The organism is Gemmobacter denitrificans (genome assembly GCF_036964905.1).
GTDB lineage: Bacteria > Pseudomonadota > Alphaproteobacteria > Rhodobacterales > Rhodobacteraceae > Gemmobacter > Gemmobacter denitrificans.
In genome coordinates this window covers 1-114,952 of sequence record NZ_JBALHR010000002.1, presented here as the reverse complement: position 1 = coordinate 114,952, position 114,952 = coordinate 1, and the positions used below count along the sequence as shown (strand labels likewise).

Here is a 114,952-nt window from a genome sequence, read left to right as displayed (position 1 = left end):
TGCGCGCTATGCGCTGAACGCAGCCAATGCCCGCTGGGGCAGCTTGTATGATGCGCTTTATGGGACGGATGCCTTGGGTCGCAAAGCCGCGCCGGGGGCCTATGATCCCGCGCAGGGTGCCCGTGTCATCGCCTGGGCGCGAGATTTCCTCAACGCCGCTGCGCCACTACAGGGGGCCGAATGGCAAACAGCCAAGGGGTTTGCCGTGCAAGATGGCCAACTGATTGTCGAATGCGATCAGGGCAAGACGCAACTGGCCAATCCTTTGCAATTTGCGGGCTATCAGGGTCCGGCAGATGCGCCCACGGCAATCCTGCTGCGCAACAATGGCTTGCACATCCAGATCATGATCGATGCCAGCAGCCGGATCGGCACATCCGATGCGGCCCATATCGCAGATATCCGGCTGGAAAGCGCGCTGTCGGCCATCATGGATTGTGAAGACAGCATTGCCGCCGTCGATGCCGCCGACAAGGTGGTGGCCTATGGCAATTGGCTGGGGCTGATGAAGGGGGATCTGACCGAACAGGTCGCCAAGGCAGGCGGTTTCTTCACGCGTCGCCTTGCCGATGACCTGGCCTTCAACGCCCCGGCTGGCCGGCCTGCCCGGCTGAAGGGCCGCGCTCTGATGCTGGTGCGCAATGTCGGCCATCTGATGACCACGCCCGCCATTCTGGATGCCGAAGGCCGCGAGGTGGGCGAGGGCCTGCTCGATGCCTTTGTCACCACGCTCTGTGCGACCCATGACCTGAAAAAGACCGAAGGCGCGCGCAATTCGCTGCATGGCTCGGTCTATGTGGTGAAGCCAAAGATGCACGGGCCCGCCGAAGTGGCCTTCGCCTGCACCATCTTTGACCGGGTCGAAGAAACCCTGGGCCTGCCCCGCCATACGGTCAAACTGGGGATCATGGACGAAGAACGCCGCACCAGTGTGAACCTGAAGGAATGTATCCGTGCGGCGAAATCCCGCGTCGCTTTCATCAATACCGGCTTTCTGGATCGCACCGGCGATGAAATCCATACGGCAATGGAGGCAGGCCCGATGATCCGCAAGGGCGAGATGAAATCCGCCGCCTGGATCAAGAGCTATGAGGACCGCAATGTCGATATCGGTCTGGCCTGCGGCCTGCAGGGTCGGGCGCAGATCGGCAAGGGCATGTGGGCAGCGCCCGATCTGATGGGCGCGATGCTGGACCAAAAGATTGCCCATCCGATGGCCGGGGCCAATTGCGCCTGGGTGCCCTCGCCCACAGCCGCCACGCTGCATGCGACGCATTACCACCGGGTCGATGTGCTGGCGCGGCAAACCGCAATCCGGGCCGCTGGCCCGCGGGGCACCCTGCGCGATCTGCTGACCGTACCGTTGGCACAGGGGCAGAGCTGGTCGGATGACGAAATTCGCAACGAGGTGGAGAACAACGCCCAAGGGATACTGGGTTATGTCGTCCGCTGGGTGGACCAGGGGATCGGCTGTTCCAAAGTGCCCGATATTCACGATATCGGCCTGATGGAAGATCGCGCGACCTGCCGCATTTCGGCGCAGGCCCTGGCGAACTGGCTGCATCACGGCGTGATCAGCGAAGATCAGGTCATGGCCGCCCTGCGCAAGATGGCCGTGGTGGTGGACCGTCAGAATGCCGACGCCCCCGCCTATCGCCCGATGGCCCCCGGGTTTGATGGCCCGGCCTTCGCGGCAGCCCGCGATCTGATCCTGCGGGGGCGCGAACAGCCCTCTGGATATACCGAACCGCTGCTGCATCGCTGGCGGATCACGGCCAAGGCAGGGTAAGCGGGCGTTCTGCAAGGATGTGATGGGTTTGCGGGGCTTTTCCCCCTGCAGATCGCTTGCGTGCAAACGCGAAGCCCCTAAACTGCCCGGCAGACACGCTACGGGAGTTTCAGGTGTTTCCGCTCAAGTCATTCTTCATCAGCCTTGCCACTGCGGCGCTGCTGTCCGGCACCGCGCTGGCAGCCCCTTGCAGCAACACGGGCGCCGATTACGAAAACTGGAAACCGGTCATGGCGCAGGAAGCTGCCGCCGCCGGGGTTGGCGAACGGGGTATCGCTGCGCTGATGGGCAGCAGCTATGCCACCAAGACCATCGCCGCCGACCGCAACCAGAAAAGCTTCAAGTACAGTCTTGAGAAATTCCTCAAGGTGCGCGGTGCCGATACGATCGTGGCCCAGGGGCGCAAGCGCAAGGCGGGCAATCCGGGCCTGTATCAGAACCTTGAGGCGCGTTTCGGTGTGCCGGCCGGGGTGATCCTTGCCATTCACGGGATGGAAACCGCCTTTGGCGGCTTCATGGGCGACAGCAATGTCGTCTCGGCCATCGCGACGCTGGCCTATGATTGCCGCCGCAGCGATTTCTTCACCCCCCATCTGATTGCCGCCCTGATGCTGGTGGATCAGGGTGCCATCACGACCAAGACCGTGGGGGCCAAACATGGCGAGTTGGGTCACACCCAGTTCCTGCCCGGCAATGCGCTGCGCTATGGCGTCGATGGCGATGGGGATGGCCGAATTGACCTGACCAAACAGGCCGATGCATTGGCCTCGACTGCGAATTTCCTGGCACAGAAGGGCTGGCGCCCCGGTGCGGGCTATCAGGAAGGCGAGCCGAATTTCGCCGTGATCAAGGAATGGAACGCGGCCACGGTCTACCAGCAGGCCATCGCCATCATGGGCGCGAAAATCGACCGCTGACCCCACATTTTCCGCTTGCAGCAGTCTGGCGGCTGCACTAGACAGCCGCCAGACCGACAGTGGCCCGTTCGTCTATCGGTTAGGACACCAGGTTTTCAACCTGGGAAGAGGGGTTCGACTCCCCTACGGGCTGCCACTTCCTCCGCTAAGATATTGGAATGCATGGGGTTTTTCCTCGTGTTTGCTAACCTCTTAGAGGGGGTTAGCAGGTTTCGGGTTGTTGGCGGTGTCTTGCAGTTTCTCGAAAGCGCTGTGAGCGAGCAGAACTTGGTCGGCTTTCGCCGTGTAGCGGCGCACCTCTGCGTCTGTCTTGTGGCCGGTGATCGCCTTGATTTCGTGATGGGTGCATCCCGCCTCGGCCAAGCGCCGGGCACAAGCCTTGCGCAAACCATGCGATGCGCAGTTGGGCAGCCCCGCCTCGTCGCACCGATCCCGCATCCAGTTTCCGAAGCCAGCCGCTGAGTAAGGGCGACCATACTCCGTCAGCAAGAAGGCAGGTGCGTCCTTGGGCAAGTCGGCCAATGCCGCCTGCAGCGCCGGGAGGATGGGGATCATCAAGGGGGTTCCGGTTTTTTGCTGACGAACCCGGATCATCCCGTTGGCAACATCGCCCCACCCCATCCTGACAGCATCAGACTTGCGCTGCCCGGTGCATAGCATCAGCATCAGGGCCAAATGCGCCTTGGTTCCCAGCGGGTGACGAGCCATGAACTGCGCGATCTCTTCCTCGGTCCAGTCGTGATAGCCCTCACTATCGGACTTGTAGCCCTTCATCCCCGCCATCGGGTTCGAAGGGATCATGCCGATATCCACGGCGAAATTCAGAAGCAGGCGCAGCCGCTTCATCAACGTGTTGGCCGCTTCCGGCGTGTAGCTGAGCTTGGTCAGAATGGCGGAGGCGTGCTGCCGTGAGAACCGAGACACGGGCCAGTCTCCGTATTTTTCGCAGAACTTTTCAAGAATGAGCCGGTAGTTGCGCTTCGAACTTGGGCTGAGCTTCATGTAGAGGGGCGACCCGAGGTAGAGCCGCAGCAAGTCCCGGAACGTATCCTTGACCGTCGGCGCTTTGGCTTTGGCCCGCTCCAGCTTCTTCCCCTCCACGGCCTTTGCATAGGCCAGCAGGAACTCGGGGCTTCCGACCGGCAAAGGCAGAGCAATGCCCTTGCCGCCCTGCGGCTTGTAATAGGCGCGGGTCTTGCCGTGCCGATCATTGTAGACGTGCAAATGCACGAATGAGACTTCACGCTTGCCCATATCAAAGCACCGCGTCCCAAGGGTTTTCGGTGGGCTCAGAAATGGGGCCTGACAGGGGCGCTACTTCAAAGCGAAAACCACCATCGGGGGCCACCTCCAATGCCAGAGGCTTGAGGCCCTTCTCCTCAAGCATCTTGAGAACGCGCTTGCCCTCAATGACAGAGAACTTCTTGGCAGGCATCGCACGGGCCGCCGCCTTCTTGGCCCAGTGGAACCCGCTGGTCTTGCCTTCGGTCAGAGGTGGCAGCTTAGCTTTGCCCATGGTCAACGCCTCCCCGTTCGTCGTTTTCGAGGACGCGCCCGAGCAGATGGACGATCTCACCGTTGATGCTGCGTCGGTTCCGCTTAGCCCTTTCGGTGATCCACTGGCGCATCTTGGGCGGCAGACGAAGACCAAAGGGGTTTGGGGTCTGGTTCATGTGCAGTCTCCATTTTCTTAGTTACATGATGTAACTTAAATGATGTTACTTGCACAAGCCAGAATAATTACATTATGATGCCGCCATGAAAGCATCACCGTCAGACCGCAAGATCGCAAGCATCGCACCCTTCGGGTTGCGGATGCAGCCCGAGTTGAAGCAGCAGATCGAAGAGCAGGCTCTGGCCAGTGGCCGGTCTCTGAACGCAGAAATTGTTTGGCGTCTTGAGCAGTCGCTCAAATCGGATGCCCCCGGCACAGACTGGATCAAGGCTGCAAAGCGAGCGGCGGCGGGTGGATCACCAGACGAACGGCTGTCTGCGCTGGAAGCTGAGGTCCGAGAACTGAGGTTAGGGCTGGTGGAACTGCGACAGGCGCGTCAAGGCGGCCCAGAAACGGCCTGATCGGTATGCGGGGGTGAGGGGATACCGTGAGCGCAGGCCCGCTCTGTGAGCCTCTCTCGACGCTCAGCCTCCCATAGCCTAGGTTCGAACCTGACGCGCCTGCTCGATCTTCTCGGCCAAGACCTCAGCATCTGTGACGCGCAGAAGCAGGGTATTCAGGATCGACCCCGTGCGCACCGTCACGAGACCCGGCGCGACAGTCACTTGGTTGATTTGTTCCAGCGGGATCGCCCGCACCGTCTTGCTCAGCCCGGCAACGAACAGAACGTTGCGCGTCGTCACCACCGCCAGCCGCCCCTGCCATGACAAATGAGCCAAGGTGTAGGTGATCGCGGCCAGCACTCCGAAGACAATCCCGACGCCCAGAACCTCCCCACCTTTTGCGATCAGCAACAGGGATAGCCCAGATAGGGGGAGAGCAAGGAGCAGGACTTGCGCGACCATGCCACCTTTGGACCATGGCGAGACATGGACAACTTCCTCACCCAGGGCGAGGGTCACATGGGCGGGGATGGAAGGTTCTGGGGTCATGGATGCACCGAGTAAGAACATTTCGTTCTGTATCATATGCCCATAACATTCATGGCGGTAACGGTTTTTCCGGAACAGAACGTTCCGGATGGATATTTTTGCAAAACGACTGAAGGAGCGGGCCGCTGACCTCGGCATTTCCAACGCGCAAGCCGCCCGGCTATGCGAGTTGGACGAGCGCCGCTATGCCAACTACGCCAACGATCAGCGTGAGCCGGACCTCATGACGCTGGCCAAGATCGCCCGCGTTCTGAACACCTCCGCCGATCACCTGCTTGGACTGACAGACCCGCCGCCGCAGACCGCACGGGCGCGGCTTCTGGATCGGCTGAACGTCGCCGCTGCCGCGCTGACGGACGAGGAACTGCGAACCATCGTCACCCAGACCGAGGCGCTTGCCATTCCGCGCCCGAAGAAAACCGGCAAGAAAATCCCGCCAATTTCAGGCGTCTAGGCGTTCCGTTCTGAAGGCCAAACCGTCACCGCGCCGAAATTCATGGGTGCCAGCGTTCACCGACAGCAGCTCGCTCATCTTCACGCCGTGCGTCCCACTCATAACTTTCCGCTATGGTGACGAGCATTTCGGCTACTCGCGGGTGTGAGTTCCCATAACGGCCCGCGAGTTCACGGTAGCGTCCTGCCAGTCGCCTTTCCTGCTCCCCACCGTCAAACGGACTGCGGGTGGTGACACCACGAGCATTTCTTACCCCGAGATCGAAACGCTCTCTTAGGCCAGCACATTCAGGACGATCAAGAAAATCGAGGACGCAAGTCGGAAGCCAGTCGTCCCATGCCCTCTTGCGAGCAAAACGCGCCAGCAAGGCCCCAAAGTGGATTTCTGCAACTTCTCTTCTATCGGCAGCATCAGCCATTTGCATAGCTTGCTCGGCCCAAGCGTTAAACTCAAACTGAGAAACAGTGCCGTCCTGGCCTATACCCGGTATGCGGTTCCAGCCTTCAAGAGTGTGATAAGCTAACTCGGCAAGAAACTTCCGGCGTTCGGCTGACAAAGCTTCATGATCAGGGTCAATTGCTCCATCTCGTCGACGATAGTGCCAACTCAGCAATTGAACAAACAATGCTGGATCGCGTGCCATTTCCCGATGAACTGCAAGAGTTCTTTCGTGGTTTCTATGTCCATAGCTGCAAAGTAAGGGGACAAACGGTAGTTCTAAACCCGCAATCTGATGGTCCGCCACTTCAGCTTCGGCATCGAGGAGTTGAAACACTTCATCTAGATGGTGAGAGTTTGGAAAAGGACCATCCGGTTCTTCACCTCTAGAAATCGCCTGAAGAATTTCAACCCAGCGTTCTGCGGAAAGCAAATTTCTGCTCAGAGAAAGCGAAGAAAAAGCTGATCTCGGGCGCTGCTCTTGAAGAAGTCTCGCTACGGCGTAGTCGGCCGCCTCCGGGGTTGTATCATCCCAGATGCGAATTGATGCCGTGCTCCAGAACGCCGACGCAACATCCGGCCCTAACATCTCAGCGACTTCCCAGCCTAAAGAAGTACCTGGCAGATGCTCGGCAAATCGTTGCCGAACGTCTGCCTCAGAAAGCAATCCAACGTCCATCAATCTCCCTACAACAGCTCGAATGTCGTTTTGTGCAGCGCTCCAGAGTAGTTGCCGCAGAAACGAACTGGACTTTTCAGTTATGCCTCCCCGCAATGTGGCTTCAATCCATTGGCAAGTGCTATCAACTGGCGCCCCTTGTGGGACCAATATCTGAGCAACCAACTCTGGGTGCTTAACGCTCAGGGCGAATGGCATTATGGCGTCAAGTCCCATCTGCGCCTCAATCTCGGCTAGTGCAGTACGGCGTCTATCCTCGACCAGCGCATTTCGCTCTTGCCAAGACATCCGCCCTTCACCCTCTTCCTGAACAAGTGCACGCCACTCGACGTAAGGGCTTTCAAATAACCATCGATGCCGCGCAGTTGGTGACTGAGGTTCGAGTGCGACCTCCATTCGGTGGAGCCCAGCCGCGAGTTCCTCGGCCTCTTCACCTTCCTGATAGGCTCTCATCACGTCTCGCCGCCGCAGCTGATGTCGCAACTCAGCCTTGTCTTCATCGCCGGCAGCGAGCGACCATCGCTCAACCTCCAAAATCAACCGAGAAAAATCATCAGGGTGGAGGCGGGTCGACACCTCAAGAAGTCGTTCAAGTTCCCCTTTCGTGAATGGGGACATGTCAAGCATGAGGTGACTTGCTTCGATTGCTGCAAGACGCACGTCGCCGTTGGTTGGCTCCGGCACTTCCGCCGCAAGCTCTCTCCAGTGAGGTCGTGCTGTACGTGTCGCGAAACCAGGGCTACCGCCGGGCAACAAACACATGCAAACGTCTAGAACTGGGTTACGAAAACGCCCTGACATTCGGCGTAAAACTTGCATCCGGTCGCCGACGCTCAGTGCGGTAGCGGGCAACCACGCCAAGAACAAAGAACGTGCTGTAGACTTGGGCGAATTTGACCAGTTGTCAGCGGCTTCTAGACGTCTCAGCTCGAAAACGATTTCCGCCACACGGGAGAAGTGAACGGGGTGCCACGCGAGCAATTCAAGGGCCCAGAGTAAATTTGTGCGCAGGCATTCACCACTCACAAAACCCTCTGTCGTCCCCATTATCGCCCTAATAGGCGGCTCCGGCTTCCGGAGCTCCGCCTCCAAGCAATCAAGAAATACAGACGGGGCCGCTTCGGCTAAGGTTCTAAGGTAGCCACGAATTGATAGCCAGCGGTCTTCGGTCGCATTGAGCATCAGATCACGAACTACTTGGCCCGCACGAAATGCTAAATCAACGCCAAGTCTATTTCCGCAGATTTCTGATCCATGGACGGAGAGTATACACAGAGCGTCCCCCACACCAGAAAGAAGTGCATTCGAAAACTTCCTCCCGTGCCCGAGCACGCCCGCCATGTACCATTGATCTTGCGGCAGGTCTAACGCCGGGTCTCTATCGCCCAGCAACTCGGGAACAAGTGCGAAAAACCGATCAAGATCACCTCTTTCAATATGCGGCCCAACTGCGAAAATGGCATCCAACTGCGAAACGACTACATTGACGTTCCCGTATCTTGCAATCGGAGCATCATCAAGCGCAAGCAAAGCATCTCGAACTTCTACTAGTTCTCCTGCTTCTATCTCCCCAAGAAGCTCAACAATGCTCGCGTCATCCACGTTCTCACGTTCGACCCAAGAACCTGCCAGAGCAAATGGGAGCAACCGCTTAGCCGAGGGGCGATCCCTTGCCCATACCGGTCGACGAACATCTGGGTCACGGGAAAGTTGTCTACGCAGGACTGGAACTGAGTGCCCGACCTTTCGTGCCAAAGTTTCAGCTTCGTCGCGGGGAATTCCCATCTCTTCGAGCTGAGACCGAAAAGTCTCTGAGGGCACATGTGAAAGCAATAAGGGCTCACGGACATCGAGACGCCCTTTGGGATAGGTGCGCACAATGGTCAAATTCCGGCGATCACCAAAATCTAGCTCAACGCCTTCAGCAACATCTGAAATTACTATCAGATGATTTGAACTGGAAGGAATTCGAGCGTCTGCCGATGATGCTACAAGAGTTTTGTCAAGAAGGTCGAGCGCATCTTCTTCGATCAAGGTGGCAACAACAAATGCAACAGCCTCAGCTTTGTCATCAGCCTGAACCGGAACAATTTGCTCTCGGTCCCTCAGTTTCTGCAACAATGTCGCTCGTTCATTGTGCCGCCGTGTAGCGACAAGCTTCTTGGTTATTGGTGGCACCGAAGCAGTTGCCCATGCTTGCCACCATTCCTCTGGTGTCTTTACTCCGCGTTCTGCAACACCGAGCAGTTCACCCAGCCATCGAGAAGTTACGGGTGCCTCTTCCAGCCAAGTCTCAAGATCAATTGCATCGTAGGCATTAACGGAGGCCCATTCACTAGCCTGCCGACGCTCGGTCAGCCATTGATCCTTAGTATTCCACCGGCGTGGCGTAACGAACACAAAATGTGTGTTCAATCGCTGCGCTTCGGGTATTTGATCCGTTCGTTTCTGATAGTCATCCTGGGCTTTGGAACGAGGATCGAGATTACATCCCAGCTCCCAGATACTTGGACCTGCTGGCACCCACCTTGTTGCAACGCTACTTTCTGCTTGTCCGTCAAGGCCCGCCAAGTCCACCGCCTCATTTCCCGGGAAGCGCATTGAGACCAGTGAAGGTACTGTCTCTCGAAGCAATCGGCGAACCAGAATTGGCAGGTTCCTGCGGCATTCGTGCCGCTCGGCCCAAAGGCGTATTGCTGTTTCATCAATCGGCAACTTAGCACCTGCCACTTTCGGACTGGAGGGTCTTCTACAGCGCAGTCGAAACCGCTGTCAGTTCTTCTTTAAGTATAGTGTCGGCGACCCTTCTACAACAGCGCCCCCGCCGCGTTGCCGGTGAACAGTTCGCCCTCGCGGACGTAGCGGGCCAGCATCGCATCGGTGGCGTGGCCGGTCATCGCCCGGATTTTCAGGGTGGAGACCCCCGCCTGTGCCGCTGAGGTGGCAAAGCCCGCCCGCAGGCTGTGGCCTGAGTAGCCTTCGGGGTCGATCCCCGCCGCTGTTAGCCTTTCGCGCAGCAGGACACTCACGGCGTCCCCGGTCAGCGGGTTCGCGGCAACATGGCCGTGCCGGGTGATCGGGCGGAACAGGGGGCCGGTGTCGATGGCAGATGCAGACAACCACGCCTCAACCGCCGCAACAGGGCAATCGCGGGTGCGACCGTGGGGGATGCCGATGCGGCGGCCTGCCGCCTCCTGATCGCTCTTGGATCGGCGGATCGTCACGACCAGACCTTGGCGGACAGTTTCGATGTCGGCCCGTTCCAGCGCCACCAGTTCGGAGCGGCGGAAGCCCCCTGCGAAGCCCAGAAGCAACAGCGCCCGGTCGCGCTGGTCGCGCAGGGTTTCCCCCAGGCTATCCAGAACCAGAAGCAGGTCATCGCGCATCAAGGGCTTGGCCTGTCGCTGGGCGGTGCCGTGCTTGCGGCGCAGGCCGCGCAGCGTGGCGTTCACGATCTCAGCGCGGCAGGGGTTCGGCAGGCCCGCCATTTCGTGCGCTTTGCTGATCGAGGCCACCCGGCGCTGGATGGTCGCCACAGCATGATGCCCCGCATGATCGCCGATATAGGCGCAGACCGTGGCCGGGGTTGCAGGCAGCGACCCGCCCCAATCTTGGAAGTGCGTCAGATCACCTCGTAAGGCCCGTTCGGTGGCCGGGGCGAGGCTGTGCCGCAGAAGGTCGGTTGCCTCATCGGTCAGGGTTTCGCGCCCATCGTGTAGGAACGTATCGGCGTTGCAATTAACTGCAAAACGTTCGTCCATCTGGCCCTCCTGATCGCCCCTGTTGACCCGTGATAATGGTTGAGTATCCGAGGTTAGAACCGCGTCACGCATCCCGAGCCTCCCTCATCACACCCGCCCGAATGCGGTTCAGCAGCGGCAAATCCTGCCGCATCAGGTCGAGGGCCTGCACCGCAGCCTCTGGGTCCACCTTCAGCGTCTCGAACATCAGTTGCGCGTGGAGGCGGTCGGAGAGATCGCCCCCGACGCGGCGGGTCAGCAATCCGCCCTCGACCCGAAAAAGCACCTGACCGAGGAAGCCGACACGCTGGCCGGGGGGCAGCATTGCGCGGGCAAACTCCGCCACGCCTGCTTGCGTCGCTGCCAGCCGGGACAGGGCCAGCTTGCCCTCGCGGGTGAACGTGTCGAGCGCCCAGCCGGGAACCCCGCCGATCATCACCTCGGGCGGCAGGGGGTCATCGGTCGTGCCTGCCCGCAGGCCATTTTCCAATGCCAAAAGGGCCAGCAGGGGCGGCAAAGCCTCAGCCGTCTTGCGATGGCCTTCGCGGCAGATCGCCAGCGTCGTGGGCGCGGTGCCAAGTTCATCCAACAGGTCGAAGGCCAAAGCGACCTCGCCACGCCGAACCGGCAGCTTGCCACCGGGCCGGTCGGTGCCCAAGAGGAACAGGGTGGCAAGGGCGCGGCAGTGCAGGTTCGGGGTGGTCAGCGCGATCAGCCACAGGCGGGGATTGGTCTCGGCGGCAAGGGCGCGGCGCTTGTCGGCAAGTCCGGGCAGCGTTTCCAGGGCCATGAATAGGTCATCGGTCGCCCGGCTTTTCGGGGCCTCAGCCAGAGCTTTGACCACGACCGACGCCACAGCCCAATCGCCCCCGATGGCAGCCCGGAACCGCTTTCCGGTCAGGGCGGCCACGGTCAGGCCCACGGTCGGCAGGCTTCCCAGCCCGATATCCTCGAAGGCGATGCCACCCAGCCTGCGCCAGAGACGGTCGGGGGCATCCCGCAGCAAGGTGGCGGCAGCGTCCAGCGCCAGATCGGCACGGCCCCGGCGAACGGCCTTTTGCAACATGCTCATGGCCAGCCACGGCGAGATCGGTAGGGTCTGTCCCTGTGGGACACGCTCTTGCGCGGCGATCCGCTGGATCAGGTCAGTTCGGAAACGGGAAATCAGGTCGGGGTCAGTCATCCATCGCTCCTTCGATTTTGGAAGGGGGATCAATGACTTGAGACCCTCATTAAGCGTATGAGAATGGCCACCTAAGGAAAGGAAAGAACACCTGAGGCTGCCGATTTCCGCGCCTCAACCGGGTTGGCGGAGGGGGGTTGGCAGCGACACACAGAATGTCGCCGCCGGGAACGTTCCCTTGTCTTTCCACCACACCCGCCGCCGAAACCACGCAGGATCAGCGGGTTACAGCGCGTCTAACAGTTCCGATTTCTGTCCCTGACAGGTCAGGTGGTGGGGTTGGCGGTGGTCTTCTTCTTGGCGATGGCAGCTTCAAACGCCGCGTCATCGTCATCTGACCAGTTGGACCAATCGGCAGCACCTTGTGTCTTTGCCGATCCGGCAAACGATCCAGACTTCTGCGCGTCATAGAAATTCTGGACGTAGGTCCGATACCGCTGGTAGAGCCGCAGCTTGACTTCGAGGGAAAAGCCAAACCACCTTGGGCCGTAAAGATCGGCGGGATACTTGACCTTGGCCTCATGCTTCCCCGTCAGCCTCGGAAACTTGGCCTCAAAGAGCTTTGCCTTCTTCTCCAGCCACTGTGCCTTTTGAAGTTCAAACGCAGCATCTTCATCAAGATCGTCGATATTTGCAGTATTCTTCCCCACATTCAGTTCGTTCACATCGTCCCCGGCCTTCCCCTTTCCCTTAGGGTGCGGATGCACCTTCTTGGTTGAAGTGGTTTTCATGGCTTCCGTGGGAGAGGACGGAAGGGGAGTGTAATCGGTTGGCTCACCGACTGGCACATGAACGGGCGCGTTGACTGGCGCAGCTATCGGCTTGGCTACTGGCGCTTGCATTGGCTCGTCGGTCGGCCCCAACCTCGCACGGTCGGACGCCTTGCCTGCATGTTCCAGCGCGAGCATGGTCGGCTGCAAGTAGGTGCGCACGGTCGAACCCTGAAATCTCCCCCGCACCCGTCGCAGCAGACCGTCCTGTTCCAGCCGATGCAGTTCGCGCTTCACCTGCGGAACCGACATGCCCGCCCACTCTGCCCAGCGCTCGCGGGGATAGACCGACCAAGGCCCCGGATAGCCCCGCTTCTTGATGTTCGACGCCCGCCAGCGGAAGATGATCTCGCGGAGCAGCGCGAAGGCTCTCGGATGGTCCAACGCCCAGGCGCGGAAGTCGGCATTGTCCGTGATCGGATACGGCAGTAGTGTCCCGCTCATCGCCAATCCCCCGATTTCAGGCCCAGAAGGCGGTTAGCAGGGGCGGGCAAATTGACTTTGTTGCCCAAGGGGTGGCTTTCACCAGTTAGCAAGCCTAAGCGATTGAAACGGTGTGGGAAAAAGTGAACCCTACGGGCTGCCATTCACCCCTGTATGACATTGGTCTTGCACGGGATTTCTCCAGTAAAAATATCTGCCAAGACAGCAGCGAGGATGCCCAGAAGCGGCGCGGCGCAGCGATATCAGCAGCGGTTCAGGCGTCACGAAGGGTGCCCATGCAGCAACCCGAAGCATGGGGTGCAGACGGGAAATCGGCATTGCTCCTCGTGCCAGCGAAATGGCCTTTCGTGCCCTTCTGCATCGCTGTCCGGCCGACAGATGCAGGCGTTCGGACAGGGCACTGCCGAGCCCACAAGCGCAGACAGACGCCGACGGTCAGCCGTTCATGTCCTTCAACAGCCGCCCGTGGCGGCGCATTTCGGCCACCACGTCGCCGAAGGTGGCCAGCCCCCTGCCCCGCAACATCGGCATCAGCTTCAGGAACGCCTCTGCCGTGGCGACCGTATCCCCGATGGCGGTATGGCGGGCCTCTTCGGGGATGGTGATGTCCAGCCGGTGGGTCAGCGCGTCAAGGCTGTGCACCTCGTGCTGGCCATAGATCACCGCTGACAACAGCACCGTATCCAGCACCGGATGATCGAAGCGCGCACCGATGGCCTGTTCCTGTCGCCGCAGGAATTCCAGATCGAAGGGCGCGTTATGGGCCACCAGAACCGCACCCTCGGCAAAGCGATGGAAGGCCCGGCCCACCTCGGCAATTCCCGGCGCATCGGCCACCATCGCCTCGGTGATGCCATGCACGGCGGTCGATCCCGGCGGGATGCTCCGGCGGGGGTTCACCAGCGTGTCAAACACCTCGCCCGCCACCCGTTTGCCATTCACGATGCGCACAGCAGCGATCTGCACGATCTGGTCGCCCTGCGCGGGCAGCAGACCCGTGGTTTCGGTGTCAAAGACCACATAGGTCAGGTCTTCCAGCCGGGTATCGGCCACGGCGGCATTGCGCGCCTTGGACAGCAGGTCGAAATCATAGACCACGGCACGCGGGATCGGGGGCGGGCGCGGCCCGACGCGACGCGCAGCCCGCAGCGGAAGGACCAGCGCCGCCCGTCCATCGCGGGTTTCGGGCCAGAGATCAGTGCCATGGCTGGCCAGAACCGCGCGGCCGGTCCGGTCCGGCAGATCGGGATCGGCAGCCGCTTCCAACCAGCGATCCATCTCGGCCAGCGGCACCGGCGCGCCGTGCCAACCCAGACGCAACTGCGCATCAGCCCCGGCCTCGGCGAGATCCAGATGCAGCCCTTCCGCACCATGCCGCGCCAGTTCCGCGCCCAGATGCCCGGCAAGGGCCACGATTTCAAAGCCGTTGCAGCGCAGCAGCAGCGGTGCGACCGTCCCAAGGTCCACGGCAATCCCCCCTGCCGCAAGTCGCGCCACGATCCCGTCGGCCAGATCGCTGGCCCGGATCGGCGCCAAAGGCAGGGCTTCGGTCCCGCCCTCATCATGGCGGCGGGTCAGGTCGGTGACGGCGGCGCCCAATCGCGCCACCTCGTCGCGCAGGGCACGTTCCATCTCGGGCGGCAAGGGTTCGCCCTCGGGCAATACCCCGAACAGCGCCCCCAGATTGGCCGCCGGTCGGCGGACGCGGTCAAACACCTCGGCCAGCAGGGCCCGGTTCTGGGCCCGCGCCGCCAGATCGGCCGTCACATCGCGCAGCGTCAGCACATAGCACCTCGCCTCCAGCAGCCGCATCCGTGCAGCCAGAACCCGTGCGCCGCCCCGCGTGGTGCACAGCACATCGGATGCCGCATCGGCATCTGCCAGACGGATCAGCCGGTCATGCGCCTCGCGCAATGGGCCATCATGCAGATATTCGAACAGCCGCCGATCCAACCCGGGGGCCGCCCCGCCCCCCAGCAACGCCTGTGCCGGGCCGTTGTAAAACACCAGTTGATGATCGGCACTGCACAGCAGCACCCCGACCGGCACATCGGACAGCAGCGCCTCAAGCCGTGCCTTTTCGGCTGCCAGCCGGGTGGTTTCGCGGGCCACGGCCTCGGCCAGCGCATTTCGGGTTTCCGCCAGACTTGCCGCGGCAGCCGTCGCCGCCGGAGCCAGATCGCCCAGATAGCGTGCAATCGCCGTATCCATGTCGCCGGTCACATGGGCATGGGCGCGGGCACGCAGCGCACCTGACAGGATGTCGATGGGTTTCGCGACATTGAGGTCAAACAGATACCAGACCCAGGTCACCAGACCCAGCACCACCATGCCCGCCAGCAACCCGACCTGCACAAAGGCATTCAGCGTTTCCGGCGTGCCAAGGCTGCGATAGCCGAAGACGAGCCCGCCGGTCAGCCCCGCCAGTGCCCCCGCCGCCAGCCCGGCAAAGATCAGGAAGATACGCAGCCGCAGGCTCAGCCGGTGCAGCATGGATTACCCCTCGCCGACCAGCAGGCGCCGCACCTCGGCACGCAGTTCCTTCAACTCGAAAGGCTTGGAGATGAACCCATCCGCCCCGAGCGCCATGCCCTTTTGCCGTTCGATGGTCGATCCGCGTGCTGTCATCATCAGGATCTTCACATCGGCCAGCGACGGATCCAGCCGCACGCCTTGACAGATCTCATAGCCCGAAACCTCGGGCAGCATCACATCCAGCAGCACCAGATCGGGATGGGTGTCGCGGATACGCGGCAGCGCCTCGGCCCCATTGGCGATGCGGTCATGCTGATAGCCTTCGCGCGTCATCAGATAGTTCAGCGCGATGGCGATGTTGTCCTCGTCCTCCACCACAAGGATGCGGTGGGCCTTCCCCCCTTCGGCCATTTCAACCCTCCCGGCAGGCAGCCCCTATCACTGGATCATCGGCCTGCATCGGCAGCCATTCCGCCCCGGTCAGCACGCCTTCCGCGGTGATTTCCACCCCGGCCACAATCGGTACACGCCGCGACCCGGCGCAATCGACCGCCAGAAACCCGTCCTCCACGGGCCGCCAGCGGGCAAAAGTATAGACCGGCGCCAGCTTCAGGTCCGGCTGCGCCGGATGCGGGGCCAGTTTCGTGGTGTCCATCGCCAGAAAACGCGTGGTCAGCGGCGCCACAAAGCTCCAGGGCCGCAGCGATTGCGGCCGGTCATCCGTCCAGACCACTGCAAAGCCCGGAGGCAATTCGCCCGACACCCGGTTGAACCAGTCATATTCCAGCCAGACCGTGGTGCCGATCAGCCCCACTGCCGCACCAAAAGGCATCGACCATGCCGGAAGGCCCGGAACCAGCTTGCGCAGCAGCAGCACAATGCCAGCAGCACCGAATGCGGCAGAGATCGCGGCCAGAAATTCGAAGATCATTCACAGTCCTCAGGTTCTTGCGCCACGGGCCGAACCGATGGCGGATTGCATGGTGCGCACCACGACGAAGGCGTCGCGCAGGTGGCTGCGTTCAAAGTCGGACAGATCGTAAGGGGGCAGGAAATTGTCAGGCTTGCCGCCCGCGCGGATTTGCCGGGCCTGATTTTCCAGCCGGGTCTGGGCGATCAGGTCATAGGCCTCGATCAGGTCGCGCGCACCGGATGAGGAAATGACCCCCGCCGCTTCGGCCGCTTCCAGCCGCGCGCGGGTATTCGCGGCCTCGATCTGCCCGATCAACGCATAGACCCGGCCCAGATCGGTGACCGGCACAACGCCATTGTGCTTCATGTCGATCTGGTTCTTGTGTTCGCCCGACCGGATGGTGGCAAAGCCGCGCAGCAGGCCAAGTGGCGGCGTGTGTTTCAGGCTGTTGGCAATCATATGGGCGACAAAGATCGAATTCTGTGCCGCCATGGCCAGTGTTTCGATCTGCAAATCGCGGAAAAGCGAGGCCTGCCCGCCAATCGGGCGCAGGTCGAACATCACACTGGCCAGCATCTGCGCCATCGGATCGGGCTTGTGCACCCAGGCCTGGAAATAGCCCCGCCAGGTCGATTGCCGGGCGCACCAGCGCGGGTTGGTGGCCATCATGTCGCCCGGACACCAGACATAGCCCACCGCATTCAGCCCGTCACAGACGAACCGGGCGAGACGGGCAAAATAGGCCATGTCATCGTCCGTGGCCGCATCGTCGATGATCAGGCAATTGTCCTGATCCGAAACGCCGGTCTGTTCCTGCCGCCCCTGGCTGCCACAGGCTGCCCAGACGAAGGGCACCGGAGCAGGCCCCAGTACCACCTCGGCCAGCGCAAGCAGGCGGCGCGTCACGGTGTCTGCGATATCGGTGATCAGGCGCGTCACAACCTCATGCGCGCTGTGCCCGCCCACCAGCTGCACCAGCAGCCGCGGGATCCGGGCCGTCACCGCCGCCATTTCGGCCACATTCTGCGCCTGTGCGGCATCGCGCACCAGTTGGGCAGAACTGACGGCCTGAAACCGGGTAATGTCGGTCTGGGTCACCATTCCGACCAGTCGCCCGTCCTCGACCACTGGCAAATGGCCGATGCGCCGTTCCAGCATCACATGCAGGATATCCGACCCCAGATCCTGCGGCGACAGGCTGACCGGATCGCGCGTCATCACCCCCGCAACCGGCTGCGCCGGATCAAGCCCCCCGGCCAAAACCTTGTTCGTCATGTCGCGCGTGGTGACGATGCCCAGAAACCTGTCCCCCTCCACCACGCCCAGCGATGACACATGCGCATCGCGCATCCGCTCGGCGGCGGCGCGGATACTTTCACTGGGGCCAATCACCACCGGCACCCGCGCCATCAGGTCCGACACTTTCTGCAAGGCCAGATCGTTGCGCCGCGCCTCGGCGCTGCCCCGACCCCGGTTGAAGAACCGTTCAAAGGCCGGAAAGCCGGCGATCAGGCGGCGGAATTCCACGGTCGGCAGCAACAGCAGGACAGCATCTTCGGTCACGCGGGCAGTGGTGACGGCCAGCCCGTCACGCATCAACCCGCGTTCGCCAAAACTGTTGCGCGGGCCCAGCAATGACACCATCACGCCCGAGCCATCCAGCACCTCGACCGAACCGCGCTTGACCAGATAGATGCCGCGCAGCGGTTCGCCTGCGTGATAAACTTCTTCCCCGCTGGCATAATCCCTGCGGCTGAAGGAAAGGGCGACGCGCGCCATTTCGTCCCGCGGCAGGCTGTCATAAGGATGGACGGATTCCAGAAAGGCCAGAATGGCAGGATCGGGGGTTTGGCTCATCGCCGTCATCCTTCGGTGGTGGCACGCCCCGCCGGGATGGGGGGCGTGCCGGGGATCATGGGGCAGGTCCGGCATGGCCGGGTCAGGGGGCGCCGTCAATGCGCCAGATCAAACCCGGACGGCCGGCTTCCTGCACAGCCGGGCGGGACATTGGCCCCGCCCGACCGATGCCCTTAGTGGGCCTGAGCGGCACCGGCGCCTTTCGGCACGCGGATCGACTCGATCAGTTCGACGACATGCGCCGGCGGGGCCTTGGTCACACGCGACACCACGAAGGCGGTGGCGAAGTTCAGCACGGCGCCCACGGTGCCGATCGACAGCGGCGAAATCCCGAAATAGTAATTCGCAGCGGTATCGGGCAGCCAGTTGGTGCCGGGGATGAAGAACCAGCCCTTGTAGATGAAGATGTAGACCGAAGTGAAGATCAGACCCACCAGCATACCGGCAATCGCGCCTTCCTTGTTGATGCGCTTGGAGAAGATCCCCATCATCAGCACCGGGAAGATCGTCGCAGCCGCCAGACCGAAGGCCAGAGCCACCACCTGCGCGGCAAAGCCGGGCGGGTTCAGACCCAGATAGGTCGCCACCACGATCGCGCCGCCCATCGAGATACGGGCTGCCAGCAGTTCGCCCTTTTCCGAGATGTTCGGATTGATCGAACCCTTGATCAGGTCGTGGCTGATGGCCGAGGAAATGGCCAGCAGCAGGCCCGCAGCGGTGGACAGAGCAGCAGCCAGAGCACCGGCGGCCACGATGGCGATGACCCAACCCGGCAGAGCCGCGATTTCGGGGTTCGCCAGCACCATGATGTCATTGTCCACCTTGGTGACTTCGTTGCCCTTCAGACCCATTTCTGCAAAGGTCTTGCCCGAGGTGCCAGCCTTGGCTTCGGCCAGCAGGCCTTCGCGGGCAGCAGCCAGTTCGGCGATCTTGGCCTCAATGGCAGGCTTGTCGGCATCGGCAGCCTTGGCCAGTGCAGCAGCGGCTTCGCCCGCAGCCTTGGTGTTGGCAGCCAGATCAGCCGGTTCGTTGATGTACTGGATCAGCCCGTCGCCGTTCAGATCCTTCATGGCCAGAAGACCGGTCTTTTCCCAGGTCCGGATCCAGGAAAGTTCGGGCTTGCTGTCGATATCGGCGCGGCTGACAGCCGGACCGTCAAAGGCATTGCCGGTCACGGCGGCAGGCCACATGGTGGTGGTCAGGTTCAGACGGGCCATCGACCCCACGGCCGGGGCCACGGTGTACAGCAGCGCGATGAACACCAGCGACCAGCCAGCCGACGAACGGGCATCCGCCACTTTCGGCACGGTGAAGAAGCGGATGATGACGTGCGGCAGACCAGCGGTGCCGATCATCAGCGACATGCAGAACAGGAACATGTTGAAGTAGTTGGCGCTGTCGGCGGTATAGGCCTTGAAGCCCAGTTCCGTCACGACGGCATCCAGCTTGGCCAGGAATGCCATATCGCCGCCCGACGGCGCATAAGACCCGATCAGGCCCAGCTGCGGCAAGAAGCTGCCGGTCAGTTGCAGCGAGATGAACAGCGCCGGAATGGTGTAGGCCACGATCAGCACGACATACTGTGCCACCTGGGTATAGGTGATACCCTTCATGCCACCGAACACGGCATAGGCGAACACGATCGCCGCGCCGATATACAGGCCGGTATCGGTGGACACTTCAAGGAAGCGCGAGAAGGTCACGCCCACGCCGCGCATCTGGCCGATCACATAGGTCACCGAGATGACGATGAGGCAGATCACAGCCAGCAGACGCGCACCGCCCGAATAGAAGCGGTCGCCGATGAATTCCGGCACGGTGAACTTGCCGAACTTGCGCAGATAGGGGGCAAGCAGCAGTGCCAGCAGCACATAGCCGCCGGTCCAGCCCATCAGGTAGGCCGAGGTTTCATAGCCGCCAAAGGCGATGATGCCAGCCATCGAAATGAACGAAGCCGCCGACATCCAGTCGGCGCCGGTTGCCATGCCGTTCATGACCGGGGGCACGCCCTGGCCTGCGGCATAGAATTCTGCGGTGGAGCCCGCCCGGGCCCAGACCGCGATCCCGATGTAGAGGGCAAAGGTAAGCCCCACCACGATCAGGTTAAGGGTAAACTGATCCATCTGTCCCCTGCTCCCTTATTCTTCCACGCCGTGTTCTTTGTCGAGCTTGTTCATCTTCGACGCGTAGGCGAAGATCAGCACGAGGAACACGTAGATCGAACCGTTCTGGGCCATCCAGAACCCGAGATCGGCGCCGCCGATCATGATACCCGACAAAGCGGGCCGCAGGATGATGCCCATCCCGAACGAGCAAATGAACCAGATCGTCAACGAGATCAGAATGACCCTGACGTTCGCGGCCCAGTAGGCGTTGGACGAAGACTTGTCCGCCATGAGTGCTACTCCCTGAGTGTTTCCCTTGTTCCCGCCCCCCTTTGGTGGGGATGCGGGCCTCCCCTTCAGGCCGACACGCGGTTTACGATGGCGCCAAGGCCTGTGCGGATCTGGGCGATGGGTCCCATCGCATCGATCCGCTCCAGCACGCCAAGTTTGTCGTAATACGCGATCAGCGGTGCCGTCTGGTCGTGATAGGCCTTCAGCCTTTCGCGCACCGTTTCGGCATTGTCGTCGGCCCGGCGCTTGAACGCCGTCCCGCCGCATTTGTCACAAGTGCCCGCCACGGCGGGTTTCTTGAATTCGTCGTGATAGCCTTCGCCACAGGTGCCGCAGGTGTAGCGGCCCGAAACCCGGCCCACCATCGCCTCGTCATCCACCTCAAGGCTGATGGCGGCGGTCACCCGTTGCCCGGCCTCTGCCAACAGGGCATCCAGTGCGGCGGCCTGCCCCGCCGTGCGGGGAAAGCCGTCCAGGATGATGCCGCGCGCAACATCGGGCTGGGCCATGCGGTCTTTCAGGATCGCCAGCACGATGTCATCCGACACCAGCCCGCCAGCCTCCATCACCGCTTTGGCGCGTTTGCCCGCCTCGGTTCCGGCAGCGACTGCGGCGCGCAGCAGATCGCCGGTGGAAAGTTGCACCAGCCCGAAATCCTCTTCGAGCATGCGGGCCTGCGTGCCCTTGCCGGCCCCCGGGGGGCCCAGCAGGATCAGCACGGCGGCTTTGGTCAGGGTTTCGGCATCAGACATCGGATCAGCCCTTGTTCCCGCGGTTGGCGATCAGTTCATCGACCACGGACGGATCGGCCAGCGTCGAGGTATCGCCCAGCGACCCGAAATCATTCTCGGCGATCTTGCGCAGGATGCGGCGCATGATCTTGCCCGAGCGGGTTTTCGGCAGACCGGGGGCCCATTGGATGATATCGGGCGAGGCGATCGGGCCGATTTCGGTGCGGACCCATTTCACCAGATCCTTGCGCAGGTCTTCCGACGGGGTTTCGCCGTTCATCAGGGTGACATAGGCGTAGATGCCCTGCCCCTTGATGTCATGCGGGTAGCCCACCACGGCGGCCTCGGCCACGGCGGCATGGGCGACCAGTGCGCTTTCAACCTCCGCGGTGCCCATGCGGTGACCGGAGACGTTGATCACGTCATCGACGCGACCGGTGATCCAGAGGTAGCCGTCCCTGTCGCGGCGGCAGCCGTCGCCGGTGAAGTAATAGCCGCGATATTGGGCGAAATAGGCCTCCTGGAAGCGGTCATGATCGCCCCAGAGCGTGCGCATCTGGCCCGGCCAGCTGTCGGAGATGCACAGCACACCCTCGGCCTCGACCTCATCCTGCCGTTTGGCGGTGGCGGCATCCAGCACGACGGGCTTCACGCCAAAGAAGGGCAGCGTGGCCGAGCCGGGCTTGGTGGGGGTGGCATAGGGCAGCGGCGTGATCATGTGGCCGCCGGTTTCGGTCTGCCAGAAGGTATCGACGATGGGGCATTTGCCCTTGCCGACATGTTTGTCATACCAGACCCAGGCCTCGGGGTTGATGGGTTCGCCCACCGAGCCGAGGATGCGCAGCTTCGACAGGTCGTGTTTCTCGACCCATTCCGGCCCCTGCCCCATCAGCGAGCGGATGGCGGTCGGCGCGGTGTAGAACTGGGTGACGCCATGCTTGGCGCAGACCTCCCAGAAGCGGCCGGCATCGGGGAAGGTGGGCACGCCCTCGAACATGATGGTGGTCGCGCCATTGGCCAGCGGGCCGTAGATGATATAGCTGTGGCCGGTGACCCAACCCACATCCGCCGTGCACCAGAACACGTCGCCTTCCTGATAGTCGAAGGTGTATTGATGGGTCATCGAGGCATAGACGAGATAGCCGCCGGTGGTATGCACCACGCCCTTCGGCTTGCCGGTGGAGCCGGAGGTATAGAGGATGAACAGCGGGTCTTCCGCCCCCATCGGGCGCGGCGGGCATTCCGGGCTGACCATATCCATCATCAGCTTCACGTCCACATCGCGGCCCTGAATCCAGGTGGTCTGATCGCCGGTATGCTTGACCACGAGGCAGCGCACCTTGTCGGAGCAATGCAGCAGTGCGGCATCGGTGTTCGATTTCAGCGGCGTGCGCTTGCCGCCGCGCGGGGCGGTGTCGGCGGTGATGACGATCTTGGCGCCGCAATCATTGATGCGGTTGGCCAGCGCATCGGGCGAGAAGCCCGCAAACACGATGGAATGGATGGCGCCGATGCGGGCGCAGGCCAGCATGGCATAGGCCGCCTCAGGGATCATCGGCAGATAGATCACCACGCGGTCGCCGCGCATCACACCCTGCGACAGCAGGACGTTGGCCATGCGGTTCACCTTTTCGGACAGTTCCTTGTAGGTGATGTGCTGGGCCGGGGTGTTTGGATCATCGGGTTCGAAGATGATCGCGGTTTGCAGAGCGCGGTCTTTCAGGTGGCGGTCGATGCAGTTCACCGAGGCATTCAGCACGCCATCCTCGAACCATTTGATCGAGACCTTGCCAAAGGTGAAATCGGTGTTCTTCACGCGGGTATAGGGCTTGATCCAGTCCAGCCGCTGGCCCTCACGCCCCCAGAAGGCATCAGGATCGCTGATCGATTCCGCATACATCGCGCGATACTTCGCGGTATCGGCATGGGCCTTGTCATAGCCTGCGGGCACATCGCGAACTGTCGGTGCGGCTTCGGCGGTCTGCTGGGTCATCGGTTCCCCCCTTTGACATAAACAGGGACAGCCACTGCGCAGGCCCGCCCCTTCCCTGACGGCACTGTAAACTAAATTTACCGTTTTGTGTAACCCCTTTTTTGTATTGGGTTTTTCTGTCAATAAATTGACTGAACGCCGCGTCAGAATGTAAATCCTGCAAATTTTCACGAAAGGTTGAGCGCATTTTCAACAGGCTAGACGCCGCAGCGTCATCTGGCTGCCCCTGCATAGCCCAGCCACACGGAAAAGCTGACTATCCGGGGTATGAAAACGCCCGCGCAGACGCCATGTCAGGCAAGCGAGGGATTCGCGCCGCCCCCAATCCGGCCTGATCCAGCAATCGCGCCATATCGGGTGGCACGGCCACCAGACAAAGGCGGCCCCCGCGACGTTCCAGCTTGCGGGCCAGCACTTCCAGACTATGGGCCCCCGACACGTCGATCATCGGCACGGCTGACAGATCAAGGATCACCAGCCGGGGCTGATCGGCGATCCGGTCCAGAACCGATCCGAGCTGGGCCGCGGCGCCAAAGAAGAACGGCCCCGACAGGCGATAGATTACCCTGTCATCAGATTGCGGCCAGTCATCCGCGCCCGTGTCAGGCTGCACGCCCGCCGCGTCCGACATGCGCTTGACGAAAACAAGACCCGCCAGCGCAAAGCCGACCACAATCCCTTCGGTCAGATCACGGAAGATCACCAGCAGGAAGGTTACCGCCAGAACCAGCGCGTCAATCCGGCTGGCGCGGATCAACCCGGCAATCTCGTGCCGTTCGATCATGTTCCAGGCCACAGTTGCCAGAACCCCGGCCAGCGCGGCCAGAGGGATCCATCCCGCCAGCGGCGCGGCGATCCAAAGGGCAAGGGCGAGGAACACCGCATGCAACATGCCCGAAACCGGACCGCGCGCGCCGGCCCGCACATTGGTTGCGGTGCGCGCGATGGTGCCGGTCACGCAAAAGCCGCCAAACACCCCCGATCCGATGTTCGCAAGGCCCTGCGCCACCAGTTCGGTATTGGACCTGTGCTTGCCGCCGCTCATGCCATCGGCCACCACGGCGGACAGCAACGATTCAATCGCACCCAGCAGGGTGAAGCTGACGGCCCATGGCAGCGCGGCCAGCACGGCAGCCAGATCGGGGGCGGGCAGTGAAGGCGCAGGCAGCAAGCGCGGCAGTTCCCCAAAGCGGCTGGCAATGGTTTCGACCGGAAGGCCAAGGGCCGCAAGCCCGCCCATCAGCGCCACCGCGATCAACATGCCGGGGGCCTTGGGGGCCAGCCTTTTCAGCCCGAAGATCAGGGCGATGGTGCCAAGGCTGACCGCCAGCGCCGCCCCCGAGACGGTTTCCCGCGCAGCCCACAGCGCCTGCAGCTTGTGGATCAGGTCTGCCGGTTCCTCAGCCAGGTGAAGCCCGAACAGGTCCTTGATCTGGCTGGCAAAGATGATGACCGCGATCCCGGCGGTAAAGCCCAGCACCACCGGAAAGGGGATGAAACGGATATAGGTTCCCAGCCGCAGCAGGCCGAGACCCAGAAGCATGACACCCGACAGCATGGTGGCCAGGATCAGCCCCGGCAGGCCGATGGCCGCGACACAGGCCGCGACCAGAACGATGAAGGCCCCAGCCGGTCCTCCGATCTGGTGGCGCGATCCCCCGAAGGCCGAAACCAGAAACCCGCCGACAATCGCAGTATATAGCCCCCGTTCCGGCCCCACCCCGCTTGCGATGGCAATGGCCATGGACAGGGGCAGCGCCACGATGGCCACCGTCAGCCCTGCCAGCGCATCGGCCCGCAGGTCCGCCGCGCCATAGCCTGATGCCAGAACCGTCAGAAGCTTGGGCCGGAACGGATGTGCCGCGTCTTGCCCCGATGCTGCGTTGCCACGGGAAATGCCTGTATCGGCCATGATCTGCCTGCGCTGCTGCCTGGCGCCGAGCAAACGCCCCCGCCCTGCCTGCTGTCAAGCCGGGCGATCGGGTCAGCCGATGCAATCAGCCAATGTCCAGCGCCAGCGCGTGAATCCGCGTCGTCAGATCGCCAAGCGCCCGATGTACTGCCCGGTGCCGCGCGACGCGGGTCATGGCGGCAAGTTCGGGCGCGCGAAGTGTGATGTTGAAATGCGTCTCGCCCCCTTCGCGCCAGCCGCCATGACCGCGATGCTTTTCGCTATCATCCTGAATTTCCAGCACATCCAAAGCGAAAGCCGCCCGGAGCCGTAATTCTATTTCGTCCTTTATCGCCATTTTTTCGCGCCTTCCCCCTTCAATCCGCCGCGTAATCCCCTAAACTCTCGCCTCCGAGTCGGAAAGGCCTGCGCATGGTGAAACCCCCGTTTGAATTCGACATCCGCGTTTCGTCGGACAAGAAGCGCCGCAAGACGGTGCGCCGGGGCATGTCCGGCGCCTTTGAAACCTCGCAGAAGCACTGCGAATATCCGGGTTGTCAGGAGGCCGGGCTGTATCGCGCGCCGAAATCGCCCGATCACCTTGATGAGTTCTTCTGGTTCTGCAAGGACCATGTCCGCGAATACAATTTGAAGTGGAACTTCTTCAACGGAACCTCGGATGAGGAATTCCAGAAGTTTCTCGACAAGGCCCGGCTCTGGGAACGCGAAACCAAACCCTTCAGCAAGAAGGATGATGGCCGGGCCTGGGCGCGGCTGGGGGTGGATGACCCCATGGCGATCCTTGGGGAAAAGGCCACGCAAAATCCCGGCAAGGTGGCCAGCCATGCCACCCGCAAGCTTCCGGCGCAGGAACGCAAGGCGCTGGAGATCCTTGATGCCCGCGACACCTGGACCCGCGCGGAAATCCGCAAGCAATACAAGAGCCTGGTGAAAGATCTTCACCCGGATATGAACGGCGGCAACCGCGATGACGAAAGCCGGTTGCAAGAGGTTGTCTGGGCCTGGGATCAGATCCGCGAAAGCCGCTATTTCCGCGACTGATCTTCGCCGCTCAGCCGGATGAAATCGTATTTCAGCAACCAGATCAGCAGCCGGTCCAGCGTGACCGGTGTTTTCCCGCTGGTGGTCAGAAGGGCGGACCGTGCCGCGCCTTCCGCCCCGGCGGCAAGGATTCGGTCATACAGCGCGGCGAAATCCTCGGCCCGTTCGGTGGACCGGCCGATGCCGCCGTAATTGCGCAAGGCAAGCGTTTCGGTCACGCCGGGGCGGCCCTGCAGCGGCATGGCCACAAACCGTGCCGTGTCAAATCCCGCAGCGCGGGTCGGGTAACTGCCAAACAGCAGGAAGGGCGACGGCCCGATCGGCATCGTGCCACGCGCAACAGGCGGGTGGCGCGCAGGCCCGGCGGCGGCCCGGCGCGTGGCCAGTTCGGCCCAGAGCGCCTGCATCTGCGGGATCACTGCCGCCCAGTCATAGAGCGCCCGCGCCCGCGCCTGCCCTGCTGCACCCAGCCGCGCCCGCAGACCAGCATCCAGCGCCAGCGCCTGCAGGGCGCCTGCCAGGGCAGAGACATCGATGGCGGTCATCTGCGAGGTCAGCGAACAATACTGCCCATAGCTGTCCACCCCGGTGATATGGCGGAAGCCTTCGGCCTCGGCATGGGCGGGCGCAAGGGTGCGGGTCGGCACCCGGATCCCCACATCCGCCGTAATCGTATCACGCATGCCATCCCAATCGGAAACGACAACCGGAAGCCCTGCCGCCATCGCCTCGATCGGGGCCAGACCGAAGGTTTCCTGAATATTGTCGATGGCAAAGACAAAGGCATCGGCGCCCGACAGCACTGCCTTGCGTTCTTCGGCCTTGGCTCCGTCCAGCAGGTGAAAGCCCACATCCGGCATCAGGGCCGGGGCACCGGATTCGAACACCTTGCGGGAATAGTCATCGTTGAAGATGCCGCATAGCGCCAGATGCAGGCGTTTGCCTTTGGGCATGGCTGCCTGCGCCTGTTGCAGCGCAAGGTAGAGCGGATAGGGATCGAACTTTTCAAAGGGCGTCAGCCGGGCGATGGTGGTGAACAGCACATCCTTCGCCCCCAGACCCAGCCGCTTGCGCAGCGCAGCCCCCGCCGCCTTGTCCGGCACAAAGGCCGCCGTATCGATGCCCAGGGGGATCACCGGCAATTGCGGGCGGGCCGGGATGCCGCCGCCAAAGCGGGCGCGCAAATGATCGTCGATCAATTCCAGCTGGGTCAGCACGGCCGATTGCACCGCGCGCGAGGTGCAGATGACCGCATCCCATTCCATCTGCGGTGCCATGCGCAGGTCCAGAAAGCCCTGCATGACCCCTTTGGTGGAAATGGTATGGGTCACGCCGCAGATCGACCAGGCCGCCGCCCCGGCAGCCGCGCGCCGCCAGGCTTCGGCCCCGAAATTCGGGCTGGGGTAATACAGCGTTCCCACCCCTGCCAGTTGCGCGCCTTGCCGCAGTGCCAGATGGCGACGCGGCAGATCGGGGCGCTCTTCCCCTGCCAGCCGGTCGAAATGGGCCGATTCCGAGGCCTTGGGCAGAAAGGATACGAACTCCTGCACATCGGCATGGCGAAAGAAGCCCCGGATGAAGCTTTCACCCGCGACGCGGCGGCCATTTATGCCTTTTGCGGTGGGGTCATAGCCATCGGCGGCAAAATAGATCGCGGCATTGGGCTTGGCATCGCGGGGCATCATGGGCGGGTCATCCACAGCCAGGGGGTGGGAGAGGACCGCCATTCCCATAACAGCAACAGCCGGTCCAGGTCGTTCAGCCCCTCGGCCCAGGGCGGCAAGGCGCTGTCATCCAGCCGCCGGTCGATCCGGGTGATGGTATGGCTGGCGGCGAAACGGCGGGTCAGCAGTTCCAGCGTGCCGGGCCGCATCCCTTCATGCACCTCGACCAGCAGATCGGCCTGCAACAGGCCGGGGGCCAGCGCCGGATCCAGCAGATCGGCCTCGGCCCCTTCGATATCGCAGATGATGACGGTGGGCTGGGCCGCGCAGATCGCAAAATCGCCCTGTGCCATGATCCCGCCGATTTCAACCCTGTCGGCCACGCCATTGGCCGCAGCAAGGTCGGCGCAAAGACGCAGCGCGCGGGCATCGCCATCGCGGGCCATGATCCGCGCCTGCGGCATCCGGCGGGCCAGCCCCACGGCATAATACCCTTCAGCCGCGCCGATATCGATGACCAGCGGATAGGCACGGGCGATGATCTGTTCGATCACAGGGGCAAGGCTGGCCTCATAGCTGCCGAACATCCGTGGCAGCCGGGCCCCTTCTGACGCCCGCACCGGATAGGCCATGCCCTTGAAGGGCCCACCGCCCAGAACTGGCGGGCCATGGCGGGCCGCGTTGCGCTCCAGAACCGCCGCCCGCCATTTGGCCAGCAGCCTCAGGGCCTGAGCCAGGCTTGCCGGGGACGGATCGCCCGCGACAAGCCCGCGCAATTGCTGCGTGACATGCAGGGTCAGATCGTCAGATGTGGAAGGGCGTGACATGCCGGGCCTCGTTACCAGATGGCGGCCTTTTGCCGCTCTTGGCTCCAAGGGTTAAGCGAGGCCCCTGCCCCGGTCCAGCATTTTCGCGGGTCTGGCCCGGACAATGCTCAGGTCGCAACAAAGCGCAGGGCGACACCGTTGATGCAATGGCGCTTGCCAGTCGGGGCGGGGCCATCGTCAAAGACATGGCCCAGATGGCCGCCGCAATTGCTGCAATGTTCCTCGATCCGGGTGGAAAAGAAGCTGTTGTCTTCCCGATTGCCCACCGCACCGGGCAGCGCCTGCCAGAAGGAAGGCCAGCCGGTGCCGCTGTCGAATTTGTGGCGGGCGTCATAAAGCGCCTGATCGCAGCCCGCGCAATGGTAGATGCCCGCCCGCTTTTCATCATTCAGGGGCGAAGTGAAGGCGCGTTCGGTATCCTCTTCGCGCAGCACGGCATAAGCAGCGGGCGACAGTCGCACCCGCCATTCACTGTCGCTCAGTTGAAAGGGAAACTGGGCACTGCCCTTGGCCAGCGCGGGGCGGGCCGCCAGCAGGGCAAGGGCTGATGTCAGCAGGGCACGGCGGTTCATATGGCGTCTCCTTATCCGGGTTTGCCCTGATATACGCAGCCAGACACGCCAGAGTTTCCGCGATCACGCGAACGGGATCGCGGAACGCGCGGGGGTCAGCGCACCTTCAGCGTGGCCAGACCGATCAGCGCAAGGATGAGCGAAATGATCCAGAAGCGGATCACGATCTGCGGCTCGGCCCAGCCTTTCTTTTCGAAATGGTGGTGGATCGGCGCCATCAGGAACACCCGCCGTCCGGTGCGCTTGAAATAAAGCACCTGGATGATCACACTCAGCGCCTCGACCACGAACAGGCCGCCTACGATGGCCAGCACGATTTCATGCTTGGTGCAGACGGCAATCGCCCCAAGAGCCCCACCCAAAGCAAGGCTGCCTGTGTCGCCCATGAACACCGCCGCCGGGGGGGCGTTGTACCACAGAAAGCCCAGGCCCCCGCCGAACAGCGCGGCAGTGAAGATCAACAACTCGCCGGTGCCCGGCACGAAATGCACGCCCAGATATTCGGTAAAGTCTGCCCGCCCCACCGCATAGGCGATCACGCCAAGCGTGCCGCCCGCGATCATCACCGGCATGATCGCCAGCCCGTCCAGCCCATCGGTCAGGTTCACCGCATTGGCCGCCCCAACCACCACGATCATGCCAAAGGGCACGAAGAACCAGCCCAGGTTGACCAGCGCATCCTTGAAGAAGGGCAGCGCCAGCTGGTTGGTCAGCGCCTCGGGGTGGAACCGCGCTGCGGCATAGGAGGCCAGCGCCGCAATCAACAGCCCAAGCGCCATGCGCACCCGTCCTGAAACGCCCTTGGTGTTCTGCTTGGTCACCTTGGCGAAATCATCGGCAAAGCCGATCAGGCCAAAGCCCAGCGTCACCAGCAGCACAATCCAGACATAGGGATTGTCCAGCCGCGCCCACAGCAAGGTGGACACGACAAGAGCAGACAGGATCAGCAGCCCGCCCATGGTCGGCGTGCCTGCCTTGGAAAAATGGCTGGCCGGGCCATCATCACGGATCGGCTGGCCCTTGCCCTGCTTGCGGCGCAGCAGGTTGATCAGCGGCCTGCCGAACAGGAAACCAAACACCAGCGCGGTTGCAAAGGCACCGCCGGCCCGAAAGGTGATATAGCGGAACAGGTTGAACAGGTCCCCGCCATCGGAGAACTGCGTGAGGAGGTAAAGCATTACTCTGTTCCTTCTTCTTGGGGGCGCCCTTGCCCCAGCTTGCGCAGCGCCTCGACCACAAGGCTGACCTTGCTGCCCTTCGATCCCTTGACCAGCACGACATCGCCCGCATCGACCAGCCCGGCCACCCTGGGCAGCAGATCGGTTGCGGCAGGGACCCAAAGGCCCCGCCGCGCGGCGGGCAGCACGTCATGCAGCGCCTTCATCCGGGTGCCCACGCAATGCACCAGCGCGATGCTGTCCATCGCAGGGTGGGTGGCAATCGCGGCATGCAGCGCAAGTTCGGTTTTCCCCAGTTCCAGCATGTCGCCCAGAATGGCAATGCGGCGGCCCTTCTGGACCCGGCCAAGATGATCGGTGGGCGGCAGCAAGGCCAGCACGTCCAGGCTGGCAGTCATGGAGGCGGGATTGGCGTTGAACGCATCGTCGATCAGGTCAAAGCCGGTATCTTCCACCGTATCGACGATGATCCTTTCGCGCTGCCCGCGTCCCGCAGGTGGCTGCCAGCGACCCAGCCCCTGCGCCGACAGTACCGGGTCCAGATGCAGGGCATCGGCAACGGCCAGAACTGCAAGCGCATTCACCGCAAAATGTCGCCCCGGAGACTGCACGCGGAACAGCCGCCGCCCGGCAGGTGTTTCGGCCTGAACCGCGCTGGCTTCCGCGCCCCATTGCGCAGTGGCAATCTGCCAATCGGCCCCTTTTTCCGCAAAGGTGACCGCAGACACGCCCATCGCGGCGGCCTTGGCCAACAGGATGGGTGAAACCGTCAGGCCTTCGGGCAGGATGGCCACGCCCCCGGCCCGCAGCCCATCCAGAATGGCGGCCTTTTCGCGCGCGATGCCTTCGATGTTTTCAAAGGCGAACAGATGCGCCGGGGCCACCGTGGTGATCACGGCCACATCCAGATCGGCCATCCGCGCCAGCGGGGCAATTTCGCCCGGGTGGTTCATGCCAATCTCGATCACCGCGAAATCGGCCTCGGTCGGCATCCGCGCCAGGGTCAGCGGCACGCCCCAATGGTTGTTATAGCTGGCTTCGGCGGCATGGACCTTGCCCTGCCCCGCCAGCATGGCGCGCAGCATTTCCTTGGTCGAGGTCTTGCCAACCGACCCGGTCACCCCGATCACCCGCGCCTTTGTGCGCGCCCGCGCAGCGCGGCCCATGGCCTCCAGCCCTGCCAGCACATCGGGCACCAGCAACAGCGGCGCATCCGGGGCCACGCCTTCGGGCACGCGGCTGACCAGCGCAGCGGCGGCCCCCTTTGCCAAAGCCTGCGCCACGAAATCATGGCCGTCGCGCACATCCTTCAGTGCCACGAACAGATCGCCGGGCTGCAGCGTGCGGGTGTCGATCGACACGCCCCCGGCCTGCCAGTCGCAGGGCGTATGCCCCCCGGTTGCCGCCACCGCCTCGGCTGATGTCCACAGCGCCATCGTCAGATCACCCCATCCAGTGCGGCCACCGCGATAGAGGCCTGTTCGACATCGTCAAAGGGGAAAATATCGCCCTTGATCACCTGTCCGGTTTCATGGCCCTTGCCCGCCACCAACAGCGCATCCCCCGGCTGCAGCGCATCAACCCCGCGCAGGATCGCCTCGGCCCGGTCACCCACTTCGGTCGCCTCGGGGCAGGCCGCAAGGATCGCGGCGCGGATCGTTGCCGGGTCTTCGCTGCGCGGATTGTCATCGGTCACGAAGACCACATCGGCATGGGCTGCCGCAGCCGCCCCCATCAGCGGGCGCTTGGTCCGGTCGCGGTCGCCGCCTGCGCCGAACACCACGACCAGCCGCCCCATCACATGCGGGCGCAGCGCCTGGATCGCGGTGGCCAAGGCATCGGGCGTATGCGCGTAATCGACATAGACCGCCGCGCCATTGCCGCGCGTGGCGGCCAATTGCATCCGCCCGCGCACGCCCGAAAGCTGCGGCAGCACCCGGAACACATCGCCCGGGCTTTCGCCCGCACCGATGACCATGCCTGCCGCCAGCGCCACATTTTCCGCCTGAAAGCCGCCGACAAGGTTCAGCCGCACCTGATAGGGCTGGCCCTGCCAGAAATAGCGCACCTCTTGCCCCGTCGCATCAAACCGCTGCGCGCCGATGCACAGATCATGGCCCGCATCATGGCCCACGGTGATCAGGCGCTGCCCCTTGGCCGTGGCAATGGCGGCCATATCGGCCCCCTTGGGATCGTTCATGTTGATGACCGCAGCCGCGTCCGGCGGCAGGACGCGGTCAAACAAGGCGGCCTTGGCGGCGAAATAGGCCTCGAACGTGCCGTGATAATCCAGATGATCCTGGGTGAAATTGGTGAAGCCCGCCGCTTTCAGCCGGACACCATCCAGCCGGTGCTGATCCAGCCCATGGCTGGAGGCCTCCATCGCCGCATGGGTCACGCCCGCCTGGGTCGCCTGCGCCAGCATGGCATGCAGGGTGATCGGGTCAGGTGTGGTATGCGAAGACGGCGCCGCCCATGCCCCTTCGACCCCGGTTGTGCCGATATTGATGGCGGCATGTCCAAGCGCCGCCCAGATCTGGCGGGTAAAGGTGGCCACGCTGGTCTTGCCATTGGTGCCGGTGACGGCAGTCATGGTCGCGGGCTGGGCCGCGAACCACAGCGACGCCGCGCAGGACAGCGCTGCCCGGGCATCCGAGACCACCACCAGCGCCGCAGATGATCCCTCAAGCGCTGAGGCCGCAATCTGCGCCCCTTCGGCATCGGTCAGAATTGCGCTGGCCCCCTGCGCCAGCACGGCGGGCACATAGGTCGCGCCATGCACCCGGCTACCGGGCAGCGCGGCAAAGAGGAAGCCGGGCCTGACTGCCCGGCTGTCCACGGCAAGCCCTGTGACCCGCGCCTCACGCCCCGCCTTGGCGGTCAGCCCCAGATGCTTGAGCGTCGCGCTGCGTTCCGCCATGATATGCCGCCTTCAATCGTTGGTCTGGACGACGGCTGTTACCCCATCCTTGGGGGCAAGTTCAATCTCGGGCCGCAACCCCAGCAGCGGGGCCGTCCGCCGCACCACTTCGGCGGCAATCGGCACGGCAGTATAGCCAGCGGTGCGGCGCGGTTCAGACCCCGATGTATCGACCGGCTCATCCAGCGTGACGATCAGCACATAGCGCGGATCGCCCGCCGGAAACATGCTGGCAAAGGTGTTGATGACCTTGTCCTTGTAGTAACCGCCAGTCGGTTTCGGCTTGTCGGCGGTGCCGGTCTTGCCTGCGATGGCATAGCCTTCGACCTTGGCATAGGACGCAGTGCCATGTTCGACCACGCCGCGCAGCATGGCCACCGAATGGCGCGCGACCTCTTCCTTCAGAACCCGTGTCCCCTCGGGTGCCGAGGAGCGGCGCAACAGCGTGGGCTGCACCGCGATCCCGCCATTGCCGATGGCCGCATAGGCGGCGGCCAGATGCATCGGGCTTGCGCTCATCCCATGGCCATAGGATGCGGTGATGGTCACGATATCGGGCCATTTGGCCGGGATCAGCGGGCGCGAGCTTTTCGCCTCCACCATCTCCAGCGGGGTGGGTTCGAAGAACCCCAGCGATTTCAGAAAGGCCTGTTGCCGCAGCCCGCCGATCATCAGCGCGATATGCGCTGTGCCCACGTTGGAGGATTTGGCAATCACATCGCTGACCGTCAGCAGCGGGCCATAGTTCTTGCCCTGAAATTCCTTGATCTTGTGCTTGCCCCAGATCATCGGCGCATTGGCATCGACCATGGTGTCGGGCGACACAAGCCCCAGTTCCATCGCCTGCGCAGCGGCAAAGATCTTGAAGGTCGATCCCAGTTCATAGACGCCCTGAACCGCGCGGTTGAACAGCGGGCTGTCCGCCGGATCGCCCTTGACCAGGGGGTTTGGCCGGTCATTCGGATCGAAATCAGGCAGTGACACAAGGCTGAGGATTTCGCCCGTGCGCACATCCATCAGGATGGCCGCCGCCCCCTTGGCATTCATCATCTTCATGCCGGTGTCCAGAACCTCGGTCACCGTGGCCTGAACCGTCAGATCCAGCGAAAGCGCCAGCGGCTCTGCTGCCTGCCCCGGATCGCGCAGCCGGGCATCTAGGAACTTCTCCAGCCCCGCAGTGCCGATCACTTCGGCGCTGTGCACACCTTCGGCGCCAAAGCTTGCCCCACCCAGCACATGCGCGGCCAGCCGCCCATTGGGGTAAAGCCGCATCTCGCGCGGGCCGAACAAGAGGCCCGGATCACCGATTTCATGCACTTTCTGCATCTGTTCGGGGCTGAGCTTCTTCTTGATCCACAGGAAACTGCGGCCATCGGTCAGGCGGCGCTTCAGATCATCTTCCTTCAGATCGGGGAAGATCACCGCCAGTTCGCGGGCCACCCGGGCGGGATCGACCATATCCTTGGGCTGGGCATAAAGCGCATGGGTCACAAGATTGGTGGCCAAAACCCGGCCATTGCGGTCGGTGATATCGGCGCGCTGCGCCAGGATCGGCGCACCGGGCGCGGCCGAGCGCGGTTCCATCGGTTCCGACGCCGCCAGCAGGCCCATGCGGGCCCCGATCACGGTAAAGGCCATGAAGAAGGCCAGCCCCAGAAACAGCAGCCGCCCCTCGGCCCGGCCCCGGGCCTTTTCGCGCAACACCTCATGCCGGGCGCGCAGGTTCTCGCGTTCGATATGATCCGGGTTTTCCCCGGCAGCGCGGGCAGTCAGCACCCGCGACAGCGGGCGCAGCGGGATGCGCGTCTCGGTCATGGCTGTTGCTCCTGATCGCCGATCACGTCCACCGGGCCCTGAAGCGGCCCCAGATCGGGCAGATCAGGCGGGGGATAGGCCACATGGCTGACCTGACCGAATTGCGCGGGTTCCAGTGGCAGAAGGCCAAGCCGGTCGAAATTGATGGTGGCCAGTTCACGCAGGCGATCAGGCCGGTTCAGATAGGCCCATTCGGCCCGCTGGATCGACAGCGCCTCGCGCAGATCGGCGATTTCGGCATTCAGCCGCGCAACATCCTTCAACGCCTGCTGGGTGGCATAGTTTTCCTTGTAGGCCCAGAAGCCGAGCCCGATCACGGCAAGGGCGGTCAGAAGATAGGCAAGGGCCTTCATCAGCGGCGCGCTCCTTTCTGGCGGATCAGCGGCACATCTATGGCCGCAAGGTCAAGCTTGTGGGCCGGGTCAGCCGTGCGGCGTCCGACACGCAGCTTGGCGGAACGCGACCTCGGGTTCTGGGCCAGTTCCACATCATCCGGCCCGACGGCACGGCGGGTCACCAGCGTGAAACTGGGCGCAGGGCCAGCCGCACGCGGGGCATAGCGGTTGCCCTGTTCTTCGGTGGCGCGGGTCTGGAAAAACCGCTTCACGATGCGATCCTCAAGACTGTGGAAGGTCACCACGGCCAGCAGACCGCCCGGTTTCAGCGCCCGTTCCGCAGCGGCAAGCCCTTCGGCCAGTTCGTCAAATTCGGTATTCACCGCGATGCGGATGGCCTGAAAGCTGCGGGTCGCGGGATGACTTTGGCCAGGTTTCGGGCGCGGCAGGCAGCGGGCAACGATTTCGGCCAACTGCAGCGTGGTGTCGATGGGCGCGCGGGCGCGGGCCTCGACAATGGCGCGTGCAATCCGGCGCGAGGCGCGTTCTTCACCATAAAGATACAGGATATCGGCCAGCACCGCTTCATCGGTGTCATTCACCAGATCGGCGGCAGATCGGCCCGACTGGCTCATCCGCATGTCGAGCGGGCCATCCTTCTGAAAGGAAAATCCGCGTTCGGCCTGATCCAGTTGCATGGACGACACGCCCAGATCCAGCACGACGCCATCCAGATCGGTGTCATAGTGATCCAGTTGCGAAAACGTGCCCGCCACCAGCGACAACCGGTCGCCATAGGCCCCCGCCCATGGCTCTGCCATCTGCAGCGCCAGCGGATCGCGGTCCACCCCTGTCACGTGGTCGGCCCCGGCCTCCAACAGACCCTTGGTATAGCCCCCCGCCCCGAAGGTGCCATCCAGCCAGCGCCCGGTCACCGGTGCGCAGGCCGCCAGCAGGGGCGTCAGAAGCACCGGAATATGCGGTGCGCGGTCTTCCATGGGTCAGGCCGCCTCGGGATCGTGGGGCAGCAGCGACAGCAGGTCCGCCCCTTCCGGCAGGTCAAGATCGAGCGCCTCATCCTCGGCCATCTGCGCCTCATAGGCATCACGGCGCCAGATCTGAAAGGTTTCCAGCGACCCGGCAAAGATCGCCTCGGCACCTTCTTTCAGGTCATCCGCCGTCAGCGCGATCTTTTCGCGCACCTTGGGGGGCAGAACGATGCGGCCGTCTTCGTCAATCTCGGCCACTTGCGACAGCGTGATGAAATTGCGCTCCAGCGCGCGGCGGGCGGCCGTGCCGGGCGCCATGCGGCGGATCTTCGCCTCCAGCTTCTTCATTTCGGTCAGGGTGTAACATTCGACATAGGCCCGGGCCGCGCCACCACCATAGACCATCACGAATTTGGGACGATTGCCTTCGCTGAACGAGGGATCACCGGCTTCGAGGACACGGCGAAACGGCGCCGGGATCGAGACCCGCGCCTTTCCGTCAACCTTTTGGTTGAACTCGCCTCTGAACGCCTCTGACACTGCCCTATGTCCCTGTCGGCCCTGCCGCTTTTCCGGTTGCCCGACGGTGCCGGGCGTGATTCACTGTTGCGCAGCCAGAAACGAAATCGGCGGATCGAGCGGCTGCCACTGCTCGATCCGCCGTCTGTCCCGTCGCCGGGTCGTACCGGCTGCGCGTAGCCACCTGGGGGAGATGTCTGCTCGCCCGCGCACCGGCAATTTCGGAAGACGTTGAGGCCTGTATGAAACCTGCTTTTCGCCTTGGGGTCTTGGTCGCCCCTTGTTTTTCACTTCTCTTCGTCTTCCGTAAGAAAGGGATGCCACGGGAAAGCATGGTACGCAATGGAAATCTTTGGCCAAACCCGGGCAGATTTTGCCGAGGACCTTGCCCCAGCACCAGATATAGAGGGCATGACGACATCAGATTGCACTAATTCTGGCGAAACACGCTGCCGTGATACACTAAATCTAGCCCGCCCAGAATTTTCCCACCTGATCCCGGATCGTGCGTGAAATTTGCATGAACATTGCCCGGCAAATCCCTGAAACTGCTCAGGGAAGCGGGTGACACCGTAGATCGGCCCCAAATTCCCGTTTTGTTCACGCTCAGGTGATTCGGTGTGACCGGGGGAAGGACGGCGCATCCCACCTTTTCCCGTCCGTCCCATCATTTCCCGTTCAGCACCAATGAAAAGGCCCCGACCCTTGCGGGGCGGGGCCGGATCAGGCGTCGGCTGTGCGGCCGGTCAGCTCATGCCGCCGTCAATCAGACGGCGGGCCAGCCGGGCATAGGCCTCGGCCATTGCCCCTTCGCCCGTCGCAATGGGTGTGCCCGCATCGCCCGCCAGACGCGTTTCGATATCCAGCGGCAATTCGCCCAGGAAGGGCACACCGATCTTCGCCGCCTCTGCCGCCACGCCCCCATGGCCAAACAGATGCGCCTCGTGCCCGCAATTGGGGCAGATATAGGTGGACATGTTTTCCACCAGTCCCAGCACCGGCACCTTCAGCTTGCCGAACATGTCCAGCGCCTTGCGCGCATCCAGCATCGCCACATCCTGCGGGGTTGACACGACGATGGACCCGGTCAGCGCAAAGCGCTGCGCAAGGGTCAGCTGAATATCGCCGGTGCCCGGTGGCAGGTCGATGAGCAAGACATCCAGCTCCCCCCAGGCCACCTGCTCGATCAATTGCTGCAAGGCCCCCATCAGCATCGGGCCGCGCCAGATTACCGCCTCATCCTCTTTCAGCATGAAGCCGATCGACATGACCGTCACGCCATGCGCCTGCAAAGGGATGATGGTCTTGCCATCGGGGCTGGCCGGGCGCTTGTTCACCCCCATCATGCGCGGCTGGCTGGGGCCGTAGATATCTGCGTCAAGCAGACCGACGCGCCGCCCCTGCCGCGCCAGCGCCACCGCAAGGTTCGACGACACGGTCGATTTGCCCACCCCGCCCTTGCCTGACCCGATGGCGATGATGCGATCAATCCCACTGACACGTTTCGGTCCGCCCTGTTGCGGCGTGGGATGGCCACCGATCTTGAGGCTGGGAGCTGCGGGCTTCGCGGTGGGGCCATGTGCCGTCATCACCACCTGCACCCGCTCCACCCCCGGCAAGGCGCGCAAAGCGGTTTCGGCGGCGGCCTGAACCGGCGCAAACTGGCGCGCCTCATCCGGTGTTGCCGCCTCGATCACAAAGCTGACCAGCCCCCCCTCTACCCGCAAGGCTCGAATCGCATCGCGCGACACGAGACTGCCCCCCCCAGGCGTTGCGACCTGCGCCAGAACCCCCAAGACATCTTCCCGCGTCACCATGGCCTGATCTCCATTCCCGAACCGCCTGAACCTTGTGCGTCTTGCACAAAAGGGCAAGGGCTGGTTTACCATCTGCTCAAAATTTACAAGAAGCGCCTGTTTCCTTTAGGTAAATTCCGCATCCAGCCATGCGGATCGCGCATGGCTGCATTGCAGCAATGAACATTGTGCAGTCGCAGCATTTGCCCCATCTTCAGATCAACAGCGCAAAGGATGGCGGGATCGACCCACCGGATGTGAGCGCAAACAGACCCGAGGCACCGACCATGGCATATGTTAACACTTCCCGCGCTGTCGGTCTGGCTGACCGGATTGCCGCCATCGCAGGCAGCTTCCGCAAGGCCATGGCACAGCGTGCCATCTATCGGCAGACGATGCGCGAACTGAACGCCCTGAGCGCCAAGGAACTGGCTGATCTGGGCATTCATCACAGCGCGATCCGCAGCTTGGCCCATGAGGCCGCCTACGGCAAATAAGATTTCTTGCAAGACCCCCTCCTCCTCCCTGGGGTTTGCATCAAAAGCGGCGGCATCTCTCCTCCTCCCTGATGCCGCCGCAACTTGAACACCGGAAGCTCTGCCTTCCTCCAAGTTGCGAGGCCCCTCCTCCTCCCTGGGCCGAAGCAAAAGCGGCGATCCCCTCCTCCTCCCTGGGATCGTCGCACCCCTTTTCGGGCCGGATCGGCCCAACGCTATCCTTGGCCCCTCCTCCTCCCTGGGCCTTGGGTTCCGCGGCGGCCCCCTCCTCCTCCCTGGGGCCGCCGCATCCTCATTCGGGCCTGATCGGCCCACCGGCTTTGTGGCCTACCTCTTCCCGGGCCATGAACCCGCAGCCGCCCCCTCCTCCCTCGGGCGCGGGCTGCGCCTTCCGCACCCCGCGAGGGGCGACGGCAATAGACGGCGGCACCCGACCTCCTCCCCGGGTGTCGCCGCTTGCATTTCCGATCTTGCATCTTCGTCCTGCCCTGACCAAGGTCGCGCCCATGCGCGCGCCTGACAGCGCCCCGGGACCGAAAGAATGATGCGCCCCTCCATGATCTTCGCCGCCCTAGTAGCCGCCCTTGTCGGCTATGGCTCCACCATCGCGCTGGTCCTTGCCGCTGCGGCTGCCCTAGGTGCCACACCCGCACAGACCGGCAGCTGGGTCCTGGCGATCTGCCTGGGCAAGGCGGCAGGGTCAGCCTGGCTGAGCTGGCATGCGCGGGTTCCGGTCGTGCTGGCTTGGTCTACCCCGGGAGCCGCGCTGATTGCCGCAACCGAAGGTGTCACCATGGCGCAAGGTGTGGGGGCGTTTGTCCTGACCGGTGTGATGATCGCGCTGACCGGCGCCCTCCGGCCGCTGGGGCGTCTGGTGGCCATGATCCCGGACGCAATCGCCGCCGCGATGCTGGCGGGTGTGCTGCTGCCCTTCTGTCTGAAACTTCCGCAAACGGCCGTCGCCCTCCCTGCCCTGACCCTGCCACTTATCGTGGTCTTTGCCCTGGTGCGGTTGAAAAACCCGGCGCTTGCCGTTCTCGCCGCTCTGGCTCTGGGCATCGGTGCCAGTTTTGCAACCGGTCAGGCACATCTTCCCCAACTGACCCTGCCGCTGCCGCAACTGACCTTCATCCCACCGGAATTTGACCCGACCGTCCTGCTTGGCCTGGCCCTGCCGCTTTATCTGGTGACCATGGCCTCGCAGAACCTTCCCGGCTTTGCCACGCTGCGCGCGGCAGGCTTTGAACCGCCGGTTCAGGCCAGTCTGCTGGGTACGGGCGGGATCTCGGCGCTGATCGCATTGGCCGGGGCGCATAGCATTTCGATGGCTGCCATCACCGCCGCGATCTGCATGGGCGATGACGTACATCCCGACCGCGGCCGCCGTTGGCCTGTGGGTCTGGCCTATGCCCTGTTCTGGGTCCTGCTCGGTCTTGCAAGCCCGCTGATCCTGTCACTCCTTGCGGCCCTGCCGCCCGTTCTGATTACAGCAATCGTCGCCCTTGCCCTGCTGGGTCCCTTCATGGGCGCGGCGAGCGTGGCCTTTGCCACCACCGCCACACGCTTTCCTACTGCAGTGACGATCGCTGTGACGGCCTCGGGCACGCCGGCTCTTGGCATTGGTGCGGCCTTCTGGGGCCTGCTGGCCGGGCTGGCTGTTCATGGGTTGGAACTGTGGAAAGAAAGGGGGCTGGCGCCCGGCGCGGATCAGAAGGGCAGATCGTCGGATTGATGCGCAGGCGTCACAAAGCTCACCACAACCTTCTTCGATCCGGCCTTGTCAAACCCGATATCGAGTTTGTCGCCTTCAACCCCCTGCACGGTTCCATAGCCGAATTTCTGGTGGAATACCCTGTCACCGGTTGCAAAGCGCGCCGTTGCGGTGGCGTCGATGGTCATGTTGCGCGCCTCACGCGGCTGGACAACCGGGCGCGCGGCGGATTGTGCCTGCAGCCTGCGCCAGCCGGGCGAGTTATAGACATCGGCCTTTGTGGCCCGCTGCTCGACCTGACTGGCGCCGAAACTGGCGGTGGCATAGCCGCCCTGCAACCCCGGCATGGTCAGCACATCGACATGGCGCACCGGCAATTCATCAATGAAGCGCGAGGGCAACTGGCTTTGCCATTGGCCATAAACCCGGCGGTTCGAGGCAAAACTGATCGTGCATAGCCTCTCTGCCCGCGTGATGCCGACATAGGCCAGCCGCCGTTCTTCCTCGAGCCCCTTCTTGCCGCTTTCATCCATGCTGCGCTGACTGGGGAACAGCCCATCCTCCCAGCCCGGCAGGAACACCACCGGAAATTCCAGCCCCTTGGCACCGTGCAGCGTCATGATGGTGACCTTCTCGGCCGCCTCTTCGGTGTCATTTTCCATGATGAGCGAAACGTGTTCGAGAAAACCCTGCAGGCTGTCGAATTGTTCCAGTGCCTTTACAAGTTCCTTGAGGTTCTCCAGCCGCCCCGGCGCCTCGGGTGTCTTGTCGTTCTGCCACATCGAGGTATAGCCCGATTCCTCCAGGATCACCTCGGCCAGCCGCACATGGCCCATATCATTGGCCGGGGCGGTATCGGGCACCATGGGTTCGATCACCGCATCAGCCAGTTCGGGGCGGGCGTTCAGGATGGCCGCGTGCCAGCGATCCACCCCCTGCACGAAGGCGCGCAATTGCCCTGCCCCCTTGCCGCCGATCCCGCCTTCGGCCAGCAGCATCCGCGCGCCTTCCAGCAGGCTGAGACCATGGCCACGCGCCATGCGCTGGATATCCTGCTGCGCCTTGTCGCCCAGCCCCCGTTTGGGCGTGTTCACCACGCGCTCAAAGGCCAGATCGTCGTCCGGGCTGACGGCAAGCCGGAAATAGGCCATGGCATCGCGAATTTCCAACCGCTCATAGAACCGTGGCCCGCCGATCACGCGATAAGGCAGGCCGATGGTCAGGAACCGATCCTCGAAGGCACGCATCTGGTGGCTGGCACGCACCAGGATCGCCTGTTCGTTCAACCCGACAGGATCAAGCCCGCGCGTGCCGCGCTGCAGCGCCTCGATCTCCTCGCCGATCCAGCGCGCCTCTTCCTCGCCATCCCAATGGCCGATCAGCCGCACCTTCTCGCCGCCCTTCGCATCGGTCCATAGCGTCTTGCCCAGACGGTCGGAATTGGCGGCAATCACCCCGGAGGCGGCGGCAAGGATATGTTCGGTTGACCGGTAGTTCTGTTCCAGCCGGATGACTTCGGCCCCCGGAAAATCCTTTTCAAACCGCAGGATATTGCCCACTTCGGCGCCGCGCCAACCATAGATCGACTGGTCATCATCGCCCACGCAGCAGATGTTGCGATGGGCCTGCGCCAGAAGCCGCAGCCAGAGGTATTGGGCGACGTTGGTATCCTGATATTCGTCCACCATGATATAGCGGAACCAGCGCTGATATTGCGTCAGCACATCGGGATGGGCCTGAAAGATTGTGACGCAATGCAGCAGAAGGTCGCCAAAATCACAGGCATTCAGGCTGCGCAGACGTTCCTGATACTGGTCATACAATTCGGTGCCGCGATTGTTGTACTCGCCCGCCTCGGACGAGGGCACCTTCGCTGGCGTCCAGGCCCGGTTCTTCCAATGGTCGATCAACCCGGCCAGCATGCGGGCAGGCCAGCGCTTTTCGTCGATATTGGCCGCCGTGATCAACTGTTTCAGCAGGCGCAGCTGATCGTCACTGTCCAGAATGGTGAAATTGCTTTTCAGCCCGACGAGTTCGGCATGGCGGCGCAGAATCTTGACGCTGACAGAATGGAAAGTGCCCATCCAGGGCATCCCTTCCACCTGGCCAAGCATCGCGGCCACGCGGTCTTTCATTTCGCGCGCGGCCTTGTTGGTAAAGGTGACCGCGAGGATTTCGTTCGGGCGGGCCTTGCCGGTGGCCAGCAGATGCACGATGCGCGACGTCAGCGCCTTGGTCTTGCCGGTGCCAGCCCCAGCCAGCATCAGAACCGGCCCATCGGTGGCCAGAACGGCCGCCCGTTGCGCAGGGTTCAGCGCATCAAGATAGGGCGTCGGCCGCGCCGCCATGGCGCGTTGCGACAGGGGAATGGCCGCTTCGAAAGCATCGCTGTCATCAAACTGGGTCATGCCGCAAAGCTAGCGCCATTGCAGCGGAAGGGGAAGAAGTGTTCTCTGTCCGTTCCGAAAATTTGTCATCCGGCCTATTCAGCAGTGGCAACTTTGGCAATGGCGTCAAAATGGGCATCGAGTTCGGCGGCGATGGCAGCCAGTTCATCGCCACCTTCGGGCATGTAGGGCGCAAAGACATGGCTGGGGGTTTTCCACGCCAGCGTGGCCGATCCGTCGGCATCTTCGGTAACATAGAACCGGATCGGCGCCTCGATCATGGCAGCGGTCGAAAGCGGCAGGATACGCACCGCATATTGCGGCGCAAAAACACCGATCACCCGGTTGCCGGGCAAGATCACATCCAGCTTCCTGGCGGCTTCGGTCGGACCGGCCTCGGTCACCACGCGCAGCGGGCTGTCGCCCGTCGCGGATTTCAGCGCATCCACCAGAACCGCGTAGGGTTTGGCGCTGTCGATCACCCGCCAACCGTCGCGGTTCGTCATCGGCGCAATCACCGGGGTTTCAGCCATGACAAGGGTGGGACACAGGGCAAGCAGCAGGGCAAGGTGACGCATCGGCAGTCTCCGGACAATATGAAACGGGGATATGGCTCAGCAATGCACGTTGGCAGCGGGATGGGGAGTCACCCCTGCGTGACCGACGCCAATGTGATGTTTGCGCAAACAAAATGTTACCGCTAACATTGCCTGCTTCGCAGGAGTTGCTTTGCAACTGCAAAGCCCGACTGAATATTTCGCAAAACTTCGCAATTCTGTCGCATACCACCCTTGCGCTGCAGTGCGGCACCCCTAGAGTGGCCCGAATTTCTGACCACCTGCACCGGAGGGACGCCGATGCCTGAATTCCGCAAGATCCTTGTCGCCAATCGTGGCGAAATCGCAATTCGCGTGATGCGGGCTGCGAACGAGATGGGGAAAAAGACCGTCGCGGTCTATGCGGAGGAGGACAAGCTGTCCCTGCACCGCTTCAAGGCGGACGAGGCCTATCTGATCGGGCAGGGCCTGTCGCCCGTCGGCGCCTATCTGTCGATTGCCGAAATCATCCGGGTGGCCAAGGCATCAGGGGCGGATGCGATCCATCCGGGCTATGGGCTTTTGTCGGAAAATCCCGAATTCGTCGAAGCCTGCGAGACGAATGGCATCACCTTCATCGGCCCCCGCGCCGAAACCATGCGCGCGCTTGGCGACAAGGCTTCGGCCCGGCGCGTGGCCATTCAGGCCGGTGTGCCGGTCATCCCGGCGACCGAAGTTCTGGGCAGCGACTTTGATGCCATCCGCAAGGAAGCCGCCGAGATCGGCTTTCCTCTGATGCTCAAGGCCAGCTGGGGCGGCGGCGGGCGCGGGATGCGCCCGATCATGGGCCCGGACGAGTTGGAGGCCAAGGTCCTGGAGGGCCGCCGCGAGGCCGAGGCCGCCTTTGGCAATGGCGAGGGCTATCTGGAAAAGATGATCCTGCGCGCCCGCCATGTCGAGGTGCAGATCCTGGGCGACAAGCATGGCGAAATCTACCACTTGTATGAACGCGATTGCACCGTGCAGCGCCGCAACCAGAAGGTCGTGGAACGCGCGCCAGCCCCCTATCTGACCGAAGATCAGCGGGCAGAAATCTGCGAACTGGGCCGCAAGATCTGTGCCCATGTGAATTACGAATGTGCGGGCACTGTCGAATTCCTGATGGATATGGATGACGGCAAGTTCTACTTCATCGAAGTGAACCCCCGCGTGCAGGTGGAACATACCGTCACTGAAGAGGTGACCGGCATCGACATCGTGCAGGCCCAGATCCTGATTGCCGAAGGCAAGACCCTGGCCGAGGCGACCGGCGTGGCCAGCCAGACAGACGTGCGGCTGAACGGCCATGCGCTGCAGTGCCGGGTCACTACCGAAGACCCGCAGAACAACTTCATCCCCGACTATGGCCGCATCACCGCCTATCGCAGCGCCACGGGCAATGGCATCCGCCTGGATGGCGGCACGGCCTATGCCGGATCGGTGGTCACCCGCTATTACGATTCTCTGCTGGTCAAGGTCACCGCGCATGCCCAGACGCCGGAAAAGGCCATCGCGCGGATGGATCGGGCGCTGCGTGAATTCCGCATCCGCGGCGTCAGCACGAATATCGAATTCGTCATCAACCTGCTGAAGCACCCGACCTTCCTTGATGACACCTACACCACCAAGTTCATCGACACGACGCCCGAACTGTTCCAGTTCAAGAAACGCCGCGACCGGGCGACCAAGATCCTGACCTATATCGCCGACATCACGGTGAACGGGCATCCCGAAACCGCCGGCCGCCCCAAACCACATGCCGAGGTGAAGACGCCCAAGGCCCCTGCCCCGCGCGCCGAACCCGCGATGGGAACGCGCAACCTGCTGGAACAGAAGGGCCCGCAGGCGGTGGCCGACTGGATGAAGGCGCAGCAGAAGGTTCTGCTGACCGATACCACCATGCGCGACGGCCACCAGTCGCTGCTGGCCACCCGCATGCGTTCGATCGACATGATCCGCGTCGCCCCCGCCTATGCCGCCAACCTGCCGCAACTGTTTTCGGTGGAATGCTGGGGGGGCGCAACCTTTGACGTGGCTTATCGCTTCCTGCAGGAATGTCCCTGGCAGCGCCTGCGCGACCTGCGCGCCGCCATGCCCAACCTGATGACGCAGATGCTGCTGCGCGGGGCCAATGGTGTGGGCTACACCACATATCCCGACAATGTGGTGCAGGCCTTCGTGAAACAGGCTGCCACCACCGGGGTGGATGTGTTCCGCGTGTTTGACAGCCTGAACTGGGTGGAAAACATGCGTGTGGCCATGGATGCGGTGCTGGAGGCCAACAAGCTGCTGGAAGGCACCATCTGCTATACCGGCGATCTGCTCGATCCGGCGCGGTCAAAGTATGACCTGAAATACTATGTCGCCATGGGGCGCGAGTTGAAGGCCGCCGGGGCGCATGTTCTGGGGCTGAAGGATATGGCGGGGCTGCTGAAACCCGCAGCCGCCCGGGTGCTGGTCAAGGCGTTGAAGCAGGAAGTCGGCCTGCCGATCCATTTCCACACCCATGATACCAGCGGCGCGGCGGCAGCCACGGTTCTGGCGGCCTGTGATGCGGGTGTCGATGCGGTGGATGCCGCGATGGATGCCTTCTCGGGCGGCACCTCGCAGCCCTGCCTTGGGTCCATTGTCGAGGCATTGCGCCATACCGAACGCGATACCGGGCTGGATATCGGCGCCGTGCGCGAACTGTCGAATTACTGGGAACATGTCCGGGCCCAATACGCCGCCTTTGAAAGCGGCACGGCGGCGCCGGCGTCCGAGGTCTATCTGCACGAAATGCCGGGCGGGCAATTCACCAATCTCAAGGCGCAGGCCCGCAGCCTGGGTCTGGAGGAGCGCTGGCCCGAAGTGGCGCAGGCCTATGCCGATGCCAACCAGATCTTTGGCGATATCGTGAAGGTGACCCCTTCGTCCAAGGTGGTGGGCGACATGGCGCTGATGATGGTGGCGCAGAACCTGAGCCGGGCACAGGTCGAAGACCCGGCGGTCGATGTGGCCTTCCCCGACTCGGTCGTGGACATGATGAAGGGCAATCTGGGGCAGCCCCCGGGGGGCTGGCCCGCCGCCATTCAGCAGAAGGTGCTGAAAGGGGAAACCCCGCTTACCACCCGCCCTGGTGCAGATGTGGCCCCGGTCGATCTGGAAGCAGTGCGCGAAAAGGTCTCGGCGGAACTGAACGGGTTCAAGGTCGATGACGAAGACCTGAACGGCTATCTGATGTATCCCAAGGTATTCCTGGATTACATGGGCCGCCACCGCCTGTATGGCCCGGTGCGCACATTGCCGACGCGGACCTTCTTCTATGGCATGGAACCGGGCGAGGAAATCACTGCCGAAATCGACCCCGGCAAGACGCTGGAAATCCGGCTGCAGGCGGTGGGCGAAACCACCGATGAGGGCGAGGCGAAGGTTTTCTTCGAACTCAATGGCCAGCCCCGGGTGATCCGGGTGCCGAACCGCGCGATCAAGGCCAAGACCGCCGCCAAACCCAAGGCCGATGCTGCCAACCCCAACCACATCGGTGCCCCGATGCCCGGCTCCATCGCCAGTGTCACCGTATCGGTCGGGCAGAAGGTGCGCGCGGGCGACCTGCTGTTGACCATCGAGGCGATGAAGATGGAAACCGGCCTGCATGCCGATCGTGAAGCCACGGTCAAGGCCCTGCATGTCCATGCCGGCAGTCAGATCGATGCGAAAGACCTGCTGGTCGAACTGGAATGACCTGAGGACCTGATCAGATTGCCGTCTTGGGGGCGTCCTTTCGGGGGCGCCCTTTTTCGTTCTGTGCCCCGGTGCAACCAGGTTTGTGCCGGTAGGCCCGAGCCCCTTTGCCCGTGAAACAGGCAGCGCCATCTTCCTGTAAGAAAATTTTGTTTCCCTAAATGAAGATTATTTGACACAGACCGCAGAATCTCTTTACCTACAGGAAATATCAGCGCCGCGCGAACGACGCACCATCCCCAACAAGGAGAGCCAAATGACCAAACGTGTCGCCGTCATCGGAGCCGGGCCTTCAGGCCTTGCCATGCTGCGCGCCTTCCAGTCTGCCAAGGCAAAAGGGGCCGAAATCCCCGAGGTGGTCTGCTTTGAAAAGCAATCGAACTGGGGCGGCTTGTGGAACTACACCTGGCGCACGGGTCTCGATGAACATGGCGAACCGGTGCATTGCTCGATGTATCGCTACCTGTGGTCGAACGGCCCGAAGGAAGGTCTGGAATTTGCCGATTATTCCTTTGAGGAACATTTCGGCAAGCAGATCGCCAGCTACCCGCCGCGCGCCGTGCTGTTCGACTATATCGAAGGCCGGGTGAAAAAGGCCGGTGTCCGCGACTGGATCCGCTTTGAAACCACCATCCGCATGGTGAAATACCACGAAGCGACCAGCACCTTCACTGTCACGGCGCATGATCTGAAGGCCGACCGGATGTATGACGAGGAATTCGACCATGTGGTCGTCGCCTCGGGCCATTTCTCGGTGCCGAATGTGCCGGAATATCCGGGTTTCGACAAATTCAATGGCCGTGTGCTGCATGCCCATGACTTCCGCGATGCGCGTGAATTTGCCGGCAAGGATCTGCTGCTGCTGGGGTCAAGCTATTCGGCCGAGGATATCGGCAGCCAGTGCTGGAAATACGGGGCCAAATCGATCACCGTTGCCTATCGCAACGCGCCGATGGGATTCAAATGGCCCGACAACTGGAAAGAAGTGCCGCGGCTGGAACGGATGGATGAAACCACCGCCTATTTCGCAGATGGGACCAGCAAGAAGGTCGATGCGGTGATCCTGTGTACCGGATACAAGCACCACTTCCCCTTCCTGCCCGATGACCTGCGCCTGAAGACGGCAAACCGGCTGGCGACGGCCGATCTCTACAAGGGCGTGGCATGGGTCCATAATCCAAAGCTGTTCTACCTTGGCATGCAGGACCAGTGGTTCACCTTCAACATGTTCGATGCCCAGGCCTGGTGGGTGCGGGATGCCATCATGGGCCGCATCGCCATCCCCGCCGACAAGGCCGCGCTGGAAAAGGACGTGACCGATCGTGTGGCTGCCGAAGATGCCGGGCAGGATGCCCATGACGCCATTCATTATCAGGGCGATTATGTGAAGGAGCTGATCGGCGAAACCGATTATCCCTCCTTCGATGTCGATGGCGCCTGCGAGGCTTTCTTCGAATGGAAGGACCACAAGAAGGAAGACATCATGGCCTTCCGCAACAATGCCTATCGGTCGGTGATCACGGGCACCATGGCCCCGGTCCATCACACGCCCTGGAAAGACGCGTTGGAAGACAGCATGGAGAGTTACCTGCGCAACTGACACCCCTCGTCTGCGCAGGGACTGGCCCCGGAGCATGCTCCGGGGCTTTTTCCTTTGGCATAACCACGGATGACAAACGGGTCAGATGGCCCAGCGGGTCAGCACATCCGGCCCAACCGCTTCGACGCCGATCAGGCGCAGGCGCGGGGCCTCTGACAGCGCCTGCAGACCCAACCCGGCCAGCGACGGGAGGCCTTCGGCCCCGATCAGGCAACCAGCCGATAAATGCGCCAGCTCATCCACCAGCCCGGCCCGGATCAACCCTGCGGCCAAAGTGCCGCCCCCTTCGCAGAAGATGCGCGTCAGGCCACGCGCCGCCAGCGCAGACAAAGCCATGCGCAGGTCGATGGACCCACCCGTCGTGGTGGCAATCTCGATCACCTCTGCCCCGGTTGCGGCCCAGGCCGCCCGTGCGGCGGCGGCGGCCTCGGGTCCATGAACCATCCAGACAGGCACCGCTCGGGCACTGCGTCCAAGGCGGCTGTCCGGGCTGTGGCGCAGATGGCTGTCCAACACGATGCGCAGCGGTTGATGCGCCGCGCCCATGTCACGCACTGTCAGGTCGGGGTCATCAGCCAGGGCGGTCCCTGCCCCGACCATCACCGCATCATGCGCCAGTCGCATCGCATGCACCGCGCGCCGGGCCTGACCCGCCGTGATCCAGCGACTTTCGCCACCGGCTGTGGCGATCCGGCCATCCAGCGTGGTCGCCAGCTTGAGCGTCACGAAAGGCAGGCCCTGTTCGACGCGTTTGAGAAACCCTGCGTTCAGCGCCCGTGCCTCGGGGCCGCATATGCCCTCGGTCACCGCAATCCCGGCTGCGCGCAGCATGGCATGGCCCCGCCCCGCCACACGCGGATCAGGGTCCGTCAGGGCCGTGACGACCCGCGCGACCCCGGCCGCGATCAGACCTTCAGCGCAGGGCGGGGTATGGCCGTGATGGGCACAGGGTTCCAGCGTGACATAGGCCGTGGCACCGCGTGCGGCCGCCCCCGCCTGATCCAGCGCCCGCCGTTCGGCATGGGGCCTGCCGCCCGGCTGGGTCCAGCCGCGGCCCACAACCCGGCCATTCGCAGCCAGCAGGATACAGCCGACCGCCGGATTGGGCCATGTATTGCCCAATCCCCGCGCGGCCAGCGCCAGGGCCGCGCGCATATGGCTTTCGTCGCTCACTCTTCCGAGGTGCCCTGATGCGGGCGCAGTTCCGAAACGAATTTGTCGAAATCGTCCGCCGCTTGGAAGTTCTTGTAAACACTGGCGAAGCGCACATAGGCCACGGTGTCGATCCGTGCCAGGCTCTCCATCACGATTTCGCCGATGGTGCGGCTGGGAATGTCGGTTTCCCCCAGCGATTCAAGCCGCCGCACGATGCCGGAAATCATCTGGTCGATGCGTTCGGGCACGATGGGGCGCTTCTGCATGGCGATGCGGATCGACCGTTCCAGCTTGTCACGGTCGAAATCCTCGCGCTTGCCCGACGTCTTGATGACCACCAGATCGCGCAATTGCACCCGTTCATAGGTGGTGAACCTTCCGCCACAGGCCGGGCAAAAGCGGCGGCGGCGGATCGAAACGTGATCCTCGGCCGGGCGGCTGTCCTTCACCTGGGTATCGATATTGCCGCAGAATGGGCAGCGCATGGCCGTCCCCTTTCGTGTCTTGACTGTACTGCCTCGGTCCGGGGTCTATGCCCCAGTTATCCACAGACCCTAGCAAGCCATGGCAGGTCTTGCATAGCGGGAATTTCCGACCACCGCATATTGGGGCCGCGCACTGTGGCGGCGCGGACTCAGGCCCCGGGCAGCACAAAGGCGCGCAGGTTGCCCTGCGCGCCAGGTGTTTTTCGCCGGAATTCCGTTACTTGCGCGTGATGCGCCCGTCGGTGAAGGGGGTATAGGGGCCGGTCTTGGCCAGATATTCCGCCGTCACATCGGCCAGATCGGGACCAAAATCATAGGCATCCTTGGCATCGATGAACATCTTGTAGCCATCGCCGCCACCCCGGACATAGTTGTTCGAAACCGCCAGATAGTCCTTGGCCGGATCAATGGCGACAAAACCGTCGCCCTCTTTGACCATCACATCGGAGACACGGCTGCCCGCCGGGGCCGCCGGATCGAACGTGTACTTCATCCCGGCAACCTGCGGAAACCGCCCGCCGCCATCCTCGATCTGGCTGACGCCATTTTCCAGCGCCGCGATGACCGTCGCACCGGTTACAGTGAAGGTGGACAGGGTGTTCTGGAACGGCAGCACGGTCAGCACTTCGCCCATGGTCACTTCGCCCGCGTCAATGCTGGAACGCAGGCCGCCGCCATTGGCGATGGCGATCTGCACGCCCTGATCCTTCACCCGGTCCAGCATCGCCTCGGCCACCAGATTGCCCATCGCGCATTCCACCGCCCGGCAAGCATCGCGTGACCCGTCGATGGCGGCGGCGGTTTCGGCCACGACCTTCGATTTCAGCTCTTCGATCGGGCCTGCCAAGTCCTTCACCTTGGCTTCCAGCGCCGGATCGGGCGCGATGGATTGATCCAGCAGGATCGGTTCGCCCTTGGCTTCTTTCAACACGCCCGCATCATCGAAAGTCAGGATCAGATGGCCCAGATACTTCGAATAGGCATAGGCCTGCACCACCGGCACGGCACCCACCATCGTCGGATAGGGACCGGCGGCCTTTTCATCGGTGTTGGACAAAAGCGTATGGGAATGGCCCCCCACCACGGCATCAAGGCCCGGCACCGCCGCCGCGATTTCCTGATCGCGCTTGTAGCCCACATGGGTCAGCGCCAGGATCTTGGTCACGCCCTGCGCCTCCAGTTCGGCCACATCGCCTTTCAGGCTGTCGATGTCATCGCGGAAAATGATGGTTTTGCCAGGGCTTGCGGTCTCAGGCGTATCGGTTGCCAGCGCCGAGACGATGCCGATCTTCTCGCCGCCCACGTCCAGCACCAGATGCTTGTTCACCTTGCCCGCCAGCAGGTTGTTCTGGCTGAAATCCAGATTGCCTGACACCAGTTTGGTATTGGCCTTGTCGAGGAAGGGCAGCACGCCCTCCGGACCATTGTCGAATTCGTGATTGCCAAGCGCCATGGCGTCAAAGCCGATGGCGCCCATGAATTCGGCCTCGGCCACGCCCTTGTAGGTGGTGAACATCAGGCTGCCCTGCGATTGATCACCCGCATCCAGCACGATCACATTGCCGCCCTCGGCCTTGATCTGGTCGCGCAGCGCGTTGATCTTGGCTGCCATCCGGGCCACGCCCCCGAAGCACCCGTCCTCGGCAGCGTCCTTTTCGGTGCAGGTGCTGTCATATTTGTTGATGGGTTCGATCCGGGAATGGAAATCGTTCACATGCAGGACATGAAGCGTGAAATCGGCCTGGGCCGCCCCCGTGCAGAGCGCAAGCGCCGCGGCAGAGTGCAGGAATCGGGCAAACATGGAAACCTCCGGTTTGGTTCAGATGGTCAGACTGGCGCTTCAACTTGCGGCTGTCAAAGCGCTTGCGAGGCTTGTCCTCGGCACAAATGACATCCGCGTGACAGATGGCGATTTTCCGCGCATGGCCGGAAACCATTGACCAAAACGCTTGCGCGGTGCATGGAAGCCGCATGCTGATCTACAAGATCCTCCGCCGCCCCGAATGGGATGCCTTCCGTGCCGCTGGTGAAACTGCCGGTGCGCCGATTGATCTGGCAGATGGTTACATCCATTTTTCCACCGCAGCCCAGGTGACCGAAACCGCCGCCAAGTGGTTTGCCCATGAAAGCGATCTGGTGCTGGTGGCCGTGCGGGCCGAGCCCCTGGGGCCTGCGCTGAAATGGGAAGAATCGCGTGGGGGCGCGTTGTTCCCGCATCTTTATCGCAGCTTGCGCCTGTCCGATGTGGTTTGGGACAAATCCCTGCCGCTCGGCGTGACCGGCCATATCTTCCCCGAGGGCGTGATATGACCCTGATCGAAAGGCTGGGGCTTTGCGCCCTTCACCGGCTTGACCCGGAAAAGGCGCATGGCCTGTCGCTCATGGCCCTGCGGGCCGGGTTGGCGCCGCTTCCCGGTGTGGTCACGTCAGACCGGCTGAAAACCGATCTGGCGGGGCTGCGGCTGGCCAATCCGGTGGGGTTGGCAGCGGGTTATGACAAGAATGCCGAGGCGGTGGCAGCACTGATGCGTGCCGGTTTCGGGTTTGTGGAAGTGGGGGCTGCGACCCCGCGCCCGCAGCCGGGCAATCCGCAACCACGCCTGTTTCGCCTGACCGAGGATCGCGCCGTCATCAACCGGTTCGGCTTCAACAATGAAGGGGCCTGCGCGATTTCCGCACGGCTGGCGCTGCGCCCGAAGGGCGGCATACCGGTGGGGCTCAATCTCGGGGCCAACAAGGACAGCACCGACCGCGCAGCAGATTTCGCCGAGGTCCTGGCGACCTGCGGCCCGCATATCGATTTCGCCACGGTAAATGTCAGTTCGCCCAATACCGAAAAACTGCGCGATCTGCAGGGCCGGGCCGCACTGTCGGCGCTGCTGGCGGGGGTGATGGAGGTGCGCGCGGGGCTGGAACGTCCTGTCCCGGTCTTCCTGAAGATCGCACCAGATCTTTCGCCCGACGATCTGGCCGATGTGGCCGAAGTGGCGCTGGCCTCCGGCATTTCAGGCATCATCGCCACCAATACCACCCTGTCGCGCGACGGGCTGCACTCGGCGCATCGGTCCGAAGCCGGTGGCCTGTCGGGCGCACCGTTGTTTGAAAAATCGACCCGCGTTCTTGCGCAACTGTCGCAATTGACCGAAGGGCGCTTGCCGCTGGTGGGCGTTGGCGGGATTTCCACCCCCGAACAGGCATGGGAAAAGATCCGCGCCGGGGCCAGCGCAGTGCAGGTCTATTCGGCCATGGTCTATGAAGGCCTGTCGCTGGTGCCCCGCCTTGCGCGCGGTCTGGATGCGCTGGCGGCGCAGGCCGGGTTCGCCAGGATCGCCGATGCGGTGGGAAGTGGGCGTGGCGACTGGCTCTGAGGGCTTGCGCCCCCCGGCCCTTCCGCCTAGATAGGCGCGTCAGCACCTGAACGGCAGGACCATGGAAAACGTCATCCTCACCATCCACCTGATCCTTGCGCTTCTGCTTATCGGCGTCGTGCTTCTGCAACGCTCCGAAGGCGGCGGTCTCGGGATGGGCGGTGGCGGCGGCGCGATTTCCGCACGGGGTGCCGCCAATGCCCTGACTAAGCTGACCTGGATCCTTGCCAGCGCCTTCATCGTGACTTCGCTCACGCTGACGATCCTTGCCGCGCGCAATGCCGACGGGTCGGTGGTGGATCAGATCGGTGGCACGGCACCAGCGCAGGCCCCGGCCGCGCCGGCACCGCTGGGCAGCGACCTTCTGCCGCCCACGACAACCGATGCCCCGCTGGCCCCGCCGCGCGCAGACCTGCCGGCCGAAGGCAGCGTACCTGCCCCGGCAGCACCCGCCGCTGGCAACTGATCGCCACTATCCATCGGGCCCCGCTCCGGCCCAGCCGCAGGATATAGACTGGACCTTGCGCCTTTGTCCGAAAGCGGCTAAGGCTCAAATCCCGTGATGCTGCGATTCCCAAGGGGCGAATCGTCAAATCCAGATCGATTTTCACGGGGGTTCACCGCATGGCACGTTATATCTTCATCACCGGTGGCGTGGTGTCCTCCCTCGGCAAGGGGCTGGCCTCTGCCGCGCTTGGCGCCCTGTTGCAGGCGCGCGGCTATTCGGTCCGCCTGCGCAAGCTCGACCCCTATCTGAACGTCGATCCCGGCACCATGTCGCCGTTCGAACATGGCGAGGTCTTTGTCACCGATGACGGCGCCGAGACCGATCTCGACCTCGGCCATTACGAGCGCTTCACCGGCGTATCCGCCCGCAAGACCGATTCCATCTCCTCGGGCCGCATCTATTCCAACGTGCTGGAGAAAGAGCGCCGCGGCGATTACCTGGGCAAGACCATTCAGGTCGTCCCCCATGTGACCAATGAAATCAAGGATTTCCTGCGCATTGGCGAATCCGAATGCGATTTCATGCTGTGCGAAATCGGCGGCACCGTGGGCGATATCGAAGGCCTGCCCTTCTTCGAGGCGATCCGCCAATTCATCCACGAGCGTCCGCGCGGCGAATGCATCCTGATGCACCTCACTCTCCTGCCCTATCTGGCAGCCAGCGGCGAGTTGAAGACCAAACCCACCCAGCACTCGGTGAAGGAGCTGCAATCCATCGGCCTCGCCCCCGATGTGCTGGTCTGCCGCAGCGAACACCCGATCCCGGAGCGGGAGCTGGAAAAGATCGCCCTGTTCTGCAATGTGCGCAAACAGGCGGTGGTGCCCGCCTATGATCTGAAAACCATCTATGAGGCGCCGCTGGCCTATCACCGCGCGGGCCTCGATCAGGCGGTGCTGAACGCCTTCGGCATCGAACCGGCACCCAAGCCCAACCTCGCCCGCTGGGAAGATGTGATGGACCGCATCACCAACCCCGAGGGCGAGGTGCGCGTGGCCATCGTCGGCAAATATACCCAGCTGGAAGATGCCTATAAATCCATCGCCGAGGCGCTGACCCATGGGGGCATGGCCAACCGCGTGAAGGTGCGGGCCGAATGGATCAATTCGGAAATCTTCGAAAAGGAAGACCCTGCGCCGCATCTGGAGCGGTTCCAGGCCATTCTGGTGCCCGGCGGCTTTGGCGAACGCGGCACCGAGGGCAAGATCAAGGCGGCGCAATATGCCCGCGAGAAGGGCATCCCCTATCTGGGCATCTGCCTGGGCATGCAGATGGCGGTGATCGAGGCCGCCCGCAATCTGGCGGGCCTGTCGGATGCGGGGTCGGAGGAGTTCGACCACGAGGCCGGCGCCAAGCGCTTCACCCCGGTCGTCTATCACCTGAAGGAATGGGTGCAGGGCAACCATGTCGTCGCGCGGAAACTGGGCGATGACAAGGGCGGCACCATGCGCCTAGGCGCCTATGACGCGGCGCTGGTGCCGGGGTCCAAGGTGGCCGAGATCTATGGCAGCACCCGCATCGAGGAACGCCACCGCCACCGCTATGAGGTGGACACCCAGTTCAAGGCACAGCTGGAAAGCTGTGGCCTGATCTTCTCTGGCATGTCACCCGATGGCCGCCTGCCCGAGATCGTCGAGGTGAAGGGCCACCCCTGGTATATCGGCGTGCAGTTCCACCCCGAGCTGAAATCCAAACCCTTCGCCCCCCATCCGCTGTTTGCCAGCTTCGTGGAAGCGGCGGTCGGGGTCAGCCGTCTGGTGTGACTGCGGCGAAACTCTTTGCCTCTGCCCAAGATCAGGTTACCACCATCCGGTGATGGACCATTTCACCGGGGGGTGCCCATGTTCGATTGGCTGAAACGCAATGCCGAACCGCTGTCTGCGCTCGGTGGACTGGCAACTTCCTTTGCCGCGCTGACCGCGTTGATCGTCATTCCCTATCAGGTGGGGCAGGCCGACCGCATCCAGCGCGACCAGACGGCGCGGGAAATCTATCGGGAATTTCTGAACCTGACCGTGCAGAAGCCCGAGCTGGCCGAGGCCGATTTCTGCGCGCTGAAAGATCCGACCCGCATCACCGCCTATTCGGCCTATGTCGAATACCTGCTTTATACGGCGGAACAGATGATCGCCACCTCGCCTGACTGGCGCGCACCGATGGCCAGTTATCTGGGCGATCACATGTCCTATCTGTGCAGCGTGGGCGTCTGGGATGCCCAATCGCCCGATATCCGCGATTTGGTGGCGGAACTGGGCCTGTCCTGCACCGATCAGCATATCTGCAACTAAGACACAACGGCCCCCGCGAAAGGGGCCGTTGCATTGGGTCGCCGCTTATTCGGCGGCTTGCGCGTAGGCCTCCACCGGCGGGCAGGTGCAGATCAGGTTGCGGTCGCCATAGACGTTATCGACGCGGCCCACCGGCGGCCAGTATTTGTCCACGCGGAAGGCGCCGGGCGGGAAGCAACCCTGTTCGCGGCTATATTTCCGCGTCCAATCGGCCACCAGATCGTTGACCGTATGGGGCGCGTGGCGCAGCGGGCTGTCTTCGGCCGCAATCTCGCCTGCTTCCACCGCCGCAATCTCGGCGCGGATGGCGTGCAGGGCGGTGATGAAACGGTCGATCTCGGCCTTGGTCTCACTCTCGGTCGGCTCCACCATCAGGGTGCCCGCCACCGGCCAGCTCATCGTGGGGGCGTGGAAGCCGTTGTCGATCAGGCGTTTGGCGATGTCATCCACCGTCACGCCATGTTCGGCAAAGGGGCGGGTGTCGAGGATGCATTCATGCGCGACCCGGCCGCGATTGCCCATGAACAGCACCGGATAGGCGCCGCGCAGGCGGGCGGCGATGTAATTGGCATTGAGGATCGCCACGCGCGTCGCTTGCGTCAGCCCCTCGCCGCCCATCATCAGGCAATAGGCCCAGGAGATCAGCAGGATCGAGGCCGAGCCATAGGGCGCCGCCGACACCGGGCCTTCGGAACCGCCGGTCTCGGGGTGGCCCGGCAGATGCGGGGCCAGATGGGCTTTCACGCCAATCGGGCCCATGCCGGGGCCGCCGCCACCATGCGGGATAGCGAAGGTTTTGTGCAGGTTGAGGTGGCTGACATCGCCGCCGATCTCGCCGGGCTTCACCAGACCCACCATGGCGTTCATGTTCGCGCCGTCGATATAAACCTGGCCACCGAATTCATGGGTGATGGCGCAAATCTCGCGCACCGTTTCCTCGAACACGCCATGGGTGGAGGGGTAAGTGATCATGCAGGCGGCAAGACGGTCGCCCGCCTCGGCGGCCTTGGCGCGGAAATCTTCCACATCCACATCGCCATTGGGCGAGGATTTCACCACCACCACCTCCATGCCGCACATCTGGGCAGAGGCCGGGTTGGTGCCATGGGCCGAGACCGGGATCAGGCAGACCTTGCGCTGATGATCGCCGCGCGACCGATGATAGGCCTGAATGGTCAGAAGCCCGGCATATTCGCCCTGCGCGCCGGAATTGGGCTGCATGCTCATGGCATCATAGCCGGTGATTTCGCACAGCTTTTCGGCCAGATCGGCAATCGCCTCGGCATAGCCTGCGGCCTGATCGGCGGGCACGAAGGGATGCAGGCTGCCGAATTCGGGCCAGGTGATCGGCATCATCTCGGCGGCGGCGTTCAGCTTCATGGTGCAGGAGCCGAGCGGGATCATCGCCCGGTCGAGCGCCAGATCGCGGTCCGACAGGCGGCGCATGTAGCGCATCATCTCGGATTCGGCGCGGTTCATGTGGAAGACCGGGTGGGTGAGCACCTCCGAGGTGCGCAGGAGTTCCTCCGGGAAGGCCAGATCGCCCTCGGGCAGCGGGGCGTTCAGGATGCCGAAGGCGCGCAGCACACGGCGCAGCACGTCTTCATTGGTGGTCTCGTCGAGGCTGATGCCGACGTGATCGTTGCCCACCTTGCGGAAGTTCAGCCCCTCGGCCCGCGCGGCGGCGAGGATGCCCGCCTGCCCCACGCCAACCTCGACCGTGATCGTGTCGAAGAAATGCTTGGGCGGCAGGGTGGCGCCAGCGGCGCGCAGCGCCTTAGCCAGGCGGATGGTGTAGCTATGCACCCGTTCGGCAATGGCGCGCAGGCCCTTGGGGCCGTGGAAGACGGCATACATCGAGGCCATGACGGCCAGCAGCGCCTGCGCGGTGCAGACGTTGGAGGTGGCCTTCTCGCGCCGGATATGCTGTTCGCGGGTTTGCAGCGACAGGCGGTAAGCCTTGTTGCCACGCGCGTCGATCGAGACGCCGACGATGCGCCCCGGCATGTTGCGCTTGTAGTCATCGCGGCAGGACATGAAGGCGGCATGCGGGCCACCATAGCCCATCGGCACGCCAAAGCGCTGCGCCGAGCCCACGGCGATATCGGCGCCCATCTCGCCCGGCGCTTTCAGCATCATCAGCGCCAGCAGGTCGGTCGCCACCACCGCCACGGCCTTGGCGGCGTGAAGCTTCTCGATAAAGGGCGTGAGGTCGCGGACATGGCCCCAGGTGCCGGGATATTGGAAGATCGCGCCAAAGACCTGCGTGGCGTCAAGCGCTTCCGGGGCGCCGGTGAGGATCTCGATCCCCAGCGGCAGGGCGCGGGTGCGGATCACCTCGATGGTTTGGGGATGGCAGTTTTCGTCGATGAAAAAGGCGCGGGCCTTGGATTTCGACACCCGCTCGGCCATGGTCATCGCCTCGGCGGCGGCGGTGCTTTCATCCAGCAGCGAGGCATTGGCGACATCGAGCCCCGTCAGATCGCAGACCATGGTCTGGAAGTTCAGCAGCGCCTCCAGCCGACCTTGGGCGATTTCGGGCTGGTAGGGGGTATAGGCGGTGTACCAGGCCGGGTTTTCCAGAATGTTGCGCTGGATCGCGGGCGGGGTGACGGTGCCGTAATAGCCCTGCCCGATCAGGCTGGTCATCACGCGGTTCTTGGCCCCCACCTCGCGCATTTTCGCGAGGAGTTCATGTTCCGACAACGGCGCCCATGCGAGGGGCTTGGTCTGGCGGATGGAGGCGGGGATGGTTTCCCCGATCAGCTGTTCAAGCCTGTCGCAGCCCACGGCCTCCAGCATCTCGGCCATCTCGGCAGGGGACGGGCCGATATGGCGGCGGTTGGCAAAATCATAGGGGTTATAGTCGGTCGGGGTGAAGGTCATGGCCTTGCTCCGGGATGTGAGAAACCGGGCGGGTGCCGGAAAGGCCCCCGCCGCCTGGCGCGTTTGGATCCAGTATCGGGCGAAAAGCGGGGGTTAGCCGATCAGTTCGTTATATTCGTCTTCGTCCATGAAATCGTCGAGGACCGAGAGATCATCGAGTTTCATCTTGAAGAACCAGGCCTCGCCCAGCGGGTCTTCGTTCACAAGGCCGGGATTGTCGGCCAGTTTTTCGTTCACCTCGACGATCTCGCCATCGACGGGGGCGAGGATGTCGGAGGCGGCCTTGACGCTTTCGATCACGCAGACCTCATCGCCCGACCCCACCTGGGTTTCCGGCTCGGGGAGTTCTACGAAAACCACATCGCCAAGCGCTTCGGCGGCGTGTTGGGTGATGCCCACCACCACGAGGTCACCCTCGACGCGCAGCCATTCGTGTTCTTTGGTAAATTTCATCGGGGTCACCGTTCAGCGTTTGTAGGTGGTGGGTTGGAAAGGCATGTCGGCGCGCGCCACAGGCAGGCGCTTGCCGCGAAGTTCGGCAGTGAGGGCGGCATCCAGCGCGGAGGTCGCGACATAGCCCATGGCGATGGGGACCTCGACCGAGGGGCCGAAACCGCCGGAGGTGATGGCGCCTGCGGGCGTGTCGCCTGCGAACAGCGCCACCCCTTCGCGCATCGGCGCGCGGCCCTCGGGGCGCAGACCGACGCGGAGGCGTGCTGGCCCTTCCGCCAGTTCGCGCAGGATGCGTTCAGCGCCCGGGAAGCCCCCGGCCCGCGCCCCGCCCGCGCGGCGGGCTTTCTGGATGGCCCAGGTGAGCGCGGCCTCCACGGGCGAGGTGGTGGTGTCGATGTCATGGCCGTAAAGGCAAAGCCCCGCCTCAAGCCGCAGGCTGTCGCGCGCGCCAAGGCCGATGGGTTCCACCTCGGCCATGTCCAGCAGGGCGCGGGCCAGACCTTCGGCCCCGCCCTCCGGCACCGAGATTTCATAGCCGTCCTCGCCCGTATAGCCCGAGCGGCTGATCCACAATTCGCCAAACAGGGTATCAACCTGCGCCACATCCATGAAGCGCATGGTAGCGACAGAAGGCACCAGCCGGACCAGCGCAGTTTCCGCCGCCGGGCCTTGCAACGCCAGCAGGCAGCGGTCGGTGACCGGGATCACCTCGGTCGTGCCCGACAGATGCGCCTGCATATGGGCAATGTCGGCCGCTTTGCAGGCCGCGTTCACCACGACGAACAGGTGATCGCCACGATTGGCAAACATCAGGTCATCAAGGATACCGCCCGCCTCATTTGTGAACAGGCCATAGCGCTGCCGCCCTTCGGCCACCCCCAGCACATCGACCGGCATCAGGCGTTCGAAATCCAGCGCGGTCTCCGCATAACTGCCCTTGGGCCGCAGGATCACCTGCCCCATATGGCTGACATCGAACAGACCGGCAGCGGCGCGGGTGTGAAGATGTTCCTTCATCACCCCCATCGGGAATTGCACCGGCATGTCATAGCCGGCAAAGGGCACCATCTTGCCCCCCAGTTCCACATGAAGATCATGCAGGAACAAGCGTTTCAGGTCGCTCACGCGTCCCTTCCTTTCCGCCGGTCTCGCATGGCCCGGCACCAGATGCGCAGGCTTCCCCCTGCGCCACGGTGCCCCCTCTGTCCCTACCCTTGCCGGTTTCACCGGTTCGGGCGCCTGAGATCGTTATCCCTTCGGCGGGCGCGGGCGCGCCTCTCTCCAGAGTCTTCCATCAGAACGGTCCTGTTGCCTGAGAGTTTACCGGGGCGGTTGCTCCTTCGGCACCGGCTCCGAAGGCCATCGCCCCCCGCCGGATTCTCCCGATCCTGATGCGACAGGGGTAAACCGAGCGGCGATTCAGGGCAAGCAGAAAATGGAATCCGACAGTATACCGCGCGGAACCGACATTCAGACGCCCAACTCGCGCCGCCGGATCACCCGCAGCGCCAGCCAGACCGCCAGCAAACCGAACAGAACCCCGCCTGCCGCCTGTCCGATCAGCACACCTTGCGGCCCCCAGATCGTCCCCAGCCACAAGGCAAATGGCAAGGTGCCCAGGGTATGCCGCCCCCAATTCACCAGCGTGGATTGAAAGGCCGCACCAAGGTTGTTGCAGGCTGCATTGGCGACGAAGATCAGCCCGTTGAAGAAGAACAAAAGGCTCAGCGGCCCGCAGAACAGATAGATCAGATCGCGTGTGATGCCGGTGGCCTGAAACAGATCGGCAATCGGCCCCCGCACTGCAAACAGCAGCGCCGACATGACCACGATCACCAGCCCGCAGAACAGGATCGCATCCATGAAGGTCCGGCGCACCCTGTCCATCCGGCCTGCCCCCAGATTCTGGCCCAGGATCGGCCCCACCGCCCCCGACAGGGCAAAGATCACGCCAAAGGCCACCGGCGTCAGCCGCCCGGCAATCGCCATACCTGCCACGGCACCCTCGCCATGCGCGGCAACCATGCGGGTGACGATGGCCTGCCCGACCGGCGTTGCCAATTGTGTCAGGATCGCCGGGGCCGAAATCGCCATCAGCGGCCCCAGATCGGCCCGCAGGATTCGCGCGTTCAACACCGAAAACCCGCCATAATGCCGCCAGACCGGCCAAAGCGCCATGGCCGCAATCGCCAGGCGCGACCCCCAGCCTGCCAGCGCCGCCCCCGTCAACCCCAGATCAAGCCAGAGGATCAGCACCGGGTCCAGCAGCGCCAGAACAACCGCCCCCCAGACCGTCACCATCATCGACCGCTTCGCATCGCCATGGCTGCGCAGGATCCCGCCGCCAATCATCCCGATCATCAGAAGCGGCTGCGACGGGATCAGCAGACGCAGGAACCAGAGCGTCTTTTCCGCCGTGGCCCCCTGCGCGCCCAGCACTCCCACAATCCAAGGCAAGGCCACCCAGACCATGGCCGCGAATACTGCACCGATGATCGCGCTGAGCGCAAAGCCGCTGGTCGCCCGATCACGCGCCAGCGCCAGATTGCGCGCGCCCACTGCGGGTGACACCAGCGCCGAAACCCCGATCGACAGACCGATCCCGAAGGCGGTGGTGAAAAACAGCACCGCACCGGCATAGCCGATGGCGGCAGTCGCCTCCGGGTCCATCAACCAACTGATATAAACCATGTTGATCAGATCGACGACAAAGATCGCCATCAGCCCGACCGAACCCGTCAGCGACATCACCGCGACATGGGCAAACAGATTGCCCGTCGCAAATTTTGCCTGCCCTTGCGTCATCATCCCACCTCACAACACCAAAAAGGGGCGCACGACGCCCCCTTCATCTGTTCAAAAATATCCCGCGGGGGGTCGGGGGGGCGCGAAGCCCCCCTCCGCGATCACAGCCCGCGCACCTTTTGCAAAAGCGGCATGACATCGGCCATGTCCGGCCCATGGGCCTGCCCTGTCAGCGCCTTGCGCAGCGGCATGAACAGGCCCTTGCCCTTGCGGCCCGTGGCCTCTTTCACGGCTGTGGTCCACTGGCCCCAGCTTTCGGCCGTCCAGGGCTGCGCGGGCAGAAGCGTCATGGCCTGCGCCACAAATTCGCGGTCTTCCTCCTCCACCAGCGGCTCGGCGCCGTTCACGAACAGATCCCACCAACCTGCCAGATCATCCAGCACGGTGATATTGTCCTTGGCGACGCGCCAGAAGCCCTCGGCCTTGTCACCCGGCACGCCAAGCGCTGCGATGCGATCGGCCACGGCGGACAGCGGCAGCGATTGCACATGGGCGCGGGTCAGCGGGAACAGGTCTTCGGCGTCAAACTTGGTGGGGGCGGTGCCGAAGCTGCCCACGTCAAAGCCTTCGGCGATTTCGTCAATCGAGCCTGCCAGCACGACGGGTTTCGACGAGCCCAGACGCGCCATCAGGCTCAAGAGCGCCATCGGCTCCACCCCGCGCGCGCGCAGGTCGCGCAGCGACAGGGTGCCCAGGCGTTTCGACAGCTCCTCCCCGCCCGCGCCGGTCAGCAGCGAGTGGTGGGCAAAGCTGGGGGGCGTGCCGCCCATGGCTTCCATGATCTGGATCTGCGTCGCGGTGTTGGTGACGTGATCGGCGCCGCGCACGATATGGGTCACGCCCATGTCGATGTCATCGACCGAGGAGGCGAAGGTATAGAGCACCTGACCATCGGCGCGGATCAGCACCGGGTCGGAGACCGAGGCCGCATCAATCGACACCGGCCCGATGATGCCATCGGCCCATTCGATGCGGGTCTGATTGAGCAGGAAGCGCCAATAGCCCTCGCGGCCCTCGGCGCGCATCCTCGCCTTGTCTTCATCGGACAGCTTGTAGGAGGCGCGGTCATAGACCGGGGGCTTGCCCATGTTCAGCAATTTCTTGCGCTTCAGGTCCAGCTCGGTCGGGCTTTCAAAGCATTCGTAGAAGCGGCCCTTGGCTTTCAGGCTTTCGGCCTCGGCGCGGTAGCGGTCCAGACGGAGCGATTGCTTTTCCACCCGGTCCCAATGCAGGCCCAGCCATTCCAGATCGCGCATGATGCCATCGGCATATTCCTGCTTCGAGCGTTCCTGATCGGTATCGTCGAGCCGCAGGATGAACTGGCCGCCGGTCTTGCGGGCGATCAGATAGTTCATCAAGGCGGTGCGCAGATTGCCGACATGGATATAGCCGGTGGGCGAAGGCGCGAAGCGGGTAACGGTGGTCATGATTGGCTCTCCTGAACCCGGCACCTTTTGCACGCGCAAGGGCTTTTGTCCATATCGGGCCCAATCCCCGACAGGTCTTCACAGCCTGACCCTGGCAGCCTAGGCTGGCACCATGACCCATGCCCGCCCCAGCACCATCGCCCCCGACCTCGCCCTGATCGAACAACTCGCACATGACGCGGTCATTGCCCTGCCCGAACCCTGGCGGGCCAGCGCCACACAGATCTTGATCCGGGTCGAGGATCTCGCGCCCGAAGACCTGCTGGAAGCCCTGCAGATCGAAGACCCGTTCGAACTGACCGGGCTTTACGAAGGCACGCCCCTGACCGAACGCTCGGTGATGGATCAGGCCCATGGCCCCGATGTCATCTGGCTGTTCCGCCGCGCCATTCTGGACGAATGGATCGACCGGGGCGATGTTTCGCTGGGCGAGTTGGTCACCCATGTGATGATCCACGAACTCGCCCATCATTTCGGCTGGAGCGATGATGACATCGCCGCCATCGATCCCTGGTGGGAATGAGGCTCTGACGCAAGCGTGACTGGCCGGCTGGCAAAGCCGGGTTACCATCGCCGGTATCCTGTCCCCAAACGGAGCCCCAAGATGCTGACCCGCCGCACTGCCCTGCTGGCCGCTGCCAGCCTGCCGCTGATCTCTGCCCCGCTGCGCCCTGCGCTGGCCAAGGCCGACAAGCTTGGTCCCGCCACGGCAGGCCTTCACCGCTTTGCCCTTGGCGATTTCGAGGTGACAACGCTGCTCGCCGGCACAAGGGTCAGCGACAAACCCCAGGAAACCTTTGGCCTGAATGCCACGCCCGAAGATTTCGCGGCGCTGGCCGCCGCAAATTTCCTGCCCGCCGATCGTATCCGCAACTACTTCACCCCCACGGTGGTGAACACCGGCAGCGAGTTGGTTCTGTTCGACACCGGCCTCGCGCCCGAGGCGATCACTGCCGCATTGGCAGCGGCAGGCATTACGCCAGATCAGATCGACACGGTCGTGCTGACCCACATGCATGGCGATCATATCGGCGGCCTGTCGGGCGAAGCGGGCGCCACCTTTGCCAATGCCCGTATCCTGACCGGGGCAGCCGAACACAATCACTGGTCCGCTGCCGGGAATGAGGGGTTCGACACCAAGGTCAAACCGCTGAACGACCGCATCACCATGCTCGATGATGGCGGCAGCGTGGCCTCTGGCATCACCGCCCTGGCCGCCTTTGGCCATAGCCCCGGCCATATGGCCTATATGCTGGAAAGCGCGGGCCAGCGGCTCGCCATCACCGCCGATACAGTGAATCATTATGTCTTTTCGTTGCAGCGCCCGGATTGGGAAGTCCGGTTCGACATGGACAAGGCGCAGGCCGCCGCCACCCGCAAATCGCTGCTGGGCATGATCGCCGCCGATCGCATCCCCTTCATCGGCTATCACATGCCCTTCCCGGCTGTCGGCTATCTGGAACCGCAGGGCGAAGGCTTTCGCCTGCACCCGGCCAGCTACCAACTCGCCCTGACCGAATAAGCCGTCATCGTCGGATCGGGCCGCGTCTGCGCGGCCCGGCCCCATTGCCCGCCGCGCCCGGGTCTGGCACCCTGTTCCGATGAACCCGATATCTTTCCCAACCCGCATGCGCCTAAAACATGGCTGAGACACTGATAGTCATCCTGCATGGCGTGGGTGGGCGCGGCGCGCATTTGCAACCGCTGGCCGACATGATCGGCGCCGAGCTGCCCGGCGCCCGCTTCGCCCTGCCCGATGCGCCCAACCGCTACGACTGGGACGATAGCGGTCGCCAATGGTTCAGCGTGAAAGACATCACTCCGCGCAACCGCCCGGCCCGGCTGCGGGCGGCCCGCGCGGCCTTTGATCAGGTTCTGGCCACAACCATCGCCGGGCACGGTTTTGGCGACAGGCCCGACAGGGTGGCGCTTGTGGGCTTTTCGCAAGGCGCGATCATGGCAATGGATGCCGTCATGTCAGGGCGCTTTCGCCCGCAGGCCCTTGCCGCGTTGTCAGGGCGACTGGTGAAATCCGCGACCGGCCTGCCCGGCATCCCGGTCATGCTGTCGCACGGGCTGGACGATCCGGTCATTCCCGCCCGCGATGCCATCGCCGCCGCCGCCCATTGGGGCAAACAGGGCTGTCCGGTTGACCTGCATCTCTGGACGGGCCTGGGCCATTGGTTTGACGCCCGCGTCGCCACCACGACAGCCGCCTTCCTGCGGCGCGCCCTGATCCTCTGACCCTGACCTTTATCTTGGTCCATATATCCAGCGGGGGACCGGGGGCGCAAAGCCCCCGGAGATCAGCCACAGCGCGCATCCTCCCCGCCAAGCGGCCTAAGCGGCCTAGGCGCAGTAACCGCGCATGATCTCATGAACGGCGGCAGCGAGGCAGGGGATCATCCCTCTAAATCTTTGGCTGAGATACTTTGCAGCTCAGGAAACGCCGCTAACGTCATGAGCCGCACTATAGCGGTCGAGGCCTGCTCGGCCTTCGCCCAGTCTACGTTTTCATACTCATCATCACCGTCAAACTCATAATTCTGCATCCACCAAAGGTTGACCTTATGCGCTAAGCAAACCATGGCGAATGGAATCACTGGGTTGAAAAACTCCGCGCCTTGATGGATCAATTTTTGGAAAAGTTCATGCGCAACATCGTTGCGATAATCCATGGCGAGACGGACCAGTTCAACATCGTCCCGATCGAACGCGCCGACGCTTTGGAACCAAAGACTTGCAGCCTGCAAGCGTTCAGCTTGGCGCTTGGAAGCTAACCTCTGATATTCCGGCGGAAGTGGTTCGCCATCTGGCCTCCGTCTCAGGTCTTTATCCAAACCAAAGAACCAAAGCGCCTTCTGCTCTACGCAAGACCGAAGCTCTTCTGCAGCCAGAACCATAAGAGCAGCGACCTTCAAGCTGCGCGACAGCTCGTCATCCTGATCGGCCAGCAAACGCTCTAAACCCTTAAGCCAATCTGGCGTGTCCATCAGCTCTCGTCGCGAAAGCGGTTGGCAATCGGATAACGCCGGTCCAGCCAGAAGGCGCGCGGGGTCAGCCGTGTTCCGGGGGCCGACTGGAAGCGTTTGTATTCGCTGATATACAGCAGATGTTCGACCCGCTTCACCGTGGCGCGGTCAAAGCCCGCCTCCACCAGGTCCGCCACCGAAAGCTCACGATCCACCAGCCCTTCCAGAATGGCATCCAGCACCTCATAGGGCGGCAGGCTGTCATCGTCGCGCTGATTGGGGCGCAGCTCGGCACTCGGCGGCTTGGTGATCACACGTTCGGGGATGACAGCCCCGGCTGGCCCCTTCATCCACGGGCGGTGATGGTCATTGCGCCAGCGGCAGGTGTCAAACACCCGGGTCTTGTACATGTCCTTGATCGGGTTGTAGCCGCCATTCATGTCGCCATAGATGGTGCAATAGCCCACGGCCATTTCCGATTTGTTGCCTGTGGTCAGCAGCATCGCGCCGAACTTGTTCGACAGCGCCATCAGCATCAGGCCGCGCAGCCGGCTTTGGATGTTCTCCTCGGTGATGCCCGGTTCGGTGCCCGCAAACAGCGGGGCAAGCGCCTGCCCCACTGCCTCCTGCGCGCCACCGATTGGCACGGTATCCAGACGGCAGCCCAGATTGCGCGCCACTTCGCCCGCATCCTCCAGCGACGCGTCCGAGGTATAGGCCGAGGGCAGCATCACGCAATGCACATTCTCGGGCCCAAGCGCATCGGCGGCAATGGTCGCGACGATTGCGCTGTCGATCCCGCCCGACAGGCCCAGAACCACCTTCTTGAACCCGGTCTTGGCCATGTAATCGGCCAGCCCCATGACGCAGGCGCGGTAATCAGCCTCCCAGATGCGCGGGATCTCGGCCATCATGCCCGGCTGGGCACGCCACCCCTGCGGCGTCTTGATGAAATCGACCTGTGTCAGGCAGCTGTCGAACTGCGGCATCTGCACCGCCAGCGCACCACCCGGGTTCAGCACCATCGACGATCCGTCGAATACCTGATCGTCCTGCCCGCCCACCATGTTCAGATAGACCAGCGGCAAGCCGGTTTCCACCACCCGCGACACCATCAGGTTCAGCCGCAGGTCGGGCTTGCCGCGATGATAGGGCGATCCATTGGGCACCAGCAGGATTTCCGCCCCCGTTTCGGCCAGCGTCTCGGCCACATCGGGGTGCCAGGCATCTTCGCAGATCGGCGTGCCGATCCGCAGCGGGCCAACCCGGTAAGGGCCACTGACATCGGCCGCGGCAAACACCCGCTTTTCATCGAACACGTCGCTGTTGGGCAGATGGTGCTTCAGCACCGTTGCCGTGATTTCGCCGCCCTGCAGCACATACCACGCATTGTGCAGCCGCCCCGACACCAGCGCAGGCCCGCCGATCCCCAGGGCCGGCCCATCAGCGCAATCGCGTGCAAGCTGGTGAATCGCTGCAATCGCCGCATGGGTGAAAGCCGGTTTCAGGATCAGGTCCTGGGTCTGATAGCCGGTGATGAACATCTCGGTCAGCGCCAGCATGTCGGACCCGGCGGCCTTGGCCTGATCCCAGGCGTCGCGCGCCATCGTGGCATTGGCCGCGATCGCCCCTACTGTGGGGTTGAGCTGCGCCAGCGTCAGGCGAAAACGGTCGGACATCTGCGGCCCCCATGAATGACAGCGGGCCCGCGCCCCCCGAGGATTTGTCTTGCTTTCTAGCAGACTGACAGCCAAGGAAAAGGCTAGAAGCAAGGAGGTATCCATGCGCAAGGGGATCGCAGGCGGGCTGGCGGCTTTGCTGCTGGCGGGGGGCGCGGCTTTCGGCCAGACCGATGGCGAGGTGCTCGTCAAGCAATATGACGATGGCTCGGTCTATGAGGGCACATTCCTCGATGGCAAGCAGCATGGCACTGGCACCTACACCCTGCCCAATGGCTTTGAATATAGCGGCGAATGGGTCGCGGGCGAAATTCGCGGCAAGGGCACGGCACGCTATCCTGACGGATCGGTCTATGAAGGCGATTTTCTGGGCGGCAAACCCTTTGGGCGCGGCAAGATCACCTATGCCAATGGCGGCAGCTACGAAGGTGAATGGCAGGATGGCCAGATCACCGGGCAAGGGATCGCGCGCTATGCAGATGGCTCGGTCTATGAAGGCGGAATGCGCTCTGCGACCCATCACGGGCGCGGCAAGCTGACCGCGCCCGGCGGTGCGATCTATGACGGCGACTGGGTCGATGGCGTGAAAGAGGGCACGGGGCTGCTGTCTTATCCAGACGGCACGGTTTACGAAGGCGCGATGCAGGCCGGGGTCCGGGCGGGCAAGGGCAAGCTGACCATGCCGAATGGTCTGATCTATGAAGGTGACTGGGCCGAGGGCCAGATGCAGGGCAGCGGAACCCTGACCCAGCCCAATGGCGACCGGTACGAGGGCAGCTTCGCACAAGGCAAACGATCCGGCACCGGCAAGATGACCTATGCCAGTGGCGCAGTGTATGAAGGCGGCTTTGCCAATGACCTGCGCCATGGCAAGGGCCGGTTCAGCAGCCCCGATGGCTTTGTCTATGAAGGCGACTGGGCCGAGGGCCAGATGCAGGGCACGGGTCGCATGACCTATGCCGATGGCGCGGTCTATCAGGGGGCGATGGTCACAGGGCAGCCCCAGGGGCGCGGCAAGATCACCTACAAGGATGGCTCCAGCTATGAGGGCGATTGGCAAAAGGGTGTGATCGCGGGTCAGGGCCGGGCCAGCTATGCTGACGGCGCGATTTATGTCGGGGCCTTTGCCGCCGGACAGGCGCAGGGCAAAGGTGTGCTGACCCGACCCGACGGTTTTCGCTATGACGGTGACTGGCAGGCAGGCAAGCGCAGTGGAAAGGGCAAGGCCAGCTATCCGGGCGGCGCGGTCTATGTCGGTGATTTCGTCGATGGCATCCGGCAGGGCCAAGGCGAGCTGACCATGCCCGACGGGTTCAAATATCTCGGGGCCTGGCAGGGGGGCGAAATGTCCGGCAAGGGGATAGCCACCTATCCCAATGGCGATGTGTATGAAGGTGAATTCCAGCTGGGCAAACGTCAGGGGCAAGGCACCCTGCGCTATGCCAGCGGGCAGGAAACTGCGGGCAACTGGCTGAATGGCATCCTCGTCGCACCGGGCAGCCACCCCCCTGCAGAGGGTACTGCGCCCGATCCAGACCCGCCCAATCCGGCACCTGTGCCCTGATACCGTTTCAGCCGAACAGAACCCGGCAGATTTCTTCCAGCAGCCTTGGCTGCGACAGCGGCTTTGACACATGGCCGGCAAAGCCTGATGCCAGATAGCTGTCAACCTGATGCCGCATCGCATTGGCGGTGATGGCGATGGCCGGTGCCCCCCCTGCCCCGCCGGTATCACGGATCGCCTGAAGCGTGGCGATCCCGTCCAGCACCGGCATCGAGATGTCGAGCAGCATCAGGTCAAAGGCACTGTCAACCGCCTGCATCAGCGCCTCGCGCCCGTCGGCGACCATCACGATCTCCATCCCGCTGCGCGCCAACATGGCCAGCAATATCTTGCGGTTGGTGGCATTGTCATCGGCGGCCAACACCTTCAGCCCCGCCAGCCGGTGCAGCGGCAGGTCAGGGCCCGCAAGCGCAGGTCGGACCGGGATCGCGGCCTCTTGCGGTTCAGCAAGCGGCAATGACACCCGGATGCGGGTGCCGAACCCCGGCTGCGACTGGGGCACAATTTCGCCCCCCATCATCAGAACCAGCTTCTTCACGATCGACATGCCCAGCCCTGTGCCGCCAAAGCGCCGGGTCACCGTGGTATCCGCCTGCTGAAAATCCTCGAACATCCGCGCCATCTGGTCCGAGGTCATGCCGATGCCGGTATCCATCACATCGAGCGTCAGCGGCCTGCCGGGCGGGCTGGTCATCAACACGCGGATTTCGCCGGTTTCAGTGAACTTGATCGCATTGCCCAGCAGATTGTGCAGGATCTGCGCGATCCGGTGCGGGTCCCCCAGCCGCAGATTCTGCGTATCCGCGCTGGCCAGAATGGCAAAGCTCAGCCCCTTTTCCTGTGCGCGCAACGAATGCAGCGCTTCTACCCGGGCGACAATATCAGCGGGACGAAAGGCGACCTGTTCCAGTTCCAGCCGCCCGGCGTCGATCTTCGACAGGTCCAGAATGTCATTGATAACGTGCAGCAGCACTTCGCCGGAATCGCGGATCGTGGCGATCATCTGGCGGTGTTCGGGTTCGTGAACCAGACCTTCCAGCAATTCGGCCATGCCCAGCACGCCATTCAGGGGGGTGCGGATCTCGTGGCTCATGTTCGCCAGAAACATGCTCTTGGCTTCGTTCGCGGCCTCGGCGGCCACAAGGGCGCGCTCCAGATCGGCGGTGCGCAGCCGGACTTCATCCTCCAGCGTCCGGGCCTGACGTTCCAATCGCAGATTGGCCTCGTACAAGGCGCGGCTCTTGGCCTCCAGCAACTGCTCGGCCTCTTCCCTCGCCTGCCTTTCCCGATCGTATCTGCGGCGAGACACCGTTTCGGGCGGAGCAGCGGTCATGGCACGGCATACCGGATTTCAAACTCGGCCCGCGCCGCGCCGGGCTGGGAAAGATCGCGCGTGTCAATCGCCGCAGGGCGCCCGAAATGATCGACACAGCCTTCAATCAGCCCCTTGCAAAAGGGCACCAGCGGGCGGCTGGAGCTGTAGGTCATCCGCAGCCCGTCATCACCCAGCCTTTCGGTCTGGAAACTGGGCAACTCGGCATCGGGATAAATCTTGCGCACTTCGACATGCACTTCGCCTTCGATCGCCTCCAGCATGGCCATCACATCGGGCTTGCTTTCGAAGAACGCGGGGTAATGGGTCTTGAAGGTGTTCATCATCCAATGCCCGAACTGGCGCTGCAATTCCTCGCCCGGCACATTGGTGGCCCGGCTGAAGGCCTGCACCAGCGCGACCAGATCGCTGCAGGGATAATCCCCCACCGCCGTAAATGCCCCGCCGGTCAAAAGCGGCGTGTCATCCAGCACCTGATCCACCGCAGCTTCGCCCACGAGCTCTTCTGCCATGCGCAGAAGCTCCACAAATACGATGCCCTTCATGGCGACCCCTTTTCCCATTCTCCGGTTTTGTTCTCGCACCCCAAGGTTAACGAAGTATTGAAATCCAAAGCTTGTCCTTGGTCCGGTCAGCCGTTATCCCGCCCGCCTGCCAGAACCGGAGCCCCGAATGCCGCGTGCATTGACCAATCTTGATGATCTTGTCGAAGCAGACCTGCTGACGCAGGGTTCCGTGCCCGCGCTGGCACCTCTGGCCGAGACATTCCGCATCCGGCTGACGGCGGAAATGGCCGGGGCGGCGGCGGCCTCTGCCGGGGTGGCGCGGCAATTCCTGCCCGATCCCGCCGAGGCGGTGATCGCCGCTGAAGAGCTGACCGATCCGATCGGCGATCACGTCCACAGCCCGGCACCGGGCCTGACCCATCGCTATCCCGACCGGGTGATCCTGGCGGTCACCCAGACATGCGAGGTCTATTGCCGCTTCTGCTTTCGGCGCGAAACGGTTGGCGCAGCGGGGGCGCTGCCGCCCGCCGATCTGGATCGCGCGCTGGACTACATCGCCGCCACACCTGCAGTGCGCGAGGTGATCCTGACCGGGGGCGATCCCCTGTCGCTCAGCCCGCGCCGTTTGGGCGATATCCTTGATCGGCTGGCGGCGATCCCCCATGTCGGGCTGGTGCGGCTGCACAGCCGGGTGCCGGTCGTGGCGCCGGGGCGCATCGACGACGATCTGATCGCGCGGCTGGATATCCGCCCGGCGGTCTGGCTGGTGGTCCATACCAACCATCCCGACGAAATCACCCCCGAGGCGGGACAGGCCCTGCGCCGCCTGTCCCGGGCCGGCATTCCCTTGCTGTCGCAAACCGTGCTGCTGCGCGGGGTGAATGATCGGGTCGAGGTACTGGAGGCAATGATGCGGGCGCTGGTGACTAACCGGGTGAAACCCTATTACCTGCATCATTGCGATCTGGCGCGGGGCACCGGCCATTTTCGCACCACGATTGCCGAAGGTCAGGCCCTGATTTCGGCTTTGCGCGGTCGGGTTTCAGGGATGATGGTGCCAACCTATGTGCTGGATATTCCGGGCGGCCATGGCAAGGCCCCGCTTACGCCTTCGGCCGCCACTCCCGGCCCGGAGGGCTGGCAGGTGCGCGACTGGCAAGGCGGCCAGCACGCCTATACCGATCCCTGAAAGCTGATCCGGAAAGATTGCCCCCCCGACCCTGGGGAGATCGGGGGGGCCAGACCCGGCGGGAGCGTGGTCCCTTCGGATCTGTGACGCAGCCGGAATGCCTGGGCATCCGGCAAACAGAAATCAGCCACCGCCCATGAAAGGCGGCAAGCTGCACAAAAGTTTGTCTGAAAGCCCGCGCGATGGCCCGATTTGCAGGCAAAGCCCCATCTGCACCCGCAAGAACGCGGATCGGGCAGGAACGGGCGGCACCAGCAACAACCGGGCGCAAGGAAAGCGCAGGGTCAACATGCAAACTGTTTGACCTGTTCAGCAACCGCTTGCAATGGGGGGCTGGCACTATGCGCGAAACTTCGGTGAATTTGACAACCCAGACGCAACGTCACACCGCTTTGAACAGGTCAAAGTCCGTGTTTTGCTGAAAAAATCAGCACCATGCCCGGGCCCGATTCAAGACGGTTGCAATCGGCCATCGGGCTGTATTTTGGGTGGCGTTGACATTGCCGGAAACGGGCACAGATTCCCCCCTTTTCTTTCCGGCCCTACCCGTTATAGTCGCGCCCCATGACCACGGGTTTTCATATCGTCTCGCGCGCCTGCGCCCCGGCCACCCGTGGCCTGCTTCTCCTTATTCGCCTCTGAGCGTGCCCTTGGGTGCGACCGCTCGGAGGTGACCAGCACCCATGGATGAAGCAGACAGAGACAACAGGATTTCCGATATGACGACCGAAAACGCCCCTGCAAGCCCTCAGGCCCGTGTGCTGATTTTCGACACTACCCTGCGCGATGGTGAACAATCGCCCGGCGCGACCATGACGCATGACGAAAAGCTGGAAATTGCCGGCCTGCTCGATGAAATGGGCGTGGACATCATCGAAGCGGGCTTCCCCATCGCCAGCGAGGGAGATTTCAACGCCGTATCCGAGATCGCCCGGCGCAGCCGCAACTCCACCATCTGTGGTCTGGCCCGTGCCAATTACAAGGATATCGACCGCTGCTGGGAAGCGGTGAAACATGCGCGGTCGCCACGCATTCACACTTTCATCGGCACCTCGCCGCTGCATCGCGCCATTCCCAATCTGGACATGGACCAGATGGCCGAGCGCATCCACGACACCGTCACCCACGCCCGCAACCTGTGTGACAATGTGCAATGGTCGCCCATGGATGCCACGCGGACCGAACCGGATTACCTGTGCCGGGTGGTGGAAATCGCCATCAAGGCCGGGGCCACCACGATCAACATTCCCGATACCGTGGGCTATACCTACCCGTTCGAAAGCGCGAAGATCATCCGCATGCTGCTGGAGCGCGTGCCGGGGGCCGACAAGATCATCTTCGCCACCCATTGCCATAACGATCTGGGCATGGCGACAGCCAACAGCCTTGCCGCGGTCGAGGCAGGTGCGCGCCAGATCGAATGCACGATCAACGGCCTGGGCGAACGTGCGGGCAATACCGCGCTGGAAGAGGTGGTGATGGCGCTGCGCGTGCGCAATGACATCCTGCCTTACCAGACAGGGATCGACACGACCAAGATCATGCATCTGTCGCGCCGCGTCTCTACCGTGTCGGGCTTTCCGGTGCAGTTCAACAAGGCCATCGTCGGCAAGAACGCCTTCCTGCATGAAAGCGGCATCCATCAGGATGGCGTGCTGAAGAATGTCGAAACCTTCGAAATCATGCGCCCCGAAGATATCGGCCTGACGCAGAAGAACCTGACGATGGGCAAGCATTCGGGCCGCGCGGCCCTGCGCGCCAAGCTGAAGGAACTGGGTTTTGATCTGGCCGACAATCAGCTCAATGATGTCTTCGTGCGGTTCAAGGCCTTGGCCGACCGCAAGAAAGAGGTCTATGACGACGATCTGGTCGCGCTGATGAAGGATCAGGAAACCTCGACCGGCAGCGATACGCTGCAGGTGAAACGCCTGCGCGTGGTCTGCGGCACCGAAGGCCCGCGCGAGGCGGAGCTGACCTTGCTGATCGACGGCGTCGAACATGCGATTGACGCAACCGGCGACGGTCCGGTGGATGCGGCGTTCAATGCGGTGGACATGCTCTATCCGCATCAGGCGGAGCTGCAGCTCTATCAGGTGAATGCCGTGACCGAAGGCACCGATGCGCAGGCCACGGTCAGCGTGCGCATCTCGGAAGACGGGCGCATCGCCACCGGTTCATCTGCCGATACCGATACGGTGGTGGCCAGCGTGAAGGCCTATGTCAACGCGCTGAACCGGCTGATCGAACGGCGCAAGAAATCGGCGCCGGGCGATGATGTGAAGACCGTGGACTATCGCAGCAGCACCTGAGGCTGACCTGCCGCAAGGGCATGACAGGGCGCGGCACAAGCCGCGCCCTTTGTGCATTTTGCCGCCATATCGCAAATTGGTAAATCAGGGCCCGGAAAGGCCACCGTTGACCCCCTGGATGTTCGAAATCTCCAAGCCATTTTTGCACACGCGGAATTGCGCCGCCGCCTTGCCAAGCAGGGTTTCGCTGGCCTTTACCTGTCTTTATATGAAGACGCCCACCTCAGGCTGGCTGAGTCGCGGGCCAAGGGCTTTTTGCAACAAAGGACGCAGTCCACAATGTCACTCACCGGTCTTTTCTCGTCGGATATGGCGATCGACCTCGGCACCGCGAATACGCTTGTCTATATCCGTGGCAAGGGCATCGTGCTGAACGAACCTTCGGTGGTGGCGTATCATGTGAAGGACGGCAAGAAACAGGTTCTGGCCGTTGGCGAAGATGCCAAGCTGATGCTGGGCCGCACCCCCGGCAGCATCGAGGCGATCCGACCGATGCGCGATGGCGTCATTGCCGATTTCGACAGTGCCGAAGAGATGATCAAGCATTTCATCCGCAAGGTCCACAAGCGCACGACGTTCAGCAAGCCGAAGATCATCGTCTGCGTGCCGCATGGCGCGACCCCGGTGGAAAAGCGCGCGATCCGCAATTCGGTTCTGCAGGCGGGTGCGCGCCGCGCGGGCCTGATCGCCGAACCGATTGCGGCGGCCATCGGCGCGGGCATGCCGATCACCGAACCCACCGGCAACATGGTGGTGGATATCGGCGGCGGCACGACCGAGGTGGCCGTGCTGTCCCTGGGCGATATTGTCTATGCCCGTTCGGTGCGGGTGGGCGGCGACCGGATGGATGACGCGATCATCAGCTATCTGCGGCGCCACCAGAACCTGTTGATCGGCGAAAGCACCGCCGAACGGATCAAGACCACCATTGGCACCGCCCGGATGCCCGATGACGGGCGCGGCGCATCGATGGCCATTCGCGGGCGCGATCTGCTGAACGGCGTGCCGAAGGAAACCGAAATCAACCAGGCCCAGGTGGCCGAGGCGCTGGCCGAACCCGTGCAGCAGATCTGCGATGCGGTGATGCAGGCGCTGGAAACCACGCCCCCCGATCTTGCCGCCGATATCGTGGATCGCGGTGTGATGCTGACGGGTGGCGGGGCGCTGCTGGGCGATCTCGATCTGGCGCTGCGCGAGCAGACCGGCCTGTCGATTTCCGTCGCAAATGAATCGCTGAACTGTGTGGCGCTTGGCACCGGCAAGGCGCTGGAATACGAAAAGCAGCTGCGCCACGTCATTGATTACGACAGCTGATCACGCGCGCCTGACGGGGCCCCGCCATGGCAAAGAGCCGAACCTCGCCCGAAGACTACATTGCCCCGATCAGGCGCATCCTGATCGGGATGCTTGTTCTGGCGCTGCTGGTGCTGTTTTTGGTCTGGCGGATCGACAGCCCCCGCGTGGAACGCTTCCGCACCGCGCTGATCGATCAGGTCGCGCCGGGGTTCGATTGGGTCATGCTGCCGGTCGCCAAGGTGGTGGACATGGCGCAGGGCTTTCAAAGCTATACCAAGCTTTATCAGCAGAACCAGGAATTGCGCCAGGAACTGCAGGCCATGCGCCAATGGAAAGAGGCGGCCCTGCGGCTGGAACAGCAGAATGCCAAGTTGCTTGATCTCAATCAGGTGCGGCTTGACCCCAAGCTGACCCATATCACCGGCGTGGTGCTGGCCGATAGCGGAAGCCCGTTCCGGCAATCGGTCTTGCTGAACGTGGGCGCGCGCGATGGCATCCGCGATGGTTGGGCGGCGATGGATGGCATCGGGCTGGTGGGGCGCATCTCGGGCGTGGGAAACAAGACGGCGCGGGTGATCCTGCTGACCGACAGCAACAGCCGTGTGCCTGTTGTGGTGCAGGCCTCGGGGCAGAAGGCCCTGCTGGCAGGCGACAACAGCGCCGCCCCGCCATTGGAATTCATCGACAAGCCCGATCTGGTCCGCCCCGGCGATCAGGTCGTCACATCAGGCGATGGCGGAGTGCTGCCTTCCGGGCTGCTGGTCGGACAGGTGGCGCAGGGGCCGGACCGCAGGCTGCGGGTGATCCTTGCGGCCGATTACGAACGGCTGGAATTCCTGCGGGTGCTGCGCAGCCATGATCTGGAACCGATCACCGATCCGGGCACGCTGGTGGCCCCGCCACTGGCCACGGGTCTGATCGGCCCGCTGCCCGCCCCCAAGGCCGAAGTCGATGCCGAGCCCGCGCCGGGGGATGGCGATGGGTGACCCGCTGCGCCGCGATGTGCTGTTGCATCGGGCGATCTATGTCGCGGTCGCGCTGTTCATGCTGTTTCTGCGGCTACTGCCGCTTGACAGCACGGCGGGCCGCCTGCCCGGCCCTGATATCCTGCTGTGCCTGACGCTGGCCTGGGTGCTGCGGCGGCCCGATTATGTGCCGGTCCTGCTGATTGCCACCGTGGTATTGCTGGAAGACCTGCTGCTGATGCGGCCCCCGGGGCTCTGGACGGCGCTGGTCGTGCTGGGCAGCGAAGTGCTGCGCTCGCGCCTTGCACTGACCCGTGAATTGTCTTTCCTGATGGAATGGCTTTTCATCGCCATGTTGATGCTGGCCATGTTCTTCCTGTACCGTCTGGCCTTTGCGGTGACCGCCCTGCCCCAGCCTGGCTTTGGCTTTGCCATGGCGCAGGTGCTCGCCTCGATTCTGGTCTACCCGCTGGTTGTCGGGCTCAGCCGCATCACATTGGGTGTGCACAAGCCCGGCATGGGCGAATTGGATGACATGGGACGGCGGCTATGAGACGGACCCCGCGCGATACCGAAGAAAGCACACGCGGCGTGCGCCGCCGGGCACTGCTGATGGGCGGGGCGATGGCCGGTTTTGTCGCGGTGCTGGGTGCGCGGATGCGCTATCTGCAGATCGATCAGGCCGACCAGTTCAAGCTGCTGGCCGAGGAAAACCGCATCAACATCCGGCTGATCCCGCCGGCCCGTGGCCTGATCTTCGATCGCAACGGCAAGCTGATCGCGGGCAATGAACAGAATTACCGCATCGTGATCACGCGCGAAGATGCGGGCGATGTGGAACTTGTGCTCAAGCGGCTGTCGCAACTGATCCCGCTGACACAGGACGAAATCGACAAGACGCTGAAGGAGGTCGAGCGGCGATCTTCTTTCGTGCCGATCATCGTGGCCGACCGGCTGAGTTGGGAAGAGTTTTCCAAGATCGCGCTGAACGCCCCCAGCCTGCCGGGCGTCACGCCCGAAGTCGGGCTGAGCCGGGTCTATCCCCGCGACACCGATTTTGCGCATGTCGTGGGCTATGTCGGCCCGGTGTCGGAAAAGGATCTGGAAGGGATCGAAAACCCCGATCCGGTGCTGCAGATCCCCAAGTTCCAGATCGGCAAGATCGGTGTCGAACGCTGGACCGAAGATCTGCTGCGCGGCCGCGCCGGGCAAAAGCGGATCGAGGTGAACCATGTCGGCCGCGTGATGCGCGAACTGGAACGGATCGAAGGCGATCCGGGCAATGACCTGCGCCTGACCATCGACGCCGATATCCAGAACTTTGCCCAGGTCCGGCTGGGCGAGGAAAGCGCCGCCATGGTGGCGATGGATGTCGAAACCGGCGATGTGCTGGCCATTGCCAGCGGCCCGTCCTTCGACCCGAACCTGTTCGTGCGCGGGATCAGCCGCAAGGATTACTCTGTCCTGACCGAAAACGATCACCGGCCGCTTGCGAACAAGACAGTGCAGGGGCTTTATCCCCCCGGATCGACCTTCAAGATGGTCACGGCGCTGGCTGCGCTGCAGGATGGCGTGATCACCCCCGGCACCGGGGTCTATTGCCCCGGGCATTACGAAGTCGGCGGACGGCGCTTTCATTGCTGGAAACGCTCGGGTCATGGCACGGTATCGCTGCATTCGGCGCTGGCAGAAAGCTGCGACGTCTATTTCTATGACATCGCGCTGAAGGTGGGCATCGACAAGATCGCGGAAATGGGCCGGCTGCTGGGCCTGGGGCAGCGCCATGATCTGCCAATGTCCGCCATTGCTGCGGGTGTGATGCCCGACAAGGCCTGGAAACAGGAAAGCTATGGGCAGGAATGGCGGATCGGCGACACGGTCAATGCCTCGATCGGGCAAGGTTATGTGCTGACCTCGCCGCTGCAACTGGCGGTGATGACCGCGCGCATCGCCAGCGGCAAGGCGGTGACGCCCCGGCTGGTGCATGCCATCGGTTCCGAAGTGCAGCCCGCCCCGGAAGCACCGCCTCTGCCGATTGACCCGCAGTATCTGGCCGAAGTGCGGCGTGGGATGTTCGAGGTGATGAACGCCCAACGCGGCACCGCCAAATCTTCGCGCATTGTCGATGAAACCATGCTGATGGCAGGTAAGACCGGCACGGCACAGGTGCGCAACATCGGCACCGCCGAACGCGAATCCGGCGTGCGCAAGAATGAAAGCCTGCCCTGGCGGCTGCGCGACCATGCGCTTTTCGTCTGCTACGCCCCGCATGACAAACCGAAATATGCGGTCGCGGTCGTGGTGGAACATGGTGGCGGCGGTTCGACGGCGGCGGCGCCTCTGGCACGCGATCTGCTTTTGCGCTGCCTGACCGGTGGGATGCCGCCCCTGTCGGCCTATCCGGCTGCCCAGCGGGGCCGGATCGAGACCCAGTTGAAGGAAATGAAGCTGCGCAGCCCCGATAGCCCGATGCCGGGCAAGTCGCGGGCCTGAGGGGATGGCATGAGCTTTCTGGAATACCGCATCAAGACCGCGCCGACCGGGCTGCGCAAGGTGCTGTATCTGAACTGGCCGCTGGTCCTGCTGGTGACGGCTGTCGCCTCGGTCGGGTTTCTGATGCTCTATTCGGTGGCGGGGGGGCGGATCGGGCTTTGGGCCGAGCCGCAGATGAAGCGCTTTGCCGTGGGCATGGTGCTGATGTTCATCGTGGCCTTCGTGCCGATCTGGTTCTGGCGCAGCATGTCGGCGCTGGCCTATGGTGTCGCCTTCGCACTTCTGGTGCTGGTGGAGCTGATGGGCCGCGTCGGCATGGGGGCCCAACGCTGGATCGAACTGGGCCCCATAGTGCTGCAACCCTCCGAGATGATGAAATTCACGCTCGTGATGATGCTGGCCAGCTACTACGACTGGTTGGACCCGAAGAAAGTGTCGCGGCCCTTCTGGGTGTTGCTGCCGGTGCTGATCATCGTGGCGCCGACGGTTCTGGTGTTGATGCAGCCCAACCTTGGCACCTCGATCATGCTGCTGGCGGCGGGCGCTGCGGTGATGTTCTGCGCAGGGGTCAGCTGGTGGTACTTCGCCGGGGTGGCGGGGATTGTCGGTGCGGCGGTCTATGGCGTCTTTGCGCTGCGGGGCACGCCCTGGCAGTTTCTGCATGATTACCAGTATCGCCGGATCGACACATTCCTTGATCCGACCGCTGATCCGCTGGGTGCGGGGTACAACATCATTCAGGCCCAGATTGCCCTGGGGTCGGGCGGTTGGGGCGGCAAGGGGTTCATGCAGGGCACGCAAAGCCGCCTGAACTTTCTGCCCGAAAAGCACACCGACTTCATCTTCACCACATTGGCCGAGGAATTCGGCTTTGTCGGGGCCTTTTCATTGCTGGCGCTTTATGCCGCGATCATTGCTTTCTGCGTCGTGTCAGCCCTGCAGAACCGCGACCGGTTTTCGCAACTTCTGATCCTTGGCGTGGCGGCCAACCTGTTCTTCTACATCGCCGTGAACCTGTCGATGGTCATGGGCATGGCCCCGGTGGTGGGGGTGCCGCTGCCCTTGCTGTCTTATGGCGGGTCGGCCATGCTGGTGTTGCTGGTGGGCTTTGGCCTTGTGCAAAGCGCGCATGTGCATCGCCCCAGATGATGTTGTGCCCCCCGGCCAAAGCCTGCCATGGCAGGTGTGGGAATTGGATAATTGGACCAAGGTAAAGACATGAATGTGGTTCTGTTTGCCGCCGGTGCGGCATTGTGGCCGGAATATGAGGCACCGCTGCGCCGTGCCTTTGCCGAGGCCGGGGTGGCAGCGGATCTGGTGACCGAGGCTGATCCCGCCCGGGTCAGCGCAATCATCTATGCCCCCGGCAGCCCCTTGCAGGATTTCACGCCCTTCACGCGCTGTGGGCTGGTGCAAAACCTCTGGGCCGGGGTGGAGCGTATTGTCGGCAATCCGACCTTGACCCAGCCCCTGTGCCGGATGGTTGATCCAGGCCTGACCGAAGGCATGGTGGAATATGTCACCGGCCATGTGCTGCGCCACCATCTGGGAATGGATCGCCATATCCTGCGCGCGCCGGGATGGGATCAGATCATCCCGCCGCTGGCCCGCGAACGCCGGGTGACCGTGCTCGGGCTGGGCGAATTGGGTCTGGCCTGCGCGCGGGCGCTGCAGGCGCTGAATTTCGATGTGGCGGGCTGGAGCCGCAGCGCCAAGACCGGCCTGCCCTTCCCGGCCGATCATGGCGAGGAAGGGTTGCAGCGGGTTCTGGCGCGGTCTGACATTCTGGTGACCCTGTTGCCGCGCACGGCCGAGACGGAAAACCTGCTGGATGCGCAGCGGCTGGACTGGCTGCCGCGCGGGGCGGTGATCATCAATCCGGGCCGGGGCGCGCTGATCGATGATGCGGCACTGCTGGCGGCGTTGGATCGCGGACAGATTGGCCATGCCACGCTGGATGTCTTTCGGGTGGAACCCCTGCCCGACGATCACCCCTTCCGCCGCCACCCGCGCGTGACGGTCACCCCGCATATTGCAGCCGATACAAGGGCCAGCTCTGCCTCGCGCGTGGTTGCCGAAAATCTGCGGCGCCTGCAGCGGGGCGAACCGCTGCTGCATCGCGTCGATCTGGCGCGCGGCTATTGAAGCGACAGGCCTGCTGCCTTAGATTTCTGCCATCCCCGCATCCTGCGGGGAATGGAGCCTTGATGCCGGAGCTTGTGACCAAGCCCTGAGCCCCGGGTGGAACAGGGGCGGAATGACAGCCTGACGCGTGCTGCGTCGGGTAATCAAGTCATGTCTGCAAGGCACTTCCATGAATATCTCGAAACGTGAACAGCGGGTGCTGCATGCACTCGCGCAGGGCGGGGCCATCCGCCATGAACGTGGCGATTCGCGCCGCATCGACGCCGTCCTTTGCCTGACCCGCGACGGGTTGATCCTGTCCGATTGCACGCTGGACCTGTTCCGGCAGATGAAGCGGCGCGGGCTGATCGCCTCGCAAGGCGGCGGTCCGTATCGGATCACGCTGCGCGGTCGGCAGGCGGTCAGACCACAACCCGACAACCGCTGAAACGGGTGCGGGGCAGATGTTCCGTCTTGCACCTGCCCCGGTTTCACCGGTCTGCCGCCGAAAACCCCGCCCAGACCGACAACCGGTCTGGGGTCCGGGGTGTCATGTCGCGTCTGAGTTTCAAGTGTGGCATGCTCCTGATCGGGCCGATCGCTGCGCTGCTGCATTTAATGCCGTGCTGCATGCCGGGGGTGCGTTGCCCCGCAGGCTTCACCCCGTTGCGGAACCGCGGCCCGTGCGGATCATTGCCGCTACACGGGATGCAACCTTTCCACCCGATCTGCTGCGCAATAAGGTGACCACGCTTGGCCATCCCAACGCGTTTCTTGTGATCCCCGACCATACCCATTGGCTCCATGATGCCGGTCCACAGATTGCCGAACAAGCATGGGTCTGGATGGCGCAGCTTTCATCCGGCACGGGCGCCTTGGACCGCCAGGGCTGTGTGATGGCGCTATTTCGGGCGGCGAAAGAACCGTGACCGGTCATACAGCCCTTCCAGCCGTTTCAGCCGCGCTTCGGTCGCGTCCCATGTCAGGGTCTGGACGGCGGCCAGCAATGTCTCCACCAGAACGGTGATCGACACCATGCTGTCCCAGGCACTGGGGGCCTCGATATGCGCGGCCAGCGTGTGGCGCGCATGCTGTGCGGCCGGGCTGACCCAGCGGTCGGTGATCAGCACCACCTCGGCCCCCTGTTCCACCGCCAGTTCCACCAGTTGCAGCACGGAATTTTCGTAACGGCGGATGTCAAAGACCAGCAGCACATCGCCGGGCTTCATGTCCAGCAGCGCAGGCGGCCAGGTGTTCGACAGGCCCGACAGCAGCGTCACCTCGGGACGGACCACCTTCATCAGGGTCACCAGATATTCAGCCTGCGCATGGGTAATGCGCCCGCCCATGGCAAAGACCGCCCGGCCCGGATCGGCCAGCAGGCGGGCTGCCGCATCAAACTCGGCATGGTCGATCTGGCCCAGCGTGGCCTGCAGATTGGCCACCACCGCATCGGCAAAGCGATTGAGGATATGGGTATCCGGGGCGCTGCCTGTCCAGCGGTCATGCTTGGCGATGGGCGATACCAGCATGGCCTCGACATCCGCGCGCAAGGCGTGCTGGAAATCGGGATAGCCCTTGTAGCCCAGCTTCTGGCACAGGCGCACCACCGTGGGCGTGGACACATCGGCCGCCTTGGCCAGGGCGGTGATCGACCCGAGTGCCGCCACCGGATAGCTGCGCAGGATATGGGTGGCCAATTGCCGTTCGGCGCGCGTCAGATCGGGCAACGCGGCGCGCATCCCGTCTTCGACCGTGACGATTGCGGGTGTCTCCATCGCAGCCCCCTCCCCTTTTGCAATGCCAGACTGGCACGGCTTGGAAAACTTTGTAACAGAAATCTTCCTTAAGAAAAATTCTTGACAGAATGTCGACCTGCGGTGACGCTGAGCGCAACAACAGGGATGACTCGCAGCAATGACTGCCTTGGAACCACAGCCGGACGGGTGCTTTGCGCCCGTCATCGCGGTATCGCAGACCAGAGGGGATCTGATCCTTGTCTGCGAGCACGCATCGAACAGCTTTCCTGCCCCTTGGGGCGATCTCGGACTTGGCCCGGATCAGCGGCAAGCCCATATCGCATGGGACCCGGGCGCACTTGGCCTGATGCAGGCTCTGGCCCGGCGGCTGGACGCCAGCACCATCCATGCCACGGTCAGCCGCTTGATCTATGATTGCAACCGCGCCCCCGACATGCCCGGCGCGATGCCCGCCCGGTCGGAGATCCATGATGTGCCGGGCAATGCAAACCTGTCAGACGCGTCGCGTCTGGCCCGCACCCGCGCGGTGTACCTGCCTTTCCATGCTGCCCTGCATGGCATGATTGCCGAACAGATCGCCCAGGGCCGCCGGCCGACAGTCATCACGATCCACAGCTTTACCCCGGTCTATTTCGGTCAGGCCCGTGCCGTGGAGTTCGGCGTGATCCATGATGCAGATGACCGCCTGGCCTGCGCCATTCTTGCCCTGGCCAAGGCGCAAACCGATCTGATATGCGGGCTGAACGCGCCCTATTCGGCAGCGGATGATGTGACGCATACATTGCGGCTGCAGGCCATCCCTTATGGTCTGGTCAATGCCATGCTGGAGATTCGCAACGACCTGATCTCCACCCCTGCCGCGCAAGAGGCCATGGCCGACCGGCTGGCCCCGGTGCTGGCTGCGGCCCTTGCCCAGATGACGGAGGCCTGAATGCCACGCTGGAGCATCATCTTTGTCCGGCTGGTGGACCGCCTGAATTATGGCGTGGGCCGCTTTGCCATGTATCTGCTGTTCGTTCTGATGGCGATCCTGATGTGGTCCCTCATCTCGAAGAACGTCCTCAACCCGTCGCTCTGGACACTGGAAATGGCCCAGTTCGCGATGGTGGCCTATTACATCCTTGGCGGACCCTATTCGATGCAAATGGGCAGCCATGTCCGGATGGACCTGTTCTATGCCCGTCAGTCGCCGCGTCAGCAGGCGATGTGGGATGCCTTCACCGTTCTGGCGCTTCTGGTTTATCTCGGCGTCATGCTCTGGGGTGCGCTGGATTCCCTTGGCTATTCGCTGGGCCTGAAATGGCCCGAGGGCGCGCTGCTGCCTGAAATCGGGCGGCTGGAACGCAGCCCGACGGCATGGCGCCCCTATCTTTGGCCGATCAAGCTGATCATGTGCATCGGCTTTCTGCTGATGTTGCTGCAATCCGTCGCCTTTCTGATCCGCGACATCGCGACCCTGAAGGGGGAAACCATCTGATGCCGCAGGAGATGATCGCCCTTCTGATGTTTTCCACCATGCTGCTGATGATGATCACGGGGCAGCGGGTGTTCGGCATCATCGGCTTTGTGGCTGTGGTTGCATCGCTCGCGCTCTGGGGCACCGGCGGGCAAAGCCTGGGCTTTTCAGCCGCGATGAAGCTGATGAAATGGTATCCCATGCTGACGCTGCCGATGTTCGTCTTCATGGGCTTTGTCATGAGTGAAACCCGGCTGGCCGAGGATATGTACAAGATGTTCCATGTCTGGTTCGGGCCGATCCCGGGCGGGCTGGCCATTGGAACGATCCTGCTGATGGTGCTGATTTCCGCGATGAACGGTCTGTCGGTGGCAGGCATGGCGATTGGTGCCACCATCGCCCTGCCCGAACTGCTTCGGCGCGGCTATGACAAGCGCATGGTCACCGGGGTCATTCAGGCCGGGTCCAGCCTTGGCATCCTGATCCCGCCATCGGTCGTGCTGGTGCTTTACGCCATGATCGCCCGCGCCCCGGTGTCAGAGCTTTGGCTGGCCGGATTGGTGCCCGGCCTTATCATGGCGGTCCTGTTCATTCTTTACAGCTGGCTGCGCTGCACGCTGCAGCCAGAGCTGGGGCCCGCGCTTGGCGCCGAGGAACGCGCAAAAATCACCTGGGGTGAGCGCATGCGGCTGCTGAGCGCGGGGATCCTGCCACTGTTCATCTTTGCCTCCATGATGATCCCCTTCATCGCCGGACGTACCTCGCTTGTGGAATCGTCGGTGGTAGGTGTCATCGCCACGGTGGCCGCCGCCATCATCACGGGCCGGTTCAACCGCCGGGTCCTCGAAGAAGCCACCCGCAACACGCTGGCCATTTCCTGCATGTTCATGTGGATCATCCTGGCTGCGCTGGCCTTTGGCGCGGTGTTCGACGGGTTGGGTGCGGTGAAAGCCATCGAAGGGCTGTTCGTCGATCAGCTGCACATGGGTCCCTGGACCATCCTGATCCTGATGCAGCTGTCCTTCCTGTTGATGGGCATGTTTCTGGACGATACCGCGATGCTGGTGATCGTGGCCCCGCTGTATGTACCGCTGGTCGCCACGCTGGATCTGGGCATCCCGCAGGGGCAGGTGCTGGTCTGGTATGGGGTGCTTTACACAATGACCTGCCAGATCGCCTATCTGACCCCACCCTTTGGCTATAACCTGTTCCTGATGCGGGCCTTTGCCCCGCCGGAAATCACCATGGCCGACATCTACATCTCGGTCGCGCCTTTCGTCCTGCTGATGGTGCTGTCGCTGGTGATGGTCATGGTGTTCCCTGACATTGCGCTCTGGCTGCCCGGCATCATCTATCCCAAGTAACCCACGATAACCCCTTCAAGAGGCGGAAAAACCGCCCGCCCCAGAAACCGACGGAGGTCAAAATGACAACGAGACGGAAGTTCCTTACCACTGGCGCGCTTGGCGGCGCGGCGGCCCTTGCGGCACCTGCCGTGGTGCAGGCGCAAGCGCCGATCAAATGGCGGATGCAGACCTATGCAGGCGCCGCCTTGGGCGAGCATGTGGTGAAGCCGGCGATCGAGGCGTTCAACCAGATCGCCCAGGGTCAGATGGAGATCGAGCTGTACTATGCAGATCAGCTTGTCCCTACGGGCGAGCTGTTCCAGGCCATGCAGGCTGGCACCATCGATTGCGTGCAATCCGATGATGACAGCATGGCCTCGCCCACCGAGGTCACCACTTTTGGCGGCTATTTTCCGCTCGGCCTGCGCTATTCGCTCGATGTGCCGGCGCTGTTCACCAAATACGGGCTGAAGCAGATCTGGGAAGACGAATACGCCGCCGTCGGCGTGAAACACATCTCCGCCGGGTCGTGGGACCCCTGCCACTTCTCGACCAAAGACCCGATCAACAGCCTGAAAGACCTTGAGGGCAAACGGGTCTTCACCTTCCCCACCGCCGGGCGCTTCCTGTCGCAATTCGGTGTCGTGCCGGTCACCCTGCCTTGGGAAGACATCGAGGTGGCAATGCAGACGGGCGAGCTCGATGGCATCGCCTGGTCGGGCATCACCGAAGTCTATACCGTGGGCTGGTCCAACGTGACCAACTACTTCCTGACGAACAACATCTCCGGCGCCTGGATCGGGCATTTCTTCGCCAATATGGACCGCTGGAACGCCCTGCCCCCGCATCTGCAAAAGCTGCTGGAGGTGTGCTTTGAACAATCGCACTACTACCGCCAGCACTGGTATTGGGCGGGCGAGGCCGATCTGCGCATCAATGGCGGCAAGCTGCAACTGACCACCATCCCGGCCGAGGAATGGAAAACGGTGGAAGATGCCGCCGTGAAATTCTGGGATGAAATCGCCGCCGAAAGCGAAGTGAAGGCCAAGGTCGTCGAGATCATCAAGAAATACAACGACACCATGGTGAAGGCAGGCCCGCCCTACCGCTACTGATCGCCCTTCTGGTCGAGCCGTCCTTGCACGGCTCGACCCCGCAAGATATGATCAAATTCCGGCCACCTTGGCCGAAGGGAGAAAAAGGATGAACCCGGTCACGCGCCCCAACTGCTGGCCCCGCAAGCCCGAATTCGGCGGCGGATGCGCCCTTTTGTGCGCCTGAACCCTTCCCCCTTTTTCCAGACCAGAGGTCCCCATGCCCGCCAATCTCACCTTCGACACCCTGAAAGCCGCCGTTGCCAGCGGTGAAATCGACACCGTCGCCGTCTGCCTTGTCGATATGCAGGGCCGCCTGATGGGCAAGCGCTTTGTCGCGCAGCATTTCATCGACGGCGCCCATGACGAGACGCATTGCTGCAACTACCTGCTCGCCACCGATATGGAGATGTATACCGTCCCCGGTTACACCAGCACCTCCTGGGCGGCGGGTTACGGCGATTACGTCATGAAACCCGATCTTTCGACCCTGCGCCGCCTGCCCTGGGCGCCGGGCACCGCCATGGTGCTGTGCGATGTGCTTGATCACCACACCCATCAGCCCGTGCCGCATTCGCCCCGCGCCATCCTGAAACGTCAGGTCGAACGCGCCAAGGCCCTTGGCTTTGACGCAATGATGGCCACGGAGCTTGAATTCTTCCTGTTCGACGAAACCTTCGCCGACCTGTTCGACCGCGGCCACCCGCTGCCCACCCCCAAGGCGCGGCACAATGTCGATTACTCGATCTGGGGTACCACGGCGGATGAGCCGATCATGCGCGACATCCGCAACCAGCTTTGGGCGGCGGGCATCCCGATCGAATGTTCCAAGGGCGAGGCCGATGCCGGGCAAGAGGAGGTGAATGCCAAATATTCCGACGCGCTCGACACCTCGGATATGCACAGCATCATCAAGCTGGCCTGCAAGCAGATCGCGCATAAACACGGCGCCTCGGTCACCTTCATGGCCAAGTATGACCACCGCAAGGCGGGCAGCAGCAGCCATATCCACCAGTCGCTCTGGAAGGACGGCCAGCCCGCCTTCCTCGACGCCGCCGATCCGCATGGCATGAGCGCGCTGATGAAACACTATATGGCAGGCCAGCTCGCCCATGCCGAGGAGATTACCTATTTCCTCGCGCCCTACGTCAACAGCTACAAACGCTTTGTCGTGGGCATGTTCGCCCCCACCAAGGCCGTCTGGTCCTGTGACAACCGCACCGCAGGCTTCCGCGTCTGCGGCGAAGGCACCAAGGGCATCCGCGTCGAATGCCGCATCGGCGGGGCTGATCTGAACCCCTACCTCGCCTGCGCCGCCCTGCTGGCGGCGGGCCTTGCCGGGATCGAAGGCCAGATGGCGCTGGAGCCCGAGATGAAGGGCGACATGTATGGCGCGGCGGGCGTGCGCGAGATTCCCAAAACCCTTGGCGCCGCCGCCGCCGCCCTCAACCGCTCTGCCATGCTGCGCGCGGCCTTAGGCGATGCGGTGGTGGATCACTATGTTCACGCTGCCGAATGGGAGATCGCCGAGCAGAACCGCGTCGTCACCGATTGGGAACGCCAGCGCGGCTTTGATCGGGCCTGATGGCATGGACACCGCGCCGATCCAAAGCATCGACCATGTGGTGCTGACCGTCCGCGACCCGGAGGCCAGTGCCCAGTTCTATGCCCGCGTGCTGGGCATGGCGGTCGAACGCTTCGGCGCGGGCCGTCTTGCCCTGCGCTTCGGCAGCCAGAAGATCAACCTGCACCCGCTGGGCATGGAAACGCGCAACCATGCCTGCATCGGCTCCGGCGATCTGTGCCTGATCACCACCTGGGATCTGGGCCGCATGGCCGCGCGTCTGGCCGCCGAAGGTGTAACCGTGATCGAAGGCCCGGTCGCCCGCACTGGCGCCACCGGCCCGATCACTTCGATCTATTTCAACGACCCGGACGGCAATCTCATCGAGATCAGCCGCTATGGGCAAGACTGATGCAAGCGCGCGGGTCTTCCGCGCATGTGAGGACATGATGACGAAGACAATCCAACTCATCTCGCCGGTGGACGGCTCGGTCTGGCTGGAACGCACCCCCGTCAGCCGCGACGAGGCCTTTGCCGCCGCTGCCCGCGCCAAGGCCGCCCAGAAGGGCTGGGCCGCGCGCCCCCTGGCCGAACGCATCGCGCTGGTGAAGGCCGGTGTCGCCAAGCTCTTGGAAGACAAGGAAGAACTGGTGGCCGAACTGGCGTGGCAAATGGGCCGCCCCACCCGCTTTGGCGGCGAATGGGGCCCGCTCAATGCGCGGGTGGATTATATGTCGGCCATTGCCGAGAAGACACTCGCCCCCGAAATGGTCGAAGATGGCGAGACCTTCACCCGCTATCTGGCGCGCGAACCCGTGGGCGTGATCTTCATCATCGCGCCCTGGAACTACCCGTTCATCACCACGATCAACACTTTGGTGCCCGGCCTGATCGCGGGCAACACGGTGATGCTGAAACATTCCAGCCAGACCCTCAAGGTGGGCGAGCGTCTGGCCGCCGCTTTCCACGCCGCGGGCGTGCCTGAAGACGTTTTCCAGAATATTGTTCTGGATCACCCGACGACCGAGGCGCTGATCGCCGCGCGCTCCTTCGGCTTTGTGAACTTCACCGGCTCTGTCGGCGGGGGCGCCGCCATCGAGAAGGCCGCCGCTGGCACCTTCACCGGCACCGGGCTGGAACTGGGCGGCAAAGACCCCGGCTATGTCCGCCATGATGCCGATCTGGATGCGGCGGTGGACAGCCTGATGGATGGCGCGATGTATAATGCCGGGCAATGCTGCTGCGGCATCGAGCGCGTCTATGTCCATGAATCGCTCTATGATGCCTTCGTCGAAAAGGCGGTGAAATGGGTGAACGGGCTGAAACTCGGCAATCCGTTTGACGCGGAAACCACCCTCGGGCCGATGGCAAATGCGCGTTTCGCCGCCGTGGTGCGGGCGCAAATCGCCGAGGCCGTGGCCGCTGGCGCCAAACCGCTGATCGACCCCGCCAACTTCCCCGCCGATGATGGCGGCGCTTATCTCGCCCCGCAAGTGCTTGTGAATGTGGATCATTCCATGCGGGTGATGATGGAGGAATCCTTCGGCCCGGTCGTCGGCATCATGAAGGTTTCGGGCGATGACGAAGCCATCAAACTGATGAACGACTCGCCCTATGGCCTCACCGCCTCGATCTGGACCGCCGACGCCGAAGCCGCCGCCGCCATCGGCGCGCAGATCGAAACCGGCACCATCTTCATGAACCGCTGCGATTATCTGGACCCGGCTCTGTGCTGGACCGGCTGCAAGGATACCGGGCGCGGCGGCTCGCTTTCCTATCTCGGCTTCCATTCGGTTACCCGGCCGAAATCCTACCATCTGAAAAAGGTGACGAAATGACCCATAACGTTCCGAACCGGAACTGGTCCTACCCCACCGCGATCAAATTCGGCGTGGGCCGCATCGCGGAACTGGCGGATCAATGCAAGGCCGCAGGCATCGCAAAGCCCCTGCTGGTGACCGACAAGGCGCTGGCCTCGCTGCCGATCACCGCGCAAGCCCTTGATATTCTTGAGGCTGCGGACCTGGGCCGTGCGGTGTTCTCGGAAGTAGACCCGAACCCGAACGAACAGAACATGCAGGACGGGATCAAAGTGTATCGCGCGGGCGGCCATGATGGCGTCATCGCCTTTGGCGGCGGCTCAGGGCTCGATCTGGGCAAGATGATCGCGCTCATGGCGCATCAGCGCGACGGGCTTTCGGTCTGGGATCTGGAAGATATCGACGACTGGTATACCCGGGCGGACGCCGACAAGATCGCCCCTGTGATTGCGGTGCCCACCACCGCAGGCACCGGCTCCGAGGTGGGCCGCGCAGGCGTGCTGACCAACAGCGTGACCCACAAAAAGAAAATCATTTTTCATCCGAAACTGATGCCCGTGGTCACGATCTGCGACCCCGCCCTCACCGTCGGCATGCCCCGCTTCATCACCGCCGGCACCGGCATGGACGCGCTGGCCCATTGCCTCGAGGCCTATTGCAGCCCGTTCTATCACCCGATGAGCCAGGGCATCGCGCTTGAAGGCATGCGGCTGGTCTTCGAAAATCTGCCGCAAGTCTATGATAATCCTAATGATCTTGACGCCCGCGCCCATATGATGAGCGCGGCCGCCATGGGTGCCGTGGCCTTCCAGAAGGGGTTGGGCGCCATTCACTCGCTCTCGCACCCGATTGGGGCGGTCTATAACACCCATCACGGCACCACCAACGCTGTGGTCATGCCGATGGTGCTGGCGTTTAACCGCAGTGCGATCGAAGACCGGATCGAAAAGGCCGCCGCCTATCTGGGCATCGCGGGCGGATTCGACGGCTTCTGCGCCGCCATCATGGACCTGCGCGCCAAGCTCGGCATCCCGGCCCATCTGACCGCCATGGGCGTCGAGGCCTCGCGTCTGGACGAGCTGACGGAGATGGCGCTGGAAGACCCGTCTTGCGGCGGCAACCCCATCGAGATGACGCGCGAAAACACCCGTGCGCTTTTTGCATCTTGCATGTAAGGTCTTGAAAAAGGGGGCGTGTCGCCCCCTTCTTCACCCCTGACAGATCGCGAGCCCATGACAGAACGTCACACCACCGAGATCGCCGTCATCGGCGCGGGCGTCATTGGCATGGCCTGTGCCTTGCGGCTGGTGTCCGAAGGGCGGCAGGTGGTGATCGTTGATCCCGAACCGCCGGGGTCTGGGGCGTCTTATGGCAATGCGGGCACGATTGCCGATTATGCCGTGCAGCCAGTCGGCACGCCGGATGTGCTGAAAAGCCTGCCATCCCTGCTGTTTGACCGCAACTCGCCGCTGGCCATCCGTCATGCCGCTTTGCCGTCACTGGCGCCCTGGTTGCTGCGCTTTGCCCGCCAGAGCCTGCCCGGTGCCGCGAAACGCAACGCGCATGCCATTGCCAGCCTTTTGGCCGGGGCCGCGCCGATGTGGAACGAACTGGCCGCAGAGGTGGGGGGTGAGGCCATTCTGCAATCGCGTGGATGTCTCTATCTTTATGAAACTACCAAGGCGTTCCGCGCCGCCAAGGCCGATATGGCCTTCCGCCAAAGCCTTGGAATATTCGTTGAAATGCTGCGCCCCGAGGAACTTGCCGCCTTGGAACCCGGCCTGCCGGTGGTGGAGGGCGGCGCGGCCTTCTTCCCCGCGGCGCGTTTTCTGTCTGATCCGGTCAGGATGATGGCCCTGTTGGCGGCCCGTCTGGAACAAGCCGGTGTCACGCATCTGCGCCACCGGGCCGACCGCATTCAACGCCGGATCGACGGGGTGCTGATCGAAGGGCCGGGCCTGCATCTGCATGCCCGACAGGTGGTTCTGGCGGCTGGGGCCCATAGCCGTCGGCTGGCGGCACAGTCTGGCGACACTGTCCCGCTAGATACCGAACGCGGCTATCATGTGGAATGGGACATGGAGCGCCCCCGGCTGACCCGCCCGGCCTGCCCCACGGCCCGGGGTTTCTACCTCTGCCCGATGGCGGGGCGGTTGCGGGTGGCAGGCACCGTGGAGCTGGGGGGCCTGACGGCGCCCCCCTCGCCCCACCGGATCGCCCGCCTGATCGAAGGTGCCCGCGCGCTGTTCCCTGACCTGAAAGAACCCACGCGCGACTGGATGGGGTTTCGCCCCTCGCTTCCCGACAGCCTGCCGGTCATCGGGCCATCGCGTGACGGCGCGCAGATCATTCATGCCTTCGGCCATGGCCATATCGGCTTGACATTGGCCCCGATCACGGCACGGATCGTGGCCGACATCATCGCCGGACGGCCCCCTGCCCTGGACATTGCGCCCTATGCGGCGACGCGGTTTCACGGCAGGTAGCCCCGGAGAATTTGGGCAAGACACAAAGGGCAGACATGGCGGGCAAGGTTTTCGTAACGGGTTCGGCGGGGTTCATCGGCTTTCATCTGAGCCAAAGGCTTCTGTCAGAAGGCTGGCAGGTTCTGGGGCTGGATGGCATGTCAGATTATTATGACGTGCGCCTGAAGCTGCGCCGCCATGCCATGCTGGCCCAGAACCCAGGCTTTCGCGCGGTCGAAGGCCTGTTGGAAACCCCCGGCCTTGTGCGCGGGCTGGTTGATGACTTCCGCCCCGATGTGATCGTGCATCTGGCTGCGCAGGCAGGCGTGCGCTATTCCATCGACGCGCCAAGGTCCTATGTCGATGCCAATCTGGTCGGCACCTTCGAGGTGCTGGAGGCGGCCCGTGCATGCCCCCCCCGGCACATGCTGCTGGCATCAACCAGTTCGGTGTTCGGGGCGAACGAGTTGATGCCCTATGCCGAAACGCATAAAGCCGATCACCAGATGAGCTTTTACGCCGCCACCAAGAAGGCGACCGAGGCAATGGCGCATAGCTATGCCCATCTCTACGCCCTGCCGACCACGATGTTCCGCTTCTTCACGGTCTATGGTCCCTGGGGCCGGCCAGACATGGCGCTGTTCAAATTCACCAAGGCGATCCTGAGTGGCGAGGCGATTGACGTCTATAACCACGGCGATATGCGGCGCGATTTCACCTATATTGATGATCTTGTCGAAGGGATTGTGCGGCTGATCGCGGCGGTTCCGGGCGCAAATCCGGTGGGCGAGTCTGATAGCCTGTCACCCGTCGCACCTTGGCGGGTGGTCAATATCGGCAATGGTGCGCCGGTGCAGCTTATGGATTTCGTGGCCGCCATCGAGGCCGCCACCGGGCGCGAAGCCCACAAGAACATGCTGCCCATGCAGCCGGGCGATGTGCCGGCCACCTGGGCCGATGCAACGTTGATCGAAAGCCTGATCGGGCCGCTGCCGCGCACCGATATTCGCGACGGGGTCCGCAGCTTTGTCGCCTGGTATCGGGACTATTACGGGGTCTGATCACCCCTCATCTGGCCAGCACATACAAAAGGGGCGCGATTGCGCCCCTTATTCACAACATGCCTGGCACAACCTGATCAGGCGGGCGGTGACCATCGGCAAAGGTCTTGATGTTGATGATGACCTTTTCGCCCATCTCCACCCGGCCCTCTTGCGTGGCCGATCCCATATGCGGCAACAGCACGACATTGGGCAATTCGCGCAGACGCGGGTTCACCTCGTGGCCATGTTCATAGACATCCAGCCCCGCACCGGCAATTTCGCCTGCCCGCAAGCCCCGGGTCAGGGCATTTTCATCGATCACTTCACCCCGCGAGGTATTGATGACGACGGATGACGGTTTCACCAGCTTCAGCCGCCGCGCATTCAGCAGGTGAAAGGTCGAAGGCGTATGCGGGCAGTTGACCGAAATGATATCCATCCGCGCCAGCATCTGATCCAGACTTTCCCAATAGGTGGCCTCCAGCTCGGCTTCGGTCTCCGGGCGCAGACGACGGCGATTGTGATAATGGATCTGCATGCCAAAGGCACGCGCGCGCCGCGCCACGGCCTGCCCGATCCGCCCAAGGCCAAGGATGCCCAGACGCCGCCCTGCGATCCGTCCGCCCAGATGGCCCATCGGCGACCAACCGGTCCAGCGACCGGCCTGCATTTCCGCCATGCCTTCCGGGATGCGCCGCACCACGCCCAGGATCAACGCCATCACCATATCGGCGGTGTCTTCTGCCCCGACGCCCGGCGTGTTCGACACAAGGATTCCACGCGACCGCGCCGTGGCCACATCGATATGATCGACCCCTGCCCCGTAATTGGCGATCAGCTTCAGCCGCTCCCCCGCCTGCGCCAGCAAGGCCGCGTCGATCTGATCGGTCACGCAGGGCACCAGCACATCGCAGCGACGCACCGCATCGGCCAGTTCGTCCCGCGACATGCGGATATCGGGATCGCGCAATTCGACGTCAAACAGTTCTTTCAGCCGTGTTTCAACCACTTCGGGCAGGCGGCGCGTCACGATGACATGCAGTCGGCTTTGTGCGGGCATGGGCTTTCTCCATCGGCTCTGCGCGACCGGGGACTTCCAAAACGGTCGGCTTTCCGGCAAAGTGCCGCCTTGCGGGGGAAGGCACAAGCCCCCGAAATAATATTGCGCAGAGAATCTGTGCAGACGGGCAGAATTGCGTGGCACAGGCCGCGCGCACAAGGGGATAGGCATGGGATTCATCGCTTTGCCGGGCCGGGGCCTTGCACTGGCGCTGCTGATCGGGCTGGGGCCTGGCATGGCCGGGGCACAAACGGCACCTGACCCGGCCACAGGCGCTGACCTGCCGCCGGGAACCGACACCACAGCCGACGCGTCCGCCCCGCGGGATCCATCGCGCGGGCAGGTTACCAGCCTGCCCCTGCCGCGTTTTGTCACCCTGAAAACCGATGAAGGCAATGCAAGGCGCGGCCCGGGGCTGAGCCATCGCATCGACTGGGTCTTCAAGCGCGCCGGCATGCCTTTGCGGGTCACCGCCGAATACGAAAACTGGCGCCGGGTGGAAGATCAGGAAGGTCTGGGCGGCTGGGTGCATTATTCGCTGCTGTCGGGCGTTCGCTCGGTGCTGGTTCAGGCAGAGTTGGCCGAATTCCGCGCCGCCCCTGACAGCACCGCAGATGTGGTGCTGCGCGCCGAACGCGGGGTGATTGCCCGCGTCATCGCCTGCACCCCGGATTGGTGCCGCCTGAATGTGCAAGGTGAAAAGGGCTGGGTGTCCAAGGCCGCGCTTTGGGGCGTGGAAGCGGGCGAAGTGATCGACTAATCGGAACATCCGGGGGCCGATTCGCCGTGCCTCCGCAAGGGGGCTGCATGTCAGGCAATACACAGACAAGATTGAAGCTGTCGGCGGGGCTTGGCTCACTGCTGGTGGCGGGGGTTCTGGTGGCCCTGAAACTCTGGGCGCTGGCCGCCACGGGGGCGCTTTCCATTGCTGCATCGCTGGCGGACAGCGCCATGGATCTGGTGATGAGCGCGGGGGCCCTTGCCGCGCTGATCTATGCATCCAAACCTGCGGATGACGACCATAATTTCGGCCATAGCTCGGTCGAGGATCTGACGGCGCTGGCGCAGGGGATCGCCGTCGCCGCCTCCGGGGCGGTGATCGGCTGGGCGGCCATCGAACGGCTGATCTGGCCCGGGGCGGTGGAGATCGGGGCCGAAGGCGCAGGCATTGCCGTCATGCTGGTATCGATCGGGTTGACGCTGGGTCTTGTGATCTGGCAGGGCCGGGTGGCCCGGCGCACCGGCAGCAGGGTCATCGCAGCCGACCGGCTGCATTATCTGGGCGACCTGCTGCCCGCTGCGGGGGCAATCCTGTCATTGCTGGCGGCGCGCTATTTCGGGCTGACCCAGATCGACAGCATCGTGGCGCTTGCGGCCTCGGGCGTGATGGTCGTGGGGGCCTTGCGCATCTTCAAGGGCGCCTGGGATGCCCTGATGGATCGGCAGGCCCCACCCGAGGTGATCACCGGGATCGAAACGCTGGCACGCAACTGGCCGGGGGTGCTGGGGTTCCACGATCTCAAGACCCGTACGGCTGGCAGCCGCATCTTTGTGAACCTGCATATCGAACTGGATGGCGACCTGTCTCTGCGCGAGGCGCATGAGATCGGCGCGGGGCTGAAGCGCACGATCCTGCTGGCCTATCCGCAAACCGACGTGATCATTCACAAGGATGTGGCACAGCAGGTCGCATCGCCCTAGATCAGGATTTTCGAAAATCCATGTTGCATTCGCAAATCCTGCAGGTCATGCTGGCGGCATGTCCAGCCCTGGGGGATTGCGATGAAACACGAAAACCACCGCGAGGATGTGGCCGGTCGTGCCAATGTCGAAGACACGCCGGAACTGCTGCAGTATTACGCCGATCTTGATCGGTTCAGCGCCGGTGCGCTCTGGACCGTGGCCAACAAGATCGAACCCTGGGAGCCGAAAAGCCAGTCCGTGCCGGTCGTCTGGCGCTATGCCGACTTGCGCGATCATGTGCTGCGCTCGGTTCAGCTGGTCACACCCGAAAAGGCAGGGCGCCGGGTGATCTATCTGCGCAATCCCGGGCGCGAGGATGTGGCAGCGGCGGTCGGCTGGCTCTATGCCGGGCTGCAGGTCATGCATCCGGGTGAACAGGCCAGCGCCCATCGCCATTCCGCCAGCGCCATCCGCTTCATCATGGAAGGCAGCGGGGCCTATACGGTGGTGGATGGCCACAAGATGACCTTGGGGGCCAATGATTTCGTGCTGACCCCCAACGGCACATGGCACGAACATGGCGTGGCGGCAGAGGGCAGCGCCTGCATCTGGCAGGACGGGCTGGATATTCCCTTCGTCAACGCGATGGAGGCGAATTTCTACGAAGTCCATCCCGATCTGTCGCAGGCCGTGGGCTATGCCGTCGATGACATGACCAAGACCTGGGGCAATCCGGGCCTGACCCCCTATGGCGAAAGCTGGGCCAAACCCTATAGCCCGATGTTCAAATATGAATGGGCCCCCACCTACGAGGCGCTGACCAAACGCGCGCAATGCACCGATGGATCGCCCTTCGATGGCGTGATGATGGAGTATGTGAACCCCGTCACCCATGGCCCGGTGATGCAGACCATGGGGGCCAGCATGCAGATGCTGCGCCCCGGCGAACACACATTGGCGCATCGCCATACCGGCAGCTTCCTGTATCACGTCGCCAAGGGGCGCGGCCATTCGATCATCAACGGCAAGCGGTTCGACTGGCAGGAACGCGATATCTTCTGCGTGCCGTCCTGGGCCTGGCACGAACATGTCAACGGCTCGGATCGCGAGGATGCCTGCCTGTTCTGCCTGTCCGACACGCCGGTGATGCGCGCGCTCGGACTTTGGCGCGAACAGGCTTTCGGGGAAAACGGCGGCCATCAGCCGCTTCTGTGAGGACAGCATGAAACTTGTGACCTACCGCGCCTCGATCGAGGCGGCAGCCCGGCTGGGCGTGATCGATGGCGATTTTGTGGTGGATGCCGGCCACCTTGGCCTGCCCGACAGCATGCTGGCGCTGATCGAGGCTGGCCCCGCCGCCACCGCCGCCCTGCGCGACGCCCTTCCCGCCGCGCCATGGCAGGCCAAGCTGCCCTTGGCGAATGTGACGCTTCTGGCCCCGATCCCGCGTCCGAAGAAGAACATCTTCGGCATCGGCCTGAATTATGTCGATCATGTCGCCGAAAGCGCCAAGTCGCTGGATACATCGAACGACCTGCCGAAACAGCCGGTGATCTTCTCGAAACCCCCCACCACCGTGATCGCCCCGGGCGAGCCGATCCGCCACAATGGCGCGCTGACCCGGCAACTGGACTGGGAGGTGGAACTGGCCTGCATCATCGGCACCCGCGCCCGCCGCGTGTCGCGTGCCGAAGCCCTGAGCCATGTCTTTGGCTATGCGGTGATGATCGACGTATCGGCCCGCGACAACCGCCGCGCCGGGCAATGGATCGTGTCCAAGGGCATGGACAGCTATGCCCCCCTCGGCCCCTGTATCGTCACGGCCGATGACATCCCCGATCCCCAGACACTCGACCTCTGGCTCACCGTGAACGGGGTGGAAAAGCAGCGCTCCAACACCCGCCACATGCTGTTCAAGGTCGATGACCTGATCGCCGACATTTCCGCCGGGATCACGCTTGAACCGGGGGATATCATCGCCACCGGCACGCCAGAAGGCGTCGGTGCAGGTCGCAACCCGCAGGAATGGCTGACCCCGGGCGATACGGTTGTGGCCTGTGTCGAAGGCATCGGCACCCTGCGCCACCCGGTGATCGACGCCACCCATCTCTGACCCTTGCGCCTTTTGCCTTGGCCCAAATATCCTCCAGAAGTCCGGGGGGCGGAAAGCCTCCCGCCTTCGTCAAAGGGAACCGAACCATGACGCTGACTGTCGCTGTCGCCCAGCTTGCCTCTGATCCGCTTTCGGCGCTGCACTCTGCCGAAAAGGCCGCAGCCGCCATCCGCGAGGCGGCGGGCCGCGGGGCGCGGCTGATCGTCTTCCCCGAGGCCTATCTGGGAGGCTATCCCAAGGGGGCGAGTTTCGGGGCCCCCATCGGCATGCGCAAACCCGAAGGCCGCGCGGCCTTTGCCCGCTATCACGCCGCGGCCATTGACATGTCGGGGCCCGAACTTGCGCTGATCGCCGAGGCCTGCGCCGAAACCGGCATCTTCGCGGTGATCGGCGTGATCGAACGCGATGGCGCGACGCTCTATTGCACCGTGGCCTATGTCGATGGCGCGCGGGGCCTGGTTGGCAAGCATCGCAAGCTGATGCCCACGGCGGGCGAACGCCTGATCTGGGGCTTTGGCGACGGCTCTACCCTGCCAGTGTTCCAGACCGAATTCGGCACCATCGGTGCGGTAATCTGCTGGGAAAACTATATGCCGGCCTTGCGGCTGCACATGTATCATCAGGGGGTGACGCTCTATTGCGCCCCCACTGCCGATGACCGGGACACATGGCTGCCCAGCATGCGCCATATCGCGCTGGAGGGGCGCTGCTTTGTCCTGACGGCCTGCCAGCACATCACCCGCGCCGCCTATGGCCCTGATCATGAAAGCGCCCTGGGCGATGACCCGGATCAGGTGATGATGCGTGGCGGATCGGCCATCATCGGCCCGCTGGGCAGCGTGCTGGCAGGCCCCGATTTCACCGGCGAAACCATTCTATACGCCGATCTTGACCCCGATGAAATCCTGCGCGCCAGATTTGACTTTGACGCAACCGGGCATTACGCCCGGCCTGACGTGTTCCAGCTTACTGTGGACACCCGTCCCAAACGCCCTGTCACACAGGTGGATTGATGCGCTTCGACCTTGACCGGATTGACACGGCCATCGCCTACAAGCTGATGGCCGCCACCGTGGTGCCCCGCCCCATCGGCTGGGTGACAACGCTGGATCGCGCGGGCCAGGTGAACGCTGCACCCTACAGCTTTTTCAACGTGATGGGGACCGAACCCCCAGTTGTCGCACTTGGCATCCTGGGCGATGCGCAGCGGGGCTTCAAGGACAGCGCGCGCAACATTCTGGATACCGGCGAATTCGTGGTCAATCTGGTGCCGGAATCGCTGGCCCCGCAGATGAATGTCACGGCCGTCGATGCCCCGGCAGGGGTGGACGAGTTGGAACTGGCTGGTCTGACCCCGGCTGCGGCCACCCATGTCAAGCCGCCGCGTATTGCCGAAAGCCCGGTCAGCTTTGAATGCGTGAACCACGCGACCCTGGTCACCGGCCCGCATCAGGCGATGGTGGTGGGCCGGGTGCTGGCCATCCACATTGCCGATGCCTTCGTAAAGGACGCGGCGCGCGGCCATGTCGATACGCCCGCGCTGAACCTTGTCGGGCGCGGTTTCGGCGCAACCTATATCCGCACACAGGATACCTTTGATCTGGTCCGGCCCAGCTGGGCCACGTTCAAACGTCCCTGAACTCAAACCCCCTTGAGCATCCGCTCTGCCCCCAACCAGCCCATCAGGATCGCCGGGGCATTGGTATTGCCCGCGATCAGGTTGGGGAAGCTGGAGGCATCGATCACCCGCAGCCCCTCAACCCCGCGCACCCGGCAATCGGCATCCAGCACCGATGTGGCCGGGTCTGCGCCCATCCGGCAGGTGCAGGACGGGTGATAGACCGTGCCGCTGCGCTTGCGGAAATCGTCGATCAGGGCCGCATCGGTATGCACGGCGGGACCGGGGCGCAATTCCTCGGCGATCAGCCGCGCCATGGCTGGTTGTGCCGCGATATGGCGAACGAACTTCACCGCCAGCAGCATTTCCCGCACATCGTGATCGGTGGAAAAGGCATTCGCGGTGATCGCGGGTGCCGCCAGCGGATCGGCACTGGCGATGCGGATATGCCCCCGCGAGGTAGGCCTGCAATTCGACAGCCCGATCGACAGGCCCGGGAAAGGATCGGGCGTCAGGATGGGCCTTTCGCCTTCGCGCGGCAGCAAGGTGGAAAAAGCCTGCATATACAGCTGCATATTGGGGCGCGGCTCATCCGGGCTGGTGCGGAAGAACCCGCCGGCATGGTTGATGGATTTTGCCAGTGGCCCATTGCCACCCAGAAAATACTGCATCCCGGCGCGCAGCTTGCCCCACCAGGGGCGTAGCTCGTCATTGTAGGTCGGCACTTTCATGCGGAAGGTATAGTTGATCCCCTGATGATCATTCAGGTGATCGCCCACATTCGGATTGTCATGCAAAACCGGAATGTTCAGAGATTGCAGCAGCTTGCCCGGCCCGATCCCCGACAATTGCAGCAGTTGCGGCGAATTGATCGCACCGCCGGACAGGATCACCTCGGCCCTTGCCCGCAGCACTTCACGCTGGCCATTGCGATCAATCTCAACCCCCACCGCGCGGCGACCGTCAAAGATCACCCGGGTCGCCTGGGCCTTTGTGATCACACGCAGATTGGGCCGCCGCATCGCCGGGCGCAGAAATGCCCGCGCGGTGGAGTTGCGCCGCGCGCCCTTGATCGTCATCTGGTAGATGCCAGCACCTTCCTGCTGCGCACCATTGAAATCGGGGTTTTCGGGCAACCCCGCCTCGGCGCAGGCCGCCAGATAATCCTGCACCAGCGGATGCAACCCCTTGCGATTGGCCGAAATGAACAAGGGCCCGCCCTGACCGCGATATGCGTCTTCTCCGGCCTCGTTATCCTCCAGCGCGCGATAGGCGCGCAGGACTTCGTCCCAGCCCCAGCCGGGGGCCTGCTGGCCCCATTCGTCATAATCGGCGCGATGCCCACGGATCCAGACCATGGCATTGATCGACGACGAGCCCCCCAGCAGCTTGCCGCGCGGCCAGTGATCGCGCTGCCCGGCCAGACCGGAATCGGGCTCGGTCCGGTACAGCCAGTTCACCGCCGGGTCATAGAACAGTTTGCCATAGCCCAGCGGCAGATGCACATAGAACCGGGCATCGCTGCCGCCCGCCTCGATCAGCGTGACCCGGAACTTGCCGTTTTCCGTCAGACGGTTGGCCAGCACGCAGCCCGCTGAACCGCCCCCCACGATGATATAGTCGCTGTCTTCCATGGCGGCCGTCCCTGCTGTGTCGCAGGCCAGACTAGCGGCTGTCGTGGCAAGGACCTTGCATCGGCGCGACAGCAGATGTCGCAAATTCCTTATCCAAAGGCGAAGCTCGGTGCGTGCTCCACCGGAAAATTCACTGACCGGGCAATGAAGCAAACCTCGGCAATCCGATGATGGATCGCCTCGGCTGCCACAAGGTCAGTGCCCGGCGCAACGGTGATATGGGGGCGCAGGATCGCCTTCACAAAGCGCCCAGCCCCACCCCGCCCCACTTCGCCCTCGCCCATCGGGCTGTCGCAATAGCCCGTCACCACAATGCCGTCATCGCTGGCATAATGCAGATACCAAAGCATGTGACAGGCGGCGAGCGCGCTCAGCAGCAGATCCTCGGGGTTCATCCTGGTCGGATCACCCCCCAAAAGCGGATCGTTTGAGCAATGGATCACCGGCTTGCCCGGCACCGCAATGTCCCATGTCCGGTCATAGGCCCGGTAATGCGTCGTACCTTCGCCCCGGTTCCCGGTCCAGATCACCTGGCTTGAATACTCATGCGGCATTGCCACCCCCTGCCTGATTCATGTATACATGTATACATTAGCATCAGGAACCGCAACATGACTTTGGCCGATACCCTGCGCGAAGATATCCTGTCAGGCGCCCTGCCTGCCGGAACCGTGCTGCTGCAGACCGAACTTGCCACTCGCCACGGCACCAGCCGCATCCCGGTGCGTGATGCCCTGCAGCGTCTGGCGGCCGATCGGCTGGTGACCCTGATCCCGGGCAAGGGTGCGCGCGTCATCGCGCTCAGCCCTGCCGAACTGACCGAGGTATTTGACCTGCGGGTCTTGCTCGAATGCGATCTGCTGGTGCGTGCGGCCCAGTCGGCCGATGCTGACGCCCATGCCGCCGCCGAAACCGCCCTGCGCAAATCAGACCTTGATGCGGGTCGCCCCGGTTGGCGGCAGGGCGATGCGGCCTTTCATGCCGCCCTCTATGCCCCGGCAGGACGCCCGCGCCAGATGGCCATGATCGCCGAACTGCGCGATACCTGCGCTGTCCATACCCACCGGTATGACCGGCTGATCAGCAAGACAGATCAATGGCTTGCTGATCATCAGGGGATTTTTGACTGCTGGCGGCAAGGCAAGGGCAGCGTCGCCGCCGCCCTGCTCGCACGGCATATCCTGGCCGCACGCGACCATCTGCTGCCCCAGATGGGTTAGCGGCCCTTCCAGACCGGATCGCGCTTTTCGGCAAAGGCCCGCGCCCCTTCCAACTGATCCTCGCTGGAATACAGCCGGTCCACCGTTGGCATCTGCCGCTTGGTAATGCGGTTCAAGGCATCCTGAAAACGCATGTTCTCGGCCTCGCGCACCACTTCCTTGATCGCGGCATAGACCAGAGGCGGACCGCTTTCGAGCAGCCGCGCCAGATCCCAGGCCTTGGCCAGCAGGTCCTCGGGCGCGCAGACCTCTTTCACGATCCCCCAGCGATGCGCCTCTTCGGCATCGAACCAGCGCCCGGTCAGCAACAGATCCATCGCAACGTGATAGGGGATGCGCTTGGGCAGTTTGATACTGGCGGCATCGGCCACCGTGCCCGACCGGATTTCCGGCAAGGCAAATGTGGCATTGGTCGAACACAGGATCAGATCGGCCGACAGCGCGAATTCCAGCCCGCCGCCACAGCAGATGCCCTGCACGGCCGCAATCACCGGTTTGTTCAGATTGGGCAATTCCTGCAGGCCGGCAAAACCGCCGACACCGTAATCGCCATCGACCGCGTCGCCTTCGGCTGCGGCCTTAAGATCCCAGCCGGGGCAAAAGAACTTCTCTCCCGCAGCCCGGATGATGCAGACGCGCAGACTGTCATCATCGCGGAAGTCGCGAAAGGTCAGCCCCATGATCCGGCTGGTGGCCAGACTGATCGCATTGGCCTTGGGCGCATCCAGCGTGACCTCAAGAATGGCGCCTTCGCGGCGGGTCTTGATCGGGCCTTCGGTTCGCATCTGCATGTCGGACATGTCACACATTCCGGATCAGCGCATCCACCGCAACGGCACCTTGCGTCCGCACGAGGATCGGGTTGATTTCAATTTCTTCCAGGCTGTCATCGGCCAGCATCTGCCCGCCAAGCGCGACCGCGATCTGCGCGACCGCCGCCATATCGGCCCGCGGCCTGCCGCGATACCCATCCAGCAGCGGCCAAAGCCGCAGGCGGCGCAGCGCCTGCAGCACCTGCGCCTCACTCACCGGCAGCACCAGGGTCACCGTATCGGCCAGTACTTCGGCCGTCACGCCGCCCATGCCCAGTGTCAGCGTCACGCCATAAACCGGGTCACGCCGCAGCCCCAGCAGGATTTCGGCCACTGCACCCGTAACCATTTCCTCCAGCAGATAGCCGGTGGCGCCCGGCATTTCGGCCTGGCCGTCCAGCGACATCAGGCCCAGACGCACCGCGCCCGCCTCGGTCTTGTGGGCAAAACCCAGCCCCTTCAACGCGAAGGGCGCCGTCAGGCCAGTACTGTCCAGCCCTGCCAGCGTTGGCGCGGCCACCGATTTCGGCACCGCAACACCGGCTGCGGCCAGCAAGGCCTTGCCTTCGGCCTCGGACAGAAGATGGCTGTCGCGCGGTGGCAGCGCCCGCGCAGGACGCCAGCCCGCCTCGCCCGGCAGGGTCTGCGCAGCCTTGATGGCCACCATGGCGGTTTCCAGCCCAAGCAGGGCACAAACCCCTTGGGCCCGCATGGCAGCCATCCGGTCCTCGCCGATGTTCTCGGCAATCAGCGACACCGGAAAGGCGATCTTGCCGGTAGCCTTCTGTGCCGCCACGATGGCATCAAACGCAGGCTGGAACGAAGACGGATCGCAGCGATCCGGGCGCGGGCTGTCGATCACGAAAATGCCCGCATCATAGGGTTCCAGCATCGCGCTGAAAACTTCGGTGGTCTTTGGCCCATCCCCCCAGATGAACGTGTGATAATCCAAGGGGTTGGAAATCGTGGGGATCGGCCCCAGAACATTGAACAGCCGGTCATGCGTGGCCTGCGGCACAGGCGGGAACGCAATCCCGCAGGCAGCCCCCAGATCAGCCGCCAAGCCCGCCTCGCCCCCTGAACAGGAAACACTGCAAATCCGAGTGCCGATCTGTGGCCCGTGCAGATGGAAAATCTTCAGGGTTTCCAGCAATTCGGCCGGCGAATTGACCTCGGCCACACCGATCTGGCGCAAGAATGCACTTGAGGCCGCGCCGCCGCCGGCAAGGCTGGCCGTATGGCTGGCAGCCGCGCTGCGCGACAATTCGGTCTTGCCCGATTTGATGACCACGACGCCCTTGCCCAGATTGCGCGCCCGTTCGGCCAGCGCCGCAAAGGCCGGGGCATCGTCAATACCCTCGACATACATGCCAAGCGCCGTGACCCGCGGATCATCGATCAGGGCACCGGCCAGATCGGCCAGCCCTACGACCGCAGCATTGCCCAGACAGGCCACATAGGCCATCGGCAAGCCACGTTGCTGCATGGTCATGTTGATGACGATGTTCGACGATTGACTGACCAGCGCCACGCCGCTCGTCACGGGTACACCACCATGCTGATCGGGCCACAGCAAGGCCCCGTCCAGATAATTGATGACGCCATAGCAGTTTGGCCCGAGGATCGGCATGTCGCCAGCGGCCGCCACCAGCTTTTGCTGCAACTCGGGTTCACCCGCCTCGGTCCAGCCAGATGCGAAGCAAATGGCACCACCTGCCCCCAACCGGTTCAGCTCGGCCACAACCTCGACCGTGGCAAAGCGGTTGACCCCGATAAAGGTTGCATCCGGGGCCGCCGGCAGATCGGCCAAGGAGGCATAGGCCTTCAGCCCCCCCACTGTCTCGCGCTTGGGATGCACCGGCCAGATCGGGCGATCAAACCCCATCTTCTGACATTGTTCGATGACGTTCTCGGCCCATCCGGCCCCAAGAACGGCGATGGAGCGCGGGCGCAGCAGGCGGGAGAGGTCCTTCATGCCCCCCCCTCCGCCATGCGGCAAGCCCCGGGGGCGCTGCCCCCGGCCCCCCGGGATATTTGCAAACAGATGAAAGAGGCGAACTGACGCCCTGCCTCCAGCCAAGGAGGCAGGGAATCTTCACCTGTTGCGGCCATCGGCGTCCCCGCCTGTTCCGCAGTCACAGAGTTGAGGGATTCGGTTAACATTGCGTTATTCATCTGTTCAAAAATATCCTCGGGGGGAGGCCCGACAGGGCCGTGGGGGGCAGACAGCCCCCCTTGCTGCGGCTCAACCGCCGACCGCACGCAACAGCTCGCGCGAGATGATGTGGCGCTGGATCTCTGACGTGCCTTCCCAGATCCGCTCCACGCGGGCATCGCGCCAGATGCGTTCCAGCGGCAGATCGTCCATCAGCCCCATGCCGCCATGGATCTGGATCGCCTCATCCGCCACCATGGCCAGCACTTCGGTCGCCTTCAGCTTGGCCATGCTCATATCGGCCTCGGTCACCGTGCCTTGGTCGAACTTCCAGCCTGCTTCCCAGGTCAAGAGCTCCGCCGCTTTCAGTTCCATCGCCATATCGGCCAGCTTGAAGCTGACGCCTTGAAACTTGCCGATCTGCTGGCCGAACTGCTTGCGCTCCGACGCATAGATGATCGCATGCTGCAAGGCCCGGTCGGCGCGGCCAAGACAGGTAGAGGCGACTTGCAGCCGGGTGGCGCCCAGCCAGGTATTCGCCACCTCAAACCCCTTGTGCAGCTCGCCCAGCACGGCACTGTCGGGCAGGCGACAATTGTCGAATTCCAGCACGCAATTGGTGTAGCCGCGATGGCTGACATTGCGATAGCCTTCGCGCACCGTATAGCCCGGCGTGCCCTTGTCCACGAAGAAGGCCGTGATGAGCTTTTTCTTGCCGCGTGGCGTATCTTCCTCGCCGCTGGCCATGAAGACGATGGCGAAATCGGCCAGATCAGCGTGAGAGATGAAATGTTTGGTGCCGTTCAGCACCCAATCGCCGCCCTCGCGCCGCGCGCTGGCCGTCATGCCGCGCAGGTCCGACCCGGCGCCCGGTTCGGTCATGGCAAGGCAATCCCATTTTTCGCCGCGGATGCAGGGAAACAGATATTTCTCGCGCTGCTCCGGTGTGCCCGCGAGCAGGATATTCGAGGGCCGCGCCACGCAGGTCCAGTGCAGCGCATAATTGGCCCGGCCCAGCTCGCGCTCATACAAGAGCCAGCTCAGCGTATCGAGCCCCGCGCCGCCCACCTCTTCGGGCATATTGGCTGCATAAAGCCCCGCCGCCATGGCTTTTTGCTGAATCTCGCGGATCAGATCGGGGCGCAGATGGCCCGTGCGCTCCACCTCGGCCTCATGCGGATAAAGCTCCGCCTCCACAAAGGCGCGGGTGGTTTCGACGATCATCTTCTGCTCGTCTGTCATGCCAAAGAACATAGGCTTAACCTTTCCGCTGTCCGGTGAAGCGCCCGGCCGCCTCGGGGCGCGGCAGCGCCTGATGGGCGCGCGCAATCGGTATCAGCCGATCCAGCACATGCGGACCCGCCGCCACCGTGCGCCCGGCCTTCATATCCACATGCAAAAGCATCTGTTCGATGGTGGCCACGGCCTCCTCACCCTTCATGATCCGAATGAAGATGTGCAGCCGCTTCTCATCCGCAGCCAAGACCTGCAAGGTGCCGGTCAGCCGGTCGCCCAGCTTGGCCTCGCCCAAATGCATGATATGGCTTTCCGCCGTGTAATAGCTGAAGCCGCTCGCGACATAATCCATATCCGAGCCGATCAGCCGCAGAAACGCATCCGAGGTTTCCGAGGCCGCGAACAGATAGCGGCTTTCGGTCATATGGCCGTTATAGTCGATCCAGCCGGACAGCACCTGCATCTGCGCCATCACCAGGGGTGCGCCAGTCGCCTCGCCGTCATGGAAGGCCGCGCGGCGGCGTTCGTCATGTTCGCGCAGCACGCGGCCCGCGCCCCAGTTGCGATCCTTCAAGGCCCGCATGAAGCCGATCAGATTGCTGTCGCGGATGCGCTCCAGCTCGCGGATCGTATAGGCCCCCGATTGCGCATCCGACTGGCCCGCGATCAGATCGACCAACTCGTCGTTGAATTCGGGCACATCGGTCAGCTTGGTCCAGGGCCATTGCAGGCAGGGGCCGAATTGCGCCATGAAATGCTTCATGCCCGCCTCGCCGCCCGCCACGCGGTAGGTTTCAAACAGGCCCATCTGGCCCCACCGCAGGCCAAAGCCCATGCGGATCGCTTCGTCGATCTCCTCGGTCGTGGCGATGCCGTCCTTGACCAGCCACAGCGCCTCGCGCCACACCGCTTCCAGGAAGCGATCCGCGATATGGGCATCAATCTCCTTGCGGATATGCAGCGGGAACATGCCGATCTCGCGCAGGATTTCCTTCGCCTGCTCAATGGCTTGCGGCGGATTGGCCGGGCTGGGCACCACCTCGGCCAGGGGCAGCAGGTAAACCGGGTTGAACGGATGGGCCACGAAAATGTTGCCCGGATCGGCGGCATTTTCCTGCAATTGCGAGGGTTTGAAACCGCTGGTCGAAGACCCGATCAACACGCCCGGCGCCACCTGCTGGATCTGCGCGAAGACGCGGTGCTTCAGCTCCAGTCGCTCGCTGACGCTTTCCTGAATGTACTGCGCGCCCTCCACCGCCTCAGTGATGGTGCCCGCAAAGCTCAAGCGCCCCTCGGCGGGCATCGGCACATCCGACAGCGCCGGAAGCGCCGCGCGCGCATTGGCCAGCACCTCGCCAATCTTGCGCTCGGCCTGCGGATCGGGGTCGAACACCGCCACATCCCAGCCATTCAGCAGGAACCGCGCCGCCCAACCGCCGCCGATGACGCCACCGCCAATAATCGCCGCTTTTCTGGTCATCTTGTCCTCACTTCGCCAGCGGCGCGCGTTTTTCCAGCTTCAGCTTGGCCCGCACTTCGGCGGGGGTCAGCACCCGCGCGCCCAGATTGGAGATGATCGACACCGCACGCTCCACCAGCTGCGCATTGGTCGCCAGCACGCCCTTGTCGAGCCACAGGTTGTCCTCCAACCCCACCCGCACATTGCCACCCGCCAGCACAGAGGCCGCCACATAGGGCATCTGGTGGCGGCCAATCGAAAACGCGCTCCAATGCCAATGGCTTGGAACATTGTTCACCATGGCCATGAAGGTGTTCAGGTCATCCGGCGCGCCCCACGGCACGCCCATGCACAGCTGCACCAGCACCGGATCGGGAATGATGCCTTCTGCCGCCAGTTGTTTGGCAAACCACAGATGGCCGGTATCAAAGGCCTCGATTTCAATCCGCACGCCGCTGTCCACCATGCGCTTGGCCATGTCGCGCAGCATGCCGGGCGTGTTCACCATCACATAATCGGCCTCGGCAAAGTTCATCGTGCCGCAATCCAGCGTGCAGATTTCGGGGCGGCATTCCACCACATGCGCCACCCGTTCGGCCGCGCCCGCCATATCGCTGCGGGGCGACATGCGGTTCATGGTTTCCGTCCCATCAAACAGCAGATCGCCGCCCATGCCCGCCGTCAGGTTCAGCACCACATCCACCGCCGAGTCGCGGATGCGCTCGGTCAGTTCGCGATACAGCGCAGGATCGCGCGCGGGCTTGCCGGTTTCGGGATCGCGCACATGGCAATGCACCACCGCCGCCCCCGCCTTGGCCGCTGCAATCGCGCTTTCGGCGATCTGCGCCGGGCTGCGCGGCACATGGGGGCTTTTGTCCTGCGTCCCGCCCGAGCCGGTCACGGCGCAGGTGATGAAGACTTCACGGTTCATGGCAAGCGGCATCGGCATCTCCTTCGTTGCGGTCAGATTAGCGGGCTTGCGTGGCTTGGCGTTGCGATTTACGAAAGCTGCATGGCACAGAACGCAACTATCTTCGCCGCATCGCAGCAGGCGCTGCGCCTCGCCCTGTTGGTGTTGCCGCATGCCTCCATCCTCGAAGTGGCCGCCACGCTGGACCCGCTGCGCGCCGCCAACCGCCATCTGGGGCGCGAGGCCTATCGGTGGCGGGTGGTCACGCCGGTGGGCGCGCCTGTGCCGCTGACCTGCGGGATCGAGCTGCCTTCTTCCGGCCCGCTTGCCACCGCCGATGGGGCCGATGTGCTGATCGTGATTGCAGGCTATCGGCAATCAGAGGTCGCAACCAAACCGCTTTTGCGCGATCTGCGCCGGCTCGCCCCGCGCTTTCGCGCGCTTGGCGGCATTGATGCCGGGGGCTGGGTGCTGGCCCGCGCCGGTCTGCTGGCGGGCCAGCGCGCCACGGTGCATTGGGAAGATCTGGAAGATTTCGCTGCCAGCCACCCGGATATTGATGTGGTGCCCGACCGTTTCACCCTGTCGGGGCGGTTTTTCACCGCCGGGGGGGCCGCGCCCGCCACCGATCTCATGCTGCATCTGATCGCCAGCCGCCAAGGCGCGGCGCTGGCGCATCAGGTGGCGGCGAGTTTCGTCACAACCCCCCGCCCGGCGGCCGAACCGCAGATCACCGCCACCCGCCCTGACCCGCGGCTTGACACTCGTGTGGCGCAGGCCATCGCCCGGATGGAGGCGCGGCTGGATGCGCCGGAACCCACTGCCGCCACAGCCGCTGCCCTGAAACTGTCGCCCCGGCGGCTCGAGCAATTGTTTCGCGCCAATCTGGGGGTCACGCCGGGGGCCTATGCCCTGATGCTGCGGCTGCAAGCCGCGCGGCGGATGCTGACAGACACCCGCCACCCGCTGGCCGAGATTGCCCTGCGTTGCGGCTTTTCCAGCGCCTCGACCCTCAGCCGGGCCTTCCGAGCGGAGTTTGGCCAGCCCCCCTCCGCCCTGCGCCGCGCTTAGGCCGCGTCCAAGAGCCCGCGCCCTTTCAGCAGCGCCTCCACACCCGGCATCCGGCCCCGGAACTCCAGATACAACTCCTCCGCCGGGCGTGATCCGCCCGCCGACAGGATGAACCGTTCCAGCCGCGCCGCCGTTTCGGGGTCAAACGGATTGCCCGTCTCCTCGAAGGCGGCAAAGGCATCGGCATCCATCACCTCGGACCACATGTAGCTGTAATATCCCGAGGAATAGCCGTCGCCCGAAAAGACATGCGCAAAATGTGGGGTGGCATGGCGCATGCGAATGGCGCGCGGCATGCCAAGCGCCTCCAGCACTTCGGCCTGTTTCTGCATCGGATCGGCAGGGGCCGGGCCTTCATGGAAGGCCAGATCGACCAACGCCGAGGCGACAAACTCCACCGTGGCAAAGCCCTGATCATAGGTGCCCGCCGCCAGCAGCCGCTGCAGCATCTCTGCAGGCATCGGCGCGCCGGTCTGCCAATGCCGGGCATGGGTCTCCAGCACCTCTGGCACTTCCAGCCAATGCTCATACAACTGGCTGGGCAGTTCCACGAAATCGCGCGCCACCGAAGTACCGCTGATGAAACCATAAGTCACATCCGACAGCATCTGGTGCAGCGCATGGCCGAATTCGTGGAACAGCGTGCGCGCATCGTCATAGGACAAGAGGTTCGGCTCACCCTTGGCGAAATTGCAGATATTCACCACGATCGGCACCACGCGCCCACCCAGCTTGCGCTGGCTGCGCATCGCCGAACACCATGCGCCCGAGCGTTTGGAGCTACGCGCGAAGTAATCGCCAATGAAAACCGCAATGGTCTCGCCATCGCGCGAAACCTCCCAGGCGCGGGCATCCGGGTGGTAAAGGTCCACCTGCAAGGGCTTGAAATCCAGGCGGAACAGCCGATGCGCGCAATCGAAACAGGCCGCGATCATCGCCTCCAACCCCAGATAGGGTTTCAGCGCCGCCTCATCCAGATCATGCTCGGCCTTGCGGCGCTTTTCGGAATAATAGCGCCAGTCCCAAGGCTCCAGCGGCCCGGCAACGCCATCCGCCGCCAGCATCTGCGCGAGTATCGCCGCATCCGCCTCGGCCCGGGCCCGCGCAGGCTCCCAAACCCGCATCAGCAGGTCACGCACCGCCGCAGGCGTTTTCGCCATTTCCGGTTCCAGCTTGAAATCGGCAAAGCTGGCATAGCCCAGCAGCTGCGCCCGCTCGGCCCGGAGCCGCAAGATCTCGGCGGCCACGCCGCGATTGTCATGGGCGTTGCCATTGGCCCCGCGTGCAACCCAGGCCTCATAGGCCTTTTCGCGCAGTGCGCGACGGGGCGAGAATTGCAAGAACGGCACGATGAGCGAACGGCTGGTGGTGATGATTGGCCCCAGCCCCTTTTCCGCCCCTGCCGCGCGGGCGGCATCCAGCAGAAACTCGGGCAGCCCTTCCAGATCCTCGGGTGCCAGTTCCATGAACCAGCCGCGTTCCTCGGTCAGAATATTCTGGCTGAACTCGGTGCCGAGCACCGCCAGGCGGCTTTTCACCTCGGTTAGACGCGCGGCCTCGGCCCCGTCCAGCCTTGCGCCGGAACGCACGAACATCTGGTGGTAAAGCTCCAGAACCCGGGCCTGTTCGCGGGTCAATCCAAGGGTATCGCGCGCGGACCAGAGCGTTTCCATGCGCCCGAACAGCGCCTTGTTGTTGGTGACCTCCGAGGAAAAGGCGCTCATCTTCGGGGCCAGATCGCGCATCAGCGCCTCGCGCGCAACAGTGCTGTCGGCACCTGCCAGATTGTAGAACACACCCGCAACGCGGTCGAGCGTGGCCTCCGCCAGTTCCAGCGCCTCGATGGTATTGGCAAAACTGGGCGCGTCGGGGTTTTCGGCGATGGCAGCAATGGCTGCGCGGGCATCAGCCAGCCCCACATCAAAAGCAGGGGCGAAATCGTCATCCTTCAGGGATGCGAAGGGCGGCAGGGCGAAGGGCGTATCCCAGGGCGACAGCAGCGGATTGGTCATCGGCAATCTCCTTTTGGTGACAGCCTAGCAGTTGAAACCGCAAGGTCCAGAGCCGAACCCAGCCCCCCCGCCGTGCAATGAAAAAGGCCGCCCCGAGGGGCGGCCTTTCTGTCCGATGACCCGAGGGTCACCAGAACATCATCACTCGATGATTTTCGACACGACGCCTGCG

The 114,952-nt window shown here is 63.3% G+C and carries 99 protein-coding genes, 1 tRNA gene and 1 riboswitch (1 of these 101 cut by a window edge); of the genes, 47 read left to right on the top strand and 53 right to left on the bottom strand.

The window, feature by feature from the left end:
- The 3 genes from V6590_RS03590 to V6590_RS03580 all read left to right on the top strand — a co-directional run.
- Positions 1 to 1,789: the 3' portion of a malate synthase G gene (locus tag V6590_RS03590; protein WP_335419670.1), read on the top strand. The gene continues 368 nt to the left of window position 1, outside the view; 1,789 of the gene's 2,157 nt are visible here — the last part of the coding sequence; the start codon falls outside the window, past its left edge; its stop codon occupies positions 1,787 to 1,789.
- Between the two features lie 113 nt (positions 1,790 to 1,902).
- Positions 1,903 to 2,706 carry a lytic murein transglycosylase gene (locus V6590_RS03585; protein ID WP_434063222.1) on the top strand — a complete coding sequence of 268 codons (804 nt, stop codon included), beginning with the start codon at positions 1,903 to 1,905 and terminating at the stop codon, positions 2,704 to 2,706.
- Positions 2,707 to 2,767: 61 nt separating this feature from the next.
- A tRNA-Glu gene (locus tag V6590_RS03580) sits at positions 2,768 to 2,842 on the top strand.
- Positions 2,843 to 2,898: 56 nt separating this feature from the next.
- Here the strand turns inward: V6590_RS03580 and V6590_RS03575 are convergent.
- The 3 genes from V6590_RS03575 to V6590_RS03565 are packed head-to-tail and all read right to left on the bottom strand — an operon-like array spanning position 2,899 to position 4,379.
- Entirely contained in the window at positions 2,899 to 3,960 is a 1,062-nt protein-coding gene (locus V6590_RS03575) for a tyrosine-type recombinase/integrase (protein WP_335419667.1), read from the bottom strand.
- 1 nt (position 3,961) lies between these two features.
- A complete protein-coding gene (locus tag V6590_RS03570; RefSeq protein WP_335419664.1) occupies positions 3,962 to 4,222 on the bottom strand; it encodes a hypothetical protein in 261 nt (86 codons plus the stop codon).
- On the bottom strand, positions 4,209 to 4,379 hold the full coding sequence (locus V6590_RS03565; protein ID WP_335419662.1) for an Arc family DNA-binding protein: 171 nt from the start codon (positions 4,377 to 4,379) through the stop codon (positions 4,209 to 4,211). The genes V6590_RS03570 and V6590_RS03565 overlap by 14 nt, the downstream gene beginning before the upstream one ends.
- Before the next feature lie 85 nt (positions 4,380 to 4,464).
- On the opposite strand from V6590_RS03565, the gene V6590_RS03560 reads away from it, so the two are divergent.
- Complete coding sequence (locus V6590_RS03560) at positions 4,465 to 4,782, top strand: Arc family DNA-binding protein (RefSeq protein ID WP_335419659.1); 318 nt, start codon at positions 4,465 to 4,467, stop codon at positions 4,780 to 4,782.
- Positions 4,783 to 4,860: 78 nt separating this feature from the next.
- Here V6590_RS03560 and V6590_RS03555 read toward each other — a convergent pair whose 3' ends face one another.
- Complete coding sequence (locus V6590_RS03555) at positions 4,861 to 5,313, bottom strand: hypothetical protein (RefSeq protein ID WP_335419658.1); 453 nt, start codon at positions 5,311 to 5,313, stop codon at positions 4,861 to 4,863.
- Positions 5,314 to 5,401: 88 nt separating this feature from the next.
- On the opposite strand from V6590_RS03555, the gene V6590_RS03550 reads away from it, so the two are divergent.
- Positions 5,402 to 5,767, top strand: a complete 366-nt coding sequence (locus V6590_RS03550; protein ID WP_335419655.1) for a helix-turn-helix domain-containing protein — start codon at positions 5,402 to 5,404, stop codon at positions 5,765 to 5,767.
- A 40-nt stretch (positions 5,768 to 5,807) separates the two neighbouring features.
- Here the strand turns inward: V6590_RS03550 and V6590_RS03545 are convergent, their stop codons facing one another.
- From V6590_RS03545 to V6590_RS03480, 14 genes are all read right to left on the bottom strand, one after another.
- Entirely contained in the window at positions 5,808 to 9,599 is a 3,792-nt protein-coding gene (locus V6590_RS03545) for a hypothetical protein (RefSeq protein ID WP_335419650.1), read from the bottom strand.
- 92 nt (positions 9,600 to 9,691) lie between these two features.
- Positions 9,692 to 10,645: a site-specific integrase gene (locus V6590_RS03540; RefSeq protein WP_335419646.1), complete on the bottom strand. Its 954-nt coding sequence runs from the start codon at positions 10,643 to 10,645 to the stop codon at positions 9,692 to 9,694.
- A gap of 64 nt (positions 10,646 to 10,709) precedes the next feature.
- Positions 10,710 to 11,807, bottom strand: coding sequence for a hypothetical protein (locus V6590_RS03535; protein WP_335419644.1), 1,098 nt, complete (start codon positions 11,805 to 11,807; stop codon positions 10,710 to 10,712).
- A gap of 266 nt (positions 11,808 to 12,073) precedes the next feature.
- Positions 12,074 to 13,021: a hypothetical protein gene (locus V6590_RS03530; RefSeq protein WP_335419640.1), complete on the bottom strand. Its 948-nt coding sequence runs from the start codon at positions 13,019 to 13,021 to the stop codon at positions 12,074 to 12,076.
- 435 nt (positions 13,022 to 13,456) lie between these two features.
- Positions 13,457 to 15,514: an exonuclease domain-containing protein gene (locus V6590_RS03525; RefSeq protein WP_335419636.1), complete on the bottom strand. Its 2,058-nt coding sequence runs from the start codon at positions 15,512 to 15,514 to the stop codon at positions 13,457 to 13,459.
- Positions 15,515 to 15,517: 3 nt separating this feature from the next.
- Positions 15,518 to 15,907, bottom strand: coding sequence for a response regulator transcription factor (locus V6590_RS03520; protein WP_335419634.1), 390 nt, complete (start codon positions 15,905 to 15,907; stop codon positions 15,518 to 15,520).
- Between the two features lies 1 nt (position 15,908).
- Entirely contained in the window at positions 15,909 to 16,427 is a 519-nt protein-coding gene (locus V6590_RS03515; protein WP_335419632.1) for a hypothetical protein, read from the bottom strand.
- A gap of 9 nt (positions 16,428 to 16,436) precedes the next feature.
- Positions 16,437 to 18,266, bottom strand: a complete 1,830-nt coding sequence (locus tag V6590_RS03510; RefSeq protein ID WP_335419629.1) for a DUF294 nucleotidyltransferase-like domain-containing protein — start codon at positions 18,264 to 18,266, stop codon at positions 16,437 to 16,439.
- 173 nt (positions 18,267 to 18,439) lie between these two features.
- Positions 18,440 to 20,389, bottom strand: coding sequence for a sodium:solute symporter family protein (locus V6590_RS03505; protein ID WP_335419626.1), 1,950 nt, complete (start codon positions 20,387 to 20,389; stop codon positions 18,440 to 18,442).
- Positions 20,390 to 20,404: 15 nt separating this feature from the next.
- Positions 20,405 to 20,662: a DUF4212 domain-containing protein gene (locus V6590_RS03500; RefSeq protein ID WP_335419624.1), complete on the bottom strand. Its 258-nt coding sequence runs from the start codon at positions 20,660 to 20,662 to the stop codon at positions 20,405 to 20,407.
- Between the two features lie 65 nt (positions 20,663 to 20,727).
- A complete protein-coding gene (locus V6590_RS03495) occupies positions 20,728 to 21,414 on the bottom strand; it encodes an adenylate kinase (RefSeq protein WP_335419622.1) in 687 nt (228 codons plus the stop codon).
- A 4-nt stretch (positions 21,415 to 21,418) separates the two neighbouring features.
- Positions 21,419 to 23,386 (bottom strand): acetate--CoA ligase, encoded by a 1,968-nt coding sequence (gene acs, locus V6590_RS03490; RefSeq protein ID WP_335419617.1) that lies wholly within the window; start codon positions 23,384 to 23,386, stop codon positions 21,419 to 21,421.
- Between the two features lie 256 nt (positions 23,387 to 23,642).
- The gene (locus tag V6590_RS03485; RefSeq protein ID WP_335419615.1) at positions 23,643 to 25,298 is read right to left on the bottom strand and encodes a SulP family inorganic anion transporter; all 1,656 of its coding nucleotides are present in this window, start codon (positions 25,296 to 25,298) and stop codon (positions 23,643 to 23,645) included.
- Between the two features lie 85 nt (positions 25,299 to 25,383).
- Entirely contained in the window at positions 25,384 to 25,635 is a 252-nt protein-coding gene (locus tag V6590_RS03480) for a BolA family protein (RefSeq protein ID WP_335419611.1), read from the bottom strand.
- A 74-nt stretch (positions 25,636 to 25,709) separates the two neighbouring features.
- On the opposite strand from V6590_RS03480, the gene V6590_RS03475 reads away from it, so the two are divergent.
- Positions 25,710 to 26,339: a DnaJ domain-containing protein gene (locus tag V6590_RS03475; protein ID WP_335419609.1), complete on the top strand. Its 630-nt coding sequence runs from the start codon at positions 25,710 to 25,712 to the stop codon at positions 26,337 to 26,339.
- On the opposite strand, the gene V6590_RS03470 is transcribed toward V6590_RS03475, so the two are convergent.
- From V6590_RS03470 to V6590_RS03420, 11 genes are all read right to left on the bottom strand, one after another.
- The gene (locus V6590_RS03470) at positions 26,324 to 28,066 is read right to left on the bottom strand and encodes a glycosyltransferase family 4 protein (RefSeq protein WP_335419606.1); all 1,743 of its coding nucleotides are present in this window, start codon (positions 28,064 to 28,066) and stop codon (positions 26,324 to 26,326) included. The genes V6590_RS03475 and V6590_RS03470 overlap by 16 nt on opposite strands.
- A complete protein-coding gene (locus tag V6590_RS03465) occupies positions 28,021 to 28,830 on the bottom strand; it encodes a hypothetical protein (protein ID WP_335419603.1) in 810 nt (269 codons plus the stop codon). Before V6590_RS03465 ends, V6590_RS03470 begins: the two co-directional genes overlap by 46 nt.
- Before the next feature lie 107 nt (positions 28,831 to 28,937).
- Positions 28,938 to 29,402: a peptide-methionine (R)-S-oxide reductase MsrB gene (msrB, locus tag V6590_RS03460; protein ID WP_335419600.1), complete on the bottom strand. Its 465-nt coding sequence runs from the start codon at positions 29,400 to 29,402 to the stop codon at positions 28,938 to 28,940.
- A 95-nt stretch (positions 29,403 to 29,497) separates the two neighbouring features.
- A complete protein-coding gene (gene mraY, locus V6590_RS03455; RefSeq protein WP_335419597.1) occupies positions 29,498 to 30,580 on the bottom strand; it encodes a phospho-N-acetylmuramoyl-pentapeptide-transferase in 1,083 nt (360 codons plus the stop codon).
- Positions 30,580 to 32,016, bottom strand: coding sequence for a UDP-N-acetylmuramoyl-tripeptide--D-alanyl-D-alanine ligase (locus V6590_RS03450; RefSeq protein WP_335419594.1), 1,437 nt, complete (start codon positions 32,014 to 32,016; stop codon positions 30,580 to 30,582). Before V6590_RS03450 ends, mraY begins: the two co-directional genes overlap by 1 nt.
- A 2-nt stretch (positions 32,017 to 32,018) precedes the next feature.
- The gene (locus V6590_RS03445) at positions 32,019 to 33,500 is read right to left on the bottom strand and encodes a UDP-N-acetylmuramoyl-L-alanyl-D-glutamate--2,6-diaminopimelate ligase (RefSeq protein WP_335419591.1); all 1,482 of its coding nucleotides are present in this window, start codon (positions 33,498 to 33,500) and stop codon (positions 32,019 to 32,021) included.
- Between the two features lie 12 nt (positions 33,501 to 33,512).
- On the bottom strand, positions 33,513 to 35,315 hold the full coding sequence (locus tag V6590_RS03440; RefSeq protein WP_335419586.1) for a peptidoglycan D,D-transpeptidase FtsI family protein: 1,803 nt from the start codon (positions 35,313 to 35,315) through the stop codon (positions 33,513 to 33,515).
- Complete coding sequence (gene ftsL, locus V6590_RS03435; protein ID WP_335419583.1) at positions 35,312 to 35,668, bottom strand: cell division protein FtsL; 357 nt, start codon at positions 35,666 to 35,668, stop codon at positions 35,312 to 35,314. The genes V6590_RS03440 and ftsL overlap by 4 nt, the downstream gene beginning before the upstream one ends.
- Positions 35,668 to 36,648, bottom strand: coding sequence for a 16S rRNA (cytosine(1402)-N(4))-methyltransferase RsmH (gene rsmH / locus V6590_RS03430; protein ID WP_335419581.1), 981 nt, complete (start codon positions 36,646 to 36,648; stop codon positions 35,668 to 35,670). Before rsmH ends, ftsL begins: the two co-directional genes overlap by 1 nt.
- A gap of 3 nt (positions 36,649 to 36,651) precedes the next feature.
- Positions 36,652 to 37,179 carry a division/cell wall cluster transcriptional repressor MraZ gene (mraZ, locus tag V6590_RS03425; protein WP_335419578.1) on the bottom strand — a complete coding sequence of 176 codons (528 nt, stop codon included), beginning with the start codon at positions 37,177 to 37,179 and terminating at the stop codon, positions 36,652 to 36,654.
- A 725-nt stretch (positions 37,180 to 37,904) separates the two neighbouring features.
- Positions 37,905 to 38,975: an Mrp/NBP35 family ATP-binding protein gene (locus V6590_RS03420; protein WP_335419575.1), complete on the bottom strand. Its 1,071-nt coding sequence runs from the start codon at positions 38,973 to 38,975 to the stop codon at positions 37,905 to 37,907.
- 266 nt (positions 38,976 to 39,241) lie between these two features.
- On the opposite strand from V6590_RS03420, the gene V6590_RS03415 reads away from it, so the two are divergent.
- The gene (locus V6590_RS03415) at positions 39,242 to 39,451 is read left to right on the top strand and encodes a DUF1127 domain-containing protein (protein WP_335419574.1); all 210 of its coding nucleotides are present in this window, start codon (positions 39,242 to 39,244) and stop codon (positions 39,449 to 39,451) included.
- Positions 39,452 to 39,992: 541 nt separating this feature from the next.
- Complete coding sequence (locus V6590_RS03410; protein ID WP_335419571.1) at positions 39,993 to 41,183, top strand: benzoate/H(+) symporter BenE family transporter; 1,191 nt, start codon at positions 39,993 to 39,995, stop codon at positions 41,181 to 41,183.
- On the opposite strand, the gene V6590_RS03405 is transcribed toward V6590_RS03410, so the two are convergent.
- Both V6590_RS03405 and V6590_RS03400 read right to left on the bottom strand, forming a co-directional pair.
- Positions 41,159 to 43,570, bottom strand: coding sequence for an ATP-dependent helicase (locus V6590_RS03405; RefSeq protein WP_335419569.1), 2,412 nt, complete (start codon positions 43,568 to 43,570; stop codon positions 41,159 to 41,161). The two genes, V6590_RS03410 and V6590_RS03405, sit on opposite strands and share 25 nt — an antisense overlap.
- Before the next feature lie 74 nt (positions 43,571 to 43,644).
- Complete coding sequence (locus V6590_RS03400) at positions 43,645 to 44,127, bottom strand: DUF302 domain-containing protein (protein ID WP_335419566.1); 483 nt, start codon at positions 44,125 to 44,127, stop codon at positions 43,645 to 43,647.
- A gap of 279 nt (positions 44,128 to 44,406) precedes the next feature.
- Here V6590_RS03400 and V6590_RS03395 point away from each other — a divergent pair, with 279 nt between their 5' ends.
- The gene (locus V6590_RS03395) at positions 44,407 to 47,847 is read left to right on the top strand and encodes a pyruvate carboxylase (protein ID WP_335419563.1); all 3,441 of its coding nucleotides are present in this window, start codon (positions 44,407 to 44,409) and stop codon (positions 47,845 to 47,847) included.
- A 256-nt stretch (positions 47,848 to 48,103) separates the two neighbouring features.
- Positions 48,104 to 49,447 (top strand): trimethylamine monooxygenase, encoded by a 1,344-nt coding sequence (locus V6590_RS03390; protein WP_335419560.1) that lies wholly within the window; start codon positions 48,104 to 48,106, stop codon positions 49,445 to 49,447.
- A gap of 81 nt (positions 49,448 to 49,528) precedes the next feature.
- Here V6590_RS03390 and ribD read toward each other — a convergent pair whose 3' ends face one another.
- The 3 genes from ribD to V6590_RS03375 all read right to left on the bottom strand — a co-directional run bounded on the left by ribD (position 49,529) and on the right by V6590_RS03375 (position 52,888).
- Entirely contained in the window at positions 49,529 to 50,620 is a 1,092-nt protein-coding gene (gene ribD, locus V6590_RS03385; protein WP_335419557.1) for a bifunctional diaminohydroxyphosphoribosylaminopyrimidine deaminase/5-amino-6-(5-phosphoribosylamino)uracil reductase RibD, read from the bottom strand.
- On the bottom strand, positions 50,617 to 51,087 hold the full coding sequence (gene nrdR, locus V6590_RS03380) for a transcriptional regulator NrdR (protein WP_335419555.1): 471 nt from the start codon (positions 51,085 to 51,087) through the stop codon (positions 50,617 to 50,619). Before nrdR ends, ribD begins: the two co-directional genes overlap by 4 nt.
- Before the next feature lie 217 nt (positions 51,088 to 51,304).
- The gene (locus tag V6590_RS03375) at positions 51,305 to 52,888 is read right to left on the bottom strand and encodes a bifunctional metallophosphatase/5'-nucleotidase (protein WP_335419552.1); all 1,584 of its coding nucleotides are present in this window, start codon (positions 52,886 to 52,888) and stop codon (positions 51,305 to 51,307) included.
- 170 nt (positions 52,889 to 53,058) lie between these two features.
- Between V6590_RS03375 and V6590_RS03370 the strand changes: the two genes are divergently transcribed.
- The 5 genes from V6590_RS03370 (at position 53,059) to V6590_RS03350 (ending at position 57,248) form a co-directional block, all read left to right on the top strand.
- On the top strand, positions 53,059 to 53,397 hold the full coding sequence (locus V6590_RS03370) for a DUF952 domain-containing protein (RefSeq protein WP_335419549.1): 339 nt from the start codon (positions 53,059 to 53,061) through the stop codon (positions 53,395 to 53,397).
- Complete coding sequence (locus tag V6590_RS03365; protein WP_335419547.1) at positions 53,394 to 54,455, top strand: quinone-dependent dihydroorotate dehydrogenase; 1,062 nt, start codon at positions 53,394 to 53,396, stop codon at positions 54,453 to 54,455. Before V6590_RS03370 ends, V6590_RS03365 begins: the two co-directional genes overlap by 4 nt.
- Positions 54,456 to 54,516: 61 nt before the next feature.
- On the top strand, positions 54,517 to 54,921 hold the full coding sequence (secG, locus tag V6590_RS03360; RefSeq protein ID WP_335419544.1) for a preprotein translocase subunit SecG: 405 nt from the start codon (positions 54,517 to 54,519) through the stop codon (positions 54,919 to 54,921).
- A gap of 158 nt (positions 54,922 to 55,079) precedes the next feature.
- Positions 55,080 to 56,723, top strand: coding sequence for a CTP synthase (gene pyrG / locus V6590_RS03355; RefSeq protein ID WP_335419541.1), 1,644 nt, complete (start codon positions 55,080 to 55,082; stop codon positions 56,721 to 56,723).
- A 78-nt stretch (positions 56,724 to 56,801) separates the two neighbouring features.
- A complete protein-coding gene (locus V6590_RS03350) occupies positions 56,802 to 57,248 on the top strand; it encodes a hypothetical protein (RefSeq protein WP_335419538.1) in 447 nt (148 codons plus the stop codon).
- Positions 57,249 to 57,293: 45 nt separating this feature from the next.
- Here V6590_RS03350 and gcvP read toward each other — a convergent pair whose 3' ends face one another.
- The 5 genes from gcvP to gltX form a co-directional block, all read right to left on the bottom strand.
- Positions 57,294 to 60,134, bottom strand: coding sequence for an aminomethyl-transferring glycine dehydrogenase (gene gcvP / locus V6590_RS03345; protein WP_335419536.1), 2,841 nt, complete (start codon positions 60,132 to 60,134; stop codon positions 57,294 to 57,296).
- Between the two features lie 93 nt (positions 60,135 to 60,227).
- Positions 60,228 to 60,587: a glycine cleavage system protein GcvH gene (gene gcvH / locus V6590_RS03340; RefSeq protein WP_335419533.1), complete on the bottom strand. Its 360-nt coding sequence runs from the start codon at positions 60,585 to 60,587 to the stop codon at positions 60,228 to 60,230.
- A 12-nt stretch (positions 60,588 to 60,599) separates the two neighbouring features.
- Positions 60,600 to 61,712 (bottom strand): glycine cleavage system aminomethyltransferase GcvT, encoded by a 1,113-nt coding sequence (gene gcvT / locus V6590_RS03335; protein WP_335419531.1) that lies wholly within the window; start codon positions 61,710 to 61,712, stop codon positions 60,600 to 60,602.
- Between the two features lie 165 nt (positions 61,713 to 61,877).
- A riboswitch (glycine riboswitch) is annotated at positions 61,878 to 61,982 on the bottom strand.
- Between the two features lie 75 nt (positions 61,983 to 62,057).
- Positions 62,058 to 63,392 carry an MATE family efflux transporter gene (locus V6590_RS03330; protein ID WP_335419529.1) on the bottom strand — a complete coding sequence of 445 codons (1,335 nt, stop codon included), beginning with the start codon at positions 63,390 to 63,392 and terminating at the stop codon, positions 62,058 to 62,060.
- A 101-nt stretch (positions 63,393 to 63,493) separates the two neighbouring features.
- Entirely contained in the window at positions 63,494 to 64,819 is a 1,326-nt protein-coding gene (gene gltX, locus V6590_RS03325; RefSeq protein ID WP_335419527.1) for a glutamate--tRNA ligase, read from the bottom strand.
- Between the two features lie 112 nt (positions 64,820 to 64,931).
- Between gltX and V6590_RS03320 the strand changes: the two genes are divergently transcribed.
- The 3 genes from V6590_RS03320 to V6590_RS03310 all read left to right on the top strand — a co-directional run bounded on the left by V6590_RS03320 (position 64,932) and on the right by V6590_RS03310 (position 67,063).
- On the top strand, positions 64,932 to 65,342 hold the full coding sequence (locus V6590_RS03320; protein WP_335419525.1) for a metallopeptidase family protein: 411 nt from the start codon (positions 64,932 to 64,934) through the stop codon (positions 65,340 to 65,342).
- Positions 65,343 to 65,423: 81 nt separating this feature from the next.
- Entirely contained in the window at positions 65,424 to 66,341 is a 918-nt protein-coding gene (locus V6590_RS03315; RefSeq protein WP_335419523.1) for an MBL fold metallo-hydrolase, read from the top strand.
- A gap of 119 nt (positions 66,342 to 66,460) precedes the next feature.
- Positions 66,461 to 67,063: an alpha/beta hydrolase gene (locus V6590_RS03310; protein WP_335419520.1), complete on the top strand. Its 603-nt coding sequence runs from the start codon at positions 66,461 to 66,463 to the stop codon at positions 67,061 to 67,063.
- Between the two features lie 158 nt (positions 67,064 to 67,221).
- Here the strand turns inward: V6590_RS03310 and V6590_RS03305 are convergent, their stop codons facing one another.
- The gene (locus V6590_RS03305; protein ID WP_335419517.1) at positions 67,222 to 67,812 is read right to left on the bottom strand and encodes a hypothetical protein; all 591 of its coding nucleotides are present in this window, start codon (positions 67,810 to 67,812) and stop codon (positions 67,222 to 67,224) included.
- Positions 67,812 to 69,470, bottom strand: a complete 1,659-nt coding sequence (locus V6590_RS03300; RefSeq protein ID WP_335419513.1) for an NAD+ synthase — start codon at positions 69,468 to 69,470, stop codon at positions 67,812 to 67,814. Before V6590_RS03300 ends, V6590_RS03305 begins: the two co-directional genes overlap by 1 nt.
- Before the next feature lie 103 nt (positions 69,471 to 69,573).
- Here V6590_RS03300 and V6590_RS03295 point away from each other — a divergent pair, with 103 nt between their 5' ends.
- Positions 69,574 to 71,034, top strand: coding sequence for an MORN repeat-containing protein (locus V6590_RS03295; RefSeq protein WP_335419511.1), 1,461 nt, complete (start codon positions 69,574 to 69,576; stop codon positions 71,032 to 71,034).
- Between the two features lie 7 nt (positions 71,035 to 71,041).
- Here V6590_RS03295 and V6590_RS03290 read toward each other — a convergent pair whose 3' ends face one another.
- Entirely contained in the window at positions 71,042 to 72,367 is a 1,326-nt protein-coding gene (locus tag V6590_RS03290) for an ATP-binding protein (RefSeq protein WP_335419509.1), read from the bottom strand.
- Complete coding sequence (locus V6590_RS03285) at positions 72,364 to 72,912, bottom strand: heme NO-binding domain-containing protein (RefSeq protein ID WP_335419507.1); 549 nt, start codon at positions 72,910 to 72,912, stop codon at positions 72,364 to 72,366. Before V6590_RS03285 ends, V6590_RS03290 begins: the two co-directional genes overlap by 4 nt.
- A gap of 127 nt (positions 72,913 to 73,039) precedes the next feature.
- On the opposite strand from V6590_RS03285, the gene V6590_RS03280 reads away from it, so the two are divergent.
- The 10 genes from V6590_RS03280 (at position 73,040) to V6590_RS03235 (ending at position 84,178) form a co-directional block, all read left to right on the top strand.
- A complete protein-coding gene (locus V6590_RS03280; protein ID WP_335419504.1) occupies positions 73,040 to 74,062 on the top strand; it encodes a lysine-2,3-aminomutase-like protein in 1,023 nt (340 codons plus the stop codon).
- Positions 74,063 to 74,781: 719 nt separating this feature from the next.
- Complete coding sequence (locus V6590_RS03275; RefSeq protein WP_335419500.1) at positions 74,782 to 76,371, top strand: 2-isopropylmalate synthase; 1,590 nt, start codon at positions 74,782 to 74,784, stop codon at positions 76,369 to 76,371.
- A 279-nt stretch (positions 76,372 to 76,650) separates the two neighbouring features.
- On the top strand, positions 76,651 to 77,685 hold the full coding sequence (locus V6590_RS03270; RefSeq protein ID WP_335419497.1) for a rod shape-determining protein: 1,035 nt from the start codon (positions 76,651 to 76,653) through the stop codon (positions 77,683 to 77,685).
- A 26-nt stretch (positions 77,686 to 77,711) separates the two neighbouring features.
- On the top strand, positions 77,712 to 78,653 hold the full coding sequence (gene mreC / locus V6590_RS03265) for a rod shape-determining protein MreC (protein WP_335419494.1): 942 nt from the start codon (positions 77,712 to 77,714) through the stop codon (positions 78,651 to 78,653).
- Positions 78,646 to 79,185: a rod shape-determining protein MreD gene (locus tag V6590_RS03260; RefSeq protein ID WP_335419493.1), complete on the top strand. Its 540-nt coding sequence runs from the start codon at positions 78,646 to 78,648 to the stop codon at positions 79,183 to 79,185. The genes mreC and V6590_RS03260 overlap by 8 nt, the downstream gene beginning before the upstream one ends.
- Positions 79,182 to 81,125, top strand: a complete 1,944-nt coding sequence (gene mrdA, locus V6590_RS03255) for a penicillin-binding protein 2 (RefSeq protein WP_335419490.1) — start codon at positions 79,182 to 79,184, stop codon at positions 81,123 to 81,125. Before V6590_RS03260 ends, mrdA begins: the two co-directional genes overlap by 4 nt.
- Before the next feature lie 9 nt (positions 81,126 to 81,134).
- Positions 81,135 to 82,274: a rod shape-determining protein RodA gene (rodA, locus tag V6590_RS03250; protein ID WP_335419487.1), complete on the top strand. Its 1,140-nt coding sequence runs from the start codon at positions 81,135 to 81,137 to the stop codon at positions 82,272 to 82,274.
- Between the two features lie 69 nt (positions 82,275 to 82,343).
- Positions 82,344 to 83,270, top strand: coding sequence for a 2-hydroxyacid dehydrogenase (locus V6590_RS03245; RefSeq protein ID WP_335419484.1), 927 nt, complete (start codon positions 82,344 to 82,346; stop codon positions 83,268 to 83,270).
- A 169-nt stretch (positions 83,271 to 83,439) separates the two neighbouring features.
- Positions 83,440 to 83,697: a YjhX family toxin gene (locus V6590_RS03240; RefSeq protein ID WP_335419481.1), complete on the top strand. Its 258-nt coding sequence runs from the start codon at positions 83,440 to 83,442 to the stop codon at positions 83,695 to 83,697.
- A gap of 235 nt (positions 83,698 to 83,932) precedes the next feature.
- Complete coding sequence (locus V6590_RS03235) at positions 83,933 to 84,178, top strand: hypothetical protein (protein WP_335419478.1); 246 nt, start codon at positions 83,933 to 83,935, stop codon at positions 84,176 to 84,178.
- On the opposite strand, the gene V6590_RS03230 is transcribed toward V6590_RS03235, so the two are convergent.
- A complete protein-coding gene (locus V6590_RS03230; protein ID WP_335419475.1) occupies positions 84,152 to 85,027 on the bottom strand; it encodes a MurR/RpiR family transcriptional regulator in 876 nt (291 codons plus the stop codon). The two genes, V6590_RS03235 and V6590_RS03230, sit on opposite strands and share 27 nt — an antisense overlap.
- Before the next feature lie 139 nt (positions 85,028 to 85,166).
- On the opposite strand from V6590_RS03230, the gene V6590_RS03225 reads away from it, so the two are divergent.
- The 10 genes from V6590_RS03225 to V6590_RS03180 all read left to right on the top strand — a co-directional run bounded on the left by V6590_RS03225 (position 85,167) and on the right by V6590_RS03180 (position 95,815).
- Positions 85,167 to 85,940, top strand: a complete 774-nt coding sequence (locus V6590_RS03225; protein WP_335419472.1) for an N-formylglutamate amidohydrolase — start codon at positions 85,167 to 85,169, stop codon at positions 85,938 to 85,940.
- Entirely contained in the window at positions 85,941 to 86,486 is a 546-nt protein-coding gene (locus V6590_RS03220) for a TRAP transporter small permease subunit (protein WP_335419469.1), read from the top strand.
- On the top strand, positions 86,486 to 87,829 hold the full coding sequence (locus tag V6590_RS03215) for a TRAP transporter large permease (protein ID WP_335419466.1): 1,344 nt from the start codon (positions 86,486 to 86,488) through the stop codon (positions 87,827 to 87,829). Before V6590_RS03220 ends, V6590_RS03215 begins: the two co-directional genes overlap by 1 nt.
- Before the next feature lie 62 nt (positions 87,830 to 87,891).
- Entirely contained in the window at positions 87,892 to 88,926 is a 1,035-nt protein-coding gene (locus V6590_RS03210; RefSeq protein WP_335419463.1) for a TRAP transporter substrate-binding protein, read from the top strand.
- 199 nt (positions 88,927 to 89,125) lie between these two features.
- Entirely contained in the window at positions 89,126 to 90,490 is a 1,365-nt protein-coding gene (locus V6590_RS03205; RefSeq protein WP_335419459.1) for a glutamine synthetase family protein, read from the top strand.
- A gap of 4 nt (positions 90,491 to 90,494) precedes the next feature.
- A complete protein-coding gene (locus V6590_RS03200) occupies positions 90,495 to 90,881 on the top strand; it encodes a VOC family protein (RefSeq protein WP_335419456.1) in 387 nt (128 codons plus the stop codon).
- Between the two features lie 37 nt (positions 90,882 to 90,918).
- Entirely contained in the window at positions 90,919 to 92,307 is a 1,389-nt protein-coding gene (locus V6590_RS03195; protein WP_335419452.1) for an aldehyde dehydrogenase family protein, read from the top strand.
- A complete protein-coding gene (locus V6590_RS03190; protein ID WP_335419450.1) occupies positions 92,304 to 93,464 on the top strand; it encodes an iron-containing alcohol dehydrogenase in 1,161 nt (386 codons plus the stop codon). Before V6590_RS03195 ends, V6590_RS03190 begins: the two co-directional genes overlap by 4 nt.
- 57 nt (positions 93,465 to 93,521) lie before the next feature.
- The gene (locus tag V6590_RS03185; RefSeq protein ID WP_335419447.1) at positions 93,522 to 94,775 is read left to right on the top strand and encodes an NAD(P)/FAD-dependent oxidoreductase; all 1,254 of its coding nucleotides are present in this window, start codon (positions 93,522 to 93,524) and stop codon (positions 94,773 to 94,775) included.
- A 35-nt stretch (positions 94,776 to 94,810) separates the two neighbouring features.
- On the top strand, positions 94,811 to 95,815 hold the full coding sequence (locus V6590_RS03180) for an NAD-dependent epimerase/dehydratase family protein (RefSeq protein WP_335419444.1): 1,005 nt from the start codon (positions 94,811 to 94,813) through the stop codon (positions 95,813 to 95,815).
- Positions 95,816 to 95,867: 52 nt separating this feature from the next.
- Here V6590_RS03180 and V6590_RS03175 read toward each other — a convergent pair whose 3' ends face one another.
- Complete coding sequence (locus tag V6590_RS03175; protein ID WP_335419441.1) at positions 95,868 to 96,857, bottom strand: 2-hydroxyacid dehydrogenase; 990 nt, start codon at positions 96,855 to 96,857, stop codon at positions 95,868 to 95,870.
- A 169-nt stretch (positions 96,858 to 97,026) separates the two neighbouring features.
- Between V6590_RS03175 and V6590_RS03170 the strand changes: the two genes are divergently transcribed.
- The 6 genes from V6590_RS03170 to V6590_RS03145 all read left to right on the top strand — a co-directional run bounded on the left by V6590_RS03170 (position 97,027) and on the right by V6590_RS03145 (position 102,292).
- Positions 97,027 to 97,617: an SH3 domain-containing protein gene (locus V6590_RS03170; protein ID WP_335419439.1), complete on the top strand. Its 591-nt coding sequence runs from the start codon at positions 97,027 to 97,029 to the stop codon at positions 97,615 to 97,617.
- A 47-nt stretch (positions 97,618 to 97,664) separates the two neighbouring features.
- Positions 97,665 to 98,558, top strand: coding sequence for a cation diffusion facilitator family transporter (locus V6590_RS03165; RefSeq protein ID WP_335419436.1), 894 nt, complete (start codon positions 97,665 to 97,667; stop codon positions 98,556 to 98,558).
- Positions 98,559 to 98,639: 81 nt separating this feature from the next.
- Entirely contained in the window at positions 98,640 to 99,755 is a 1,116-nt protein-coding gene (locus V6590_RS03160) for a cupin domain-containing protein (RefSeq protein ID WP_335419432.1), read from the top strand.
- A gap of 7 nt (positions 99,756 to 99,762) precedes the next feature.
- The gene (locus V6590_RS03155; RefSeq protein ID WP_335419429.1) at positions 99,763 to 100,653 is read left to right on the top strand and encodes a fumarylacetoacetate hydrolase family protein; all 891 of its coding nucleotides are present in this window, start codon (positions 99,763 to 99,765) and stop codon (positions 100,651 to 100,653) included.
- Positions 100,654 to 100,739: 86 nt separating this feature from the next.
- Positions 100,740 to 101,666, top strand: a complete 927-nt coding sequence (locus V6590_RS03150; RefSeq protein WP_335419426.1) for a carbon-nitrogen hydrolase family protein — start codon at positions 100,740 to 100,742, stop codon at positions 101,664 to 101,666.
- Positions 101,666 to 102,292 carry a flavin reductase family protein gene (locus V6590_RS03145; RefSeq protein ID WP_335419423.1) on the top strand — a complete coding sequence of 209 codons (627 nt, stop codon included), beginning with the start codon at positions 101,666 to 101,668 and terminating at the stop codon, positions 102,290 to 102,292. The genes V6590_RS03150 and V6590_RS03145 overlap by 1 nt, the downstream gene beginning before the upstream one ends.
- 2 nt (positions 102,293 to 102,294) lie before the next feature.
- Here the strand turns inward: V6590_RS03145 and V6590_RS03140 are convergent, their stop codons facing one another.
- Complete coding sequence (locus V6590_RS03140; RefSeq protein ID WP_335419420.1) at positions 102,295 to 103,905, bottom strand: GMC family oxidoreductase; 1,611 nt, start codon at positions 103,903 to 103,905, stop codon at positions 102,295 to 102,297.
- 89 nt (positions 103,906 to 103,994) lie between these two features.
- Positions 103,995 to 104,459, bottom strand: coding sequence for an OsmC family protein (locus V6590_RS03135; protein ID WP_335419418.1), 465 nt, complete (start codon positions 104,457 to 104,459; stop codon positions 103,995 to 103,997).
- A 57-nt stretch (positions 104,460 to 104,516) separates the two neighbouring features.
- Here V6590_RS03135 and V6590_RS03130 point away from each other — a divergent pair, with 57 nt between their 5' ends.
- A complete protein-coding gene (locus V6590_RS03130; protein WP_335419416.1) occupies positions 104,517 to 105,125 on the top strand; it encodes a GntR family transcriptional regulator in 609 nt (202 codons plus the stop codon).
- Here V6590_RS03130 and V6590_RS03125 read toward each other — a convergent pair.
- The 5 genes from V6590_RS03125 to bcoG form a co-directional block, all read right to left on the bottom strand.
- On the bottom strand, positions 105,122 to 105,925 hold the full coding sequence (locus V6590_RS03125) for a carnitinyl-CoA dehydratase (protein WP_335419413.1): 804 nt from the start codon (positions 105,923 to 105,925) through the stop codon (positions 105,122 to 105,124). The genes V6590_RS03130 and V6590_RS03125 overlap by 4 nt on opposite strands.
- A 1-nt stretch (position 105,926) precedes the next feature.
- A complete protein-coding gene (locus V6590_RS03120; protein ID WP_335419412.1) occupies positions 105,927 to 107,912 on the bottom strand; it encodes an acetate--CoA ligase family protein in 1,986 nt (661 codons plus the stop codon).
- A gap of 270 nt (positions 107,913 to 108,182) precedes the next feature.
- Entirely contained in the window at positions 108,183 to 109,346 is a 1,164-nt protein-coding gene (locus V6590_RS03115; RefSeq protein ID WP_335419409.1) for an acyl-CoA dehydrogenase family protein, read from the bottom strand.
- A gap of 4 nt (positions 109,347 to 109,350) precedes the next feature.
- Positions 109,351 to 110,808 (bottom strand): carnitine 3-dehydrogenase, encoded by a 1,458-nt coding sequence (locus V6590_RS03110; RefSeq protein ID WP_335419406.1) that lies wholly within the window; start codon positions 110,806 to 110,808, stop codon positions 109,351 to 109,353.
- A 7-nt stretch (positions 110,809 to 110,815) separates the two neighbouring features.
- Positions 110,816 to 111,730, bottom strand: coding sequence for a 3-dehydrocarnitine:acetyl-CoA trimethylamine transferase BcoG (bcoG, locus tag V6590_RS03105; protein ID WP_335419403.1), 915 nt, complete (start codon positions 111,728 to 111,730; stop codon positions 110,816 to 110,818).
- A gap of 69 nt (positions 111,731 to 111,799) precedes the next feature.
- Between bcoG and V6590_RS03100 the strand changes: the two genes are divergently transcribed.
- The gene (locus tag V6590_RS03100) at positions 111,800 to 112,768 is read left to right on the top strand and encodes a GlxA family transcriptional regulator (RefSeq protein ID WP_335419400.1); all 969 of its coding nucleotides are present in this window, start codon (positions 111,800 to 111,802) and stop codon (positions 112,766 to 112,768) included.
- On the opposite strand, the gene V6590_RS03095 is transcribed toward V6590_RS03100, so the two are convergent.
- Complete coding sequence (locus V6590_RS03095; protein ID WP_335419397.1) at positions 112,765 to 114,780, bottom strand: M3 family metallopeptidase; 2,016 nt, start codon at positions 114,778 to 114,780, stop codon at positions 112,765 to 112,767. The two genes, V6590_RS03100 and V6590_RS03095, sit on opposite strands and share 4 nt — an antisense overlap.
- Positions 114,781 to 114,952 lie beyond the last annotated feature (172 nt).

What these genes read in the sequence shown, in the direction of transcription:
- V6590_RS03575 (WP_335419667.1), bottom strand. Translation starts at nt 3,960, where the DNA reads ATGGGCAAGCGTGAAGTCTCATTCGTGCATTTGCACGTCTACAATGAT.
- V6590_RS03570 (WP_335419664.1), bottom strand. Translation starts at nt 4,222, where the DNA reads ATGGGCAAAGCTAAGCTGCCACCTCTGACCGAAGGCAAGACCAGCGGG.
- V6590_RS03565 (WP_335419662.1), bottom strand. Translation starts at nt 4,379, where the DNA reads ATGAACCAGACCCCAAACCCCTTTGGTCTTCGTCTGCCGCCCAAGATG.
- V6590_RS03560 (WP_335419659.1), top strand. Translation starts at nt 4,465, where the DNA reads ATGAAAGCATCACCGTCAGACCGCAAGATCGCAAGCATCGCACCCTTC.
- V6590_RS03555 (WP_335419658.1), bottom strand. Translation starts at nt 5,313, where the DNA reads ATGACCCCAGAACCTTCCATCCCCGCCCATGTGACCCTCGCCCTGGGT.
- V6590_RS03550 (WP_335419655.1), top strand. Translation starts at nt 5,402, where the DNA reads ATGGATATTTTTGCAAAACGACTGAAGGAGCGGGCCGCTGACCTCGGC.
- V6590_RS03540 (WP_335419646.1), bottom strand. Translation starts at nt 10,645, where the DNA reads ATGGACGAACGTTTTGCAGTTAATTGCAACGCCGATACGTTCCTACAC.
- V6590_RS03535 (WP_335419644.1), bottom strand. Translation starts at nt 11,807, where the DNA reads ATGACTGACCCCGACCTGATTTCCCGTTTCCGAACTGACCTGATCCAG.
- V6590_RS03530 (WP_335419640.1), bottom strand. Translation starts at nt 13,021, where the DNA reads ATGAGCGGGACACTACTGCCGTATCCGATCACGGACAATGCCGACTTC.
- V6590_RS03525 (WP_335419636.1), bottom strand. Translation starts at nt 15,514, where the DNA reads ATGCTGCACCGGCTGAGCCTGCGGCTGCGTATCTTCCTGATCTTTGCC.
- V6590_RS03520 (WP_335419634.1), bottom strand. Translation starts at nt 15,907, where the DNA reads ATGGCCGAAGGGGGGAAGGCCCACCGCATCCTTGTGGTGGAGGACGAG.
- V6590_RS03515 (WP_335419632.1), bottom strand. Translation starts at nt 16,427, where the DNA reads ATGATCTTCGAATTTCTGGCCGCGATCTCTGCCGCATTCGGTGCTGCT.
- V6590_RS03510 (WP_335419629.1), bottom strand. Translation starts at nt 18,266, where the DNA reads ATGAGCCAAACCCCCGATCCTGCCATTCTGGCCTTTCTGGAATCCGTC.
- V6590_RS03505 (WP_335419626.1), bottom strand. Translation starts at nt 20,389, where the DNA reads ATGGATCAGTTTACCCTTAACCTGATCGTGGTGGGGCTTACCTTTGCC.
- V6590_RS03500 (WP_335419624.1), bottom strand. Translation starts at nt 20,662, where the DNA reads ATGGCGGACAAGTCTTCGTCCAACGCCTACTGGGCCGCGAACGTCAGG.
- V6590_RS03495 (WP_335419622.1), bottom strand. Translation starts at nt 21,414, where the DNA reads ATGTCTGATGCCGAAACCCTGACCAAAGCCGCCGTGCTGATCCTGCTG.
- acs (WP_335419617.1), bottom strand. Translation starts at nt 23,386, where the DNA reads ATGACCCAGCAGACCGCCGAAGCCGCACCGACAGTTCGCGATGTGCCC.
- V6590_RS03485 (WP_335419615.1), bottom strand. Translation starts at nt 25,298, where the DNA reads ATGGCCGATACAGGCATTTCCCGTGGCAACGCAGCATCGGGGCAAGAC.
- V6590_RS03480 (WP_335419611.1), bottom strand. Translation starts at nt 25,635, where the DNA reads ATGGCGATAAAGGACGAAATAGAATTACGGCTCCGGGCGGCTTTCGCT.
- V6590_RS03475 (WP_335419609.1), top strand. Translation starts at nt 25,710, where the DNA reads ATGGTGAAACCCCCGTTTGAATTCGACATCCGCGTTTCGTCGGACAAG.
- V6590_RS03470 (WP_335419606.1), bottom strand. Translation starts at nt 28,066, where the DNA reads ATGGCGGTCCTCTCCCACCCCCTGGCTGTGGATGACCCGCCCATGATG.
- V6590_RS03465 (WP_335419603.1), bottom strand. Translation starts at nt 28,830, where the DNA reads ATGTCACGCCCTTCCACATCTGACGATCTGACCCTGCATGTCACGCAG.
- msrB (WP_335419600.1), bottom strand. Translation starts at nt 29,402, where the DNA reads ATGAACCGCCGTGCCCTGCTGACATCAGCCCTTGCCCTGCTGGCGGCC.
- mraY (WP_335419597.1), bottom strand. Translation starts at nt 30,580, where the DNA reads ATGCTTTACCTCCTCACGCAGTTCTCCGATGGCGGGGACCTGTTCAAC.
- V6590_RS03450 (WP_335419594.1), bottom strand. Translation starts at nt 32,016, where the DNA reads ATGGCGCTGTGGACATCAGCCGAGGCGGTGGCGGCAACCGGGGGGCAT.
- V6590_RS03445 (WP_335419591.1), bottom strand. Translation starts at nt 33,500, where the DNA reads ATGGCGGAACGCAGCGCGACGCTCAAGCATCTGGGGCTGACCGCCAAG.
- V6590_RS03440 (WP_335419586.1), bottom strand. Translation starts at nt 35,315, where the DNA reads ATGACCGAGACGCGCATCCCGCTGCGCCCGCTGTCGCGGGTGCTGACT.
- ftsL (WP_335419583.1), bottom strand. Translation starts at nt 35,668, where the DNA reads ATGAAGGCCCTTGCCTATCTTCTGACCGCCCTTGCCGTGATCGGGCTC.
- rsmH (WP_335419581.1), bottom strand. Translation starts at nt 36,648, where the DNA reads ATGGAAGACCGCGCACCGCATATTCCGGTGCTTCTGACGCCCCTGCTG.
- V6590_RS03420 (WP_335419575.1), bottom strand. Translation starts at nt 38,975, where the DNA reads ATGGTGACGCGGGAAGATGTCTTGGGGGTTCTGGCGCAGGTCGCAACG.
- V6590_RS03415 (WP_335419574.1), top strand. Translation starts at nt 39,242, where the DNA reads ATGGCATATGTTAACACTTCCCGCGCTGTCGGTCTGGCTGACCGGATT.
- V6590_RS03410 (WP_335419571.1), top strand. Translation starts at nt 39,993, where the DNA reads ATGATGCGCCCCTCCATGATCTTCGCCGCCCTAGTAGCCGCCCTTGTC.
- V6590_RS03405 (WP_335419569.1), bottom strand. Translation starts at nt 43,570, where the DNA reads ATGACCCAGTTTGATGACAGCGATGCTTTCGAAGCGGCCATTCCCCTG.
- V6590_RS03400 (WP_335419566.1), bottom strand. Translation starts at nt 44,127, where the DNA reads ATGCGTCACCTTGCCCTGCTGCTTGCCCTGTGTCCCACCCTTGTCATG.
- V6590_RS03395 (WP_335419563.1), top strand. Translation starts at nt 44,407, where the DNA reads ATGCCTGAATTCCGCAAGATCCTTGTCGCCAATCGTGGCGAAATCGCA.
- V6590_RS03390 (WP_335419560.1), top strand. Translation starts at nt 48,104, where the DNA reads ATGACCAAACGTGTCGCCGTCATCGGAGCCGGGCCTTCAGGCCTTGCC.
- nrdR (WP_335419555.1), bottom strand. Translation starts at nt 51,087, where the DNA reads ATGCGCTGCCCATTCTGCGGCAATATCGATACCCAGGTGAAGGACAGC.
- V6590_RS03375 (WP_335419552.1), bottom strand. Translation starts at nt 52,888, where the DNA reads ATGTTTGCCCGATTCCTGCACTCTGCCGCGGCGCTTGCGCTCTGCACG.
- V6590_RS03370 (WP_335419549.1), top strand. Translation starts at nt 53,059, where the DNA reads ATGCTGATCTACAAGATCCTCCGCCGCCCCGAATGGGATGCCTTCCGT.
- V6590_RS03365 (WP_335419547.1), top strand. Translation starts at nt 53,394, where the DNA reads ATGACCCTGATCGAAAGGCTGGGGCTTTGCGCCCTTCACCGGCTTGAC.
- secG (WP_335419544.1), top strand. Translation starts at nt 54,517, where the DNA reads ATGGAAAACGTCATCCTCACCATCCACCTGATCCTTGCGCTTCTGCTT.
- pyrG (WP_335419541.1), top strand. Translation starts at nt 55,080, where the DNA reads ATGGCACGTTATATCTTCATCACCGGTGGCGTGGTGTCCTCCCTCGGC.
- V6590_RS03350 (WP_335419538.1), top strand. Translation starts at nt 56,802, where the DNA reads ATGTTCGATTGGCTGAAACGCAATGCCGAACCGCTGTCTGCGCTCGGT.
- gcvP (WP_335419536.1), bottom strand. Translation starts at nt 60,134, where the DNA reads ATGACCTTCACCCCGACCGACTATAACCCCTATGATTTTGCCAACCGC.
- gcvH (WP_335419533.1), bottom strand. Translation starts at nt 60,587, where the DNA reads ATGAAATTTACCAAAGAACACGAATGGCTGCGCGTCGAGGGTGACCTC.
- V6590_RS03330 (WP_335419529.1), bottom strand. Translation starts at nt 63,392, where the DNA reads ATGACGCAAGGGCAGGCAAAATTTGCGACGGGCAATCTGTTTGCCCAT.
- gltX (WP_335419527.1), bottom strand. Translation starts at nt 64,819, where the DNA reads ATGACCACCGTTACCCGCTTCGCGCCTTCGCCCACCGGCTATATCCAT.
- V6590_RS03320 (WP_335419525.1), top strand. Translation starts at nt 64,932, where the DNA reads ATGACCCATGCCCGCCCCAGCACCATCGCCCCCGACCTCGCCCTGATC.
- V6590_RS03315 (WP_335419523.1), top strand. Translation starts at nt 65,424, where the DNA reads ATGCTGACCCGCCGCACTGCCCTGCTGGCCGCTGCCAGCCTGCCGCTG.
- V6590_RS03310 (WP_335419520.1), top strand. Translation starts at nt 66,461, where the DNA reads ATGGCTGAGACACTGATAGTCATCCTGCATGGCGTGGGTGGGCGCGGC.
- V6590_RS03305 (WP_335419517.1), bottom strand. Translation starts at nt 67,812, where the DNA reads ATGGACACGCCAGATTGGCTTAAGGGTTTAGAGCGTTTGCTGGCCGAT.
- V6590_RS03300 (WP_335419513.1), bottom strand. Translation starts at nt 69,470, where the DNA reads ATGTCCGACCGTTTTCGCCTGACGCTGGCGCAGCTCAACCCCACAGTA.
- V6590_RS03295 (WP_335419511.1), top strand. Translation starts at nt 69,574, where the DNA reads ATGCGCAAGGGGATCGCAGGCGGGCTGGCGGCTTTGCTGCTGGCGGGG.
- V6590_RS03290 (WP_335419509.1), bottom strand. Translation starts at nt 72,367, where the DNA reads ATGACCGCTGCTCCGCCCGAAACGGTGTCTCGCCGCAGATACGATCGG.
- V6590_RS03285 (WP_335419507.1), bottom strand. Translation starts at nt 72,912, where the DNA reads ATGAAGGGCATCGTATTTGTGGAGCTTCTGCGCATGGCAGAAGAGCTC.
- V6590_RS03280 (WP_335419504.1), top strand. Translation starts at nt 73,040, where the DNA reads ATGCCGCGTGCATTGACCAATCTTGATGATCTTGTCGAAGCAGACCTG.
- V6590_RS03275 (WP_335419500.1), top strand. Translation starts at nt 74,782, where the DNA reads ATGACGACCGAAAACGCCCCTGCAAGCCCTCAGGCCCGTGTGCTGATT.
- V6590_RS03270 (WP_335419497.1), top strand. Translation starts at nt 76,651, where the DNA reads ATGTCACTCACCGGTCTTTTCTCGTCGGATATGGCGATCGACCTCGGC.
- mreC (WP_335419494.1), top strand. Translation starts at nt 77,712, where the DNA reads ATGGCAAAGAGCCGAACCTCGCCCGAAGACTACATTGCCCCGATCAGG.
- V6590_RS03260 (WP_335419493.1), top strand. Translation starts at nt 78,646, where the DNA reads ATGGGTGACCCGCTGCGCCGCGATGTGCTGTTGCATCGGGCGATCTAT.
- mrdA (WP_335419490.1), top strand. Translation starts at nt 79,182, where the DNA reads ATGAGACGGACCCCGCGCGATACCGAAGAAAGCACACGCGGCGTGCGC.
- rodA (WP_335419487.1), top strand. Translation starts at nt 81,135, where the DNA reads ATGAGCTTTCTGGAATACCGCATCAAGACCGCGCCGACCGGGCTGCGC.
- V6590_RS03245 (WP_335419484.1), top strand. Translation starts at nt 82,344, where the DNA reads ATGAATGTGGTTCTGTTTGCCGCCGGTGCGGCATTGTGGCCGGAATAT.
- V6590_RS03240 (WP_335419481.1), top strand. Translation starts at nt 83,440, where the DNA reads ATGAATATCTCGAAACGTGAACAGCGGGTGCTGCATGCACTCGCGCAG.
- V6590_RS03230 (WP_335419475.1), bottom strand. Translation starts at nt 85,027, where the DNA reads ATGGAGACACCCGCAATCGTCACGGTCGAAGACGGGATGCGCGCCGCG.
- V6590_RS03225 (WP_335419472.1), top strand. Translation starts at nt 85,167, where the DNA reads ATGACTGCCTTGGAACCACAGCCGGACGGGTGCTTTGCGCCCGTCATC.
- V6590_RS03220 (WP_335419469.1), top strand. Translation starts at nt 85,941, where the DNA reads ATGCCACGCTGGAGCATCATCTTTGTCCGGCTGGTGGACCGCCTGAAT.
- V6590_RS03215 (WP_335419466.1), top strand. Translation starts at nt 86,486, where the DNA reads ATGCCGCAGGAGATGATCGCCCTTCTGATGTTTTCCACCATGCTGCTG.
- V6590_RS03210 (WP_335419463.1), top strand. Translation starts at nt 87,892, where the DNA reads ATGACAACGAGACGGAAGTTCCTTACCACTGGCGCGCTTGGCGGCGCG.
- V6590_RS03205 (WP_335419459.1), top strand. Translation starts at nt 89,126, where the DNA reads ATGCCCGCCAATCTCACCTTCGACACCCTGAAAGCCGCCGTTGCCAGC.
- V6590_RS03200 (WP_335419456.1), top strand. Translation starts at nt 90,495, where the DNA reads ATGGACACCGCGCCGATCCAAAGCATCGACCATGTGGTGCTGACCGTC.
- V6590_RS03195 (WP_335419452.1), top strand. Translation starts at nt 90,919, where the DNA reads ATGACGAAGACAATCCAACTCATCTCGCCGGTGGACGGCTCGGTCTGG.
- V6590_RS03190 (WP_335419450.1), top strand. Translation starts at nt 92,304, where the DNA reads ATGACCCATAACGTTCCGAACCGGAACTGGTCCTACCCCACCGCGATC.
- V6590_RS03185 (WP_335419447.1), top strand. Translation starts at nt 93,522, where the DNA reads ATGACAGAACGTCACACCACCGAGATCGCCGTCATCGGCGCGGGCGTC.
- V6590_RS03180 (WP_335419444.1), top strand. Translation starts at nt 94,811, where the DNA reads ATGGCGGGCAAGGTTTTCGTAACGGGTTCGGCGGGGTTCATCGGCTTT.
- V6590_RS03175 (WP_335419441.1), bottom strand. Translation starts at nt 96,857, where the DNA reads ATGCCCGCACAAAGCCGACTGCATGTCATCGTGACGCGCCGCCTGCCC.
- V6590_RS03170 (WP_335419439.1), top strand. Translation starts at nt 97,027, where the DNA reads ATGGGATTCATCGCTTTGCCGGGCCGGGGCCTTGCACTGGCGCTGCTG.
- V6590_RS03165 (WP_335419436.1), top strand. Translation starts at nt 97,665, where the DNA reads ATGTCAGGCAATACACAGACAAGATTGAAGCTGTCGGCGGGGCTTGGC.
- V6590_RS03160 (WP_335419432.1), top strand. Translation starts at nt 98,640, where the DNA reads ATGAAACACGAAAACCACCGCGAGGATGTGGCCGGTCGTGCCAATGTC.
- V6590_RS03155 (WP_335419429.1), top strand. Translation starts at nt 99,763, where the DNA reads ATGAAACTTGTGACCTACCGCGCCTCGATCGAGGCGGCAGCCCGGCTG.
- V6590_RS03150 (WP_335419426.1), top strand. Translation starts at nt 100,740, where the DNA reads ATGACGCTGACTGTCGCTGTCGCCCAGCTTGCCTCTGATCCGCTTTCG.
- V6590_RS03145 (WP_335419423.1), top strand. Translation starts at nt 101,666, where the DNA reads ATGCGCTTCGACCTTGACCGGATTGACACGGCCATCGCCTACAAGCTG.
- V6590_RS03140 (WP_335419420.1), bottom strand. Translation starts at nt 103,905, where the DNA reads ATGGAAGACAGCGACTATATCATCGTGGGGGGCGGTTCAGCGGGCTGC.
- V6590_RS03135 (WP_335419418.1), bottom strand. Translation starts at nt 104,459, where the DNA reads ATGCCGCATGAGTATTCAAGCCAGGTGATCTGGACCGGGAACCGGGGC.
- V6590_RS03130 (WP_335419416.1), top strand. Translation starts at nt 104,517, where the DNA reads ATGACTTTGGCCGATACCCTGCGCGAAGATATCCTGTCAGGCGCCCTG.
- V6590_RS03125 (WP_335419413.1), bottom strand. Translation starts at nt 105,925, where the DNA reads ATGTCCGACATGCAGATGCGAACCGAAGGCCCGATCAAGACCCGCCGC.
- V6590_RS03120 (WP_335419412.1), bottom strand. Translation starts at nt 107,912, where the DNA reads ATGAAGGACCTCTCCCGCCTGCTGCGCCCGCGCTCCATCGCCGTTCTT.
- V6590_RS03115 (WP_335419409.1), bottom strand. Translation starts at nt 109,346, where the DNA reads ATGTTCTTTGGCATGACAGACGAGCAGAAGATGATCGTCGAAACCACC.
- V6590_RS03110 (WP_335419406.1), bottom strand. Translation starts at nt 110,808, where the DNA reads ATGACCAGAAAAGCGGCGATTATTGGCGGTGGCGTCATCGGCGGCGGT.
- bcoG (WP_335419403.1), bottom strand. Translation starts at nt 111,730, where the DNA reads ATGCCGCTTGCCATGAACCGTGAAGTCTTCATCACCTGCGCCGTGACC.
- V6590_RS03100 (WP_335419400.1), top strand. Translation starts at nt 111,800, where the DNA reads ATGGCACAGAACGCAACTATCTTCGCCGCATCGCAGCAGGCGCTGCGC.
- V6590_RS03095 (WP_335419397.1), bottom strand. Translation starts at nt 114,780, where the DNA reads ATGACCAATCCGCTGCTGTCGCCCTGGGATACGCCCTTCGCCCTGCCG.